Here is a 115,343-nt window from a genome sequence, read left to right as displayed (position 1 = left end):
GGCATTAGACCCCAACGGAATTCATCAAGGATGCGTTCTCCCTTTTTATTCATCATTACAGCGGAAACAGATTCTGTCGGCCGCACTTCATAACGATTGGAGCTATACGATAGCAGCCGATCAATGCGGAATTGTTTAACAAGCTCGTTGACATCAGCAAGAATAGATATGGAATGACACATTTGTTTACCACCTCATTTGGTTTTGGCTATTATTTGCCTAATTAACCAAATACATGTACGAGGCTTGTCTTTTTATGAAATTAATCCTGCTTCCTCGCTTACACAATCAACAGCTTCAGCATCGTTTCCTTTATATTATGTTCCCGGAAAGGCTTAGAAACGAACTCTTTGGCACCCGCATGGATAGCCTCGATAATCATCGTCTTTTGCTCCAAGGCAGAGCACATCATAATGTTGGCGGCAGGGTCGAATTCTCTAATTTTTCGGATCACATCGATACCGGTCATGTCTGGCATATTCAGGTCCATTGTGGTCAGAATCGGAAAGTTGGCTTGATACGCATGAATGGCCTCGGCACCATTAGCTGCTTCTAGTACATCGTAACCCATCGTAATAATAATTTGACGTAAAATACCTCTAAGGCTTTGGACCGGATCAACAACGAGAATCTTAGGCTTCATGGTGTCTACCTCCCTGTGTATAAATATGATTTCGGAAGAGGCGACTCCTTTTATGAGGGTTTTCGGTTGGTAAGTAATGACATGGTTATTGGAGGCCAAAAAAAGCTAGAAGCTTTAGGGCTCCTAGCTGAAAACATTTATTCGGAAATATGCGAATGAATGCGGTTTTTCCCATTTCTTTTGGCGGTATACAAACATTCATCGACAAGCTGGAACCAGGCTTTTTTCATCGTGTTGCGATTATAGCTAGCGAGTCCGATACTCATCGTTAACGGTTGATCCGGCATCTCAGGAATTTCGGTACCCCGGATAGTTTCCATTAATTTTTCGCAAATATGTAAAACTTCCTCGTGTGATTTGCCTACAAACAGAACGGCGAATTCCTCGCCACCATATCGAAAAGACATATCGTCAGGGCCGAGCTCTTCCTTCAGAATGGAGCCGATCGTTTTGAGAACCATGTCACCGACCCAATGCCCGTAGGTATCATTAATCCTTTTGAAATTATCGATATCGATAAGAGCAAGCTCAAGCGGCGTATCATGGGGCATATGCGAAATTAGATGATCGGTATGCTCTTGAAAAGAGCGATGATTAAACAGCTCGGTGAGCGCATCCACTTTGGAAAGTCGATCAATCATCACATTTCGAATAAGGAGGTCCTGTTCGCGAACGACCGAATCTTTTAACTCAGTAATGAGAAATATCCCTTTGTTCATGATTGCAAAGCAGATAAGTGCCGTTGAGGTGAGGACGGTAATAGACACGATCACATCAGAGGGTGTTAGGGCATGCCCTTGATATACCTGACAAACTAGTAATGAAATTAAATATAGAATGCCTAAACTATAAGCGAAAAAAATATATTTCTTTTGGAAATAGATAGAGGCTAAAATAATAGGGATACTAATTAATTCGTAGCTGTTCATCAGCTCGGGAATACAGATAATAAAGATACAAACCATGGTCATGGTCCATGTAATCATGATAAAATCGCTGTATCGTTTCAGAAAGTGAACAGCCAAATAACCGGCTCCCATTAAGATGAGCTGTAGGCAGGCCGTAATGATTTGAACCTCCATGAACCTGTTAAACCATTGCGGAGGCTGATCATGCATATTAAAGAAGAATCCAAGAATAGCGACTACTTCGTAGATGAATAGGATCCACCATAAAATATGTATAAGCTTTCGATTCCATATATGATCATTAGCCGGAAGTTGTTCCATGTAGAGGAGGCCACTTTCCTTTCGGGTTAGCAATTATTGGAAAAACATTTTGAGCCTTATCAGATTATTGTAAAGAATAACACCCCGTTTAGGCAAGCTGTTTACGAAGGGGAGGGATTGTATTTTTTTGTAAATATAGATCAGGGTTATCAGGAGGGGCTATGGCAGCTCAAGGTTACGTACATGCATGGGAACATTATAAGGATGAGCTTACCTTGTTGGATAAAAAGCTTGAGCTTTTATATAAGCGTCGTCAAAAGCTAACGCCCGACCCGCAAACGGATTCGTTTCGCGGGATGTTCGTGTCCGAAGATGAGTTCATTCGCCTCCTTGGCGGGCAAAGTGGAGATGAGGGGCTTGATGGGGAAGAACTCGAGCTGCTGGCTAGTATTCAGAATTCGGAGGCGTTCATTGCCCTGCGACGTGAAGAAAGCCGTAGGACAGGCGTGTTCTTGCCTCTGTCGTATGTATCTGCTGTGTTTGGGCTTTCTCCAGTAGAAGAGCGGTTCGTTATGCTAGGACTCGCGGTAGAACTGGATCGCAAATATGAACGCATCTTCGGCTTTCTGCAAGATGACCTAACCAGCAAAACGCCTAATATTAGTCTGGCGCTGCAAGTTGCTTGCAGCAGCCCTGAGGACATGCGGGCAGCGAGAACGACCTTCATGGCGCCCGAGGGCAGACTGGCGCGCTATATGCTTCACCGCGAAGCGCAGGAAATTAGCGGCCAGACGTTATTGTCGAGGCCGCTGCTTTTGGATAAGCGAATCATCTCATTCATGCTGGATTCCGGTGAAATGGACCCGAAGCTGAAACCGGCGGTTCGGATGGTTTATCCGGATGACGAGCTGGCGCCTCTGCTTGTCCATGAGGATTTCCAGCAGCGGCTGCAGGGCTTCATCCAAGCCGCGTTCCAGGCTCCGGCGGCTGAGCGCAAAAGGCTCGCCTTCCACCTGTGGGGGAATGCGGGCGCAGGCAAGAAGCTGCAGGTGGCGCATCTCAGCGGCTTCTTCAATAAGCCGCTGCTGCTTGTTGATCTTGCTGATGTGCTTCTGCACGCAGCGAGTTTTGAAGATCAGCTGAGCGCGATTGTTCGCGAAGCGATCCTGCACCAAGCCGTGCTGTGCTTCACACGGCTGGAGGCGCTCTATCCGGAGGAGCCGGATCTTGCGGCGCAGCGGCGACTCGGCTGGTTTCACGAGCTGCTGGACGGCTACGGCGGCATGGTGTTTCTGCTTGCCGGGCGGTTCAACCGGCTAACGTGGAAGCCCAAGGAGCGGCTGCTCCTTGAGCACGAACTGCAAGTGCCGGACGAAGGCGGGCGTGAGCGCCTTTGGACGGCATTCGCGCGCGAGCTCGGTGTGAGCGCGGACGTGGACTGGCGGGTGATGAGCGGCAAATTCCGCTTCACCCCGGGGCAGATTCGCCGCGCGCTGACGCTGGCGCGCGGGTACTCCGCCTGGCAGCGAGAGCCAGCGCGGGAGGGCTCCGGCGACGTGGCTGAGCCGTACGCGCTGAGGGCAGATGCGCTCTACAAGGCGTGCTACCAGCAGGTGCAGCACAAGCTCGAGCGCAAGGCAACGCGCATTGAGCCTCGCTATGGGTGGGGGGATGTCATCCTCCCGCCTGAGCAGAAGGATCAGCTCCGCAATGCGTGCAATCAAGTGAAATATCGTGGCGTTGTCTACGGCGACTGGGGCTTCGAGAAGAAGCTGGCCTACGGCAAGGGGCTTAGCATGCTGTTCGCCGGCCCACCGGGTACGGGGAAGACGATGTCTGCACAGGTTGTCGCCGGTGAGCTTCAGCTGGAGCTCTACAAGGTCGATCTTTCGCAGGTAATCAGCAAATATATTGGTGAAACCGAGAAGAACTTGCACGAGATCTTCGAGGAAGCGCAGCTCAGCAATGCGGTGTTGTTCTTCGACGAAACCGATGCGCTATTCGGAAAGCGTTCGGAAGTCAAAGATTCGCATGATAAATATGCGAACATCGAAACCGCCTACCTGCTTCAGAAGATGGAGGAGTATCAAGGAATCACGGTGCTGGCAACGAATCTATTAAATAATATCGATGAAGCCTTCCTGAGGCGGATCAATTACGTCATTAAATTTCCTTTTCCGGATAGCGAATATCGTGAAAAGATTTGGTATTCCATGTTTCCGCCTGCGGCCCCGCTTAGCGAGGATGTCGACTTCAAATATTTAGCTCAGCGCTATGAGATCGCCGGCGGGAATATCAAGAACGTCGTCCTTTCATCGGCATTCCTAGCTGCTGAGGCTGGCGAACCCATTCGGATGCAGCATATTATCAAGTCAATTCGGCATGAGCTGCAGAAATCGGGCAAAATCCTTGCCCGCCAGGAGTGGGAAGAGTACTAATCATAGAAGGCGGGTTCGCGCTGCTGCGCAAAGCCTGCCTTTTTTTATATAACAAATTGGGAAATGGATGATTAGAATAGCAAGTTGTACAGCGTACAACAATTTCCTTGATTTTCAACAATCGAGTGGAAAACGCGGATTAGCTTGCCTAAAGTTGTAGAATGTACAACAATACTCGGATTAGCAAGCGAATGCTTAAACAAATACATTTTAGTCGTAATTTGCGCCCAAATTTTGCGGGTTTGCCGCCTCTGGCAAGCATCATGGAGCGAACTATAATCATCACTATGCACAAAATGGATTTCATCCTCTGTTTTGCTTTGACGGATTCTTATGACAATATGCGAGCAGACCGGGGACAAAAAAGAAATGACTGCCCTGTATACCGATTATGTTCGGCTTCTCGGTCGGGAACTCGGGATGCGTCCGTCGGAAGAGCTTATACAACTATACGACTTGTTGGTAAGCCGATTTTCCGACAAAAAATAAATAATTACTTCAATTAAAAAATCCGCGAAGGTTTGATGCTGCGCGGTTTTTTGCCTATTTATGGCCGAATCTTTCATTATTCTTTTATTGGGCTGTAATAGACTTACATTAAGAAAGCTATCATTACGTCCGTGAAGCCGATTTTTCACACTCGACGCAAAGTTAGTCAGCTTAGTTAAAGTGAAAGGAATGGATATAACCATGTAAACAAGAAAGCATCATTTGAAGGCGAAATTTCCTTGTATTCCCAATCCAACCATGCAACTTACAGATCTATGAATATTTCAGGATAAATAATATAATCCCTATAGTCATCCTAGTAAATTGCAATTATAATATAAAAAGGTACACATTATGACATAATCCTTACCATCTTCATTACATTACATAGGTATTTTGAGGCAGGAAGTGATTCCTATTGGCGATTATTCTGTAATTGCAGATGTAAGCGCATCTTTAATCAAGCTTCTCAGAGAAAATATGACCCCGGATCCCATTCCTCAACCAGAGATGATTGGGCTTGCTTCGCCTGTCGATAAAGGGGATTTCTACTTATCTCTCTATTTGTACAACGTCCGCGAAAGCGGCGATAATCGTCGTACTCACATGATTGCCAGAGGGACGAATGAAATTCAGTATCCGCCTATGGTTGTAGATCTTAGCTACTTGCTGACGGTACAATCACCTGCAGAGCTGCAGTCCAGAGCGCTGGATGAGCATCGGATACTAGGAAGAGCGATGCAAGTGCTCTACGATCATTCCATACTTCGAGGTTCTATGACCCTCGGAACCCTAGCTGAGCAAGATGAAGAAGTTCGCATTGTCATGGAGCCTCTTAAAGGAGAAAGCATGCTGAATATGTGGAACTTCGCAGATACTCCTTACAGACTCTCTGTTAGCTATACAGTTGGGCCTGTAAATATCGATTCAACCCGCATCAAGACAACCAAAAGAGTTTCGGAAACCGATTTTCGTATACAGGGTTAGGGGGCTTAGGTTGTGGACCACATTCGCGTATCGCAATTGAAAACCCGCGTATCTTTGGTTGTATGCGTCATCGATGCAATTACCTCACAAACTCCTCTTGGCAACACTACCATCGTTTATTTGGAAGGCATCCGTTCGAAAGCAATTCGTAAATCGAATGGTTCCTATATATTCAACGATTTACCGCCCGGTGATTACCGTCTTATGGTAAGCAACGAGCACTATTTTCAAGAACAAACTCTCATCACAGTAGGAACAGGCAATTTTATAGAGGTTGTTCAGTTAAAGCCGCTGCCTTCTTATCCTTTTTCGCAAGGAACAGGACTTATCCGAGTCATGCTGCAGGATGCAGCCGGAGCTCCTTTGAGGGATGCCCAGCTGCAGGCGATGATTCTATCGGAAGAGTGTGCCCGCGCTCGAATAATGGTAGACCAAGTCGACAAGGGAGCACTTGAAGTAACACTGGGTTCGTTTACAGGTGTTATTGCAGTTGGAGATTCTTACTTGCTTCGAGGACGAGGCCCTAAAGCTGCCGAAGAGCAAATTCGAATCGCCCAGGTACTGGAGCATCAAAAGCGTTTTCGTCTAGAGAAAAAGCTGGCTAAAGTATTTACTAGAGGTGCACTGCTGCTGCCCATCCAAGAAAGCCGAGTTACAGAAAAAGGAGAGGCCGTTATTGCTTTTCGCGGCAATCGGGTTCCGTCCTTTCAGACAGAGTTGACTATTACATACGGTGAAGATCGGCGGCATATTATGAAGGAAGTAGTAGTAGCAGAAGGAAAAACTACGAACCTTGGCATCATACGGCTCACTTAACCCTAATTAGTAGAATGGACACGTCCATCTTCTATACAAAAATGACAAGCAGAAAGGAGAGAACTGGTTTCATGTCTGTGGCCGTATTGATTTGCAAGAAGTGCCATCTGACTGAACTGGGGAACAATGGCTGACTATTTATCACCTGGAGTCTATGTGGAAGAGTTTGACAGCGGGGCGCAACCGCTTGAAGGTGCAAGCACAAGTACGGCCGGGTTTATAGGGCTTGCGCAAAGAGGGGAAATTGAAGGTGTCCCTCAATTGGTTACGAGCGTAGCTGATTTCCATCGTTTATTCGGCAGCTACTTGTCCGAGAATGAATTCGGTGAGTATCGTTTCCTATCTTATGCGGTTGAGCATTTCTATTTAAACGGGGGTTCTCGCTGTTATGTCATGCGTGTAGCGCCAACTGACGCTAAGGTAGCAACGAACAAAGCGGCAACAAACAAAGAATCCGCGATTCTGGAAATCGCTTCCAAGAACCCGGGAACATGGGGTAACCAAGTTCGTGTTGTGGTTGTTCCGTCCAGTAAAGCTAAGACGCAAATTTATGAAGTGCTGAGCGAGACCCAATATCGAGTGAAAAATAATGCTGGCTTCAATGTCGGTGATGTTGTTGCCTTCGAGGCCGCTGGCCAAAAGCAATACAACAAAGTTGTTTCTTCCCAAGATAACATTATTGAGCTTGCTGAAGCGCTTGATGGAGATGTTGTGGATAGCGGTCTGCTTCCATCCAAAGTGTTAACAACTAGCGAATTCACGTTGCATGTATTTTACGGCGATGAAGCAGAGACTTATGAGAAAGTGTCCCTAAACATCTCTGCAGCGAATCACATTGAGAAAATTGTTTCCCGTTCGAACATCATTACGGTGAAAGATTTGACAGACGGTAAGGATCTTGGTGCTGTTGCTCCTTTCGAAGTACTCTCTGGTGAGAGTGAAACGGTTGGCAAATTCCAGATCGCATTGTCTGGCGGAAGCAACGGTTCAATCGCGCAAGTGACTCCTGATATCTTCATGGGTGTAGACCGTGGACCTGGTAAACGTACAGGGATCCAGTCTTTCATCGACAACGATGTTGTTAGTATCATCGCGATTCCAGGTGTAACTGAGCCTACGGTTCAATTATCTCTCGTAGCGCATTGCGAAAACCTGGGCAGCCGTTTTGCCGTTCTTGATATTCCGCGTGAGAAAACAAAAGTTGCCGATGTCATGACGCACCGTAACATTTTTGACAGCAGTTACGCAGCGATGTACAATCCGTGGCTTCAAGTGTTCGATCCATTAGACAAAAGAAATATATACATACCGCCATCTGGCTCTGTTATCGGTATCTACTCCCGTTCTGACCAAACACGTGGTGTTCAAAAAGCGCCTGCCAATGAAGTCGTTCGCGGTGCAGTTGGTCTTGATTGCCAATATAACAAAGGTGAGCAAGATATCCTGAACCCACAAGGTGTAAACTTGATTCGTGCTTTTGCCGGACAAGGTATTCGTGTATGGGGTGCTCGTACAACGTCGTCGAACGGCTTGTGGAAATATGTGAACGTGAGACGTTTGTTCATCTTCATTGAAGAGTCCATCAAGAACGGCACGAACTGGGTCGTATTCGAACCGAATGATGAACAGCTGTGGGCTCGTGTACAACGAACCATTGATGCGTTCTTAACTCGTGTCTGGAGAGACGGTGCCTTAATGGGCGGAAGTCCTTCCGAGGCGTTCTATATCAACATCGGACGCAGCACAATGACGCAGGATGATATCGACAACGGTCGACTTATCTGTGTGATCGGGGTAGCTCCGGTCAAACCTGCCGAGTTCGTCATCTTCCGCATTACTCAGAAAACAAGAGAAGAATAGTCTGTCAAAGTGTTAGATATTTCTCATATTAGGAAAGGGGTATTATATGGCTGGCGAACGTAGGGATCCATACCGCAATTTTAGATTTAGAATTGAAGTAGAAGGTATTCAGCAAGCTGGTTTCAGCGAAATCTCTGGATTTGACGCATCCTTGTCGGTAATTGAATACCGCGAAGGAAACGAAACTATTACGCCACGGAAGCTTCCGGGACTTGCGAAATATGGCAACATCTCACTAAAGTGGGGTGTTACTGACTCCATGGACATGTATAACTGGATGTCGGAATCGATTCAGGGGAAAGTTTCCCGCAAAACGGTCACGATCATCGCAATCAACGAAGAGGGCGCAGATGTAGCGACTTGGCAGGTTATTGAAGCATGGCCGTCCAAGTACTCTGCTCCAAGCTTCAAAGGTACTGGCAATGAAATTGCCATTGAGAGCCTAGAGCTTGCCCACGAAGGCATGACACGCACGAAGTAAGGCAGCACTAGAGTAGGCGCCGGAGCATGAAGTCTCCGGTTCCTAACTCTTCTTTTTTTCATAATGCTAAGGGGGTAACATCATGGCTTTCAAAACGGAATATGAATTCGAGCTACCTAGAGGATATGTGGATGATAACGGTACGCTGCACAAGAGAGGCGTTATGCGGTTAGCAACAGCTGCGGATGAAATCCTACCCATGCGTGACCAACGCGTCCAGCAAAATCCGGGCTATTTAACGATCATCTTACTTACTCGTGTGATTACCAACCTAGGTGATCTGCGTGCGATTGATACACGTGTGGTAGAGAAGTTCTTCACGGCCGATCTAGCCTTCTTGCAAAACTTTTATCGTCAAATTAATGAAATGGAAGTGCCGAGAGTACACACAAGCTGCCCGAAATGTGAGCATGAGTTTGATGTGGACGTGTCTTTTTTGGACGAGATGGCGGGGGCATAACGGGTTATCCCATTGACAAGATCTATGAGGAAGCGGGCTTTATAGCTTACTACTTTCATTGGACGCATGATGAAATCATGTCAATGGAGCACCGGGAGCGCCGAACGTGGTGTGAGGAAATTTCCCGCATCAACCGCAACCTGAACGACGATGGTAAAAAGCAGCCTGACAATCCGTTTGATGTGTTCGGTAAGAGGTGAGTAACAAGTGAAACAGTCCAAAAACGAGTCCAAATTGCATAACGTAGGCGGCGCATTCCGGTTCGAGGTAGAGCTTGACGGACTCATCGTCGGCGGTTTTTCTGAAGTAACAGGCATGAAGTCTGAAACGGAAGTTAAGCCCTTATGGGAAGGCGGCGTGAACACGCACCCCCACTATATGATCGAACATACGAAGTATCCTAATATTGTGCTAAAAAGAGGCATCACCACTTCCAGCGAGCTCTGGGAATGGTACAATGGTGTCGCCCAAGGCAAAATAAAGCGTAAAAATGGCTCCATTATTCTACATAACCAGGCAGGTACGGAGATGTGCCGATGGAATTTTTTTAGTGCTTTTCCGGTGAAATGGAACGGACCTGATTTGAATGCCAGCAGCGGTAACGTAGCTATCGAGTCGATCGAGCTGGTGCATGCCGGTTTGAAAACCATTTTCAAAAAATAAGTGTGAGCAAAAAACTCAGTAAATGCTTACGATGCTAGTTTTGCTAAAGCAAAACTCAGTATATGCTTACGATGCCAGTTTTTCTGGCGAAAAACTCTTAGGGGGATTGTTTATGAAATCTCGACAATCGCATAAACCCCGAGTGAAGAGAACCAAGGGCATATTGCAGATTTCTGCTGCTAGCAGTAGTTCTGCAGGACGTGCAGCTAGGGAGTCCAAACAGTTTGCATCCGGCATTATGGGCAAATACGGATTTTGGCGTAACAACTATTTAGGTTTGTTAGCTCTTATTTTTAAACAAAAAGGAATTCTTACGGATAAAGAATTATCGACCTTAACGGATTCGAATGATCAATCTTGGGCTATCCAGTTACAACTGCAGCTGCAAAGTTTACAGCATCCCGAATCAGCGCCGCTTATTACGAAAAAGCATACGATTCGTCAGTTACAGCAGTTGATTGCGAATAGTGGTTACAGGCTTCCTTCACAGACGACTGTTGATCATTTATCAAGCCAATCGGATTCACAATCGTCTCACCAACAGATGCAAGTGCTTGCTGACAAGCAGAGCAAGAAAAAAGGACGAAGAAGCAAAAAGAATGCGGAACTCTCCGTAAATCAAATGAATCTTCAAGCTGCCGCTGCTCATGAGATTTTGGGTGAGAAGCAGGCGATGCCGCCAAAGAAATTAAATTCATTTAACTACGTTAACAAAGGGGATTCACCGTTAATCCAGCGGTCTATTCGGCAGATTACCGCTTCCATTGGGATGCTTTCTCATACCCAAAGCAGTAACCCGAATCAACAATCGCACTCGGTGAATAGACCTCAACATACAAATTTACATACGCAGCGCTCAAACGTGCTTAGAGCTGCACCTATGGATAATCATGTGCAAGTAGTCAAACATGTGGATGCTATTCGGCATACATCGCAATGGATAGAGCAGTTCCAAGAGGGGAAAGCGAGCGCTGGTTTACCTGATGCCAAGGCTGGTCATTCTGCAATTGCTCCTTCTATGGTATCTACAATTGGGATGCAGCCTTCTTATCAGTATGCTGCCAAGCTCTATTTAAATGGTGTGGGCCAAACACAAACGCTGCATGAGCAAAGACTTCCGCAGTATAATCACTCATTGCCTAAGCTTGGTGAGGGGCCATTTTCGAAATCGGAAGCACCTGCTTCTGTGCATTTTATTAGGAGCTTACTTGTCAGAAATACGGCTAATGCCAGTGACGAGGAGTATGTTTCGCCAACTGCTCTATTGACGCCAATAGGAGAGCCGAAGAGTAATGGGAATCGTAAGGAAGATGCTTCGACGGCCAGAGGCTTCCTGGCTGCTAGTCAGCAACCATTAGCTATTAATGCAGCGCGGTTGACTTCAACATTGCCTTTTGCTATGCATGCTTCAACATCAAGGGGAGCCCGGCAGAGTGTGCCGCATGTTTGGCGTAAGACGAATGAGCAAGTGGAAGGTTTTGGACAAGAGCGACTAACAGCTCAAGCGGTGCATCAAGATGATGCTCTGGCTTCAGTGAGAAGGCAAGAGCAAGAGGATCTAGTAGAGCGAATTCGTGAGCTAGAGCAGGAAATAGTGCAAGTTCAAACGCAGGAACGATTGCAGGAGCGAGATCAGGGTAACGAGCAAGGGCAAGAACGAGTGCAAGATCAAATGCAAGTAGAAGATCGAGTGCAAGAACAGTCGCAGGAGCGAGATCAGGGTAACGAGCATGGGCAAGAACGAGTGCAGGAACAAATGCAAGTAGAAGATCGAGTGCAAGAACGATCGCAGGAGCGAGATCAGGGTAACAAGCAAAGGCAAGGACGAGTACAGGAACAAATAGAAGAACTTGTACAAAAGCGAGAACAAGAACAGTTACAAGAACGACTGCGAGGGCAAGAACAGGGGAAATCGCAGGAATGGGATCGAGCTCAAGAGAATGAGCAGATTCAAGTGCATAATCAGGTGCAAAATCGAGCTCAGGATCAAATACAGGATCAACTGGATCAGGTACAGGATCGAGTACCGAATCAAAATCCAAACTATGATCAAGTACGGAATCAAGTGCAGCAAGAAGAAATTAAACACCAATCAGTGCAGCTAGAGACAAACACTTCTGCGGGTCAAAAGCTTGAGATGGGGACTGGGCAGCAGCCATTTTCGGAAGCTATCTCATTTGAAAATTGGGAAACTCGTTCAAGTAACAAGAGAAATCGAGGTTCGTCTATGATGGAACGCCTCATCAAGCTAGTTACTAAGCAAGTGGCTGAGCAAGGTATTGATGCAACTCCACGTGCAGAGGCTGCTTTTCCTTCCCAGATACATAGAAAACCTAGTGTGATGGAAAATGGACTAGAATCTGTTGTGAAAATTCAAAGCAACGAGAAATTGCTAAAGCAGTTGGTCCAACGACAAAAACAAAGACAAAACTCTTCTAATGATTCATTTGTTGGGAGTATACATACAGTTCCACAAAATAAATTAAAGGTGATCTCCGATCATCAAGCAATGACAACTCACATTCCGCGGATTATGCGCAGGGAGAATATCGTGCAAAGTAGTGCTGATAAGCTCCTTTCTATCGCGAGATTGGCTGCGAATCCTAATGCGGAATCGAGAATGCAGTCAAACTCTGAGGCAGTGACACTACAACCAACTAGGATTACAGGAACAGCTGCAAAAGCGCAAAGGAAAGCGGAGAGTGCACAACTATCATCCAATCCTAGTGCCAATAGAGTGACACTCCAAGCAGGAAGTCCCCGTGAGGGATACCTGGCTAGTCTGCAAGCCAGTTCTTTTTTACAAGATTCACAGCGTGTCCTCCGAGCTGCTTCGAAACCTGAAGAGCAAGATGAAACAAGCATGAAAACAGGGAGGAATTTCCCAATATCTGCGAGGTCAGCGATACTTAGGGTCCCGACACCAGATTCGCTGAGTGTTATGAAGTCGCTTGAGGGATATCGAGCTAGCTTGCAAGCCAGCTCGCGTATACAGCTGCAAGAAGTTGGGCGTGTATTTCGCAAGCCGGCAGGGACCGAAGTAAATAGTGAGCTAAGGAAGCAACAATCTGCGACACAAGAGGAAGAAAAACAAACTCCTGTGCGAAGCATACGCTCTACTCCAACTTTAGCTTCTGAACTAGCTGCAAAAATGGCCGAATCCAGTGTCAAAAAAAAAGGAACAAGCCTGAACTTTGCATCAGATGCTAAAAGGAAAGCTGATTCCGAGAATCAACTTCAACTTGATGGTATTCGTGCTAGCCTGCCAGCTAGTGCTCGTGCTCTTAAGCAGGAGGCTCGGCGGATTTTTCGGACTCCTGTTGAGTCAGCAGGTTCGGGACAGTTAGAAGAGGGCAGACAACAGGCAAGGTTGAACGAAGATAGATTCGGGACTAAGTCGCAGCGGGGCATATCCTCCCAAAGTTTAGCTTCTGAGATAGCTACAAAGGTAATTGAAAGCAGTTTGAAGAAGATTGGTCCTAGTCTTACTGTGAATGCAGGTCAAATAGGTGTACATCGCAGCTTCTCCCGTGATACTGAGTTATCAGAGCCAGCTTCCATTCGTGCGATTTGGAGGCAAGCTGAAAAAGGGCGGATAGGTGAAACGGGAACGAATATAGAGGCAGTTAGGGGAACCATCCGAGAAAGAGCCAGTGAAAAGCTGGGTAACACAGCTAGCAGCAAAGTTAGTAATGAAGTTACTAACAAAATTAGTAATGACAATACAAGTAATGAAATAGCAAACCATACCTCACTGGAACTTGTTAGAGGAACCATAAGCCGAGCCTCCGTGGACATGGTAAGAAGAACAGGCGGGCCGACGGGAATCGATCGAGTAAGAGAACAGCAAGCAGCGATACAAAGAAAGATCGATTCTGAGGTAATGACGACGATTCGAACAGGGATAGGCGAGGCCAGACAATCGATGACTCAAACGGGGACGGGTGAAGCAATGCCCCGACAGATGAAGACTCGGACAAGTCAAGGAGAAGCCGGACAAATAGCGGATGTTCGCACAGGTGCAAGAAAAACCAGTAAAACGTTGGAGTATCGAGCAGCAGGCGAAGAGGTTGCTGGGCAGACGACGAGTCAGACTGGCCGAGCCGTTTGGCGCAGGGCGCAAGTCGAGCATGTTCAGAGACAAGTCACTGTCGATGACGGCGAGCGCGAGCTGCAGGCAGGGAATGGTTCGGAGAATCGAGTGGAAGCCGGCGGCTTGCAGTCAGATTCAGCGGAACGAACCATCCGGGCTAGAGTGAGCGCGCTGGAAGAGGAGCGCGCTCAAGGGGTTGAGGCTGCTGCCGCTTCGCTGGCAGCAGGTAGTGCAGGCGGCGCGCGTGCTGCGAACGCGTCGATAGCTCGCCAGCCCTTGAGCATGACACCGCGTGTCATGCCGATGCTGGCGAGCAGCGCAGGAGCGCTTCGCGCTGCTCCTGCGGGTAGAGCTGCGGCTTCGCCTGCCGCAGCGATGCACCACCTGCCCGCCCACGGGACGGGCAGCTTCACCCAGGCGGCTGCCATCGGCAGCGCCGCCGCAACAGCTGCTGGCGCTCAGCGCAGCGCCAGCATAACCCACAGCAGCAGCACAAGCATGGCTGCTGCAACAAAGCCGCTGCCCACGCAGGTGCAGCGGCAAGCACCGACCGGCAGCGAGCCGAACGCCGGCCAACCAAACCAAAGCGTGCCGATGACTATCAGCACGCAAGCGGCGAGGCAAATTTCCTTAGCCTCGCAACAGCAGCAAACCACGCTGGAGCACAAGCAAACTCCAGCCGCAGAGATCAGCAGCGCGTTTGCCGAAGCGCCGCTGGAGATGGACTGGCTGCGCACCAAAGCAAGCGCAGACGAAGCACCTACCCCAGCAGCGCCGGTTCCTCAGGCGGCGCCGGAGTTAAGTGCGGAGCAGCTGCAGGAGCTGATGAAACAGCTCCCGCAGCTGGACATAGCCAAAATCGCGGACAAAGTGTACCGCGAAATTGAGAAAAAGATGAAGTTCGAGCGGCAGCGTCGAGGCATCTAATTATTTTTATCGTGAATCGTTAATAACGTTAAGTATATAGATAAAAGCAGAAAGGACAGAAACCTATGGCGCTCAAGAAAGCAATGATTATCGTTCACAAGGGAAGCAAAACAGAAAATGTACAAGTGATGTTCAATCCAGGTGAATATAAATTAGACACGAATAACAGCTATTCTTGGAAAACAGTGCCGGGTCTGTCCATGCCCATCGCACAATTTGTGAGCGGAGGGACAACGACGCTGACCATGGATTTTTATTTTGACACCTACGAAAAAGGGACGGACGTTCGTCTGCTTACGAAGAAAATCTCAGGTCTTCTGGATGTCGAAAAGGAGATCCATGCACCGCCGCTTTGCAGGTTTGTTTGGGGTTCACTGGATTTCAAGGGAGTTGTTGTGGGTGTTAATCAACACTTCACGATGTTTCTGGAAACCGGAGTTCCGGTTCGTGCCAAGCTGAGCGTGACCTTTAAATCCACGCTAAGCAAGAAAGACCAGCTTAAGCAGATACCCCGCCATTCATCCGACCGGACGAAGCTGAAGATGCTGAATCAAGGGGAACAGCTTTGGATGATTGCTGCAACGGAATACGAGGATCCAACCTTATGGCGAGAAATCGCCAAAGCCAATCAGATTGATAATCCAATGAAAGTCGCAACGGGACGCCGCATTTCGGTCCCGAGGCTGGATTAAGCCGATGCCCTTAGAATTAGAAACGAGCTCTTTTCCCTATGACGACTTGGCCAAAAAGTACAAAGATTTTTATGCGCCTTCCTATCTAATTAGCGTAGATGGAACGAAAATATCGGACACGATTGCCATTGATATTCTTCGCGTTGAAACGTCTATCGATGGAACGGCAGACTCCTTTTCGTTTCGGATTGCGAATGCGTACGATATTACCAATAATGAGTTCCAGTGGCTGTCTACGTTCTCTTTAGGCAAAGCCATTGAGATCAGTTTAGGTTATGTAGACAAAATGACCGCTGTATTTTCGGGACAGATAACATCCGTTGTTGTTGATTTCCCCGAAGAGGGTGCTCCTGGCCTCGTTGTGCGGGGGATGGACATTTCTTATCTCATGATGAAAGGGACCAAGTCTCGCTCGTGGAATAAGAAGAAATATAGTGATGTTGTTGAGGAAATTGCCAAAACGTATGGCTTCAAAACACATATTGATGCAACGACGACGGAATTTCCTGCGCTTTCGCAGAGTCAGATTAATGACTATCACTTTATTCAAAATTTAGCTAATTTGGTTAACTATGATTTCTTTGTTGTGGGGAAGAACTTATATTTCCGTAAGCCGCTGACGGCGATGACGGCATTGATGACGCTTGAAATGGGGAAAACCCTTCGCAGTTTAATGATTGACATGAATTTAGCCGAGCAAATCACGGGTGTAACCGTTCGGGCCTGGGATAATAAAGAACTGAAAGTGATCGAAGGTAAATCAGCTAGCATAACGAAGCTGGGTTCAAATAGCAAGACGGGCAAGGATATCTTGGCATCTAAAGGTGATTTCGTCGAGCATATGTACACGAATGTGTCCTCCGTGGAAGAAGCGAAAAGCTATGCGAATGCAATCCTGAATCGCCGGGCAATGAAGCTGATTAGCGGTAACGGGGAATGTATTGGGATTCCAGAGATTCGCGCCGGCCGATACATCAAACTCAGTGGTGTTGGGAAATCATTCGACCAGCCTTACTATATTACCGGGGCTACACACATTTTTGACGATGAAGGCTATACAACACGGTTTCAGTTGGGAGGAAATGCGGTCTAATGTTTAAAACTCCCGATATTACCTTAGGTGGCGTGTCTGATTTTGCCAGTCAGAAATTTGGTGGCGTCATGGTCGCCATTGTAACGAATAACACTGATCCTGATAAAATGGGTCGAGTGAAGCTCAAGCTTTCCATGCAGGAAACAGAGACCGAAACGGATTGGGTCCGCATCGCGACGTTAATGGGCGGTAAGGAAATGGGCAGTCTCTTTATACCTGAGGTAGGGGATGAAGTCTTAGTCGCTTTCCATCTGGGAGAGCTGCGAATGCCTTTCGTCATCGGCACGCTGTGGAATCCGAAGAATAAGCCTCCTGCGCCCGCGGATAAAAATGATTTGCGCATGATTAAATCACGCTCCGGACATGAACTCTCTTTTAACGATAAAAGCGGTGATGAGAGCATGAAGATTAAGACGAAAAAAGGCCAAATTATTGAGTTGAAGGATAAGGATGAGAGTATTTCGATCGCGGATTCAAGCGGGAATAACAAGATATTGATCAAGGGCGGCTCGGCCAATGAAATATCGGTTGTGAGCCAAACCTCGAAGATCACCTTGAACGCCAAAGGCGAGGTCAGCATTGAGAGCACGAAGGAAATCAAAATCAAATCCACCCAAATTAGCATAGAAGCTTCTGCCACGATGGCTCTGAAGGCTGGGGCAACACTGGACCTGAAGTCCGACGGTATCATTAATATTAAGGGCAGTATGGTCAAAATCAACTAACGGGAGGAGCGTGACGAGGTGTCGGAAGCATTTTTGGGACGAGGTTGGAAATTCCCCATTCAGGTCGATCCTGCAACAGGGCGAATCCGAATGTCTGAGTATGAGGAAGACATCGCCGAAGCGATCCGCGTTATTCTGGGAACCACACAAGGGGAGCGGGTAATGCGCCCGAGCTTTGGGTGTGGTGTTCAGGAATTTATTTTCGGATTAACGGACGATACAACGCTTCATTTACTCCAAAGTAATATCGAGGAAGCCATACGGAACTGGGAACCTAGGGTTCATGAAGTCGATGTACAAGCCATACCGGAAGCAGATGACCCTGCTAAGGTGATGATTCATATTTCTTATTTGGTACGGACGACCAATAACTTATTTAACCAAGTCTATCCGTTTTATTTATTTGAAGGATCGAAATAGAGAGGCTGGCTGCGGAAGCGATGACGATACGTACAGAGAGGAGGTGGAGCTGTGCAACCTCCCAAAATTGATTCCAGAGATTTACCCGATTTGATCGCGCAAATGAAGGAAATGGCGCCGTACTATACGCCGGAGTGGCGGTTCACGCCTGAAAATCCGGACCCGGGTTCCGCATTGTTTTTGATGTTTGCTGATATGTTTCAAGACAATATCAAACGGTTGAACCGAGTGCCTACGAAAAATTTGATATCGTTCCTCAACATGTTTGATGTGACGCTGCTTCCGGCCCGTCCGGCTCGAAGTTACTTAACGTTTGCCCTGAACGAGGGTACGAAGGAGTCCGTGTTCATCTCGGCAGGCACGCAAGTCGCCGCTGCAGCAGAAGAGGGCAGTTTCCTGTATGAGACAGCACGTAGTAGCTTGTTGACACCCGCGTTACTAACAGATGTATACATGACGAGCCGCAAACAGGATATGATCATTCGCATATCCGATGAGTTCGTCACGGCATCTCGGCAAGGATATGCAGCGCCGACGGCGCTATTCCGTTTGCAGGATGGCGACAATTTGCAGGAGCATGCCATTTATTTGGAGCACAGCTCTCTTTTCACCGTGTATAATACGGCTCGTATTGAAATCGAATTCCGTAACTCGAAGCGACGTTTTGATGAACTTTCGATGTCCAGCCAATTGGCGGATCCCGAGCTAACCGAGTGGCTGTATGCTACAGCGGAAGGCTGGAAGGCTTTTGACCACGTAGAGGCTAAGGGGAATCGGGTTATTTTAATGAAAGCAGTGGCAGGTGAGATTGCTCTGCGAGAAGTGAACGGGACATCCGGACGCTGGATACAATGCCGTTTAAAGCCGCTCATAAGCGGTGGTAAAACGCTGGCAGACAGCAGGCTGTCCATGGACCATATTTCATTTAAAACGGATTATGTCGATACACTGGAAACAGGCGGCGTTCGGCCTGATCAGATGTTTTACAATGATATTGGTGCGGACCCATCGGGGTTTTATCCGTTTGGTGATCAGTTTGCGCTTTATGGTTCTTTTTACATCGGGAGTCAGGAAGTATTTACGAAAAAAGACGGCGATATTAAGCTGAGTTTTGGGCTGCAAGCGATTCAGAATCGGTTTCAGCCGGAACTGACGGAACAAGTCGATTGGAAAATGGTAATGAAAAAATCCAAGTTCGATAAGCCGCCAGTTACGCACGTCACCGTTATGGAGGTTGCTTGGGAGTACTGGAATGGGGCAACTTGGTTGCGGCTGGATGTGGGGAAGGAAGCAGAAAAGCTGTTTTATTATCCACAGGAGCAGAAGGTGCGTAAAGAAATTAACTTCCGCTGTCCGGCTGATCTAGAAGCGACTTATGTGAACGGCAATGAAAACTGCTGGATCCGAGCGAGGATTTTACATATTGAGAATGCGTATGTGGCGCAAGCGATCTACCTTTCACCTTGGGTGGATGATGTATCCATAACCTATCAGTATGATGATCGTTTGTACCCAGCCGAACGTTGTTTAGCACTGAATAATACGGTGTTTGAGGATCGGACTCGGCATAGCCGTCAGTTAGAGGGCGGGTTTGAGCCCTTTCAACCGTTGGAGGGCCGTCATCCTGCCTTGCATCTTTCTTTTGATACACCGCCTGTTAAAGGCCCAATATCGATGTTCATTTCGGTGAAACAGCAGCGTTTCTCGGAGCAGGACATACCATTACTTGAATGGGAGTATTTGCGAGCTGGTTTGATTCCGGGAAGCCAAGCCGAATGGGCAGCGCTCAAGGTTATCGATGATACTAACGGTTTGACCCAGAGCGGTACCGTGCAGTTCGTTGGGCCATCTGATTTTGCAGGAGCGTCGTTGTTTGGAAAAGAAGGTTACTGGATTCGTGCGGTTAATCGCGATGATAAATATGATGATAGTTCCGGTCGGGTACAAATTCCAACCATTCAGGGCCTGTATATGAATACAGTTCAAGTGTTTCAGCAGGAGACGATTATCGGGGAAGTTCCCGATTCCAAAGGGCTGGAAGAAACGGAATACCAGCTAGCCAGAAGCGGGATTGTCTCCGAAGAGGTATGGGTGGATGAGACGGAGTTTGTGACAGAAGAGGAAATCGCTGAGTACGAACGTGCAGGAGCGCCTCTTATGGAGATAAGTCGAGATTCTGAAGGGAATTTACTTCAACTTTGGGTTCGTTGGACAGCTGTTCGCCAGATGGCGGATTCGGGCAATCGAGATCGTCATTATATGATCGATCGTACGTTTGGACGTATTCGTGTAGGTGACGGTATCCATGGCATGCGTCCGCCAAAAGGTGGTCTAGAGCAGCTGAAGGTAACTTATCAAGTTACGTCAGGACAAATCGGAAACGTAGGGGCTAGGCAGATTAACCAGATGCAGGACTCTATTGCTTTTGTCGGTGAGGTTTATAACCCAGAACCAGCGTCAGGCGGCTGCCAAGCCGAAAAGCTGGAGTCGGCCTTGCAGCGCGGCCCAGAAATGCTAAAGCATCGTGATCGGGCCGTATCGTCCAAAGACTACGAGTGGCTGGCGCGTGAGGCTTATCCGAACATTGCAAAAGTCACGTGCATTCCTAATCGTAACGCCTATATGCACAAAGAAATTGGGGCTATGACTTTAGTGGTGCTTCCAAAAGAAGGGCAAAAAGGAAGCTCCGCGTTTCCAGAACTGAAGAAGCAGGTAGAAAGGTATATTCTACAGCGGGCTTCCAGCCTGGTTGCTTTCCCAGAACGGCTGCAAGTGATTGAGCCGGTCTATATGGAAATTTCCGTTTCAGCGATCGTTGCTGTTGAGGGAATGGACGCTATAGTAGCTACCGAAATTCAGGCGTTGGAGAAGCTGAACAGATTCCTCGATCCGCTAACCGGCAATTTCGACGGCAAAGGCTGGCAAATTGGTCAACAAATCCACCCTTCCGTTTTCTACGCGTTGTTGAAATCAATTCGAGTAATCAGTCATGTAGAGAAGCTTTACATGACCGTATATAAGATTGAGGACGGTGAGCGTACGGAACTCGACGTGAACCGCCTCCCGGCGCTCCCGCATGGGATCATTGTGAGCGGTAAGCATAAGGTGGTTGTGAACGCGTTGTAGTGAGGGAGTCGAGGAGGGGGAAAGCAGGGGCCTGGGAGCCCGGAACCCCGGAACCCCGGAACCCCTAGCAATAAGCGAAGTACGGGGTTACTGACGAAAGGATTTCGGGAAATAAGAGTCTTTTAAGACTGCTATTTTCTGTTTTTAACCTAGATTTGCTGTAATAGAAGCCCCTAGAGACTCCTATTTCAGCAATTTCATATAAAAAGAGGGGATTTATCAGAAATAAGGGTCCTTAGAGACTGTTAATCAGCAGCTCAAACGGAAAATAGCGATAATAGGAGCCTTTAGAGACTTCTATTTGGTTGGTTAGGGATATTCTACATCGCTAAAGTTGGAATAAATGAGCTAGTTGGTGGGTTAGCGATGTTTTAAATCGTTAAAGTAGCTGATGAGTGGTTGTGAGAGAGAGTCGAGCAACCTTAACGATGTTTTGCATCGCTAAAGTTGGAATAAATGAGCTAGTTGGTGGATTAGCGATGTTTTAAATCGTTAAAGTAGCTGATTAGTGGTTGCACAGGAGAGTTGGACAATTTTAACGATGTTTTGCATGTCTAAAGTTGGAATAAATGAGCTAGTTGGCGGGTTAGCGATGTTTTAAATCGTTAAAGTAGCTGATTAGTGGTTGTGTGGGAGAGTTGGGCAATTTTAACGATGTTTTGCATCGCTAAAGTTGGAATAAATGAGCTAGTTGGCGGGTTAGCGATGTTTTATATCGTTAAAGTAGCTGATTAGTGGTTGCGAGGGAGAGAAGAGCGACTATAACGATGTTTTACATCGCTAAAGTAGGACTAAATGAGCTGGTTGGTGGGTTAGCGATGTTTTATATCGTTTAAGTAGCTAATTGGTGGTTGTGAGAGAGAGTCGAGCAACTTTAGGGATGTTTTACATCGCTAAAGTTGGAATAAATGAGCTAGTTGGTGGTTGTGAGAGAGAACTTTAACGATGTTTTGCATCGCTAAAGTAGGAGTAGATGAGCTAGTTGGTTGGGATTAGTAATAATCGAAGGAGGTGAGAACAAGTGTTGCCAATACCTAATTTGGATGATCGTATGTTTGAACAGATGGTGCAGGAGGCTCGGAAGTCGATACCGAAGCTTTTTCCGGAGTGGACGGATGAGAATGAACATGACCCGGGGATTACGCTGCTGGAATTGATGTCATGGATGACAGAGATGCAGCAGTATTACCTAAACCGAGTGACGGAGCGCAGTGAACGGAAGTTCCTGAAGCTGCTTGGGATTAGCCCTCGTGAAGCCGTTTCTGCGGTTTGTGATGTGGCGTTTGCTGGTTTACAGCAGCCGCTTGTGCTCCCGAAAGGGACACCGCTGCAAGCGATGGACCAGCGGTTTGAGACACTAGACACGGTGCATCTTGTTCCATCCGAGCTTGAGAAAGTGCTAGTCCGTACGGAGACGGCGGCAGGTGATTTTACATCCAATAATCACGCTAAGATTGCTTATTATGCTTTTGGACCTGAAGCGCGTAAGGGCGCGCATTTGTATCTCGGTTTCGATAGAGCGCTGCCTGAGCAAACGGAGATCTCGATCTTCTTTAAGTTATTTGACCGCTATCCGGTAACAGTGGGTCATGGTGAAGATGGGACAACGCCAATGATTTCGTCTGCTAAGGTTGCTTGGACGTTCGCTGGGGCCGGGCAGCAGGGGCAAAGCGAAAGCTGGCTGGCTATCGAACAGATAAGTGACTCAACGGTTCATCTGTCGCAAAGTGGCGAGCTCCGGTTTCGGATCACGTCGGAGATGAAGCCGATGGCTCTTTACCCTGCGGATGATCGCAGCCGATTCTGGATTTGCTGTACACTCGAGGAGGACGGCTATGAGCTGTCTCCGAAGATTGAGAAGGTTAGTCTCAATTCGGTGAAGGCGGCTGAGCAGGAAACTTTCAGCGAAGTCACTGCTTTTGACAGCTCAGGTGAGCCTGACCAGAGCTTCGAGGTAAGCTCGTATCTCGCTTACAACGGCCTGCACACTGTGCAGGTGCAGGACGAGCAAGGGCGCTGGCGCGACTGGCACATCGTCGCGGAGCTCGAGGACTGCGAGCCGGATGATCTCTGCTGCCAGCTGCAGCAGGACTCGGCTCAGCGCACCACCCGTCTGCGCTTCGGCGACGGGGTGAACGGATGTATCCCGCCGCAGGGCCCGCAGCGGGTACGGCTCATTGCCTACACGGCCGAGTTCGACTATGGCCGTTTTGTCGGGGGCAGCAAAGGTCTGCCCGGGCAGACCTTTGAAATCAGCCGTGGCCGGATGTACAAGCCCAGCAGCATGCTGCTGCAGGTTGGCTACCGGCCACGCGGAGAGCACGACGTCGTTTGGGACGACTGGCAGTCCGTGGATGACTTCGATAATTCGAAGTCCACGGACAGGCATTACGTCTACGACGCTGCAGCAGGGACGATCTGCTTCGGCAATAACGAAGCGGGTCTCACTCCGCCCAAGTCCGTGGAACCGAACATTCGGTTCCTGGCGCTGCAAGCGGGCGGGGGCGTTCGAGGCAACGTGAAGGATGGCCTCGTGACTGGCTTCACGGATACCAAAGGCGTGCGTGTGACGAATCCGTTCCCGGCGCGAGGCGGCCTCGAAGCGGAGACGCTCACGCAGGCGAAGCTTCGCGTGCGGCGCGAGCTCGATACGCCGACGCGGGCCGTGACTGGCGAGGACTACGAGGCGATCGCGAAGGCGACGCCGGGTCTGCGTGTCGCGCGTGTGAAGGCAATCCCGCTGTACAAGCTAGGTATGCGGGATTATCCGAAGGTCAAAGCGCCTGCACAGATGACCGTCGTGGTCGTCCCTTACAGCGAAAGCGATAAGCCGAAAGCAGGCAAGGGCTTCTTGCAAACGATCAAGCAGCATCTAGATCGGCATCGTCTTTTGACCACAGAACTACATGTGATTCCCGCCGAATATATTAAAATAACGGTTCACGCTGTCGTGGTGATGGAACCCAAGCACAAAGATGAACAGCGCCGAATCATGCAAGAGCTCAGACTATTACTGCAGCCGATGGATCATGGGCAAGGTTCAGAAGGCTGGCGTTTTGGCCGGACTGTCTATAAGGGCGATATTTATGGCGTTATTTCCCGGATTAAAGGGGTTGTCTATGTGCAGGACATTTGGATCGACGCTGAAGGCACAGGCTTCCATAAGGATGGCGCTGGCGACATTCATATCCCGCCTTATGCTTTGGTCTATTCCGGTGATCATGAAGTGGAAACCATTAGTCAGACGGATTTATAAGTCCTTATTTAGGAAAAGAGGTGTCGAACGATGCAGGATGGACAAACGTTTTTTTCACTTAACAAGCCGCTTGACTGGGAACAAGGATATGAAGCCAATATTCATATGCAGAGCGAAGGATTTTCGATTCAGCAAACAGAAAAATACAGCATTCACCGCATCGTTCGCACAGACGAGGTGGAAGGCATTCATCCTATTCAAGAGATGACGGTTGGGCCAGGTCGGAAGCTTTTTTTGCTAGACGAGGCTTCGAATGTGTGGATTTATGATGATGAAAGTCGCCACCTCGAGTCGTTATTTCGTCAGGGTCATCAGTTGTTTAGTCATCAAGCGTTGCTGGCTTCTATGTCAGATCTTCTGGTGATAGCAGATGCTCACGTTGAAAGCGAAAGAAGACTTGCGGTTTATTCGATTTCCAATGGACAGACCATGTGGGCCATCCATGATTGGGAAGGACTTGAATTATTTCCCCTCTCGGTTAATACGAGATTAACAACGGCAAATTCACTTTACGCGACGGTCCCTTTGGACATTGCGGTTGGTATGAATGGAAGTCCCGAAGTTCCTAAGGGCGGCCGGATCGGCATTGTACAGTGGAACGCGGCAGGTGAAGTGGTGCATGTGTATGAACATGAAACGCTCCGTCTGGAAGAAGCGGCTGAAATTACTGCACTTCGAGGACGTTATTACACCGCTGCTGCGGGTGGTAAATTAGTTCTATTGGATGCACAGCTCAGAACGGTAACGGTGTTCCATGAGGACGGTCGGGAGCCGTTTCATTTTAAGCTGGAGCAGGAAGGGCGCTTTGCCGGTATTTCCATTGATACGAATCATAATATCTATATAGGGGACAGCGGATACGCACAGCAAGAAGGAGTAACGGAGCGGTTTATTCTAAAGTTTCGCGAGAATGGCGAGCAGTTTGATAAAGTAACGAGCTTTCGAGGGCGAACGGATAAATTGCTGCATGATGGGCGCAATCGGTTGTATGTTTTTGATCGGATAAGCGGTCAGATTAGCCTGCTTGATCTTCGTGCCCGAACGATGCTGCTAGAGGGGACTCAGCTTCCGGAGGCCATCTATTTCTCAGCTGAGCTGGATACGACGGAGACGGAGACACAGTGGCATAAGATTCGTCTAGATGCCGATATTCCGGAGGAAACGCAGGTTCGTTTTTCCTGTTTTACATCGGATGAAATTGAAGGATTCATTGATGGCGAATACGTAAATTATACGGGCTATTTGACGGATCCAGGCATTCCAATTCGAGATAAGCTGGCTGCTACGCGAGACTTATGGTCGGAGCCCATTTTGAATCCGAAGGATGCTCTTCTGATGAATGCGAGAGGCCGGTATCTATGGTTCAAAATCGAGCTGATTGGCAGCGAGCAAAAATCACCTTACATCCGAAAGCTTCGGGTCTACTTCCCGAGAACGTCACTGATTGCCTATTTGCCGCCGATTTATCAGCAGGACGAGGAGCATAGCCCTTTTCTGGAGCGGTTTCTGGCGATGTTCAGCACGTTCTTTGACGATATGGAGGATAAAATAGACCGTATTTCCTCTCATTTCGATCCGGATGCGGTATCCGGCACTTATCTGGAATGGTTGGGCCGCTGGCTGGCTATCACGGATCATGAGGCATGGGGCGAAACGAAGCTAAGATTGCTGATCAAACAGGCTCCTGAGCTTTATAAATTGCGGGGAACTCGTGAGGGCATGATGAACATGCTTAAGATTTACACAGGGTCTGAACCGTTTTTGTTGGAATATTTTCAATTTAAACAAATGCAGGAGACGTCGGAGCTGCGGCAGCTTTTTGCCCAGTTATATGGGGATAATCCTTATTGCTTCTGTATTATGTTAAAGCCTGAATTCGTTCAGACTGACGCACAGCGGCTAACGATTGAGCAAATCATCGAAGACCAAAAACCAGCTTATACCGAAGGCAAATTAATCGTTCTACAACCGTGGATGTACGCGGACATGCATACCTATCTGGGCATTAATACTTACTTATCAGAGCCAACCTTGTTAACGCTAGATCAGCGTTCGTCGATGCCTTACAATACGGTGCTGATTGACGTAGATCGTGATAAACGAATGGACATACATACGCGCTTGGAATTGGATTCCGAAATCGAATAAACGAAATGAGCCTTGGAAGGTGAGGGGATACTTATGAAAAAAACACGCTATTACCCGTTTGAGCGCAATCGGTATTTCTATGGAAAGCTGCTGACAGTAAGGGATTTCGAGTCTGAGCAAAAGTATTTCAACGATAAGCGCAGAATGATGAACCGTTTGCTGCATGGTTCGGGTGTACTTACAGGTCTGCAGGTTGTCGCGGTCGATGAAAAGTCAGTTTCTGTAGAGATGGGAGCTGCGATTGACGCGCTTGGCCGGGAAATTGTCGTGCCTTCTCCGATGACATTGAAGCTATCGATGATGGACGGTTTCAGCAATAATCAGTATGCCAAGAACGTATACCTATGTATTGCCTATGACGAAAAAGAAAAAGAACCCGTTCACGCGGTCGCTAATTCTTCTATTCGTTCCGACGAAATTAATGACTATAATCGCGTTTTGGAAAGCTACCGCTTGTTTATCCGGGAAGATGCGCCAGATCCAGCCTCACTGCCTTTGGCAAATTTGTCCGATCAGACGGTCGTACTTTATCAAGATACTCACGTTCGCGTGCTTCAGACAACACCTCGTTATGTAAATCCGGGTCAACTCTTCGAAATGAAGCTGCGCTTCGAGAAGACTCTTAAGGCCGGCAGACTATCTTTTCAATATGAGCTGGCTGCTGAACGCGTAGAGGCTATTGAAGGAACAACGATTGTGTTCCAAGAGCCGCAGGATGGGCAAGAGAGCGAGTATGAAATGAAGGTGCTTTTGCGAGCGGATAGTACGGCTTCCGTGAAGGGCACGATTGGCGTTCAGGTGAATACGGCCGTTTTGAAGTTGGATGACAGGCAGTTGGAGCTGCAGACTCAAGCTGTTGGCGAAGTGCAGATTATTGGCGAATCCGTGCGGGAGCGGTTGATGTCGGACTTCGTGAAACAATCTTTGGAGACTTCTTTAGAAGCTCCGTCCGAGCCTTGTATTTATTTGGCTAAAATATGCCTTGTCCAGGTGGGACCAACCTATGTTATTGAAAGTGTCGAGCAAGTACCATTTGGCGAATACGTGTACAATTCTTCGGTCATGTACAGGCTTGGCAAAGCGAACGAGTACCGCGAAGAAACCTCCGGTCAGTTCGTAACGAAGTCCAAAGTGAAAACCTTGGCGCCAGGACAGCCTCCGGAATTCAAGGTTAACTTCAATAAAGCGATTAGCGAGCTTTCATTCGATTTAAGCATTCCAGCAGGCGGCGGCAGCGGCATTGCGGGGATGCTGAGCGGTGTTGTGGACATTCCGATCGAGCCTTTTACGAAGATTGCTGTGTCCCCATTCGGAAGAGCGACCAAAAGCTTCTTCTCCGGCGAAATCGCGCACGGACTCGGCGAGGGCAACGTGCTGATCATCACTAGCTTGGAAGAGAGCAGCGGTGAAGCTTTCTCTGAAATGCTATCCAGCGGGGACCGCGTATACGGCGGAGCCTCGGATGTGTTCAAGGGCAGCGAGTTTGAACCTGATGCGCCCGAAGTGAAGATTGGCACAATAGCCTATCCACAAAAAGGCACATTCCGTATTGGTGTGAAGGTACAGCAAGCTTCTGAGCCAGGGAATGTACGTGTGCGTTGGTGGGCGTATAGCGCGGAAATGGCCAGTACTGCGCGTAGCGGGGCAAGCAGTGGCGTTGATTCACTAGATGAAGCACTGTCGGCTATGAGAGAAGCGGCATCTGCGGGCAGCGGGGCTGAGTAGTACGAATGTACTCTCTCCTATAGGACATAGGAGGAGTTCGTAATATGGATGGTTCGTTAGGCTCAAAGGATTCACAAAAAAAACACGCCCAGTGAGGCGTGTTTTTTTGTGTTTGGTGGAGTCTCTGTAGAAACCCGGAATTTTCCAAAAGCTTAAGATCAATACGCTTAGATTCGCCGCAGTTCCTCTTTAACATATTGCATTAAAAGATTTTTGGATGATGAGGTATATTCCGTGTTGCGTAATTGCAACAGGCCGACCGGGATGGATGAATCCTTCAGTTCGACGTGTATTTTCACGACATTCGGGGGTAATGTTGTGGAATCAAGAACGGCTCCTACGGAAGGAATTTGCTGAACGAACCCGGGAATAGCCGAAATTTTGACTCACCGTATATAGAAAAGGAGTTTCGGTGTAATGAGAATATTGCTTTGATAACCGCAGGTAATATAAGCAAGTATTTCCACCAACGAAGTGAAAAGAGAACGGTCTGACCGAAAACTGATCGAAGCGTTGACCCACCTTGCATTTTACGCCGGATGGCCGCGCGCCGCCTCTGTGATTCAAGTTGCGAAGGATATATTCGAGGAAAATACAGAAAGACGGGATAAAGGGCAGTGTAACTAACCATTGCGGGAGCGCGCATCACTGGCAGCGATGCGTCAGGAGTTCAGCCCTCGTGGACTGCCGCTTGCGGTGGACAATATAAAAAATAAAGAGAGTGCTATCTTTGTTTATAAATTAACCTCTAATACATAATAGAACTGTGTAAACGTCAAAAAGCCCCTCCATCTTTTCAACAAGTTGGGGGGGGCTATTTGACGTTTGTAGAGAAGCATGGCTTTATATCTACCATAACGACACACAATCATCCCAAATTTTTTGTGTAGTGTGTGAGACTTGTCAACCGGATCAGGATCCCGTATTAGGTGCTTTGATTTGGCAACAACGAGCTGACTATCATTGACAACGTTTGCTTGTATACGGCATGAGCCGATTGTACATCTCCCAAGTGTCCACCCATGTAAAGATGAATAACGCCATGGAGCGAGGCCCAGACTATACGTACAACCGATTCCGTATCATACTGGCCGGGAATCAGTCCGTGCTCTTGTGCATGGTTAATCACGGTTAATAATTGCCGCATGGCTGTTACGGTGCCATGCATGCTTTCCTCGTCAGGTTTGAAATTTCCAAAGGCTCCTCCGAACATCAGCTTATAATAGCCGGAGTAACGCTGCCCGAATTGCCAATAGGTTTCGCATAAATTTAGAAAATACTGTACTGGATTAGCAGTTTGCGGCGTCGCCTCGAATTCATAAGCGAGAAGCTTACACCCTTCTAGATACAACTGCTGAGCCAAGCCCTCTTTATTGACAAACAAGCTATAAATGATTTTTGTTGAGCAGTCCATTTTCTGTGCTACTTTTCGCACAGTAACGGCTTCTGGTCCCTCTTCTTGCAAGAGTGCTGCCGCAGCATCAACAACGAGCTTACGCAGATTTTCAGTATTTTGCAAACGAGCTTCTTGGTAGGTTTTCAACAATCGTGTGTTCGCAGTGGAAGAAGTATCTTGGTCATCGCTCATCATCTTCACCTTCGGTTATCGTGTTTTCGTCAGGAAACAAGGTTTCCGACTCATACCAGAGATTTTATATAGTTGTTGAGTAGTTGTCAATGTGACGTTGGATATTCAAAGATCATATTGACTTTTTAAAAATGGGTGGTTACAATGAATTTATTCAGAAACACTGTTACCGAAAATGAAGATTCTTATTTTTCTTCGGAATCGGCGATTACTTCTAAGTAATTGGTAACACTGTTTCTTTACTAAAACGTTGTATCTAAAAGGAGACTAACACTATGAAGATTCAAGGAAAATGGACGCTTGTCACTGGAGCTTCTTCCGGGATTGGAGAACAATTCGCGAGACAACTAGCTAAACAAGGCAGCCACTTGGTACTCGTGGCTCGATCAACGAATAAGCTTGAGAGCCTGGCAGAAGAGCTTAGAAAGAAGTATGGCATCAAAGCTGAGGTTATCTCAATGGATCTTGCGAAAGAGGGCGCGCCCAGCGAGTTATATCGGCAATGCCAACTTTTGAATGTGGATATCGAACTACTGATTAACAATGCAGGATTTGCTACACATGGTTTGTTTGAACAAGTGTCAGGTGAGCGTCAACATGAAGAAGTGATGCTCAATGTCGCCGCTGTTGTAGATATGACCCACTTGTTCTTGCCGGACATGTTGCGCAAAAATTCAGGCGCAGTTATCAATGTGGCTTCAACTGCTGGATTTCAGCCGCTTCCCTATATGGCCGTATATGGGGCGACGAAAGCTTTCGTCTTATCGTTTACTCAAGCGTTATGGTGGGAAAACCGCGACCGAGGTATCAAATTCTTCGCACTTTGTCCCGGTTCGACGGACACCAGCTTCTTTAATGTTGTAGGAACAGAAGAAGCCTCTGTCGGAAAGAAAGATACGCCGGAAAGAGTCGTAGAGGTTGCTCTTCGTGCGTTGAAGGAAGGGAAAATATATGTCGTTCCGGGTGTGCAGAATTATATCGGGGCGCAGTTATCGCGATTCATAACACGCAAGCAAGGTCTTCGACTTGTTGGAGGCATGCTTCGTCCACGCGGAGGATCCGGCAATACTAATAATTATAAGAATACAGGTAATCAATCTGATCTTGCAGGGAGGACAATTCGATGAAAGCTATACAACTGACAAACGGCTTCGGCTTTGAGGAATTAACCATAACGGAGCTCGAGATTCCAACACCAGGCCCCTATGAGGTGCTGATCCGCATGAGGGCAGCTTCTCTGAATTACCGGGATCTAGTGATCCTCAGCGGATTAATGCCAATTGAAATCAAATTTCCCTTCATTCCATTATCAGACGGAGCGGGAGAGATTGTAGCCATTGGCCAAGGAGTAACGAGGTTTCAGGTCGGAAATCGAGTAGCGGGTAATTTGCAACAGCGATTCATGGCCGGTAATCCAAGAGCAGAAGTATTAAGAGACAGTCTAGGGGGTCCGTTGAACGGAGTAGCGGCGGAGTATGTCGTTCTACATGAAGACGGAATCGTACATATTCCCGATCACCTCACTTGGGAGGAGGCTGCCACCTTGCCGATCGCGGCATTAACCGCATGGAGCATGCTAATCGAATACGGTGGTTTGCAAGCGGGGGATACCGTGCTGCTGCAAGGAACAGGCGGGGTTTCTATCTTCGGGCTTCAATTCGCTCTTATGGCTGGAGCACGAGCGATCATCACATCGAGCAGCAACGACAAGCTAGAACGAGCAAAAGCTCTCGGTGCATGGCAAACGATCAACTATTCGGAAGTTCCCGATTGGGATAAAGCAGTGTTAGAACTGACTGGCGGCGTGGATCATGTTCTGGATGTTGGAGGAGCGGCAACGATGGTTAAATCCATAAATGCGCTTCGCATTGGAGGAACCTTGAGTATGGTCGGGTTCTTATCGGGCTTGACCATTCCAGAATATGATGTCACGGGCATCTTGCAGAAAGCCGCAACGGTTCGCGGCAGTCAAGTAGGCAACCGGAATCACTTTGAAAATATGAATCGTGCGATTGCCCATCATCGTTTGCATCCCGTCGTCGACCGTGCATTCCCTCTAGATCGAATTGGAGAAGCATTCGCGCTCTTGGCTGAAGGAAAACAATATTTCGGAAAAATCGTAGTCCAAATTTAAATCTCACTTAAAAGACATAGGAGGCACTCTAATGCCAAATGCTCAAATTCGTTCCGTTAAATCTACTGAAGGTGTGAATCGTCCAAAACGCTCATCACGTAAAATGCGCAGAGCGGGGTTATCGCTGCTTGCGGTGCTCCTTCTTGGAGTCATTATTTTCTTACTAGTTCCTTCACCTATCGAACCGGTAAAATGGCTGGCACCGACGGCTCCCTCTTTTCAGGAAGCGGGTCCTTGGAAACAGAACAACAAACTTAGCGCTGCTCAGCTAGTCACAGATGCCCCACAATTTCCGGAATTCATAACATTCGATAAAGATGGCCAGCTATATACAGGGGATTCGGACGGGAAAATTTACAAGGTTCCTTTCGATGCAGAGGGCAATCCGCAAAAGGCCCAAGTGTTTGCAGACACCAAAGGAACGCCTAATGGGCTTAAATTCGATGCAAATGGTAATTTGATCGTTACGGATATCAAGAAGGGACTGCTGTCTATTAACTCATCGGGGAGCATAGAGGTATTGGCCAATCAAGTAGACGGCAAGCCGATCTATTTAGCTAACGAGCTTGATATTGCCCGGGACGGCTCCATTTATTTTTCGGATACCTCGAACTATGGACGTGTGACATTCAGAGAAATTGCCGAGAACAAGCCGCATGGACGCTTGCTGAAGTACGATCCAATGACCAAACAGACGACCGTCCTGTTAGAAGGCCTCTATTTTGCGAACGGGGTTGCCTTGTCTGCGGATGAAGATTTCGTGCTTGTGGCAGAATCGTATCATTATCAGTTGACCAGATACTGGCTCAAGGGTCCAAAGAAAGGGACATCTGATATTTTTGCGGACAATCTCGCAGGCTTTCCAGATAACATTACGCGTGATGAACAGGGTCATTTCTGGGTCGGGATCTTTACGACTCGCCTTTCTTTTGCAGATCAGATGCATCGCAGCCCGTGGTTGGCTGGCATCATGGCCAAAGTACCAGAGTCGCTGCTTAGCGGCGCAAGCGCACCAGCCAAGCATGGGCTTGCTGCGGAGTTTGGTCCACAGGGAGAACTTATCGGAAGCTGGCATGATCCGGAAGGTTCGCTGAATGGCGTAACTACGGCTGCAAACCATAACGGATATTTATATATAGGAACGGCACCTGGAGGCAGTAAAGGCGTTCATCGCGTGCTTTTAACAAAATAATGTTGGAATCCGGGAGGGAACGAATCATTTTATATACTTAGCTACAAATTTAGTGATTAATAGGGATGGCAGAAATAAGGCTACCATAAAAATAATCAGCAATACATTAATAAAAGGCGATATCCCTCCATCGAAAAGGAAAGTATACGTCCACTTAAAACCGGTGAACAACAGAAAATATGTGAATATAAAGAAAATGGTTAATAGGATTTTCCTCATGCTTATTAAGACCGCCTTTTTGTTTGCTGTTTAATTTAAGGCTGTTCTATTTGATAATCAACGGTTTTCTCATTTAAGTACATTTCAATTTTTTCAAAGATAACCTTCCAGTTATTGCTTAGCGCTCTAGCATATGGCTATGCCCATAATTTATCAATCGACATTTTACACTTTCTTAACAATCTTCTGATCATGCCCAAACATAAAAATCCTATAATTAAAAGAGTTATAGGAGGTAAAAGATGAATGAATTCAAACGGAAGATTTCAATACCTGCATATATTGTTTGTATAATGCTATTGTTAGGCATATTTGGCATTTTCTCCAATACGTTGGTGGATCAAGCGGCTGTTGAAGCATCTGATAGATTAGCGGGAAATCAGCAAGAAGAATTACCACCCAAGGAGCTTAAGAAAGTCGTCTGGTGGCATTCAATGAGTGGTGATAACGGAGAAGTAGTGGACAGACTCGTTAACGACTTCAACGCGTCGCATAAGGATTTTCAGGTGGAAGCGGTGTTTCAGGGCTCTTATTACGATACCTTAACAAAGTTGAAAGCATCGATGGACTCGAAAATTGGACCAACGATGATCCAAGTGTACGACATCGGCACCCGATTTATGATTGATTCCAAAGCTATTACACCTGTTCAGAATTTTATCAGTCAAGATAAATACGACACTTCTTTACTTGATGAGGCCATTCTCAACTACTATGTAGTAGAAAATATTCAGTATTCTATGCCTTTTAATACATCGAACCCGATTCTTTATTATAACAAAGACTTGTTCAAGGCTGCGGGGCTTGATCCCGAAAAACCGCCAGTTTTTTATGAAGAACTCGCACAAGCCGCCAAAAAGCTAACAAAGGACGGCCTATGGGGTGCCCACTTTGCTACACACAGCTGGTATATGGAGCAGTTTATTGCTAATCAAGGTGCTGAACTACTGAATAATGGCAACGGTCGCGATGCTCTAGCTACCGCTTGGAAGGTGAATAACGAGGAGGGTGTCAGAGCCCTTACTTGGTGGAAGGGACTCGTTGACAGTAAGGTTGCACGCTACTCTGAACGCAAAAGCGACGATCCGAAAAAAGCGTTTGCCGACGGAAAGGTCGCGATGATCTTCGACACAGCGGCAGCACTGCGTAATATGCTGGATTCGGTTGACGGCAAGTTCGAAGTCGGGACGGGCTTTTTCCCCAAACCAGCCAATGTGCAAGAGGGCGGCGTTGTAGTAGGAGGAGCTAGCAATTGGATTATGAACAACAAGAGTGAGTCCGAACAAAGGGCTGCTTGGGAATTCATCAAGTATCTATCTGAGCCGGAACAGCAGGCATTCTTCCACGTGAATACAGGCTACTTCCCGATTACGAAGAAAGCATATGATCAAGAGATTGTGAAGGAAAATATGAAGAAATTTCCTCAGTTCAAGACGGCAATTGATCAGCTGAATGCTTCAAAGTTGAATAAGGCGACGCAAGGAGGCGTCTTGGGTGTATATCCTGATGCGAGGCAAATCACTGATAATGCCATCGACCAGGTGCTTAGTGGCCAACAATCGCCGCAGAGCGCACTCGATGCAGCAGCCTTAGAAATCAATCGTAAGATCGAAGAATATAACAATTCCTTGAAATAAAAAACGAAAGCCGGGGAATTTCCCTGGCTTTCGTTTTTACTTTCATGAGATTCTATCCACAAGGTTCGTTCTTCGGTATTCCCCTGGGGAAGAACCGGTGCGGTTTTTAAACATCCGGTTGAACGAAGAGATGTTTCGGTATCCGACCTGAATGCCAATTTCCTGTATGTTCAAATCGGTACTGAGCAGCAAATCCTGAGCATTTCTCACACGTGTGTCATGCAAATGCTCCATGAAATTGGCTCCGGTTTTTTCTTTAATATAAGTAGATAAGTAGGATGTGCTTATGTTCAATTGATCAGCAAGCGCATCTAGCGAAAGATCCTCTGCATAATGCCCTTGAACAACGTTAAGAACATGATCGATAATGGGGTCGTCTGCTTCTTTTTTATCACGAATGAATTTGGTGACTGCACGGAAATAGGCTTGAAACGTTACCTTGTACTCTTCTAATGTGCAGCACTCTTCAAGCTGAAGCATAATTGGTTTAAGCTGCCATGTGATACTAGATTCCACTTTATAGTGTTCAAGGATCTTTTGCGCTTTATCCGTTACAGCAAAAGCCAAATGTTTGAACATCTGCACGGATGCTTCCTTTTCTTCGAGCTTCTCCAGCCATGGTAGGAAGAGGTGCAGTGCCTCTAGTTCTTTTCCCGTCTTCAAGACCGTGGTTAGCTCCTGTTCCTGCGTTAATGTCAGTACGTAGATAGAACGCTCCGACCGATATTCGGTGACGATCTGGGTCTCTTCAAGAAGTCTGGCCTGCATAGCCATCTCTTTTACCTGCCGGTAGGCATGTCCGAATTGAACGGAATGTCCGAACCACGAGCTAACGGCGGCTGTTACTAAGCAATAGCGTCGGTCTCGATCCAGAAACTGCTTGAGTTCTTCCAGCATGGCTACGATGGACTCGCGTTCGTTGCCGGGGATGACAGATAGAAATTGATGAGGTTCCATTTGAAACGTAGCAGAATGGGGAAAACGCTCATTCGTAACTAACTTCAGATGCTCACCGATCGCCTGCGAAGCTTGTTCCCGGTTTACTGGCATATCGACAAAAGAGGCTGAGCGGAAGCGAAGCTCATAGAGAATGATGTTGAAGGTTTCCTCGGTTGCATGAATGCTGTGCCATTCGTTTAATTCATGATTGATGTTTTTCAGTTTATTGATGTATTGATAACTTGTTAACACGGATTGCTGCTGCTGCAGTTCTTGCTGAATCTCTTCTTTTTCTTTCAGTAATGTCTGAATTTTATGTCCGATGAGATCAAATTCACGGATTTGGCTGTGAGGCGTCTCCGTTTCATTGGGGGTAGAGAATGATGCAAGCAGCTGCCGAAAAGGCTTGTTAATTTGTTTGCTGAAAAATATAGAGACAACGAAAGCGATTAATAGAGAAGCGGCCAGAAGAACAATCATAATAGTGTCTAACCGAAGGATCTTTGCTGCAAAGTCTGGATTCGAAACCTTCAAGATGTAATGCAGGCCGCTGTCATTTTGATAGTCAATATAATAAATTCCGTCTTTAACGAGATAGTCCCTTTCCATATTTTCAGTCGAATTGGTCGACAATAACTGCTCCGGGAGCTCAGACGAATTATCAGCTGTTTGATAAATGACATCACGGTTCGGTCCTAGAATGGCTAGCTGCAGATTGGGTTGTTCTTTTAGAATCGAGTCTCGCAAACGATCTGCATCTATCATAGCAACCAGCATATTGTCGGTCTGTAAAGGTTTAATAGAATATGGAATCAACGTTTTTGCTTTAGAATTGACTGGCTGGCTTCCAAAGAATGCTGCCGGATGAAGAACAAAATTGCTTGTTCGCTGAAACTGTGTTTGCCAATAAGAAAGCGGATATAAGTCGCTGGCATAGAGGTCAGTAAACAAGTCTTCTTTGGTTCCAGAACCCTCTTTATTTATTGTAAGATCCGTGGATCGAAACAGCAGGATCATATTATCTAAATAAAGTTCGGAATCACTCACAATGCTTTGGATATCCTGTACAATGGGACGGCTGTTAAGTGTCGCGGTATCCTTCTTTAAAATCACTTGGCTGTTAAATGCAATGACATTTTTATCAGTAAATTCTTTAAATAAGACCTCTTTTACTTTATCAAGTTGAAACTGGTAACGCTCAGCCACTTGCTGCAGCATGAGACGATTTTGGCCAATCATCTCACTGCGCAGGTGGCTTTTCACTAGCCAGAATATGAGAAGATTGAAGAAAGCGAAAATAAGTATCAGGATAATAAAGCTTGCAAATATTCTTCGAAACAGCGATCTCCGAGTGGACAGAACGTTCATAAGTCGCAGGCTCCCTCTAGTCGTTACGGTATTTTGTTTCCGGCGAGCTACACGTTTATTGTAGTCTAAAAATTCGATTTAAGGTATGGGCTTTTTTTTGGAAGATAAACAGTTTTTACTTTTTTATGGCTTCACACAAGCTTAACAGACGAATCATAACAATCGTAAAAGACATGAAAAGGTGTAGATAGGCAACCTGAACGGGTTCCCATTATGATGGGCAAGTAGGAACGAAGCCCATGAAAAGGAGGTGCAGACTAGCGGTTAAAAATGGGCAATTGCAAATGAATGATGAGGGGAAAAGGAATGTTGAACATTAGAAAAAGCTTCTTTGCATTAGCTGTGGCAGTTATTGTTTGCATGACCTTAGCCGGGTCGGTATGGGCCCATTTTTCCTCAACCGGATACTCCGATATCAAGGTGGGTTCAGATACGATGCAATACCACCTTTCTTTTTCGGAACATGACCTTCTTCAGTTATTTCCTAATAAAGGGGATGGAGCAGACAAAATAAGCGATAAACAATTGTCTAATTCGCTCGATCTACTAACGAAGCTTGTCAGCGACGGTTTAATTGTTACGGGAGATGGTAAAGTTGGAACAGGGGTCGTTGTTAGCGCTAAGCATGAGAAACGAGCCAGCTTGGATATGATAGGCATCGATATTCACTATAAATTTGTTTCTCCTGTGAAGCGATACCTCGCTCAATATAACTTCTTTTGGTATAACGGGCTCGACAAAGATCACCGTAATTATGCAACCATTCATGTCGGAGGTCAAACAATCGAACAGGTATTGGGAAGTCAAAATTATATTGTCCAGATTCTAGGGCCAGGGTCAGCTGGAGGAGATCTCGGAAAAGCGGCGACGTCTGGGGGTGAGACCTCCTGGTTGAATACACTGCAGGAATATATCCTCATGGGGATGGAGCACATCTGGTCGGGGCTCGATCACATGCTGTTTGTATTCGGACTGCTGCTGGCAGCGGAACAAAAAGTTTGGAAAATTGTTAGGTTGATTTCCGCATTTACAGTTGGCCATTGTATAACGCTCATCTTGTCTTCTCTAGAACTTATGTACCTTTCTCCCAAAATCGTTGAACCGTTGATTGCACTTAGCATTCTATATATTGCGGTTGAGAATATTTGGAGGAAGAAGGAAAGTGGGCGTATGGTCGTCACGATGTTGTTCGGACTTGTGCATGGTTTCGGATTTGCAGAGGTTCTGAGAGGAACCCTATCTGGACAAATGGCGCTGCCTTTATTTTCTTTCAACCTAGGCGTAGAAATTGGACAGCTTGTCGTTGTGGCGGTATTAATTCCGGTGCTCCTATTGATCCGCCGCATTCCATTGAAAATTAATTGGAATTTATATGCTTCAGGGATCGTCGGTGTATTTGGGCTGATCTGGTTGATTGAACGAATCCTCACCCAATAAATAAATATATTTACTATATGATGACGAGAGGGCGTTAAAAAGTTGGTTAAGAAAAGATTAAAACGATTGATTTCAGGTGTAACCGTATTAGGGATGCTGTTCAGCATGCTGACACCTATAGCTAATGCTGTGGACAACGGCACAGTCGTCACCACTGTAGACTATTCGAAGGTACCAAAGCTGTTGATTACGGAGCTTGTTCCGGATTCTGCAAATGTCAGCGGGGCAGATGCTTATGAATTTATTGAGGTGTACAACAATACGAACAAATCAATGGACTTTAAAGACTATAATCTGGTATACCGTTATCCAGGAACTGTAGCGGCTTGGCCCGCTTATAACAACGGCAACCAAAACGGAAGTATTCCGATACCCTCCCAATCTTCAATCGTATTATGGGTTATGAACAGTGCCAATAAGAACCTGAGTGAAGCGGACTTCAACAATAACTACCACACGAATCTGAATGAGAATGGTAATCTTTTCCGTGTTGACGGCGGAGGCGGAATGGTTAATGGTCCTGCTGCCGATAAACCAAGAGACCTTGTCATTCAAGACAAATCCGGCACTGATATCTCGATTGCATCTTATCAAAATGATAATCAAACATTACCCGATAAAGGTATTTTTTATAAATTTCCCACAGATGGAACGAAAAATATGGTCATGTACGGCTCAGGAACGGATCCGATTCCGGCAGCTGCTACCCCAGGAGTCGTAGATTCCATTCAGGTTCCGTCCGTACCGTTGAACTTTTCTCAGTCTCCGGTCATCGACCACATGCCAGTTACCCAGGCGGATCAAAAAAATGATCTTATCGTTCAAGCACAGATCGCCAATACAGAGCAGGAAGAAACGGTTACTGCTGCTGTTTATTATCAAACGGGAACTCAGACCAGTTATGAGTCCGTAGATATGATGGCAACAGGCAACAATCATTATCAAGCTGCGATCCCTAAGTCAAAGCTGAGCGAGAGCCTCTTGAAGTATTACGTCCAGGCCAATGATGGTTTTAATACGGTGAAAACGAACGTCTACAATGTGGATGTCGCCATCGATAATTCAGACTATTCAAAGGTACCTCCGCTTCTAGTTACGGAAGTTGTACCTGATTCTACGAATGTTGGCTCCGCGGACGGATATGAATTTATTGAAATTTATAACAATACGAATCAACCAGTAAATTTTAAGGACTATAAAATGGTCTACCGCTACACGGATTCAGGACCGAGTGCGGATGTTATCTGGCCTGCAGACAAGGAAGACGTTATCATTCCTTCGAAAGGCACACTTGTCTTCTGGATCATCAACAACCAGAATACGAATGCTACCGTTGCTGACTTCAATGCCAACTACAATACCAATCTAATTGAAGGTACGAATCTTGTACGCGTTCACAGTGATGGTATGGCGAATGCCGCTAACCGAGGCCTTGTGATTGCTACTAATACAGGAATTGAAATTTCGTCTGGCTATTACGTATCCGGCGATTCCAAGGCAAACAAGGGGATTTTATATAAATACCCAACTGATGGAAGTAAAACGATGATTAAATACAGTTCGGCACTTGTTACTGCAACACCTGGGACAATGGATCAAATTCAAGTGCCTAATCAGGTTGTGAATACGATCCCCGATTCACTGAATCCTACTGTGGCAGATCTCACCAACCAGACAGAAATCGAGCAGTCGAAAGACCTCGAAATTATCGGTGAAGCCAAAGATGATAAAGAATTGAAAACGGTAGTACTCTATTATAAAACAGACAAACAGTCCAATTATACAAAGCAGTATTTGAAAGAGAGTTTTGCTGATACATTCTACCACTATAAGGTTTATTCTCCAGAACTCATTGGAGGATCCTACTTAGATTATTACTTCGTCGTTTCCGATGGAACGAATGAGGTCACTATGGGAACTAAGAGGATAACAATCGTTGGTGGCTCTGATCACTCGAATTTACGCCTTAATTTGAAAGACGGAGAAATTGTTGCGAAAACTAAGGTTATTAAGGGAACGGGTGAAGGCTTGAGCTCGGATGACCTGAAGCTTGCAATTGATGGGAATGAGTTAACGCAATCAACTTATCACGCCGTTGAACATGATGCTTATTTCGCATTCGATGTAACGGGCGTTAATTACTATTTTAAAAACGGAGTCACTCAGGGGCAGGAAATTCTCTCTATCTTCCAGGACCCGATTAATAGCTACACTACGCTGTCGATTCCTTTTCAAGCTGACCGATTGAAGCAAGGCAGCAATGTGATTTCCATCAGAGCGGGTTCGAAAGCTTCGCCCTTTGACGATCGAGCCGAAGAGAATAAAGATGATTTCGAAGTGAAAAATGTGCGCCTCGTGTTCAACGATGGCACGATTATTTATGATGTTAATCATAACGATCCGGCCAAAGTTATTAAAATGGGCGATAGCGCAGGAAAAAATCCAGTAGTTGATTTTAACTTCGTAATTCCGGATAGCCAGCTGGCATCCAAAGCCTATGCTTGGAACACGGCATTAATAAATGATGGCATTCATCAGGTTTCCTTAAGCAATGTCAACGTGGGTACAGTTACTTCCAATGTGACGGTGGATAACACAGCTCCGGTCATCCAGCCTTCTATTGAAGAAGGAATCATGTATCGCGGTGCCTTCACGTTGGATGCGGCGGTATCCGATGCGCTGGCTGGAGTAGACAAAGTAGAGGCTACCCTGGATGAACAACCCGTCAGTTTACCGAAGGCAACATCATCTGCAGAGCTTCTAGGCGGTGCGCATGTATTTAGCGTAAAGGCAACTGATAAAGTAGGGAATGTCACGAATGTGACGATCAATTTCCAGGTACCGAATGAAATTCCGGGTATGCCGGAACAAATTACGCCGGGTCAAGAAGCAACCGATGTGGATCGCAATGCCGTATTAAGTGTGAAGGTAACGGATCCGATGGATGACGATTTGAGCGTATCCTTCAAGCAAGGATTTAAATATGATGCAGGTACGCAGGAGCAATTCACGGGATACCGCCATGCATCTGACACGGAGCCCCCTAAACAGGAGAAGCCTGAGGGAGAAATGGCCTTTACGAAAGAAGATTACGAGAAAATCAGTGCGCCTGATGGCAATTATCTCGTAGATGATTCCGTTGAGAAATTCCCGTATCAGCGATTTGAGGTTTCTTTGGACGAGTCAATCCAAGGCACAGATAGCGTAGAAATTAACTGGAAAGGAAAGTCATTGGAAGGCCGCAAAGTCACCTTGTACGCATGGAGTCCCGGTAAACAGGTATGGAGTCCTCTGAAGACTACGGTAGCGGGAAGTGGGGATTTTGAGCTTCAAGCCCATGTAACTGCCGGTGATTTTGCCAACAATCATAAGATCCAAGTGATGGTGCAGGATGAAATTGCGGTCACTCAAACGAATAATACGCAAGCAGCTACCGATTACGATTTCTCATTTGTTTGGATGTCAGATACACAGTATTACTCGAAAAGCTTTCCTTACATTTATCAAGATATCGTTAAGTGGATTGCCGATCACAAGGAAGACAATAAAATTAAATATGTCATCCACACTGGTGACATCGTGGATAATGCAGACCAAGAGTACCAATGGATAGAAGCGGATAAAGATATGAAAGTCTTGGAAAACGCGCAGATCCCTTATGGTGTATTGGCTGGTAACCATGACGTAGGTCATCAAAATAATGATTACAGTTACTATGACAAGTGGTTTGGAGAAGATCGTTTTAAGAATCAGCCGACGTACGGCGAATCCTACGATAACAATCGAGGTCATTATGATCTGGTCTCCTCGAACGGTAACGATTTTATCGTCGTTTACATGGGTTGGGGGTATGGTGATAAAGAAATTGATTGGATTAACGAGGTTTTGAAAAAATATCCAAACCGGAAAGCGATCCTGAATTTCCATGAATTTATGCTCGTTTCCAATAACCGCGCACCGATGGCGGACAAAGTTTTCGAACGGGTCATCAAACCAAATAAGAACGTAATTGCCGCCCTTTCTGGCCATTATCACGATGCTGAATTGAAAGTCGATCCGATTGATGATGACGGAGACGGCTTACCCGATCGTAATGTCTATCAAATGCTTGCTGACTACCAAGGGGCTCCAGAAGGTGGACTTGGTTATATCCGACTTATGCAGTTTGATATGACGCATGGAAAAATCAACATGAAGACCTACTCACCGTATTTGAACGACTACAATTACTATGATCCTGCGCAATTCCCGGGTAAAGACGAGTTTTCAATTAATTTGGATTTGCAGCCGGTAACCAAACGTGTTGCTACGGACTATTTCGGAGTGAGCGTCTATACAGCAAACACGATCGGAAGCGTTGATCATGTGAAGAGCGGGCAGCAGGCCTCGGTCGTTTGGCGCAATCTTGCTCCGAACACAGGTTACCAATGGTTTGCTGTAGCAGCAGACGCTTATGGAGGCAAGAAGCAGTCGGATATTTGGAAATTCACAACGGTCAAGGCCGGTCCGGCCGACTTGACAGCACCAGTAACTAAAGCGACCGTAACAGAAGGTTGGACGAAGTCCGATGCAACCGTGACGCTGGTAGCTACGGATAGCCAAAGCGGCGTAGCCAAGACGCTGTACTCTGTGAACGGCGGAGAGTACGTAGAAGGCTCAAGCGTGACGGTGAGTCAAGAAGGCGTAAGCCAAGTGAGCTTCTACTCGGTTGACCAAGCCGGCAACGCTGAGAAGGCTCAGACGGTAGAAGTGAAGATCGACCGTACGGCGCCAGTCATCACAATGAATTTGAATGGTGAGTTTAAGCTCAACACGATGTTAACATTAAGTTATTCGACTAGAGATAATTTGTCGGGCATTGCTACCGATAGTATGACAATTAAGGCACCAGGTGAATCTATAGGCAAACCAATTGCTAATGAAAGTACAATCAAATTGGATAAGCCTGGAGTCTATACAATTACAGTAAACGCAAGCAATGCTGCTGGATTAAGTACTACGATTCAAAAACAATTTGTTGTTTACATTGCGGGCACCATTGAAGTAACGCCAACAGTAATCAAAGGCAATAATGGTGTGTTTACCGTTCGAGTGAATTTACCAGAAGGGTTCAAAAGCGAAGGATTTGATCTTAATACGGCTGATCTTAATGGCGTTAAGGCATTATCAAGCAATAATGGTTATTATAATCAAGCAAAGAACGGACAATTCAAGTTCGAACGCTCCGATTTTACTTGGACAGGACCAAATGAAAACCTTGAATTCCGAGGCTATGTAAATGGATTTTTGGTAATCGGTCAGACCATAGTGAAAGTACAAAAGTAATGTGTAAAGAGGGCTGGCAGGTGAGAAATCACCTGAAGAAGAAGCACTAAAGAAGCAGCAAAGAAAACGAAAGAACTGCTAGAACAGCATGGACAGTATAAGAAGACATAACCAAGCGGCGAAAAATAAGCGCAAAAAATCCCCAAGTTCACCGAATGTGAGCTTGGGGATTTTTGCACTTAACCTGTAAGGAGGAATGAAAAATATATTTGTTTCTTATGAGCGCCGTAGAATCTGATTTTGCGGTGAGTTTAATAACTAGGGTTATCCTACAGGCGTCGAACGAAGTGTCTGAGGGATAACCCTTTTTACATTTAGTTATAACTACTCGATAAAGCAACTGCCTCAGACTCCTTCAAGACCACAGCCTTCTTTCGCTTCTCTCTGCCAAACGAGAAATAGTAAATCGCAAGAATAACCAGTTGAAATACGGCTATAACTAAGCAGATATTGCTAAAAATAAAGCCAGATGAATAGCTGTAAAAGGGGTTCCAGTTTGGTATGCCTTGGGATCCAAGATCAACGATTCTACTGTATACGCCGATCGCAATTCCTTGCGAAATGAAGTTGACCATCGCCAGCATGCCCATCCCAACGCCAACTTGTTCCTTAGGCAGGGTTCTTGAAACCGAATTGGAAATCGCAATGACAATGAAAGATTGCCCGACGTTGCCAAGAATCAGAAAAACAGCAATGAACAGGGGGGATCCTCCGGTAAAAGTGGAGAGTAAAATAAAACAAGCCAGCAGTAGGCTTGAAGCCACATAAACGACAAACGAGTTGCCTTTTAGATCGGCGAGTCTGCCACCTCTACGTCCAAATACGGCGGAAGCAACGGCTGCAGGGACCATTGCGAAGCCGATCCAGACGGATGGCAACTTCTGAATATTTGCTAATAGCAGAGGGCTGAGTACATAGAGCGAGCAGCAAGTGCCGTTGATGAGAAATGAAATGGTCAGTCCGAGTGTGTACTTTTGATTTCGAAAGAGTTTTGGTGCAATAAAGGGCTCCCCAGTCGAGCAAATTCGAGCAATGAATAAGCCTAAAGCGAGTAAGCCGCCTAACAAAAGCCAGATTCCCTTCGTAACACTCAGCAGGAATAAGGCTATTGTGATGGCTAACAGACTCCCGCCAATCCAGTCAAATTTCCCTGTTGTCCCAGGCTGTTCATTTCCTAGATACTTGCGGTAAAAAGGGAGGGTCGCCAAAATAAGCAAGGGTACAGCGAATAGCCAGCGCCAGTGTAACGTGCTTACGATTAAAGCAGCGACAACAGGCCCGAGTGCATTACCGAAAGCCAAGCCTACCGCGGTCATGCCAAGAGCAGCACCTCTGCGTTCCGGAGCGAAATAACGCAAGGGTATGATCATCGCAATTGCCGGAATAACCGCAGCACCGGATGCTTGCAGACATCTGCCGACTAGCGCCATTCCGAATGTTTGTGAGGTCAGCCCGATGAGAGACCCGGCAGTAAATAATAGGAGTCCGAAGGTTACTAAATTTATTAGCTTATAGCGGTCTGCTAGCTTCCCGTATGTGACTGCGCCAATCGCATAGATCAGAATGTAGGCAGAAGAGAGCCAGCTGACTTGGGCAATCGTAAGGGAGAAGTCTTCACTAATCTTGGGCAAAACGATGTTGAACATGATGCCGCTCATCATGGATATCGTCAGGGTGAACATCAAGATACGCATTAATTTGTCGCCGGCTTGCCGCGGTTCTTGGGTTTGGGTAGTCATACGTTACCACATCCTTTTTAAAATTTGACTGTCAGTACTGACTGACATTTGGACTGTTAAAAAACTAGGGTTGTAAGGCCCTAGCAAAAATTTTTACGCTCTCTTGAATAAATGGCTCCAATGAAATGGTGGCGTAGTTCTTATGGCTATAGAGATCGTTCATGAACGCCCCGAAATTCATCATCATAAAGGAGAAGGCGTGCATCTCTGGATTCGTTGGAATCATTTTGCCTTTCTCGGACATTGTGATGAAATAATTCGTTAAGATTTCCAGCAATTGCAGAGGATGCTTATGCGTACGCTCGCGGAATCCGGGCAGTTGACCTTCTTCTTTGAGGCTGATCTGGATCAATTTGCGATTACGATTCATTATCTCATGATAGGTTTTACTAACCAGGAGCAGATCCTCCTCCAGATCCCACACAAGCTTTTCACTAAACAGCTTCTTCATCTCTTCAGCATAATGATAACGGTCAAATGCGGCTTCGAGGAGCTTCTGTTTACTGCCGAATTGGCGAAACAAGGTTTTCTCACTAAGACCTGCTTCCGTGGCAATTTCGAGGGTGGTTACCCCATTGTAGCCTTTAGCCGCGATCAAATTGAGTGCCGCTAAGAGAAGTCTATCACTGCTTCCCAGCTTGCTGCTGTCCATGTTATTATCCCTCTTCCGCAACAATGTCAGTACCCACTGACATAATAATAGGCTGAATATGGAATAAAGTCAATGTATGTATATCCTGTTATAAAATTTTTTCTGAAAAAATTACGCTTCTATCCGCAAGGTCCTCCTGTTTAGCCAAAAAAGCTAATGATCAGTATGCCGATCAAGATAAGAATCGAGCAAATAATTCGCAGTGTGCCTTGTTTTTCTTTGAGCACAACAATGCCCAGAATCGTAGCAAAGACAGTGCCAATCTCACGAATTGGTGAGATATGGGCGACAGGGGCATATTTCATGGCGAACAAAAATAACAAATAGGATCCGGGATTGAGGATCGCACCCAGTAAAATGATCTTGGCGTTCAGCTTCCATTCGACGCGAAGCTGTTTAGAAGCGAGTACAATCGGCGTTAGCGCAGCCATGAATCCGATATTCGTAACCTCCAATAAAGAGATAGCTGAGACATGCTGAAGGTTGATGCGATCAACAAAAACGTAGCATGTCGTACATAGGCCGACACTAAGGGCCATAAGGAACGGTTTAACAGTTCCGGCGGAGGCCTTATTACGGGTGAAAATACCGCTAAGCCAAATGAAACCAAAGACCATGCAGAGCAGGCCTATCCAACCATAAATTGATAAGGATTCACGAAGGAACAAGACGCTGCCAATGGGAATGAAGAGCGTGCTGGTGCCTCGCATAATCGGATACACCTGGGAGAGGTCGCCCATATTGTAAGTGCGTGCCAACAACAGGGAGTAGACGCTTTGCAAACATGCAGATAAAAGTAAGAATCCGTAGGCTTTTAGAGATAAGGGAGTAAGCCACAGCTCTCTGATTAAGTAAGGAAGAAGTCCGATTGTGGTTACCATCATGATGGACCATAGAAAGACGCTTTTATTCTGGCTTCTTTTGGTGAACAAGCTCCAGACCGCGTGCGTAAGACCTGAAGCTACGACTAGTAAAATTGAAACGATAAACAAGCGATCATCTCCAAACCTTGAGAGAAGTTAAACGTTGGGGTTGTGTTCGGGTTGATCCTTGATTACCGTTCCGTCAGCCAGTCGCAGCCAGGATTCGAAAGAACGATCGCCTTCGCGGAGTCGAATCATCCTGGCACCGCGAGGGAAGCCGTCTTTGCCATAGGTATTGTAGCCTGTTGCTCTTCCGTAACAGAGACGTACTCCGTGAAGCTCGCCCCAATAATCGTTGACGTGGTCGTGGCCGCAGAAGGTTCCGATGACATCGCCCATTTCTACCATGGCTGTAAATAGTCCTGAGTTAACGGGGGAGCAGCAGACATTCTCAAACTTGTTGCCATAGCACGTCTCATTCTCCCAAACTTGTTTATATTCCGGAAGCGGAATGTGAAAGAAAGCCAAGGCTGGGTATGCCTGCGCCCCTATGCTCGATTGGAGCTTACGAGATTCCTCCCTGTACCAGTCGATCTGATTGCTGCGAATCCAATCATAACCTTGGATATGCGGCAGCGGAGAGCGATCCCCGGAATCAAAGAAGTACAAAGCGGCAGCAGTCCGATCATCGGAGCCCGAAATGGACAACGTATAGTTGCCGACACCGTTAATTTCTTCTGGTCCTCGCTGGGTAACGGTATGGGAATGCTCCAGCACAGTATGCATGAGCTCTTCTCTAGTGATGGTAGTTTCTGTATCGTGGTTTCCGAACACAACTGCCCATGGAATACCGCGAGATTCGGCCGTGTGAACGGCATCGCGAAACGCTTGGTGCGGATGCTTGCAAACAGGTTCACCGGATGCCCCTGTATAAATGACGTCGCCTGTAAATACGACAAGGTCAGGATGCTCGGCGTCTAGCACTTCTTCCATTAGACGACGTGTTTGCTGATCCTCATCCCCACCATTTTCCCAATGTAAATCGGTGAACTGGGCAATCGTAAAAGTCCGATCTTCGCGAAAGGCAAGCTGATGCTGCACGATATTGTCCCCCTATAAGTTGTATTTTTGTAGTAATCATGTTGTTTCTTTATTAAATATTGTTGTTTGTTGGCTATTGTATCTCTGGTTTGCTATACTGTCAATGAAGAATTTTGTTAATAAAATGAGTGAATGAAAGAATGAAATCGCTTCCGAGAGTATGGATCGTGGGGACGGTTTTTTTCACAAAAAAGAGCGATTAGGCAAAAAATGCCGATATACTGTAGGGAGTAACAACCGTATCTTTATAATCAATCAACATATTAATTGTAAGTAAGAGGAGACTACATAATGACTGATAAAAAGGTTGAGTTACGGTGCTTGAATTCTTTGGCTAAAGTAATTGCTCATCATGAACTCGATTCCCGTTATTTCCTTGAACGAGCAACAACATTCAGCAATGAGATTTTCTCTTTTCAGGTAGCCTATCGATCGGAGCAGCTTGTCAAAGGGATACGAGTCACAATCGAATCACTACTTTCCGATTCAATTACGGTGCGAAAAGTTGGTTTAGTGCCAAGTGAATTAGCATGCTATGGCGATCATGATGATGATGTAATCAGTGATCAACCTGGGCTGTATCCCGATCCGTTGATGCCATTGGATATCAATGGTGAGGTCGCTTTACCTGGGAGCTGGAGCTCTCTATGGATAACGGTGGAGCTCAAAAATCAACATTCAGAGGGTGTGTATCCAATTGATGTGATTTTGTTATCTGCTGATGGCAATCGGATGGGCTCAGAACGTATCGATTTACAAGTACTAAGCGGTTCTTTGCCCAAGCAAAGGTTGATTCGAACCGAATGGTTTCATACGGATTGTTTGGCCAATCATTACAATGTGAATGTCTTCAGCGAAGAGCATTGGACACTTATTGAGCAATATGTTCAAACTGCGGTCAAACAAGGGATCAATATGATTTTAACGCCATTATTCACCCCGCCATTGGATACAGAAGTTGGCGGTGAGCGCACTACTGTGCAGTTGGTAGAAGTAGAGCATGATGAGAATGGGTACCGATTTGATTTTCGCTTACTGGAGAGATGGATAGCACTTGGTGAACGCTGCGGGGTTGAATATTATGAGTTTTCTCATTTATTTACGCAATGGGGGGCACAGTTTGCACCGAAAATCATGGCTGCGGAAAAGGGGCAGCTGAAGCGAATATTTGGTTGGGAAACAGACGCATCTGGAGAAGAATATGGTAGGTTCCTAGAGGCGCTTTTACCAGAGTTGGATCGGTTTATCAAAAAGCAGGGCATTCAGGAACGCGTATTTTTCCACGTTTCGGACGAACCGACCTTGGACAATTTGGAATCATATCGAGCAGCAAGTGCTCGGTTGAGCCAGTTGCTTCAAGGCTATCCTACGTTCGATGCGCTTTCGGACTATGAATTTTACGCGCACGGCCTTGTGAACACACCAGTGGTTGCCAACAATCATATCGATTCATTTATTAGCCATGGCGTGGAAAACCTTTGGACTTATTATTGCTGTGCGCAGTACAAAAAAGTATCAAATCGATTTTTTGCCTTTCCTTCGGAGAGAAATCGGATCATTGGATTCCAGTTATATAAATTTAATATACGAGGATTTTTACACTGGGGGTATAACTTCTGGTATTCGCAATATGCGCGTAAAATGGTGAATCCATTCGTCCAAACGGATGCAGATCGAGCTTTTCCATCTGGAGATGCCTTTCTTGTATATCCAGGAGAAACGGGACCTATCGAATCTATTCGAATGGTTGTATTTTATGAAGCTTTGCAAGATGTGAGGGCGCTTGAAAGGTTAGAAGGTTTGATTGGCCGCGAGAAAACGATTGCTATGATGGAAGAAGATCTTGCTGTGCCATTAACATTCAGCGAATATCCGCATGAGCCCGACTGGATTATTAAGAAACGTGAGCAGATCAATCAACTTATAGCATCGCTGGCTTAAGGATGAAGCCTATCCGTTGACATCGTAAGCGCCACCTTATAAACTGGATGAAAACAACAGGAAACATCACCATGTGGATATCATCGGTCAATAGCTGATGCTTACGATGCCAGTTTTCCTTACGGAAAACCCTTAGGAGGCCATTATGTCATTAACATACGAAGACCGCAGGATGACCATCCTGAACCATTTGGAGATGGAAGGGAAAGTGCAGGTGCATCACCTGTCTGAGATGCTGAATGTCTCGACAGAAACGGTGCGGCGGGACTTAGATCGGCTAGAGAAGGAAGGCAAGCTTCGCAAAGTGTACGGAGGCGCTGTCAAAATGCGCATGGAGCTTGTTGAGCCTCCCTTTCTCAAGCGGACCCAAATGATGAAGTCAGAGAAAACAGCGATCGGCAAGCTGGCTGCCTCTTTAGTCCAAGACGGCGAAACGATCATGCTGGATAACGGCACGACGACGATTGAGATTTTGCCTTACCTGAAGGATCGTACGAGTGTAACCTTGATCACCCATTCTGTTCCGATTCTCAATCTGGCCATGGAAACGTTCCGGGGAAGAATTATCTTCGCAGGCGGGGAAATGAACGTCGAGTATCAAGCCGCGACAGGCTCCCTGACAGATCAAATGCTGGATCAATTTAAAGTGAACAAAGCGTTTATTTCCGTTGGAGGCATCTCACTCGCGGACGGCATTACTGACTTTCATTTGGCTGAAGCCATCATTTCCCGAAAAATGATGCAGCGAGCCGAGGAATCTATTCTGGTAGCAGATCATTCCAAATTCGGTATGTCTACGTTCGCCAAAGTGTCAAAGCTCGAGGAAATCTCGATGCTCATTACCGATCCGGGCTGCTCGAAGGAATGGATCGATAAGATTGAGGCGCTTGGCATTGAAGTGCTGATCAGCGACTAATAGGAAAATCGCCACCAAACCGGCTCTCATAGCGGCGAAAGGGCGGTTTTTTCTTTGCAAATAAGGGCATTCTCAAAAAATGAGGATGGTACAAAAAGAAGCGACGTCAATTCCTAAGAAAACAATACGATTGAATAATCGACGATATACGACATGGTTAAGCGTGAGATATGCTTCTTTCACAGGGCTAATCCGCTTCACGGCGTTAGAGCCGGACTACGAGATAAGGGGAGTGTTACCATGAAAAGAAGACCTCAATTAAAAGTACTGCCGTTCGCGGCAACCATTCTTGCATTAACGCTTGCAACCGCTTGCGGAAACGCTGGATCTACAAAGGATGCTGCTAAGGACAGCACAGCGCCAGCCGCAACTGCTGATTCTAAAGAACCTGTGAAGGTGACATTATGGACACCAATGAATCCGAATGCGAAAGCAGTCGTCAAAAGCTTGAACGAGCTGTCTATGGTAAAAGAGTGGGCCAAGAAAACAAACGTAACGTTTGACTTCCAACATTCTTCAGGAAACACACCGCAAGATGATGTTCAGCAATACGGTGTCATGGTTGCTTCTAATAATTTGCCGGATTCGATGCTGTGGAATTGGAACAGCGTGCAGGGCGGAACCTCCAAAATGTTCAAAGACGGCACGATTATTAAACTGAATGATTTAATAGAAAAGAATGCTCCGAATTTGAAGAAAATTATGGACGCTAACCCTCAGATCGCCAAACAGATCAAGGCGGATAACGGTGACATTTACGCAATGCCTCATCTGAAGGTAGGACAATACGGTCAATACAAAACATTCAGCGGCATGGTCATTCGGCAGGATTGGCTGGATGAGCTCGGACTGAAATCGCCTGAAACGATGGATGAGTGGGAAACGGTGCTCAAAGCGTTCAAAGAGAAGAAAGGCGCTATTCCATTCACATTGAACAAATCCTATCCGATGTCATTTGCTGACTTCGCAGGCGCATACGGTGTTGCGGGCATGTCGACGATTGCCAATGCGAACAGCTTCTATATCGATAATGGCAAAGTGAAATTCGGACCTACACAGCCAGAGTTCAAACAATATTTGACGACGATGCAAAAATGGTACAAGGAAGGTCTGATCGATCCAGACTTCGCTTCCAATGACACCAAAACGATGGATGCGAAAGTAACTTCCGGTAAAGCGGGAGCGTTCTACGGTTTCATCGGCGGAAGCATCGGTACGTATACACCGGCGCTGCAGAAAACAGACCCGAAAGCGAAGCTTTCTGCTGTCCAATATCCGGTTTTGAAAAAGGGCGACGAGCCTAAATTTGTGCAAGCGTCATGGGAATACGACAACATTGGAACAGTTATTACGAGTGCAAACAAGCATGCGGCAGAAACGGTAAAAGCCTTGGACTATCTGTATAGCGAAGAAGGCGCAATGCTCAAAAATTTCGGTATCGATGGTCAAACGTACACGAAAGTAGACGGTCAACCGAAGTACACGGACCTGATTTTGAAAAATCCGGACAATCTGCCAATCAGTCAAGCGATGGCTAAATATTTTATCGCCAACTACGGCTTCTCCGGTTTGGATGATGACCGTTACAACGATCAGTATTATCAATTACCTGCACAAAAAGATGCTGTAAAACTATACGCTAAGTATGCGAATAATGCCTATAAAGTGATTCTGCCGCCAGTGGTTTTGTCTACGGATGAAGCGAAGGAGTCAGCGAAAATTTTGAACGATGTGAGTACGCTATTGACGGAGCAAATTACCAAAATTGTAATGGGTGCCGCAAAAGTTGAAGATTACGATAAAACGGTAGAGCAAGTGAAAAAGATGAATATGGACCGTGCTGTGGAGATCTACCAAGCGGCAACAGATCGTTACAACAAACGCTAAAAAGCTCGAGGGGAGCCAGCCTCCCCTTTTTCATCACACGTATAAGGAAGTGAGAGAACATGGCCCATTCCATTCGGGTTTTACTAGATGACATAAGAAAAAATCGCGCGATCTACCTGATGGTCCTGCCGGTTGTGCTGTACTTCTTCATTTTTAAATATTTCCCGATGTATGGCGCCGTTATCGCCTTCAAGGATTTTAGTCCTGCGAAAGGCATTTGGGGCAGCGATTGGGTAGGCTTTCAACATTTCAAAGATTTCTTTCAAAGCTATTATTTTATCCGCGTGCTGCGCAATACGTTTCTGATCAGCTTTTATAATTTGATATTCGGTTTCCCAGCACCGATTATTCTTGCGATCCTTTTGAATGAGCTTCGCCAGAAGCTTTTTAAATCGATTGTGCAGACGGTTTCCTACTTGCCGCATTTCATTTCGATTGTGGTCATTTCAGGGTTAATTATTGACTTCACGAACCGCGGAGGGATTGTAAACTCTATCATTATGTTCTTTGGCGGGCAAGATTCTGCCCTTATGAATAATGCAGAGAATTTCCGTACCATTTTCGTCAGCACGTCTGTTTGGCAAGAACTCGGTTGGTCATCCATCATTTATTTGGCCGCGCTTAGCGGGATCAACCCCGAGTTGTACGAAGCTGTTCGCGTTGATGGGGCAGGAAGGTTCCGCCAAATCTGGAGTGTAACGCTTCCCGGTCTCATTCCAACAATTATGATTTTACTCATTCTTCGAATTGGCGGATTGATGGAGGTCGGCTTCGAGAAGGTCGTTCTGCTATATAACCCAAATACGTACGAAACGGCGGATGTGATTTCGTCCTTTGTTTATCGTGAAGGGCTGGCACAAGGGAATGATTATAGCTATACAACGGCCGTTGGGCTATTTCAATCCATGATCAACTTCGTTTTACTTATTAGCGCTAACAGCTTATCCCGCCGATTCTCGGGCAGCCGGTTGTGGTAGGAGGAACTAAATATGAAATTAAGCGCAACTGAGCGTCTATTCGATATCGGTAATGCAATTCTGATGATATTGCTTATCGTCTGTACGTTGTACCCTTTCTACTATGTGTTCATGGCTTCCATCAGCGATTCCAATTTGCTAATCCAGCATTCGGGCTTGTTGTTGAAACCGCTGGGGTTTAACCTCGACGCTTTTCAGAAAGTGATTGCGAATCCAAACATTTTGACGGGATATGGGAATACATTGCTCATCCTGATTCTGGGCACAGCGGTAAATCTGTTTTTTACTACGCTTGGGGCTTACGCATTGTCCAGAAAGTTTGTGATGCGGAAGTTCTTGATGATCTGCATCGTGTTCACGATGTATTTCAGCGGCGGATTGATTCCGACTTATTTGTTAATCAACAACTATCTGCACATGGGGAATAGTTACCTTGCCCTCATCTTGCCCGTGGCGATAAGCACGTGGAACTTGATTATTATGCGAACTTCGTTCGAAGCGATCCCTGAGGGCTTGATGGAATCCGCAAAGATTGATGGCGCAGGTGAATGGCGCATTTTGTTCCAGATTGTAGTGCCGCTGTCCATGCCTGTTATTGCCGTTATGGTGCTCTATTATGGTGTAGCTCACTGGAATTCCTGGTTTAATGCGATGCTGTTCCTTCACGATCGGGAGATGTTCCCGCTGCAGCTGATTCTTCGAGAAATTCTGGTGCAAAACAGCACGGATTCGATGACCACTGGAACGGGGAATGCGAACGACACGCAAGCGATTGGGGAAAGTATTAAATACGCAACGATCATGGTGGCTACATTGCCGATTCTGATTGCCTATCCTTTTTTACAGAAATATTTTGTGAAAGGTGTTATGGTCGGCGCGCTCAAAGAATAACGACCAGGCCTGTTCTCTTCTTGGATCTTCAAAAAGAGGGCGGGATATTTGGTTTTTTCCACTTTCTGTGAGGGAATCACTAAAAATGATGATGATACAAAAATCGTAGATGTACTTGCGCTGTTGAAGATGGGATAATACTGCATACAGCATGAGTAAGGGAGGACTTCTTTGTGAAGCGGAGCGTATTTTTATTTTGGCTTTACTCGAACTTAACCATTCTATGTATTCCCATCGTCATCACGATGTTGGTCCTTTTTCAGTCGCAGCATTTATTGAACTCAGAGGTCGTTCGATCCAACAAAGCGCTGCTTAACCAGGTGAAGCAATCGCTGGACAATCAGTTCAAAGATATTAAGCGGATGGGTCTCCAGCTTTCCCTCGATCCTAAAGTCATTAAGTATGTTAATCAAGCTGATTTTAACACTTCGCAAGTCAAGATCGATACACTGGATCTGATCACTTCGCTTCGTTCGTATGCCGCCTCGAATGGGGATATTAACGATTTATATGTATATATGAAAAAAGGGCATTTCGGGGTTACGACCTCGACAATGAATCAAGATGAGCTCCTTTTCCAATTGCTCCATGCAGGAAATAAAGGCATCACCATGAAGCAGTGGAGCGACAGTATGGAGAAAATCTACTATGGAAATTTCCTTCAATTCGCTGACGATGACATGGTGTACATGCAGTCACTGCCGATTCAAAATGCCAGCGAAGCGCCGGCAACACTTGTCGTCATGCTGAACGCAGAGCGTTTGAAAGCAGCCATCTCAAATATCCAGATTGCCCAAGCAGGCAGTGTGTTGATACTCGATTCCACCAATAAGCTGCTGATGACTGCTGGCGATTCGGATCATGTATCCGATATTGATTTCGAGCAGATTCGCTCAGCGGAAGGCTCATTTAGTCAAAAATGGGGCAAGGAAGAGGTAACGGTTTCTTACGTTTCTTCGGTTGAAAATGAATGGAAGTATGTGTCCATCGTTCCTACGAAAATTTATTCAGCGAAAGTAAGTCAATTGCGCAGCTGGATTTATGCGGGCTTATTTATGTGTGTTTTTGTCGGTGGTCCGATGTCCATTTGGCTGACGCGAAGACATTATATGCCGATCCGCCGCATGGTGGATTTGGTTTCTCCGAAGGTGAAGTCCAATATCGAAGGGATTGGGAATGAATTCTCCCTGCTCCAGTCCTTCATGTCCGAAAATGAAGCTTTGCAGGTTACGGCAAACCGAACAATTCAGAAGCAGCAAGACGTGCTGCGCAGCCATTTTCTGGCACGGCTGCTTAAAGGCAGAGTCGAGAGCGGTTCTGCACTCGCGCAATCGATGGAATCGTTTGACCTGCGGTTCGAGACGAACCGTTTTGCCGTCCTATTATTTCATATCGGCGATTATGAAGCTTTGTTTGCTGATAGCGGGTCACGTGATGCAGAGTCCAAATTGCAGTATGTTTATTATATTGTGACGAACATTACGGAAGAGCTGATTGGCCGAAAACATACGGTTTTCACGACCGAGGTGGACGGTATGATCGCTTTTCTAGTTAATATTCAGAATGACGATGAAGTTCGGACGAAGCAGGAATTGATTGAGATTGCGCAAGAGGCGCAGACGATTATTCAGGGGAAATTTTATATTCAGCTGACGATAGGAATCAGTGATATTCATCCTCTTTTGACCGGCATACCCCATGGGTTCGATGAGGCGCTGGAGGCGCTTGAATATAAATTCGTCATTGGTCCGAGCCAAATTATACCTTTTGATCGGATCAAACGACCAAAGAACGAGCTGTATTATCCGCTGGATATGGAGCGGCAGCTGATTAATCATATTCGAACCGGGCAGTACGAGGAGGCCATGGAGGCCGTCAGTGAACTGATCGTAACGAATGTGTCGGATGGCACGTTGTCGCTGCAGCTTGGAAAGCTTCTTATGTTTGAATTGATCGGCACGATCTTGAAAGCTATCGAGCATCTCGATCAGGGTCCTAATGAACTTGCGGTAGAGAAGCATGCGCTCATTAAACAATTGACCCAGTGCGAGTCCTTTGTGGAAATTGAAGATGAGATTTATAAGTTTTTGAAAACCGTCTGTGACTATGTCGATTCCAAGAAGAAAAGTCATAATACGAATCTGAAGGATCAAGTGCTGAGTTATATTGATGAGCATTTGGCGGATATGGATTTGAGCTTGACCTCGCTGTCTCTGAAGTTTGAAGTGAATGCGCCGTATTTATCGCGGTTCATCAAGGAGCAGTCTGGGGAAACATTTATTGATTACGTTAATAAACAGCGTGTCCAGCTGGCTAAGCAGTTGATGACGGAGAACGATGATACGATTACGGATATTACACAAAAGGTCGGCTTCTCGAACAGTAATACCTTCATAAGAGTGTTTAAGCGCTATGAGGGGATTACACCGGGGCAGTTCAGGAAAGGTGAATAATGCTGGAAAGAGGCAAGAATAAGGCAAGAATTAAAGTGCCATTTTGTGTGCTGTGATACAGAATGTTGTCCGTTTATTGGCTATAATGAGTGAACTAACAAAAAACGACAAATTATTCTGGGAGCGTGTAAAGCATGAAATGGAAACTTAACATTGTGGTTTCGATAGCAGTTCTGGGTAGTTTGTTAAGTTCTGCGGCATATGCAGAGCCTAAGCATGATAAAGGTTCGGATCAATATAGTTCGAGTACAAGTTCGAGTACAAGTTCAAGTTCTAAATCAAGTACAAGTTCTAATGATCAAGTGGACGCGAAGTTGAAGGAGAAAAAGGGAAAAGAAGAAGAAAAGGAAAAAAGAAAGAAGGAAAAGAAGGATTCTGGGGAACATGAAACGGTGACTTCATCTACCTACGGCTCTCATGGACATAAGGGGTATAAAGGGTTACAAAACGCGTACGAAAATGTCAAAGATCGCCCTGCCGGTGCCATCATATCCAAACTGTTAGAAAAGTACAATTTGCAGTTAAGTGATACGGCAGATATTGGTTCAATTCTCGCGGACTCGGCCATTGAAGCTGAGAATAAGGGGGATTTGGACATAGCTGCAGAGATTCAAACAGAAGTGATTAAATCAGACTCTACGAACCTGACTGTATATAAAAAGCTTGGAGCACTGAATAGTAAGAGAGGCAAACTAGGTGTTAAAGCTTACGTTAATGGTCTTGAGCCTAACTTTGAAGTCCCGCCATTTATTAAAGATGGGAATACGTTAGTTCCTTTCCGAGCGATCGCTGAGGCTTTGCAGGCTACCGTTACTTGGAATCCAGAAGATAACTCGGTTACCGTAGTGAAAGATGGTGTCACAGTGAAGCTTGTGATAGGTGTTCATAAAGCCTTTGTGAATGGACAAGCCGTTGATCTAGAAGTGGCTGGAGAAGTCTATAATGGGTCCACGATGGTGCCGGCTCGCTTCATTAGTGAAGCGCTGAAAGCCGATGTGCAGTGGGAACCAGAATCACAAAGCGTCGTGATTAACGAGGTTGAAGCACAAACGCCGGACCTAGGCGCGGCACAGGAGTAAGTACAAGAGAACGCCTGCAAACCTGAACACAGGAGTACGGTACGCGAGACGCCCGCAAACTTTGAGGTTTGCGGGCGTTTTTATTAGTAAAAACCGGATGGACGCGCAGGTTAAAAAATACCCTCTTATACAGTTGAAGGGGAACCACGATGCGTTATTTCGTGATAAACACGTTGAAAATAGGATTAGCGGAACGTGGAGCCGTTATTTGGTGAAAAAGTAAGATTCGGAGACAAAAATAACAAAATAACGTCCTGTGGTTCCGCGAAACATGTCATTCTTGTGGTTTTGACCAAAATAGCGACTCTTAGTTCCGTTAAAGTACAAGAGGCTGCTGCGTGGCATGATGCTTCGGCTTGAATTCACTTGGCGACAGGCCGGTCCAGCGCCGGAATTGCCGCGAGAAGTGGCTGGCCGAATGGAAGCCGAGCTTCTCCGCAATGTCTGTCATCGGCAAATTGGTTGTGACGAGCAGCTCTTTGGCCAGATTCAGCTTTTGCCGGCTGACATACTGACGCGGCGATAGTCCGTACACCTTAGAGAAGAGCTTGCTGCACTGACTGCGGCTCAGATTCAGATCTTTCGCAACCCCCGCGACGGACGCCTCCTCGCAGAGACCGAGCGACAGCTTCTCTTCAATCGCATGGGCAACATCCGCGGTGAACAAGGAGGCGTTTTTGTCCTTCTTTGGCACATGTTTACTTAGTGAGTCGTGTTCGCGAAGCAAATTTAGCACGTCATGAATGATGAGCAATGTATATGAATGCAGCAGCAGCTTATCCTCGAAACGCAAATAGGGTTGCTGCTCTTGCTCATCGGTATCCTTCGACCGATTGCGATGCATGACGGCCTCTAGTTCGCTCAAGTAGAACTGAAGCTTGCTTTGCTCCGCATCCTGATGATGGATGTGCCGATAAGGAGTAGTCGAGAGCAGGCTGCGTATTTCGGTATCATCGAGATCGAAATGCACATTAAAGTAGCCATAATCTACAGAAGCCAAATTCGAAGATTGATGCCTGACGCCGGATTTGATCAGCAGCCAGTCTCCTTGCCGCATCGTAATCGATTCGCGGTTCATTTCTTGAACGACTTCACCCTCCGAGCAGTAAAGCAGCTCAAACAAATGATGATGATGCCGAGGGTAATGCCATCCCGGGGGCTTCAAGCCAAAATGGCATCCTACGACTTGTAAGGTATTGATCATATTCGGAAAACGGTACAAATCTTCCATGAAGAGCTCCCTCCGTACGTCATCTCTGTACACTCAATCATATCACTCAATTGGCACATTTGGTATAGAAAATGCTCCATTTGGAGATTGAGGATTGACCGCCTTTTCAGCGATGATTAGATCATTCATACACTATCGCATTCATTCGCCGGAGGGATAACCGTGTCCAATTTACAAGCTCAAAATAAGCAGTTTTTTTTAGATGGGAAGCCTATTCAACTTATATCTGGAGCTATCCATTATTTTCGTGTCGTACCTGACTATTGGGAAGATCGTTTAATCAAGCTTAAAGCCTGCGGGTTTAATACCGTGGAGACGTATATGCCTTGGAATTTGCATGAACCCGAGGAAAATGTTTTTAATTTCGCTGGCATTGCAGACGTGGAGCGATTCATTCGGAAGGCTGGCGAGCTGGGGCTGCATGTGATTTTGCGACCGAGCCCTTATATCTGTGCGGAGTGGGAGTTTGGCGGATTACCGGCATGGCTGTTGAAATATCCGGAAATGCGGCTTCGCTGCATGGATCGGGCTTATCTGGAGAAAGTTGACCGTTACTATGACGCGCTGATCCCTCTATTGGTCCCGCTGCTTAGCACGAATGGTGGACCCATCATTGCGATGCAGATTGAAAATGAGTATGGCAGTTACGGCAATGACACAACGTATTTAACGTATTTGCGGGATGGACTCATTAAACGCGGTGTAGATGTTATGCTGTTTACGTCTGACGGTCCGGAGGACGGCATGCTGCAAGGCGGGACGGTTCCAGGCACGCTTGCCACGGTGAACTTCGGTTCTAAACCGGAGGAAGCTTTTGATAAATTTCGCGAATACCGTGTTGATGAGCCGCTCTTTTGCATGGAGTACTGGAACGGTTGGTTTGATCACTGGTTGAAGCCTCACCACACGCGTGAAGCGGGCGATGTTGCAGACGTATTCGACCGAATGCTTCGCGCTGGTGCCTCAGTGAATTTCTACATGTTCCATGGCGGGACGAACTTCGGCTTCTACAATGGAGCGAATTATCATGACAAATATGAAGCGACAATCACCAGCTACGACTATGATTCGCCTTTGTCCGAATGCGGAGATGAGACGGAGAAATATAGAGCTGTCCGCAGCGTCATTGCAGGTTTTCTAGGCAAAGATGTTAAGGATTTTCCAGAATTACCTGCACCTATTAAGAAGAAAAGCTACGGTCGTATCACGTTGACTGAAAAAGCAGATATGCTTGACCATTTATCGCATCTCACTGAGCCCGTTAAGAGCACTTGTCCAGAGCCGATGGAAAAGCTGGGCCAAAGCTATGGATTCATCGTTTATTCCACACATGTATCTGGGCCTCGTACCGGTGAAATGCTGCACCTGCAGGAGGTGCATGACCGTGCGCAAGTTTTCTTGGATGGCGTCTACCAAGGCACGGTGGAAAGATGGGACTCGCGTCCACTCCAGATGGACATTCCCGCACAAGGCGCGAAGCTGGACATTATGGTCGAGAACATGGGCCGCGTCAATTATGGTCCTAAACTAAAGGACTATAAAGGCATTACAGAGGGTGTAAGGATGAACAATCAGTTCTTGTTTGATTGGACAATATATCCACTCCCACTGGACGACTTGACTGCGATTCCGTTTGGACGCACCGCTGAGGTGAGTGAAAGGAATGATCGTCCTGCTTTTTATCGAGGGGAATTCACCGTGGAAGAAGCAGGGGACACATTCGTTCGTTTAGACAGCTGGTCGAAAGGCGCAGTCTGGATTAACGGGTTTAACTTGGGACGTTATTGGGAGAAAGGGCCCCAGCAAACGTTGTATCTGCCGGCGCCATTACTGCGAATTGGACGCAATGAAATTATCGTATTTGAATTACATCATACGGAGAAGCCGGTCATTGAACTGACGGATACGCCGGATTTGGGATAACTTGTAATCGGAGGGATTGACAATGGCATCTACAATGGCGATCAAAAGAGTCATCATTCTTGGTATAGATGGAGCGGGGGCGTTTGTCAGCGAAGCGGATACGCCGTATATCGATGCACTCCTCCTGGGCGGAGCCAAAACGGATCATGCCCAAACCGTATTTCCCTCCAATAGCGGGGAATGCTGGGGTTCTCTGCTGCATGGCGTAACGCCGGAGAGGCATGAGTCCCATTTGAATATTAAAATGGAACGGAACTATCCAGTCGCCTCGGCAGCGCCTTCCTTATTTCAAATCATAAGTGAAGCCAATCCTAACAGTAAGATGGCTTCCTTCGTCTCATGGAAACCAATCCAGACAGGGATCATTGAAGAGAATGATGCGGTTTATAAATACGCTGCACCGGATGATGAATTGGTTCCTGCCATTGCCGCGTATATCCGTAACAATCCGGATTTTGAGCTGCTGTTCGTTCAGTTGGATGATGTGGATGCTGCCGGCCATCGGCATGGGTATGGCTCCGAGGAGTACTTAAAGGCGATCTCGCGCGCAGATAATCAAATCGGTAAGATCAGTAAAGCCATTCTAGATGCAGGAATGCTGGAAAACAGTCTGATTATCGTAACGACGGATCATGGCGGCGGGGGCTTGGATGCTTTCAATCATGGCAGCGATCATCCGAAAGACATGACGATTTCCTGGGGCTGCCGTGGTCCTGGCGTTTACTCAGAGGCTGATTTGGCTGGCCTGACTATCATGGACACGGCTGCCGTTGCGCTTTCTGCACTGGGCCTGCCACTCCCCGGTAATTGGGATGCTAAGCTTCCGAGCGGGTTGCTGGTGAAACCGGGGCAGCGCTAAAGATAAGCCACAACGACTGGAGCTAGCAAGACGCCGTATGGATTCAACGCGAATGAGTCATTCTCAAATTTTTCGTAAAGGAACCTCCAAATCCACTTCCAGTGGAATGGAGGTTCTTCTTTTTATATGGGGGATGGAAAATCACAATTTGGTTTTGGGACAGTTACGTGCGAGACGTCGGAATTGGAAACGCTGGCCCGGTTGTACGATTTCCGCTCCGTAATGATGTTTTTCATCACTAAAGTTTGAACGAGGAGGGAATGTGTTCCGTTAACGATATAAAACATCGTTAGATGATGTGGAATCAAGCTCATTAGTCCGATTTCCGCTCCAAACTGATGTTTTTCATTGTTAAAGTGTATGTGAAAGGGGAATCGCCATATTTAACGATGATTAACATCACTATATACAATGCAACGGTGGGAACAACCCAGCTCCAACACCAACACTCATCACTCGGCACCCAGCACCCAGCACCCAGGACCAGCATCAGCACCCAGCTCCAACACCAACACCAACACCAACACCAACACCAACACCAACACCAACACCAACACCAACACCAACGCCTAGTACCGCTTCGCCCAACCTGCGTGGGCTTCAAAGCCCAGCCTATTTTGCAATCAACAACCCCTTTCATCGAATAATGTGCTCATGAGAGGAGGGAATGCGTTGGTGCAAATAACGATCGCCGCTGTCGGAGATTTGTTAATGAAAAGTGAAATCATTGACTCTGCTAAACAAGGAGACGGATATTCGTTTGATTCTATTTTTGAACCCATTAAACCTTATCTAATGAACCACGATCTAACGATTGGTAATCTGGAGACGACCTTCTCTGGGAACAGGCAATTGGGCAGGATGGGAATCCGGCCCAAATGTAATTGTCCAATGGAACGAAGGAATCCGAGAACCGGGTATCCCGTATTCAATTGCCCGGATGCATTGGCAGCAACGCTGAAAAACGCAGGTTTTCATGTATTAACAACGTCCAATAATCATTGTATGGATGGTGGTGTAGTTGGCTTAAAGCGAACGTTAAAGGTCCTCGATCAACACGGGCTCAAGCATACGGGTACCTCCCGTTCCCTTGATGAAGCTAAACAGCATCTGATAATGCATGTAAAAGGGGTGAATATTGGTATTTTGGCCTATACCAAAGGGACGAATGCCATACCTGTTCCTCATCGTTGGATGGTGAGCCCATTTGATCGAAAAAAGATGATTGCAGATATCCGTCAATTGAAAAACAAAACCGATTTCATCATAGTATGCTTACATTTTGGGAAAGAGTATCAGACGTATCCAAGCAGAGATCAGAAGCAATTGATGCAGTTCCTTTTTAAACAAGGCGTTAACGTAGTCTTAGGCTCACATCCGCATGTGCTGCACCCGGTAACTCAGACCGTTGTAAAAGACAATGATGGCAAAGTGCGCAATCGAGTCGCGGCTTCCTCTTTAGGTAACTTCGTATCGTCGAAGCTGACAAAAAGTGAGAATACGATTCGAGGTATGATTTTGTCTTTGACTCTAACTCAAAATGAGAGTGGCGTCATAGATGTTCTTAAAATCGACCAAATACCAACGATAGTGGAGAAGAGGAAAGCGAGTAAGACTACGTTTACAGTTGTTCCATTAGATAAACATCAATAGGAGATTTTCTAGACTTCATATGATGGCATACAGTTGCTACAAAGAAGCAGTATGAAATTTATCCTGACTTCGGACAACAAAAGTGCGACTCCCATTGCAATCGCGTGGGAGGGGCACTTTTTTACATTGTAGAAAAGAACTAATTAATTTCCGCCAGCTCCGGAATAACGACGACTTTCTTCAAACGCTGGGATTCCATACCCGCAAGGATGGTCTGAAGCGCTCTGTACCCATCCACTCCGGTAATGTCATGGCCGTTGCCGGACAGAATACCATCGACAAAATGATGAATAATGCCCGAATTATGCTGCTCCCCTGCCTTATTGCTTTGCAATGCCCCGACTTCATGGAAATCTCTCATACCATCTGAGTATTCAACGATCACTCCGAAACGGTCATCGGTTCCGATTTTCAGTGTGCCTTTTTCGCAGTATAAAGTAGTGGCGTTAATTTCATTCGCATAGTTAGTCCAGCTGGCTGTTAACGAGCCTACGGTTCCGCTGGCTGTTTTCAATAAGATCATCGAGTGATCATCGACGTTCGTAGGCTTATGCAGCGTCGAGCAAAATGCCGTGACCTCCATGATACTATCTTCCAACAGCCAGTGGATCAAATCCGCTTTATGGATGCCTAAATCCCCTAATGCTCCGGAAAAGGCGTGCTCCTGGTTGAAAAACCAGCTGTTTTTGCCATCTATGCTCCAATGTTCGGGTCCAGAATGACCAAATACCGTGCTAAAGCTTAACACCTTGCCTAATTTTCCGGATTGTAAAATGTCTTTCGCTTTGCGATGTGCAGGCATAAACCTTTGATTGTGGCCGACCATCAAAAATACATTCTGTTCTTTAGCCGTGCGAATCATTGCTTCCGCTTCTTTCAGAGAGGTGGCCATCGGCTTTTCAACCAGTACGTGCAGGCCCAATTCCATGGCTTCAATGGACACGGAGCTGTGAAGATGATTCGGCGTACAGACGGAAACGGCGTCAATCCCGCCACTCTGCAGCAGTTGTTGATGTGTTTCGTAGGCATTCGGTATACCAAACTGCCTAGCAATTTCTTGTGCACGTTCCAAATTAGGATCACATACAGCTACAATGATTACGTCCTTATGTGCAAGGTACTCAGGCAAGTGGCGCCGCTGTAATATGGCCCCGCATCCAATCAGTCCTACCCTCAATTGTGATTTCACAATTCGACTCCTCTCTTCCGATTTCATCATTTTAATTTCGTCCAATCAAACAGGACACCCATGGCCGAACTGCGGTTTTTCACCAATGAATCGTACACCTGCGGGGCCTCCAATGGGGAAGGATGATGGGTAATCAAAGGTAACACGTCCATTCGTCCCTGTGCGATATAACTTAAAAATAAGGCGGCCATTTCGGGGTGATTCCAACCTTGGTAATTCATAGAGGCATGGATGCCTAGAATGGAAACGGAATTAGACACAACATTGCGGCCCATTCCCTGCTCAGAAGGTGTAGCTGTATCTCCCAGCAAAATAACTCGTCCCAAAGGCTTGACGAGCCGAGTGGCTTGGGCCAAAACGGCCGGATGTCCGGTAATATCGAAGATAACATCCAGCATCCTGCCACCCGTTTTATGCTTGATTTCTTCATGTGCTTTTCCCGCATCCATGGGCAGCAGATGTATGCCGGGTCGTTGCCCAACTAGCTGCAAACGGCTCTCTGCAGGATCGATGGCGAAAATTTCTTTGACCCCAGACAGATATAGATATTGAGTAACCAGCTGTCCGAGAATTCCTAGACCGATGACACCTACCGTTTCTCCTAACTGCAGCTCTGCTCTTCTTACGCCAAGCTGTGTTGTTTTGGAAAGATTGATCCATACGCCCTGCTCGGCGCTTATATTCTGCGGAAGAAGATAGGCGTGCTTGGCATCTGTTTTGAAATATTGCGTATGCGAATTCTCGACAAACACGCGATCCCCTTTTTGTATCCCCTTAACTTCAGGGCCAACTTCAAGCACTTCGGCTACCATGCAATAGCCGGGATAGAACGGATACTTCACCCAGTCCGACCAGTTGGTTTCGGGGTCAAATACACCTCTAAGGCATTGAAGCTCTGTCCCTGTACTAATCAGGGAACATAGAGCGGTACATAAAATTTCGGTTTGACCGAGTGTAGGATCGAACGTTTCCTTTCGGACCTCAACCTTTTGTTTTTCTGTGAAAACGATACGCAGTGTTTCCATTTCCTTACCTCCTCGAACGGGTTCATTGACCCACGAGATTAGTGTATAGGCATCGGACTTACAAAAATAGAGCACAACTTTGCTGAAGTTTAACACTTATACAGGTAGGGTGGCTGGAAGCATTTTTAAATATTTTTATCAAACAAACGCTTGTATTGGGCGGGGGAAATGCCCGTGTATTTCTTGAAAAGGCGGGTAAAGGTTTGGAGGTCGTTAAATCCGAGGGTGCTGCTGATCTCGGTAATGTTCAATTCTTGCATTTCCAAAAGCGATTTCGCTTTTGCGATTTTCATTTCCCGATGCAGAAGGATCGGTGATTTGCCGAACATCTCTTTGAAGTGGTTGCTTACGTAGGTTGGGTTCATATGTAAATCCTTGGCTAATTCCGATAAGGAAAGCGAAGCCTCGGGCTGAGTTACAATCTTCAATAAGATGGACAAAAAGCTGTGAGACTGCTGTCTCAAATCCGTGATATTCGTACTTCCCAAAGCATTGTCCAATAACAAATAAAGCAATTCAAGAGATTTTGCTTTTTGCAAAATGATGTTAGGGATATGGCCTTCCCTTGTGGTGGAGAGAATGAATTCGTCGAATACGGCTTCGAATTTTTTGTGATTTTTCAGCGGATAGATATAAGGGATCTGTAAAAACGGCAGCACATCGATCACATTCTGAATCTTGTAAGTAAAATGCCACCAGAGAAACTCGGTTTCCTCATCGCTATCTTTATATTGGTCGTGTTCCAGAAAAGTAGGAATAAAAATGACGGATCCCGGTTCAATCACATAGATGTTGTCCTGAACTCTGAGTTTGGCCGAGCCTTTTCGCACATAGGTCATCATGTAATACTCTTGAAATACACGGTTCCGGTAGTTCATCTCGCGACGGCGATGGATATCAAACTTTAACACTTTTAACTCGGCTGTTTCCAGCAGAGATGAGAGCATATCATTCTTCATGCTAGTCAACCCCTATCTTAAAGTTGATTATATCATAACATCTGGTTCTTATTTGATGCTTATCTAAATCTACTTGCAGAAATAAAAGGACGAAATGTCTATGAAAAAAGGTTTGACAGTCGTTTTACAATCGCTTAACATGAATTATATGAACCAGATAAATACCAAAAAGAAAGGAGGGAAGAGATGAAAGCAGTAATTTCCTTGAGAGGCAAGGTTGAAGTCTTAGACATTGAAGAACCTTCCATTGAATCGAACCATGTGCGTGTTGAAACCTGCTATTCCGCAATTAGTTCGGGCACAGAGCTTCTGTTGAAAAACCTGATGACCGATACTCCCATTCAACTTGGTTATAGCGCGATGGGAATTGTGCGGGAAATTGGGGAAGGCGTCTCCCATGTGAAGGTAGGGCAGAGGGTCGCTTGTTACGGCTCTCCTTATGTGAAGCATGCGGAATTCTTAGTGGTGCCTAAGCATTTAGTTGTTCCCCTTCCAGATGAGTGCGGCTCCAAAGAAGCATCCTTCGTCGGACTTGGTGCGATCGCCATTCATGCGCTGCGGCAAGCGGATCTGCGTTTTGGAGAATCGGTTGTCGTGGTTGGACTTGGTATACTGGGACAAATCGTATGTCGGATTGCAGACGTTTCCGGCAGCAGGGTAATCGGGCTTGATTTGTTGACGGAACGCTGCGCCAAGCTTTCGGAAGCCTGTGCCGTACAAGTATGCGACAATGTAAAGGATGTTAATCGCACTATCGATTCGTTTCAACCGCATGAAGGTGTTGATGCGGTCGTCATCTGCGCCAATGGTGCCAATTCCGGCATGATTGATCAGGCCCTTCGCTGGATTCGCGACAGAGGGAAAATCGTCATTGTCGGCGATGTGAAGATGGACTTCGATCGGGAGCTGATGTTTGCCAAAGAGGCACAGGTGCTCATCTCACGCGCTGGTGGTCCTGGGCGATATCATGACAGCTACGAAAGCAAGGGCGTCGACTATCCCATCGGTTACGTACGTTGGACAGAAGGTCGCAACATGGCGGAATTTATTCGTTTACTTGCGGAACGACGGATTTCCATCCAAACACTTATCACGCATGAGATGTCTTTACCCTCAATGACAGTGGCTTACGAATTGCTTCGCGAATCTCCACGAGACGTATTAGGCGTTCTCATTGATTACGGGAAGGAGCAAGGAGGGGAAGCTGAGAAACAAGTAAGTGCTGTACCTGTATCTCTTGAAATGTTGTAATCACTGCTGTTCGTATACGATGATCCCCAAAAGAAACGCTCAAAGCCAATATTGTGCAAGTTGTTCAATGCCATTCATTGTTGATGCGTACCTCGTTTTCCTTCATCAAAGCCTACCAGTCCATGAGAGTATGATAGATATTTCTAGACATTTTTCATTTGAAAATAGCGTTGTCATGCACCGTGACTGGTCAGGTTGCGACTTATTCTCATTAGTTCGCTTATACACGAAATGTAAGCGATTTCACAAACATCAATCTGGCTTATCACCACACCCACTACCGAATCAGGTAGAATTTTGAAGAAGGATGATGAAAATGGCTATATCCATGGTTGGTAGAAGTGCGTTTTCCAAATGGTTGTTGGGATTGTTAACTTTGCTATGCTTAGCTTTTTACTTGCCCTCCAACGTACGAGCCGCTGAGGCGGCGGAGATCATTCCGGTGCCCAACTCCGGATTCGAACAAGATTTAGTATCAGGCAAAATTCCGGGCTGGGGTTATTTTTCTGCCGGTATACCTTCAGGGCTCTCTTTGTCAGAAACGATCAAATTCGCAGGCAATAGAAGCTTGAAGATGGAGAGAACTGGGGCAGTGGCAGGGGCGCTTGGAGCGGAAAGCGTAAAGCTGGCCGTAACGCCCGGAAAATCTTATGAGGCAGCAGTCAAGTTGTATATCGAAAACTTTACAGGAACCCCTTCTCTTTGGATTCGTTGGCATGACGCAGCGGGGAAACCTTTGAACAAACAGGCGACTTATAACATCTCCGCGCCCCCGTTAAACAAATGGCTGGACATTCAAGCCCAAGGTATTGCTCCGGCGGATGCAGCCTTTGCGACGGTCTTCGTGTATGCTTCATCGGGTACTACCATGAGGGCATATGTAGACGAGGCACAGTTTTACCGCGTGACCGATACGATTGCCGTGATCAATCCCGGATTTGAAGATCCTTCAGGAGCAACTATTCCTGGTTGGGTGTCTTCAGGTGCGCCTGCAGGCTCTGTGTCGATAAGTAAGACGGAGCAAAACAGTGGGTTGTCTAGTCTGTTGCTTGAAGACACCTATACGGATAAATCCGTTGGGCTGAGCACTCAAGCGATCAGTGTGAAAGAAGACGGCATATATGAAGCGAAAGCCAGCGTTTACTTAGTATCCGGAGGAGGCGTAAGCATTTATATCAAATTTTATAATGCATCAGGCAAAGAAATTGGAACATCCTCCGTTTCACATGGTTCACCGCTCAATACATGGAAGCAAATCAAAATAGAGGGCATAGCTCCGGATAACACGGCCACAGCGCAGGTTCTATTGTATTCCGGCGTAGCGACTCTCAGTAAAGCCTATTTTGACGATGTTTCATTTACTTATAAAGGTGACGCACTTAAATTACCGTTTAAGTATGGCAATCCTGTCGACTTGGGTAAACCGACGATCACGGCGTTGACTCAGGGGGGAACGATAGGCAACAATGAGGTTTATTTTGTAGCTAACGGCAATCCAGGGACTTTTTATGCTGTCGATGCCGCTACAGGGAAAATCAACTTCTCCCAGGCTGTTCCCGGCACAACACAAACTTGGGCAGTTACGGTCGGATCGGATAAGAACGTCTATTTTGCCGCTTCGCAAAATCGTGGTTTCTGGAAGTACGACCCGAAAGAAAAAGTTATTACTTCGGTGGGGAACGGAAATCCATCCGACAACTTTGTATGGGATCTAGATGCGAGCTCCGATGGCCTCATATATGGCGGTACATATCCGAATGCCAAAGTATTCAGTTACAATACAAGAACAAATGAGTTTGTCGATCTTGGCAGAATGCAAGGAACCGAGCAATATGCCCGGGGGGTCGGGGTTTCCGAGCGATACCTGTATACGGGAATAGGTTCGTTAAAGCATTTGATGCGCATGGACCGGATTACCGGGGAACGCACAGAGATCACGCTTTCATTTACTGGGAAACCTGACTTCGTGCACAATATATGGCCCTACAACGGACTCGTATATATTGTACACGGAACTTCGCTCTCCATCATGGACGAACAGACACTGAATGAGAAATTGCTGATACCCAATGACTCCCCAGAAGCGTTTGACGGTTACCTTTCTCCTCCGTCACCTTATAATTCTGATCTAATCTATTATCGAAATAAAAATTCAAGAGATCTGTGGACTTATAATGTCTCGACGAATACGGTGCAGCCCGTAACACCGCAAGTGAAGCTGCTGGACTATGGGACGAAAGCGATCAATTGGATTACATTGCCGGATAGCGGCGACAAAGTGTTGGCTACTTTATATGAGAATGGATACTATACGCTTTATAACCCGCAAGATAATTCTTTAAAGACCTCCTTAATAGCTATAGCAAAGGATGGCGTCGATGTTCAAAGTCTGGCAGCAGGGCCTGATGGCAAGCTATATCTCGGCGGTTTCATTGATGGAATGACCATATTCAATCAGTCAACGCAGAGCTTGGAGAGACAAATGTCTAACCCGTATTCTCCGCACCAAATTGAGGAAATCGGCTTTTTAAACGGCAAGACCTATTTCGGCAATTACGGCGGGGCGCGCATTAACCGCTTCGACGCAAGCCTACCCTATAATTACGGGGAAACGACAGCAAATAATCCCGGCCTCGTTTACACAATCCCGGATTTTCAAGACCGGCCCTATGCGATCGCTTCCGGCGATAACAAGCTGTTTATTGGAACGATACCGGTTTACGGGAAACTGGGCGGCAGTTTGACGACCTACGATGATACAACTAAATTGTGGAGATCAACCCGAAATGTTGTGCAGGATCAAAGCATCATTGCTCTTGCTTATAAGAATGGGATTGTTTACGGAGGCACGTCGGTCGAAGGTGGCCTCGGTTCCACCAGGACGGCTGCAACAGCCAAGCTGTTCAAATGGAATGCGGCCACAAACACCAAGTTGGATGAGTTTGTACCCGCTATCCCGGGCATCTCATCGTTCAAATTGCTCGGCGGTCTGTCTTTTGGACCTGATGGACTACTTTGGGGCGGAGCATGGGGAATTGATACTGAGGGTGCGGACATATTCGCAGTCTATGCGTTGAATCCCGACACCAACGCGGTTGTTAAGAGCAAGTTAGTTTACCCGGGGGCGAAAGGCGGCAGCTCATGGAGAGGCTTTTATTTACGCTGGGGGCAAGATGGCTTGCTGTATACGACCATTGCTCGCAACGTAACCGTATTCGATCCTGTCACTCTGAAATACCGTAAACTTACGGAAACGCAATCGAATCTGCTGGACCTGGGTGTAGACGGAAGCATCTACTATACATCGGGGCCAACGCTGTATAAACTACAAGTTCCTTTGGCCCAAGCTTCAATATCAATGGCCAAGGTTACGCTGGATCAGGGGCAAAGTGAGCCGATTATCAGTTCCGGCGTTCTGGAGAACGGACTGCCGGCCATCTTGGCAGGGGGCACCACTTCCTTCACAAGCAGCGACCCGACTGTTCTGTCCGTTGTTTATGGAGAGGTTAAAGCGCTCAAAGCGGGAACGGCGAACGTTTATGCTGATATTACTTTAGGTGGATCGACAATTAGAACGAACACGATCGAAGTTACCGTGACTCGCCCACTGGTTATTGATCCTATCTTTACTGCAGATAAGACAACACCGACCAACACGGACGTCACCGTAACGATCGGCTATCCGACTGATGCAGCAGTGAAAGAATATAAACTGGGCGCAAGCGGTGCATGGACAGCATACACAAGCCCTATCGCCGTTTCGGACAACAACACCTTATATGCAAGAGCAGCGGATGCCGCAGGCAACGTATCCAATGAAACGAGTTATGTGATAGGCAATATCGATAAAATAGCTCCAGTTACTACAGCAAGCGTATTGCCTTTGCAACCGGATGGACCGAATGGGACGTACGCAAGCCCGGTCACGGTTACATTGAATAGCGTCGATAGCTCATCGGGTGCAGCCAAAACTGAGTACAGTCTGGATAACGGGACTACATGGCTGCTTTATACAGCGCCAGTTACGTTTGATAAGCAAGGCCAGATCAAAGTGAGTTATAAGTCAACGGATCAAGCGGGGAATGTTGAGTCTCCTCAAATAGTTAGCTTTACGCTGTCTTCTACAGCTGTTAAGGTTCAACTCAAAGACAGCAGCGGAAATCCACTCAGCGGAGGGGTAGTCAGCTACTACGACGGGGGATGGAAGGATTTTGGCATAACGGATGCCTCCGGATCCGTAAGTAAAACGTTGCCGAATAAGAGCTACACCTTTTCGATGAAATATGAAGGTACGATCAAGGAAAAGGTACAAAATACAGGAACCGATACCGTGGTTGTGTTCCAGACCGTTAAAGTCAAGCTGCAATTGAAGGACAGCCAAGGGAATCCGCTGGATGTCGGCAGTGCGAGCTACTATGCAGGAAGCTGGCGGGCAATTGGAACTACAAGCGGCGGTGAGATTAGCAAGGAATTACTGCCTGGTTCCTATACGTTTGACATGACTTATGAAGGAACGCACAAGGAAAAGGTACAGAATACCGAGACTGACGCCGTGGTTGTGTTCCAGACCGTTAAAGTCAAGCTGCAATTGAAGGACAGCCAAGGGAATCCGCTGGATGTTGGCAGTGCGAGCTACTATGCAGGAAGCTGGCGGGCAATTGGAACTACAAGCGGCGGTGAGATTAGCAAGGAATTACTGCCTGGTTCCTATACGTTTGACATGACTTATGAAGGAACGCATAACGAAAAGGTACAAAATATTGGAACTGATCCTGTGGTTGTCTACCAGACGATTAACGTTAAGGTGCAGCTGAAGGATAGCCAAGGGAATCCAATCAATGGCGGCATGGTAAGCTATTATGCAGGAAGCTGGAGGCCCTTCGGAAATACAACCAGCGGAGAGACTAACAAGGAACTACTATCTGGTTCCTATACCTTTAGCGTGACATATGGAGCAACTCGCAAGGAAAGTGTAAATAACATCGCAACAAACCCAACGATACTATTTCAGCTGTGAATATAGTCTTACGATAGCTGCCGAAGGCGAGTTCTTACCACTTCGTAGGCTGTTAGAAAAATTAAAAATCGGGTAGGGGAGCGTTTGCTCCTCTACCCGATTTTTTTCTCGATATTTAGGCTATGAGGCAAGCCGAGGCTTATCCCTTTTTAGTATGATATGTGTTTTATTGTGCTGAGTGAGATTGTGATACATGCATAATGTTGTATGTTCGAGACCGCCATTCATTCGCGGTAGAATAATGTTGTAAAAAGTGCAACAATTGCTGCCTAAATCCAGCCTTCCACCCTTCGATGTTGCATATTGTACAACAATTTGGCCCAATATAGACCATTTCACAACAAATGTGCTCAAAATGTTGTACGGAATGCAACTTCAGTTACAAAATAGCCTTTTGGCTTGTGAATTGTTGTAGAGTATACAACATTGGTAATCACTATAGCCCATCTGCCCTCACGAAAGCTGAATGATTCTAAAATCACATTTTGGAGTTGTGAATACCAGTTGTGAATCAATCGACAGTCTCTGTTCTGAAACAATTTAGTCCTTTTCTCATGCTATAGAGCAACTTGTCTACCCTAGTGAGCGTCTCTCAGCCTTCGACAAACCGTCTCGAAGTCATCGAGCCGTGCCCAGTAAAGCTTGAGAATGTGACGCATGGTTTCCAGTTCGTGGAAAGTAACATTCATGTCGGTGTAGAAACTAAATGTCGGGATGATATCCCGGTACATGAAGAACCGTGAAGGTCGCGCCAACGTCTCTTCCCCGATCCACTCAGCGGCCGTTTTGACACTAGGAATGGTAAGGGTGGTTTTGCGAATATGCAGCTGTGCTTCGTTCGAAACGAGAAAATCGAGCATAGCTTGGGCTGCTTCCTTGTGCTTGCTCGACTTAATGACCGCAAGACCAATAATTAAGAGTTGAGTCTTCGCTTCCAACGAATAGGGAAGCGGTGCGATATCATACGTGAATTCTGCATTACGCAAATGGTTCAAGCTGTAATAGCTGGTCACAATCATGGACGTTTTTTGCTGCAAGAAAAACCGTTCGGCATCAGAGTCATTCTCCGACATATAGACGGTGTCTGGGTTCATTCCTTCAAAGAGCCCAAGGCTTGTTTGCATCGCTTTTCGAAAATTATCGTTGTTGAAAATCAGCTTGCCATGCTGATCGCGTTCAAAAACGACCTTGTTTTGCAGCAAAAAGAGCGGCCAGCGATTGATGGATTGCAGGTGAAACAAGATGCCGATTCGGTCATGCTTTTGCGTTAAGGCAAGCGCTGCTGTCTGTACATCGTTCCAACTCCAACTGCTATCCGGTTCTGGCAATGCTGCTTCCTTGAAATGATCTCGGTTGTAACATAAGACGATCGGTGAAAAAATAAACGGCTGCACGTACAAATGATTGTCTTTGGTGAACGGTCCCGACAGAAAGGGATACGTGCTATTCTTTCGTTCAAGCGGCTCTAAGATATCCGAGACTGCTCCAGTTTCAGTAATCGTTTCGTAGTTTTGGGTATTTAAGGTGATAAGGTCGAGCCCGTCTCTCTCCATGGCTTCTTTCACGTTCTGAGAAAAGTACGAATTCGAAAGAGGAATCATCTGGACGACAATATGCGGATGCTGTTGTTGAAACTTTTCGACCAGCTCTAATAAATTAGCTTCAAAAGCGAGAGTAGGGTAATAACCGAATTTCAGGGTAAGCTTTTCGTTTCGACCCGTCCCAACAACGCGCGTCCCGATTCGCGGCGCTTTTTCGATCATCTCTTGATCGAGTAGTAGCTCCAGTCCTTTGCGAACTGAGTTTTTACTAAGCTGAAACTGTTCAGCAAGTGTTAATTCGGAAGGTAAAAAGTCACCGGGCTGAAGTTTTCCGGTTGCGATGTCGCTCTGTAATGTCGTGACCATGTCTTCCAGTCGGGTTCGGAAGGTGGATCGTTTGGGTTTACCCGCCATTTATTTTAGAACCTCCGGGCCATTCAATGTTGGTATCTATCTGGGTTATATTATAGTATGCCAAGCTAATCGGACACAAGGTTCGTCATCTTGCTGTCATCATTTTTTTCTAACTAAATGTCGGATTGCATAAGATTCCATAGTTTTTCCGTATCATTTAAATACATCAAGTGTTAATTAACATAACAAACAGTTTACATCAATATTTGATTCATCGAAGGGGGGGTTCCATTGATCTCATTTCGTCAAGTAGAGAAGCATTACGGCGATTTCCATGTGCTCAAAGGAATTGATCTTCAGATCAAGCAGGGGGAAGTCGTTGTCGTTGTAGGTCCGTCAGGTTCTGGCAAGAGTACACTGCTAAGATGTATCAACCGTCTGGAAACCATCACAAGCGGTGAGCTTATCGTGAATGAGTACAAGGTCAGCGATAAGAAGATGGATATGAACAAGCTGCGTCGAGATATCGGCATGGTATTCCAGCATTTCAATCTGTATCCGCATAAGAAAGTGATCGATAACATTACACTTGCTCCGATGAAGGTGCATGGAATGGCTAAGAAAGAAGCCGACGAGATTGCAATGTATTTTCTGGATAAGGTTGGTATTCAGGATAAGGCGTACAGCTTTCCTTCACAGTTATCCGGCGGACAGCAGCAGCGTGTGGCCATTGCGAGGGGACTGGCGATGAAGCCGAAAATTATGCTGTTTGATGAGCCCACATCAGCCTTGGATCCGGAGATGGTTGGAGAGGTTCTTGATGTCATGAAGGCGCTTGCAAATGAAGGGATGACGATGGTTGTGGTTACACACGAGATGGGCTTTGCCCGTGAAGTAGCCGATCGTGTTGTTTTTATGGACAAAGGTCAGATCGTAGAAGAGTCGCCACCTGAGGAATTCTTCGTCAATCCCCGTGAAGAAAGAGCCAAATTATTTTTGAATCGCGTACTTAACCATTAATAAGGAGATGAACAAAACCATGATATCAAAAAAGTGGAATTTCATGTTTATGTTAATTACGATATTCGCATTGGTGGGGTGTGCCTCTAACGGCACAAAAGGAGGAGCATCAAGCACTCCGGCTAACTCTCCAGCAGCAAGCAGCGCTCCAAGCACTGCAAAACCGGCAGGTGGAGCGACCGTTCTGGATGAAATTAAAAGCAGAGGCAAAGTTGTCGTTGGTGTGAAATTTGATACGAAGCTATTCGGTTTGAAAAACCCGACTGGCGGCGAAGTTGAAGGCTTCGACATCGACATTGCGAAAGCATTAGCAAAAGAAATCCTGGGCGATGAGAAGAAAATTGAGTTAAAAGAAGTAACGTCCAAGACGCGCATTCCGATGCTCGACAACAAAGAAATTGACATGATTGTTGCGACGATGACGATTACTGAAGAGCGGAAGAAACAAGTTGAGTTTTCCAATGTTTATTTTAAAGCGGGACAGTCTTTGCTCGTCAAAAAAGGCAGCCCTATTAAGAGTGTAGCGGATGTTAAAAAAGGAACGAAAGTATTGGCTGTGAAAGGCGCTACTTCCGTTGCGAATATTAAAGCGAAATCCCCGGATGCCACTATACTTGAGTTTGACAATTACCAAGATGCTTTCAGCGCCCTGAAAGCAGGTCAAGGGGACACGTTGACCACAGATAACGCCATCCTCTATGGCATGATGGTACAAGATAAGAATTTCGAAGTAGTTGGCGAACCGTTCACGGATGAGCCTTATGGTATCGCAATTAAGAAAGGCGAGACTGCTCTTACAACTGCTGTGAATGATGGACTGAAGAAGTTGGAGTCCAGCGGTGAGTACGCGAAAATCTATGAGAAATGGATTGGCAAAGCGCCAACCAAATAAGAGTAACAAGAATAAAAGAAGAGATGGGTGGCAGCCGCTGCCCATCTTCTGTCTATGAGGGGGGAGCGCATGCCGGATTTCTCGATTTTTACCGATTATTTTGATATCTACATGAAGGGCTTCTTCAACACGATCATTGCCAGTGTTATTGCGTTAATTGGCAGCTTTGTGCTGGGTACGGTCATTGCTATTTTTCGTATCGGATCGGTGAAACCTCTGCAATGGATAGGAACTGCCTATGTAGAGTTCATTCGAAACATACCGCTCTTGCTTGTTGTCTTCGTGTTCTTCTATGGGCTGCCGTCCATGGGTATTACCCTTAGCGGATTCGTATGCGGGACCTTAGGCCTTACGGTGTACACGGCATCTTTTATTGCAGAAGCAATCCGAGCCGGTATTATGTCGGTGCCCAAAGGTCAATCTGAGGCAGCACAATCCTCGGGACTGACTTATTTCCAAACCATGTGGCATATCGTCCTTCCGCAAGCAATCAAAATTGTCATACCGCCGCTCAGCAACCAATTTATTAACCTCGTTAAGAACTCGTCCGTACTTGGCGTATTCGCAGGTTTTGACCTCATGTATTTCGGGGATCAGGTCGCAAGTGAGACTTATGCTACGTTCGATACCTATATCTTCGTTGCTGTGCTTTATTTGATACTCACGCTGCCGCTAAGTTACGTGGCCTTGCGCCTAGAACGTAAATTAGCTCGTACGGACTGACTTTAGGGGGAGGTGAACGAATGGATATCATGCATGCTTTCTCGGCTGATAATGTAAGGTTTGTATTTGAAGGTTTCTATATGACGCTTAAAGTCGCTGCGATCTCTATTGTGTTAAGCTTTATCGTAGGGTGTATTGTCGGTACGATCCGGTATACGAAGCTTCCGGTTGTTTCACCAATTCTGGCTATAGCAGTTGAGCTTCTTCGCAATTTACCATTGCTCTTAATCATATTTTTCGCAAGATTTGCCTTACCGGATATCGGGATTAAACTCGGACCCATGAATGCAACGATCTTGGCCTTAACGCTATTTGAAGGCGCGATGATTGCGGAGATTGTGCGAAGCGGCCTGACTTCCATCGATAAAGGGCAGATTGAAGCCGCTAGATCTTCAGGACTAGGCTATGTGCAAACACTTTGGCATATTGTTTTACCTCAGGGGTTGCGTCGAATGATGCCGCCACTCGTGAGTCAATTTATATCCCTGTTAAAAGATACTTCTCTTGCGATTGTTATTTCCTTGCCTGAACTGATGCACCATGCGAAAATAGTAATTGGACAAAACTACAGTTATACCATTCCTATTTTATTTTTAGTGGCTATTCTGTATTTCGCTGTGAATTATGCGCTATCATTAGCAGCCCGCAGGATGGAATCAAGGTTGGTATAAGAGGAATTTAACATCCAGAAGGAGTCTTGGCATCATGTTACATGTAAGTTGGGAAATGATGATATTCATCATCGTCGGAGGTTTTGTAGCGGCTTATGTAGATTCTGTCGTTGGTGGAGGAGGGCTGATTGCTCTTCCGGTTCTGCTGGCAACGGGATTACCCCCGGCTGTCGCGCTGGGAACGAACAAATTGGCGGGCACCATGTCATCTCTGACGAGTACGATTTCATTCATGCGGTCTGGGAATGTTGATCTAAAAGCCGTACGAGGTTTGTTCTTTTTATCTCTCTTAGGAGCTGTATGCGGAACGATGGTGCTGCGGCAAATACCTTCTGATTTCTTGAGGCCGCTGGTTGTCGTTATGCTTATATTGATCACCATCTACACGATTTTTCGCAAAAACTGGGGAGATCTTTCTACCTTCCGCCAATTCTCAACGAAAACAGCGATGTTAATGGGCTTCGCAGCATTCGGTTTGGGTTTCTATGATGGTTTCTTCGGACCGGGGACTGGTTCCTTTCTTATTTTTGTTTTTCTAATGTTAGGATTCGATTTCGTCAAAGCAGCTGGTAATGCCAAGGTCCTAAATTTCGGGAGCAACGTGGCTAGCTTGGCAACTTTCATGGTTCTAGGATCCATTAATTATGAGATAGGCATTCCGATGGGAATAGCCATGGTTTGTGGATCTTTGCTGGGCTCACGCATGGCGATCCGCAAAGGCTCAGCGTATGTTCGACCGTTATTTCTTACCGTTTGTATACTCCTCATTGGTAAACAGATATGGGATATCTTGTAGGGGGTGAAAGGCTGGGACGCTTAAAGAATGAAGGGCTGCAAATGATTCTCGTCGCTATTGTGACGGCCATAGCCGGAGAGTTTAAGATCACACCTTTCAGTGGCGAAATGTTTCGGATTGGTCTTGGCAGCAGCGCCTTTCTACTCAGTTTGCTTTTGATGAAGCACCTGCCTTATGTCTATACTGGTATCATTACCGGAATCACTGTTTTGCTATTTCGGACGTTGGAAGATGGTATCCTATTACATGGGGCCATGTCTTTCAGCGCGAGCGCGCAAACGCATTTATCAGCCGCCTTTTATTATATGGCCTTTGCGATTGCCATGAGCTTCATTAAACGGAATTGGGACCAATTCCACCCTTTTGTTCTTGGGTTGTTCTTATCGGTAATTGATCTTATGTCCAATGAGATTGAATTGCTGGCGCGCAGCTTGATTTTCCACTCGACGAATATGTTTTCAGAGCAATTAGTGTATATCACAGTTACGGCTGTCGTGCGGAGCTACTTCGTGGTAGGTATCTACAACAGTGTGACCATTAATCAGATGCGAGTCCTGCATAATGAGCAGCAGAAGCGTATGGAGCAGATGTTAAATACGAATACCGGTTTATATGGCGAAGTATTTTACTTGCGGAAGTCGATGGATACGATTGAGCAAATAACAGCCAAGAGCCACAATTTATATGAAAAAATCAATGGCGCGGGGTTAAAAAGCTACTCTCGTACCATTTTGGAAATTACCCAGCAAATTCATGAAGTCAAAAAAGATTCGCAACGCATCCTAGCAGGGTTGTTGAAGCTGTTCGATCGCGATTTCGCTTCCGATATGAGGTTGGCCGAAGTCGTGGAGTTCGCTATCAAATCCAACTTGGGTTACAGTGCGATGCTTGGAAAAAAGATTCAATTCAAAAGCGACATTCAAACGGACTATTGTTCGGATCAATATCTACCCCTTTTAACCGTAATCAATAATCTCGTATCAAATGCTGTGGAAGCCATTGAAGATCAAGGATCCATTCTTGTAAGTGCTTATGAACAAGGTGCTGAGACCGTCATAATCGTTGCCGACACCGGTGTTGGCATTTCTGAGCAGGATAGAGATATGATTTTTGCACCTGGATTTACGACCAAATTCAATCAGGAGGGCTTTGCCGCGACAGGGATTGGACTCTCTCATGTTCGAGATATTGTTCATTCTTTAGGTGGAGACATTCATTTACGCTCTGACGAGCCGGGTTTTCAAACCACTTTTGTGATTACTATATTGACCGATACGTTGAAAAAAGGAGCGTAGAGATCATGCTGTCATTCGGAATTGTTGACGATGATGCGGTAAGTAGACGGATGCTGCAAAAGATCATTGAAAAAGGCGGTTTAGGCGAAGTTGTAGGAACGGCTGGCAACGGGAGCGAAGGGGAAAGAGTCCTTCTGGAAACCACACCGGATGTCGTGGTCATTGATTTATTGATGCCGGATCAGGATGGAATTGAAACGATTATTCGATTGAAGGAGCAAGGTTATCAAGGGAAATACGTGATGATTTCGCAAATTGAAAATAAAGAAATGATTGGCAAGGCCTATCAAGCTGGTGTTGAATTCTATATTCAAAAGCCAATTAATAAAATTGAAGTGGAAGCGGTGCTGTCCAAGGTTAACGAGCAGTGGAACATTAGCCGATCCTTGCAGGAGATTAAAGAATCTTTAACCAAGCTAAGTTTATTGCACACAGGTACAGAAAGTATTCGTAAAAAGCGCGGCGTCCGCGAAATTATGCAGCCCATTCTCATGGATATGGGGATCGTGGGGGACACCGGCAGCCGCGACTTGATGGACATTATGGAACATCTCGCACGTCATCATAAAGCGGAAGGGATTCCGCCGCTCAAGGAGCTTTATGAAACTGTATCCAGATGCCACAAGGTGAAGGAAGCGGATGTTGAAAAAGAAGGTAAAGCCGTCGAACAACGGATTCGCCGTACCGTCATGGCGGCATTAACCCATATCGCCAGTATCGGATTGACGGATTACAGCAATCCCAAATTTGAGCATTATGCGCCTCTTTATTTTGAATTCCAGGATGTGCGTATGAAGATGAAAGAAATCGATGAGAACAGTAAACCGGAGAAGGGCAAGGTCAATATTAAGAAATTTCTCCAAGTTCTCTATCTTGAAGTTACGGATAAGATGCGCAGTGAATATTAAGAATAGCGCGGATAAAATTAGGGTAGATAAGAGCAAAATTAGGCAGTTTCTGGTTGCGAATTGACCGGTGGTTATGGTATTATTTTGAAATAATGAAGAAGAAGGAGGTGAAGGTAGGATGAATCGAGAGTTCGTGAACAACCGTGTGAGCCAGTTACCCATTGCGATGGCTGGCATCGTTCATGCAGCAGTCAAAGACGCGAGAAGTCTGTCCATTTATGCTCATACGGAATTACAACTCACGAAAAGACACCTACCTTAACCCTCAAACGGATCAATCCGAAAGGTCGTAGGAATTTTCCTGCGGCCTTTTTTTGTTCTTTGGTTGCGATGGATAGGGTCTTTCACAAATTAGGAGGATCCTTCATTATGTTAATTATTAACGGTCAAAATATAAAGAAATACCATGGTGCGCAGCTAGTTCTTGAGGATGTTACTTTTGAAATTCATCAGGGAGAACGAATAGGACTTGTGGGACGCAATGGCAGCGGTAAATCCACTCTGCTGCGCCTTATATCCAAGATGGAGAAGCCCGATGAAGGACAATTAACTGTACGAAAAGATACGCGGATCGGCTATTTAGCGCAAATCCCAACGGAGTGGGAGAGCGGTACGGTGTATGATGTGCTGGCAGCGAGCTTTCAAGAGGTACTTGAATGCCGCGGCAACATGACGGAGCTGGAGCAGCGAATGTCGAGCCCGGACGTCATGAGTGATGAGAAGCAGCTGGATCAGCTGCTTAAGAAGTACGCTCAGCTGCAAGAACGTTTTGAGCGGGAAGGCGGCTACGAGCTGGATGCAAGAATTGACCAGGTTGCGAACGGACTTCGCATTGCACGGGAGTTTTATGAGCGGAGCTTTGCCTCGTTGTCCGGAGGGGAAAAGACGAAGATTGCGCTCGCATCCCAGCTGATCGGTAAGCCAGACTTGCTGCTGCTGGATGAGCCAACGAATCATCTGGATTTGTTCGGCGTGGAATGGTTGGAGGAATATCTCAACCATTATGATGGCGCATGCTTCATTGTTTCTCATGACCGCTACTTTCTGGATCGGGTAGTTACGAAGATTGTTGAGTTGGAAGATGGTGAATCAACGACCTATCTGACTTCATATTCGGGATATGTGAAGGAGAAAGAAGTTCGACTGCTGCAGCAGTTTGCTGATTATCAGGAACAGCAGAAGGTCATCAAGAAGATGAAAGAGACGATCAAACAGCTGACGGAGTGGGGCCGAGTAGGAGGGAACGAGAAATTTTTCCGCCGGGCAGCTTCTATGCAGAAAGCGCTGGATCGGATGGAGAAGCTCAAACGGCCTGTTCTTGATCCGAAGGCAGCGGAATTCGGGTTGAAGCTGGACGACCGCTCAGGCCGGAGAGTGATTCGTTTCGAAGACGTGAATAAGCAATACGGGGATAAAGTGCTGCTGAAGCGGGCAAGCGGCTTGCTGGAATATGGCGAGAAGGTGATGCTCGTCGGGTCTAATGGTTCGGGTAAAACAACTCTGCTGAGGATGATTCTGGGTGAAGAACAGCCTGACCAAGGGGAGCTCGAGCTAGGAGCGCGGGTCGATATTGGTTATCTGGCTCAACAAGAGTATCCGGATAATCATAAAAAATCGGTGCTTACTTACTTCTGTGAGGAAGCGAAGCTGGAAGAAGGAGAGGCTAGGGGCCGGCTTGCTGCGTATTTATTTTATGGAGCAGATGTGTTCAAGTCGGTTAGTTCTCTCTCGGGAGGCGAGTGGACGAGATTGCGGCTAGCACTGCTTGTGCTGCGTAAGCCTAATTTACTTATTCTCGATGAGCCCACGAACCATATGGATATTGCTTCAAGGGAAGCGTTGGAAGAGGCGCTTGAAGAGTTTCCGGGAACCGTGCTGGCTGTGACGCATGACCGTTATTTTATGAATCGGCTATCCCGGAAAATATGGGAGCTGGATCAAGGGCGAATTACCGTTTACTTGGGCAACTTTGATGACTATAAAGTGAAGAGTGCTCAATTGAAGGGGAATCGCATGAGTGAATCGGCAGCGGTTGGTGTGAGAAAGTCGGCTGGTGCTGGGGCTAGGGATGGTGCAAATGCAAGTGCAAGTGCAAGCCTAGGTGCAAGAGCAAGCCTAGGTGCAAGAGCAAGTGCAAGTGAAAGCCTAAGTGCAAGAGCAAGTGCTAAAGCAAAAACAAATGCAAGTGCTAAAGCAAATGCTAATGCCAATGCCAATGCAAATGCAAATGCAAATATAAGTGTAAGTGTTAAAGCAAAAACAAATGCAAATACAAATGCGATAGCAAGAGATGCTAGGAGTGTTTTGCCAAGAGATTCTGGGAGTGCTACGGCAAGAAATAGCGCCGAAGCGGCGCCAAGAGGGAAGTCTAGAAGCTCGTCCGTGTTTACACGAGAGAGGCTAGAGAAGCAGATTGCGGATGGCGAAGCGCTATTGAACAATCTCGACCAACGGCTAGAAAATCTGGCGGCAGATGAACTTAGCCAACTGTGGACGGAAAGAGAAGCGGCGCAGGAGATGTTGGATAGACTCTATGAGCAGTGGATGCAGATAGAGGAGCAGGAATAGAAAAAGGGGGCTGAGGCTCCCTTTTTTTATGAGATATGAGAATTTATATGAAGTATAGATACTGGCACAAAGATTCTTGAATCAAATGTTTTTGATGGACATTGGCAAATGAGATGTATGGATGCGAGATCCTCTATGGGGTCTTTTTATGTGGTTCATTAAGTGAGTTAGGCAATTTAAATTGCTTATTTGTCTTAATATCGCCTGTTATGCTTGCGTAGGCACGCAAAGCTTGCTTATTGTTGGCTAATGTACACAAAATGTAACGTTTTGCAGATAATAAGCATCTACGGTAGTCTTATCTCACGAGAAGCCCAGATATTAGAATAGTTAAGGGAGATAAGCTTGCTTATTCATTCCCAGATAAATAGCTACCCGTAGTAGGAACGATGTTTGCCAGATAGTTTATAAGAGCGAATACGTGTAGTACCGGAAGCGGGTTGTAATAGCTCCATCTGAACAAGCTTGCGCAGGAGTTTACCGGCATGGTTTCTGCTAATATGCAGCCGCTGGGAGATGGTTTTTGGTAGGAGGGGTTCACCCGTTTGTCTGGCGATTCTCAGAATTTCTTTTTCTTCCAATGATAATGCTAGATCAGCTTGTTCATCACCAAACCAGCTGCCCATCATTTGGAGGATCAATTGCTGACATCGACGTGGCTTTTCTTTCATTTCATCATAGGCGAAACGGAGCACCTTCCACCCATCCAGAATGAGATGGTTTTGACGATTTAACTGGTCTGCAAATTGCCAACGGTTTATATCCTTATGGTGCGCCTTGTAGCCATCAATTTCTATACAAACCAAATGAGTTCCGCGAATATAAGCGAAGTCCAAATAGCGATCACCATCCTTAAAGTCCGAAATCGGATATTCGGCATGAAGAAAATCAAATCGACCGACCGCTGGCCACCAGACCTGCTCGAGGAACAACTTCTCAGCATGACCGTGGCCATCCTGAAGACGCCTATGAGATTCGCCTGACCTCGTCTGTAACTGCAATTGCATAAATTTCTCATAGCATGCTTCGAATAGCATATCAATGCCCCCTATTGATCATAACACCTAAAAAAGACCGCTATCTCCTATTGGAGAGAGCGGTCTGTGTGCTTCACGACCTGTGATCCTATCACGATTATTTTACACGAATAGATGACTCAGTGGCAAGATTCTGGGGGAAAAATGATTTAGGGACCAAGTCGCAGACATTTCACATGCCGCGCAGGCACTCAAACCTGAACCCACTGCACAGGGACCTCGATGCGCTGCGGAACATAATGTCCGTTGAACTGCTCAAGCAGCAATTTAACAGCCGATAAGGCCATTTGCTCTTCATCCTGCAAAATGTGCGAGATTCCCGGAATCTCAGGATCATCGAAGGAAACCAACTCGATCTTCGGGTTCAAGCCTTCTTCCTGATGCAGAGCATGATGCGTGAGCCTTGCCATCTCAGCGGTTAATGCAAAAACAGCCGTAATGTTAGGATGCTGATGCAGGAAATTAACAATATAAGCTGATGTATCGCCATTTCTGAGGATGTCGATGGGGACATGACACCACAGGCTTTTATCAATCAAAATGTTGCCATCAATATAAGCCTTCTCAAAACCGTGAGTCCGGTCTTCAACGGTTGTATTCGTATTATCGGGGGAGATGAGCGCGATTTGCTGATGGCCTTTGTTTAACAGGTTGGTAACCGTCTCATAAGCGCCGCCCCAATTATCGGAGGTAATCCGGTAAGTTTCTATATTTCTCAAATAGCGGTCAATAAACACAAACGGATATTTATCCAGGGATAAACGGAGCAGCGATTCATTATATCTCTCATCCTCCGTAGGGAAAACAATGATGCCGCGGATGCCTGGCGTGTTGGTCAATTCCTGAACCGAACGGGATTCTTCGATGGAAGATTCACGTGTGATATGCAGGACAAGCTGATACCCGGATTCCTTAACGTAATATTCGATATAGTCAACAAGTCTCTGAATGACTTTCGTCTTCATGGTAGGGATAATCAGACCAATATAATTTTGGGAAGAAGACGCTGAAGAACGACGCTTAGGGTCCACTATGATAGAGTTAGGGTTGACTGCCACGAATGTTCCCTTACCTTGAATACGAGTGACAAGTCCCTCGTCAACCAATAAAGCCAGGGCATTCTTCACGGTTATTTTACTGACCATAAATTCATCCATAAATTCTTGCTCAGAAGGCACGCGATCTTTGGGACGAAGCTCTCCGGATATAATCTTATCTTTAATGGATTGGTAGATTTGTTTATAGAGAGGAATTTTATTCACTCGTGCATCACCTGATTCTTCATAGTCTTAGGTTCATTTTACTCAGTAAATGTGTAAAAGGGAATACATAAAAGTCAGAAAAGTATATTTATATCGTTTTATTTAAATTTTATAACCAATTGTATATATAAAATTGGTAATACATACCAGTACAATCCAATTCAGCAGGTCCCAATTCTATTTCATAAAACGAAAATGTAAGATGGATTCTAAACAAACATTTCGCTTAAGATTTTATGTGGTTAAATATAATAAACATAATTTTATACCCAATTGATTATATAATTATAGGTTTTTATGTACTATAATTCGATTTGTAAAGCGCTTACACATTAATCGACCATTTGCACGATAGTTTACATGACAATCAAAATTTCTTTCTAGGGGGATTTATCGAATGAAAAGAAAGCTTCAAGTAACTTCTGCTGCCGTCTTGGCATCCATGCTTTTATTGTCAGCTTGCACATCTAATTCGGGTACGAATAATGGGGGATCAGCTACGGCAAGTCCGGCGGCAACCAAAAGTGATAGCGCAACCAAATCAGGTACACCTGTTAAGCTGAGCTTCTGGACGTTCAATGAGCTGCATCAGAAATTTTTTGAAAGCATGGCTGAATCATGGAATAAAACACATCCTGAACAGCCGATTCAAGTAGAAGCAACAACTTTCCCCTATGACGATAACCACAATAAACTGTTAGTGGCGCTGCAATCAGGAACGGGCGCTCCCGACATGGCTGACATTGAAATCAGTAAAATCGGTAATTTCCTAAAAGGCGATGTCCAGCTAACCGCGCTGAATGATATTGTTGAGCCGGAGAAGGCCAACCTTGTCATGTCTCGACTCGATAATTATGCGAAGGACGGCAAATATTACGGGATCGATTACCACGTTGGGGCGCAAGTCATCTATTACAATAAGGAAATTCTCGATAAAGCAGGCGTGAACGCCGACGATATTAAGACTTGGGACGATTATGAAAAGGCTGGCAAGCAGGTTCTTGAGAAAACCGGCAAGCCGATGACGACGGTCGAAACGACGGATCAATGGAGCTTATGGCCGTTGGTTGTCCAACATGGTTCGGACTTCCTAGACAAGAACGGTAACGTGACAATAGGCGACCAAGCGAATCTAGATGTATTGACTTACCTGCAGAAGCTTGTGAAGGAGAAAGTTGCCGTGGTGGCTCCGGGCGGTTTGCACCATGCGGAAGAATATTACGGCTTCATGAATAAAGGCGGTGCAGCTTCCGTCTGGATGCCGATGTGGTACATGGGTCGCTTTACGGATTACATGCCTGATTTGAAAGGCAAAGTCATCATTAAGCCGATGCCGGTATTTAAACAAGGCGAGATGCGCTCTTCCGGTATGGGGGGTACGGGTACGGTTATTACGAAGCAATCGAAGAATCAAGACGTAGCTAAGAAATTCCTTTCCTATGCGAAATTGTCCAAAGAAGGCAACATTCAGATCTGGTCACAACTCGGCTTTGACCCGATTCGCTCTGATGTTTGGAACGATCCGGCGCTGAAAGCGGACAATAAATTCACGGCTTATTTTGGCAAAAATCTGTGGGACGTTTTGATTTCTGTGAAAAGCGAGATCGCGCCTACGAATATCAAGGAGAAAACGCCGGCTGTCTCCGACTATATCAAGACGAAAACGATTTTCCAAGCGCTTAATGATTTGAAAGATCCGAAGCAAGTTCTAGACGATGCTGTGAAAAATATTAAGTAAATTGAACGCCTCGCGTTCCGTTGCTGGCTTTGCCCTAGGGACGCCCCTTCGGCAAAGCTTGCAGCGCTTCTAGAGAGGAGTGGTGATTAACGATATGAATAAGTTTCTGTATTCCTCCCGGGTAGCTCCTTATGTCTTTGTTCTGCCATTTGTGTTATCGTTCCTTATTTTCTTTGCTTATCCGGTTATGACCACGATTGTCATGAGCTTTCAAGAAGTTCTGCCCGGCCAAACCCATTTCATTGGGTTAGCGAATTACCGGAATTTATGGAGCGAGTCATTTTTCACCGCATTGAAAAATAGCAGTCGGTATACGTTCTGGACCCTGCTGGTACTTATACCATTGCCGCTTGTACTTGCTGTATTCCTAAATGCGAAGCTGACCAAGGCGAGCGCGTTCTTCCGTTCCGCTTTGTTTATCCCCTCCCTCACTTCGGTTGTTGTGGCGGGAACTATATTCCGGCTTGTTTTTGGAAGCTTGGATGATTCGGTGATGAATGCTTTCCGTCATATGCTGGGCATGCCTACGATTAACTGGCTGGCCAACTCCACGACGGGAATGCTCGTAATGGTTATTTTGGCGACTTGGCGGTTTACTGGCGTCAATATTATTTATTTCCTATCCGCGCTGCAGAGCATTCCGCATGAATTATATGAGTCAGCAGAAATAGACGGTGCCAACAAGTGGGACCAATTCTGGCGAATTACTCTGCCGTTATTGAAGCCGGTAGCGATCTACGTCATTACGATTTCCATCTATGGCGGCTATTCGATGTTTACGGAAAGCTTCATTCTCTGGAACGGTAATCGCTCTCCGAATGACATTGGTCTGACGATGATCGGTCTACTTTATCGTGAAGGCATCGAACGTAATAATTTGGGTTTCGGATCTGCAATTGGGATCACATTGCTGGGTATAACCATGATCTTAAATGTCATTCAATTGAAATTTTTCGGTTTGTTCAGAAAGGAGGACTAGGACATGCAGATACAACGACATAAGTTCCTTCAAACCTCCTTACTGCTCTTCCTGTTTGTGGTACTTGCCGCATTGGCACTATTCCCGTTCTACAGTCTTACGTTGGCTTCGTTTAAGCCTTCCAAGGAGATGCTGCGCTACGGACTCAATGTGAAGCTGCAGCCGGAGTTATTGTCCTTTCATAACTATGCCTTCTTATTTTCTGCATCCGCGAAGAAATATTTGATCTGGTATAAGAACAGTATCATTATTTCCATTGTGTATACCGCTTGTTGTCTGCTTTTATCTTCGATGGTGGGCTATGGACTCGCCATGTACCGATTTAGAGGAAGAAACCTTATTTTCCTCTTAGTCCTCTTAGTCATGATGGTCCCTGTGGAAATTATTATGCTGCCGCTTTATAAACAAATGATTGCGTTCCACTTAATCGATACTTACAGCGGTGTCATTTTACCTTTCGTCGTCGCACCGCTGCCGATCTTCTTCTTCCGGCAGTATGCTGCCGGGCTGCCCAAGGATTTCCTTGATGCAGGAAGAATTGACGGCTGTTCAGAGTATGGTATCTTTTTCAAAATCATGATGCCATTGATGGCTCCGGCTTTCGGGGCGATGGCGATATTGCAGGCCCTTGCGAGCTGGAACAGCTTTGTTTGGCCGCTAATTGTACTCAAAACTGGCAATAAACTGACTCTGCCGATTGGTCTGTCCAGTCTTGTAACGCCTTATGGCAATAACTACGATATTCTCATTGCCGGTTCTGTGCTTGCGATCGTGCCTATCCTGATCGTCTTCATCTTCTTCCAACGATTCTTTGTATCGGGTCTTACGGTTGGCGGTGTGAAAGGCTAATGACAGTCTCGCGGATGAAAAAAAGGGCGCTGCTTACGCTTGGTTTTGCGCTTGCAGCTGTGGCTGTAGGGGTTTCCTTTCTCCTATTCGGGAGTTCAAATACTGCCCCCTTAGAGTTTCCGAAGAGACCTGTTCAGTACCCGATGTATGACACAGGAAGCACGAATACGGAATCAAGCTGGCACACGATGAATACGCACGATCCTTCCATTTATAAAGACGGGGATACGTACTATGTGTTTTCAACTGATATAAAGGTTGGCGCCAATAAGGATCCGCTGCGGCCGGGGATCATGGTGAGACGATCCAAAGATTTGATCACATGGGATTGGGTAGGTTATGCGCTGGATGGAATACCGAAGGAAGCCGCCTCGTGGACACGGGCAACGAATCTATGGGCACCCGACGTGTTCAAAATGGGAGATACCTACTATTTGTACTATGCAGCATCTACCTTCGGAAGCAATCAGTCCATGATTGGACTTGCAACCTCCACTTCGATTACTGGTCCATGGACGGATCAAGGCGCCGTTGTGAAGACGGCCAAGGGAGATGAAGCGAACGCGATTGATCCTAATCCTGTGTTTGATGCAGAGGGCAAACCCTGGTTAGCGTATGGATCCTTCTTTGGCGGCATTTATCTCGTAAGACTTGATGAACACACCGGTAAAGTGATGCAAGGGGAGCAGCCTACGCGGCTTGCCCGCAGAGACAGTCGTACAGTTGCAGGTGCTGTCGAGGCGCCGTATATCATCTATCAACCGGATCAGAAAAAGTACTATTTATTCGTATCCTATGACTCTTTATCTTCCGATTACAGTGTAAGAGTGGGCAGATCTTCCTCGATTACGGGGCCTTATGAGGATTTCAATGGGCATCAGCTTTCGGATACGGGGTTTTCGCCGCAGACGAATGTAGGAAATAAGCTGATTGGCAGCTACGCGTTCAGTGGGAAGGAAGGCTGGATCGCGCCGGGCCATAACTCGATTCTGAAGGACGGCGATCGCACATTTCTCGTGCACCATGCCCGTGGCGAAAAAGATAAAAATTGGTCTTACCTCCATATTCGTGAGCTTCTCTGGACACGTGATGGATGGCCAGTTGCATCGCCTGAACGCTATGCGGGAGAGAAGATACAGCCTCTATCTCCGAAGCAGCTTGCAGGACATTGGGATCGATTGCCGATACCGATGGCATGGACGGGTACTGAACGATCTGAGCCTATTACCCTGCAGCCGAACGGAAAGATCGAATCGGCACAGGGTACCGGCAAGTGGACATTTCAAGAACCGAATGAGTTAACGCTGCAATGGACGGTTGTAGATACAAATGAGGGTGTCCCGACGACAGAGAAGGTACTTGTCTCGCCTGCCTGGGATTGGGAGAATGACAAGCCTACGCTTGTGTTTACAGGGATGAACGAGAAGGGCATCAACATATGGGGCAAATACACGGATCGCATCAAAGGAGAATAACGATGGAGAACATAGAAACCAGCTATATCAAACCGCTTTTGGAGCAGCGTGCTGATCCATGGATCTATAAGCATACGGATGGATATTATTACTTTACCGCATCAGTTCCAGAATACGATCGCATTGAACTACGGCGTTCCGCTACGATTGCTGGCTTGAACGAGGCGCACCCTGTTGTAGCATGGCGCAAATATAACGAAGGCCCGCTAAGTGCCAATATTTGGGCGCCGGAGCTGCATTTCGTTGCAGGCAAGTGGTATATCTATTTTGCTGCGGCCAGAACGACAGAAACGAAGGAAGGCCTTTTCGATCATCGGATGTTTGTGTTGGAAAATAGTTCGGCCAATCCTCTTGAAGGGGAGTGGGAAGAGAAGGGGCAGCTGCGCACCGAGTGGGAGAGCTTTGCACTGGATGCAACTTCCTTCGAACATAACGGTATCCGCTATCTTGTCTGGGCACAAAAAGATTTGAATATACCAGGAAATTCCAATCTTTATATTTCAGAAATGAGCAGTCCGTGGACCCTTCACGGCAAGCAGGTCATGATTACAACGCCGGAGTATGATTGGGAAATCATCGGCTTTAAGGTCAATGAAGGCGCCGCGGTTTTGAAGCGGAACGGACGCATCTTCATCAGCTTCTCCGCGAGTGCTACAGACTTTAATTATTGTATGGGTCTGTTAACGGCTTCGGAAGACGCCGATCTGCTGGATCCACGATCATGGGTGAAATCCAAGTCGCCTGTTCTGACCACGGATGAAAGCATCCGACTATTTGGACCCGGACACAATAGTTTCACCGTATCTGAGGACGGCACAAAGGATATCTTCGTATTTCACGCGAGAAATTATAAGGATATAGTGGGCGACCCGCTCTACGATCCGAATCGTCACACTTTTGTGCGTGTGTTGAAATGGCACGCGGATGGCACGCCGGATTTTGTTGGCTCCGTATCAGGCGCCTAGAACGGTTGAGCCAGTCTAGACCCTCTACCTCACTTCGTGAGCGTAGAGGTTTTTGACGTTTGGGAGATCCTTTCGCCACCGTTCCGACATGGAAGTCGGTAGTCCATATATGATAAGCTATACGTATTAAAGAAGGAGGCGATTGCTGTGATTCAAGTTTTCCCTGCACATACGCGTAATACAACCGATCTGGGCTGGCTTCAGAGCCATAAGAATTTCTCGTTCGGCGATTATTTTGATGAGGATAATGTAGGTTTCGGGGTTATGCGTGTTTGTAATGATGATGATATTGCTGCCGGTCGGGGCTTCGGTCCACATCCCCATAGCGACATGGAGATTGTTAGCATCGTTCTCAGCGGAGCCATTAAACACGAAGATAGTTTGGGGCATGTTGCGGTAACTGGAGTCAATGGCGTGCAGCGGATGTCAGCTGGAAGCGGCGTTATTCATGCCGAGTACAATGCGTCGGATACGGAACCGATGAGTCTATTCCAGCTTTGGTTCATGCCGTCTAAGCGTGGCTTGGAGCCATCCTTTGAGAATGTTACCTATGAGCCTGAAGCGTTGGTCAACGCACTGCTTCCAGTAGTTACGCCCGAGGGGGGCAAGCATGCAGCTAAGATACACCAGGATATGAGCATTTACCTCAGCAAGCTGGACGCGGGCAAAGAACTTGTGTTTAAACAAGGAGAGAATCGACGCATTTATCTAATGCTTATAAGCGGGAAGTTATCTGCTAATGATGCTGTTTTGGAAACGAAGGATAGCGCTCGTATGGAAGCTGAACAGACGGTTGCTATTCGTGCGATAGAAGATACACATTTCATGCTAATCGATCTGCCATAATGAATGATGAAGGAGGGCTATGCGGATGAAGGAAGTCTTTTTAATTAAACATGCAGTGGGCGGTCGAGCGTTCGTAGATACGGGAAAACATCCGATCCCCTACACATGGGAGCATGTTGGAGACCAATGGAAATTTACCGTGCAGATAGAGAAGAAGGAAGATATTGCTGAGCTTTTGAAATGGAAAGAGGAACTCAACGTTTTCCTATTTCAGGAGTTTGAGAATGAGTCAACGAAGAAATTATGGTTTTATGTAGGCGATGATTCCGTGCACTATTCGGAGGAAAAAGGCGAGTTAACCATAGTAGCAAAGTCTCAAATCGTATACATTCCTGATCAGTTTAGTGCGCAATTGTAACTCAACATAGGGAGAGCTGTGCAGGTGTCAGAGGCTTGCGGGGCTCCCCTTTAGCGGATTGGAGCAGCACCTATGAAAGTGCAGGATCAATTACTGGAGAAAGCTGTGCCTTTTATCAAGGAATGTTATAGTGAATTAGGTCAAAGCTCGGGCAACATCGAGGCTCGTCTTGCTGAAATTACCGAAGCCATTAGGTATAAAGGTTACTACGAACATACCCTTCAAGAGCTCGAGCATGGGGCTAAAATGGCATGGCGCAATAGCAACCGTTGCATCGGGCGATTGTTCTGGGAAACACTGACGGTACACGATGCTCGTTATATAGAAACAGAAGAACAGATGGCTGAGGCCCTATTTCGTCATATTGAAACGGCAACCAATGGCGGCAAAATCCGTCCAGTGATTACGATTTTCCCGCCTACGCATGATTCGGCTCAGGGAGCCTTTATTCATAATGACCAATTGATCCGTTACGCAGGCTATGAAACTGACAATGGGATTCTCGGTGACCCAGCTTCAATTCAAATAACTGCGTTATGCCAATCTCTTGGATGGCAGGGGGTTGGGACGCCTTACGACGTGCTGCCGCTTGTTGTTCAAATGGGAGATCGGAAACCGAAGTTGTTCGAGATTCCTGCTGAACTCGTCCTGGAAGTGGATATTACACATCCGGATATAGCAGCGTTCAATGATTTGCATCTCAAATGGTATGCCGTACCGATTGTGTCGAATATGTTCCTTGAAATCGGAGGGATTCACTTCCCCGCTGCGCCATTCAATGGATGGTACATGGGCACCGAAATCGGGGCGCGTAACTTTGCAGATCAAGCGAGATATGACATGCTGCCGCGTGTAGCGTCTGTCATGGATCTGGATACTCGGCGTGATGCTTCTCTTTGGAAAGATAAGGCGCTTGTTGAGTTAAATGTGGCTGTGCTGCATTCTTATCAACAGCAGGGAGTGGCGATTGTGGACCATCATACGGCGGCAAGGCAATTTAAGAGTTTTGAAGAGAAAGAGCAGAAGGTCGGTCGTGATGTCACGGGTGATTGGTCGTGGCTAATCCCGCCGCTATCCCCAGCGACGACGCATATTTTTCATCAGCATTATTCAAATGAAGTGAAGCTGCCTAACTTTTTTTACCGGCATGAGGGCTGAGCAATCGCTTCTAGAAGGGGAGAACTGCCCGCATGGCTTATAGAAATCCGGCAAGATTTAGAAAGATTTCGCTATGTCATAATTGTTGCTCGTCTCCGTTAAAGGAAAGCGCCAAAAATCGTGTAGTCAGATCCCCGTATATCGGGGATTTATTACATAAGAATTTTTAAGTTTCCGACGTAATCGGAGAACGAAATTCTTATTGGCGATAGACCTAATATAGGGATCTTTGGTCGTAGACCAAAGTCTCTCCTCGTTAAGCGCGGTGGCTCATCTTCGAAAGACCTCGATTGAGGTTTATCTTATTTGAAAATTGACCTAAGGACGAATTACTAGATTCATAGAATTGTGTTACTAGAATTGAAAAGAGGATTTTACTATGAAAAAAGGGCTTTGGTACGCCATTCTTGCCTATACCGCATGGGGGTTGCTGCCTGTTTATTGGAGGTCTTTTGAGTCTCTGCTTGCGGGTGAAATATTATCTCACCGTGTCATCTGGTCATTTGTATTCATGGCCGTTCTCTTACTGATAGGGAAAAGTGGATGGGCTGAGTTTCGCAAAATGGTTACGAACGGGAAAATGCTGCTCCAGATAGGGGTTTGCAGCATATTAATCAGCTCCAATTGGCTGATATTCATTTGGGCCGTCAATAACGGTCATGTCATTGAGACGAGTCTGGGGTATTATATTACTCCCCTAATTAATATCATGCTGGCGGTCCTGTTTTTGCGTGAAAAACCAAGCCGCAGTCAGTGGGTGGCCGTTGCTTTGGCGGGTGCCGGCGTTTTGCTGGCAACCATTGATTATGGCAGATTCCCATGGGTTTCTCTTTCACTAGCGTTTTCCTTCGGCCTTTATAGTCTTGTGAAAAAGAGAGTTTCCTACGATGCCTCTATCGGGTTGGCAGGGGAAACCGTCATTGTCTTCCCCATAGCAGTCGCATATATTGCCTACTTACATTTCACGCATCATGATTCCGCATGGGCATTACCGCCAATCTCTTTAGCGATGCTATTATTGTCAGGTGTTGCAACCGCTTTGCCTCTGCTATGGTTTGCTAAAGCGGCTGCTCGGCTGCCTCTTTCCATGTTGGGATTCATTCAATACATTGGTCCTTCCATTACGCTGTTGTTAAGTATCTTCTTATTTAAAGAGAAATTCTCACCCGTGCTTCTCATCAGTTTCTCCTTGATTTGGACGGCGTTGATTGTTTACGCATTAGCGTCGATGCGGGTGGCCAGGACTTCTGTAGCGAAGTAGGCATAGATAGAAAAACCGTTCGAGACATAGTCTCGGACGGTTTTGTTTTGTTTAGGTTCGTTTCATCGCCGGATAGCGTACTGCCCAAACCACCTACATGATGGCGCTGTCAGCTTGAGAAACGTTTGTTGTTGGAGCTGCCAGCGCCAATTAATCGAGTAAATAACGCCGATGGAGCTGCTAGAACCGTAATAGAGTAATGTCCAAGCTCTTTTCGCCGCTGAGAAGTGAGAAAGGCGAAGAGTTACCTGCTTATAACTGATTTTGAGGAACGAGGAGCCACTATTTTAGGAAATAAGTGTTAAAAATGAAAATGGCGGAACGTGAGGGCCTTATTTGCTAAAATAAGCACCAATCAAGAGGCAAAACAACGAAATAACGTCTTGTCGTTCCGTTTATCCCGGAATTCGAGCGTTTTCACCCAAATAGCGGAACGACGTTCCGTCAAATGGCGGAGAACACGAATATCAGGTCGGAATTTTATGTCTAGCTGCCCTTCCCATATGCAATACGTACCCGTTAGCACGTGAAGGACTTGAGGCAGCGCCTCTTATTTGGTAGAGCTGACCTGAAGCAGGTGAGCTTCTTTTGTTTTGTTGAAATGCGTGAAGGTGAAGATGAAATCACCTTTGTAATAGCTGTTCGTGTAGGTGCCAGCCCCTGCACCTACCGCGAGTTCCATGACGATGTAGCCGGCATCGTTGGGCTCGCCGCGCTTTTTGATGGTTTCGATGGCTGGCTGCAGCAGCGCCAAAGGCTTCGAGCCCCAAATGCTGAGGGAGGTGACAACGGCCTCCTTCGGGTTGCCCTTGGACGGCTCTACCAGCAGCGACAGCTGGTAGGCCGGATAGCTCAGCAGCAGCTTAACGCCTGCTGCTGATGCCGGATCGGCCGCGCCAGCTCCCGCGGCCGATGGTTCCACGGCGGCGTCGCCCGCAGCCGCCGTCTCCGCGGAGGCAACCTGCGGCGCCTCCTGGCCCGCGAGCATGACGCTGGCATCCTGCAGCGTCACCTCGGCTGGTTTGCCCAGCAAGTCTTCGACTTTCTTGCTGGACAAACCGATGAAGCTCTGCAGGCTGGCCTGGCCGCCTGCAAAAAAGCTCCGCAGCAGCGGCGCGCCGTCTGCGTCAAACAACGTGCCAAGGCCGTCATAGACGCCAGCCTTGAAATCACCCTTGTAGACGAGTTTACCCAACTCGTCATACGCTTCTCCGGCGCCGCTCAACACGCCGCTCTGGAACGTGCCTTTGAAGCGCGGCACGCCTTTCTCATCGAAGGCGGTGCCTTCTCCGCCATACGCGCCAGCGAGGAATTGGCCTTTATATTTGATCAGGCCATTCGTATAAAACTCGGTGCCATCTCCGGAATAACTGCCATTCTTAAAGCCGCCATCATAGATAAGAAGTCCCTTCGCATCAAAAAGCTTACCAGCCCCGTTATATTGTCCGGCTGCAAATTCACCCTCATATTGGGCGATGCCGCCCGATGAGAAGAGCTTGCCAGCCCCATTGTATAGGCCGCCGTTAAACAAGCCTTCATACAAAAGATCTCCGCTTGGCGCGAACAATTTCCCGGCCCCGCCGTATTTTCCATTTTGAAATTCGCCGATATACTGCACTTTCTGCTGGGGATCGTATTGGGTTCCAGCCCCGTTAAAGACATCTCCGGCAAATGCTCCTTTATATTGCAGGGTGCCGTTTTCGTCATAAAGGGAGCCGTTGCCTGACTTTTGCCCTTTTTCAAAATCACCTTCATAAGCGGGTTTGCCGTTGCTGTGGAAAAGTTTACCTTTGCCGGCATATTTGCCGTCAACCAGATCCCCCACATAGAGAGAATCCTTTTGGGTACCCACGACTTTGCCATTGCCTGAAAAGCTCGTAAGTTTAGGGGTATCTTTCTGAAGAACAGGAACGCGATTCAACCACTTATTTACGATCGCAGGTGGGCGAATGAAGATAAAAAAGATCAAAACGAGCAGGAACAAAGTGAGGAAAAGAAGCAATCTTTTGGAGACATAATAGGAGCCGATCAAAACGTAGTTTTTCAGCGACGTTTCGCGCGTCTGCAGCATGACCCTAAGAATCTGTTGAAACTTAATGATCGCTAGTTTGGGCAGCCTTCCGACTGTTGCGATGGCTTTCATGATATGGCCAATGAATGGTGCAACGACAGGCTTTAGCACTTTTTCAAGGGTTTTGACCGGCTGGATCTCCAAATCTTCTCACTCCTAGATGGAATTATTAAATGAGGTGTTTTTAAAATAGGTTATGGCACCTGAATGGTCATTTGCCCTGGTTGTTGAATTTGAATGACGCCGCCCCAGTTGCACATGCATTTGGACGTATTGTTCAGAGCGGGCATGTTCGCGACGAGCACAGTCGGTGACCCAGGAGCCCAAGGCGCAGCTGTTACTGGCACGCAGGGCATGGGAGTTAGAACTCCAAGTGCCGCCGCCGTTGCCGCAGCAACCATCGGATTCGCCATAGAATTGCACATCCCAAACGGCATAATGTTCACCATCGGCTTATTATCCATAATGTTGGCAATGGGCATAGCGGTCATCACCATGTTCGCCGGAAGCACCATTAATGTGCCAGGCGCCGCACCGAACGAGCATTGCAGCATCGCTCCACCGCAAACGAGATTTCCCATGTGATTCTCCCCTTCCTTGAGCAAACGCGCCACCGAGCTTCCAAAGCAGGGTATTAAGCATGTTTTAAATCGTTAAAGTAGTCGCAATCGTCTTACATTTAAAGTTGTTTTATATCGTTACCGCGGCTGGAAATAAGAGATCCCCGTCTTCCGCTCCATCTATTAAGCGCCCTTAGCTCAGCTGTCCTGTGCCCAGCTCAGATATCAAATTCCGGTCAAAGATTCGCTGTTTCCATTACTTTTATACTACTAGATAAGTATATGAGCAGTCTATTACTATATTCGATAGTTTTCACTATTTTTCTCCAAAAGATGGGTGCGGGAGCGGGGGAGATATTGTACTATAAGAGGAGATGGTTGAGCGGAGGGATTCATAATGATAGGGGTAAAATTTGTGAAGTTGGGACTTGTGCTGCTGCTAGGAGTGTCGTCGATTGTGGCAGCAGGTTCGGGAGTCGAAGCTGCAACGGTGAAGTCTTTAACCATGAGGGAAGCCATCGATCAAGGTTTGAAAATAAGTCCCCTATTGCGGGATGCCAAGACCGATATTTTGAAGAAAAAGATAGAGCTGGAGCAAGCGCAGCATGCGGTTAAAAATGAGGAAGCTAAGGCTTCCGGACTATTTGCCAAACCTCGCAATTTAGGTCAGGAATTATCGACTCGTTTGAAGGTGCCTGAAGCACGCAAGCAGCTTTATATCGCGCAGGAAACGCTGCGGCAGTCGATGAATACGGCCCGATTTGATGTGCAAAAAGCTTATTTAGCAGCTTATCAAGATGCAGTGGCAGAAGAAAATACTAGGAAGAAAATGGAAGAAGCTAAATCTGCATTGGAAACGGTGAAAAAGAAGCGGAAATTCGGTCTTGCAGATAGTACGGAACAAGAGAAGACAGATAAGGCGCTGGAGAAGTCGCTATCTGAATATAAACAAGCGCAGTTAACGGCCAAATCTAGTCGTCTAGCGCTGGGTAAGCTGCTGAATTTGGACATGGAAAATAAAGTCCAGCTCTCGTTTGAGCCGGATTACGCGGATTTGAATCAGAAGCAGCTGCCTGCCTACATCGCAAGGGCTCAAAAGTCGATGCTTAGTTTGCTGAAGGACACGGAGGACCGGCGGTTAGCGGATGAGAAGCTGAATACGACGCGTGATTTGTACAGCTCTAAGTTTGGATCGGCGCGAATGAAGGTCATGGACGGCATGTATAAAGCCAAAGATGTGGATATGGAGCTGTTCCTAGCTAGTTATGAAACGACGCTTTCACAAGTGAAGAAGGATTGGGAAGGCTTTTTCATGCTGCTTGGATTCATTCCTATTCCCAAATCGCTGCTTCAAGGGGAGTTTGACGGGCTGCGCTATTTGGACGATCTCAGGGATGCGCTTCCGATCGCGACTATGGAGCAGAATAAAGCGCTGCTTCAGGAGAAGGAAAGCCGGAATGCAGTCATTGCTGCGGTGCGGCAGTCATTTTTGGAAGCAAAAGGGGCCGAAGAAGGCTATGCGCAGGCCTTGCGTGATAAAGACAATGCGGTAGCCAATCTGGATAAAGCGAACCAGAAGCTGAAGCTAAGTCTTATGAAAACAGATGAGCTGCAGGCTTATAAGGACGCTGTCATTCAAGCAGATCAACAAATCCTATCTGCCCAAATGGGTTATAAAATGGCGCTCGGCAAGCTGGATTTGGATACCGGCGGTGCGGTTGAAAGAACGATAAGGAAAGGTATTTTGCCTTATCGTGACCTCGATGATGGGCTTGCAGCGGTAAAGCCGCAAAAGCCGAAAGCGCCTTTAGGCACTTGGAAACTGAGGCCTTCGGTGGGCACGCTGCTTAGTGATTTCAGTGTGAAAGTAAATAAAAAGCTGGGCGCTACGGAGTACGCGGTTTTTACGAAAGAAGGCCGTGCGATTGGGAAGCGGACGAAAATGAACAAGCCTGTGCGTAATTTATCGCTCAAGTTTAGTTCAATCGATCAGCTCAAGGTTGTGTTGTACAAAAAAGGGAAAAAGATCGACGAACTGCCTCTGGAAGGAAAAGGGAATTCAGGGCAATTAGCAGCTGTAACTGCCGAAGATGGAGCGGCTGGCAATTCAGGCAGCAATTCTGGTGGTGACAAAGGGGACGGAAACAGCGGCACAGGCGGAAACGGCTCAGGTTCAGCTGAAGAAGAGAAGGGGCTAGGAACTGTCATTATCGGTTCCTATAAAGTGCAGCTGGACGCGCTGACCCCAGCGGCCTATAACGCTGCAGCAGCCACGATGACGAAGTCGGGGCAAGGGATTTTTTATAAATCGGATGAGCCTGGGGCGGTTTGGATCGGCATGGATAACGCCGTAGACCCTAGCGCGCTAATCGATCCAAGCAGTTCAGCTGCGCTGACGAAGGAAGCAGCGGCTGCTTTGAAGGTTACCGTCGAGATTACGAAGCCGGGAGCTATTGCTTCCTTGGAAACACCCGCACAACTGCAGCAGCAGATCGATACGCTGAAGAAAGATATCGTGAAGCTGGAAGCGGCCAAAGAAGCGGCTGTAACGGATTTGAAGCTGAACGAGATTGCTGATCTAGCGGTGCAGCTGAAGGATGCGCAGGCCCAGCTCGGGATGCTGGAAGCGCTGCTCAAAGGCGACAGCGGGGCAGCTCTCAAGCAGATGGAGCTGGTGAACAACCCGGACGCGCTGATCGCAGCGCTGTCCGAGGAGGCAGCACCGCCGGTCGAACCGGGCGGTGCAGACACTCCCGGCGGCTCAGGGCCGGCCGCCGGGAACGAGGCCAGCGAGGATCAGCTGGCCGATCAAGCCGAGCTCCAGCAGCAGAAGCTGGAGCAAGCCATCGCCGCCGGCGAGCCAGAAGCGGCAGCAGCTCAGCTGCAGCCGCTTCTGGCGACGCAGGCGCAGCTCGCGGATGCGCAGACTGGCGCATCCGAAGGCTTAGCTTCGCTCAAAGAGGCGAAGCAGAAGCTCCAAGCTGCGCTTAGCGCAGCGCAGCAGGATCCTGAGCGGGTCGCGACGCTGACCCGCTCAATCGAAGCCGTCGACGAAGCGATGCAGTCGCTGCTGAAGGATGCGCTGTTCACGCAGCTTGACGCTGTGCAGGAGCTGGCGGCTGCGCTGCCGCCAGCTTCAGCCGTGCAGCCGCAGCTAGAACAGCAAATAACCAAGCTGTTGGAGCAGCTACAGCAGCAAGAGAAGGCCGAATACACGCCAGAGGAGCTGCAAGCTCTGGCAGAAATCTCAACCACTTTGGCTAACATCACAACGGTAGACACAAGCTCTTCGTCTGGTTCTGACCCAGAATCCAGCCTTGTTCCTGTCACGATTCAACCCATTTCGGCAGAAAACGTACTTTCTCCCAATATTTTCATCAAATTCGACGTTCCGCCTGTTATAATAAACGGGCAGGCCTATTTACCTATAAGATCCGTGTCCGAATCGTTCGGTGCGGCCGTTGATTGGGATCAAGAAAGCCTTACCGTTACGGTAAGTACGGAATATGCGACCATCACTAGCCGTATTAATAATACTACGGCATATATAGACGGCGAGCCCGCCCAGATCGATGGACCCTCTTTGCTGCTCGCAGGAAAGACCTATGTGCCGCTAAGGTTCATATCCGAGTCCTTAGGACTTCAGGTCGACTGGCATGCACCTACTCAAATCATTCAGATTTCTAATTAAGAGGAGATTAAAGAGCGATGAAGAAATCGATTGCGGCATTGCTGCTAGTACTGCTGCTTCTGGGTGCTGCCGGTACTTATCTTAGTCTAAACCGGGATAGCTTTACGCTATGGCCCTTTAACCAAAGCATGCCATTCGATGGTTTGTCGAAGGCTGTCTCTGATCATCAAAACAATTTGTTCGTTATCGATAATGCCAAAAAAACCATTCACAAGCTGAACAGTCAGGGTGTTCTACAATTCTCCATCACAAGTGAGACCGGGAAGAACGGGGAAGTGTATCGCTTTAATGATATGGCTGTCGATGACCAAGGCTACCTCTATACCATCCGTACACTGCTAGATCCGTACGGCATTGCAGTCAAATCCGAGCAAATTGTTCGTTATAAGCCTGATGGTCAGTTTGATCGGAGTTTGTTTACAGAAGAATATGATTCACAAACGAAACGATACAGACTGGGGTCCTTACGAAATGTTCAGGTTCGTGATGGTATGGTGTACTTTTTCAACGATAAGGTAAATCAATTAACCTTATATCAGGCCCCAGTTGGAGAAATTTCTTCCTCTGAGCCGAAGTCCGTTTACACGATTAAGCTTCCGGAGAATAAATATGTTTCCGAGGCAGACGGATATAAGCCAGGAGAGATTTATTATTCAACACGCAGCGGGGAAATTTATCGCGCTTTTAGTGATGGACGCTCGGAGCTAGTTTATCCGCTACCGGGTCTTGACCGTACAAGACGTAATTTTCCGGAGAGCTTGCATTTGGATAATCAGGGACGGCTTATTTTCATCGATTTCAACAGCAAATCGATCTCTAGGCTTGATCCCAATCAGCCCTACATCATCGAAGGTCTTGTGAATGAGACTAAGGCCAAAGCTAACGGCGTGGAGCTTGCCTTTGATGCAACGACTAGCAGTATCGGCCAAGATGGCAGCCTCATTATTGTAGAAACAGCTCAAATTAATCGCCTTCTTCCGGATGGAACTATTACTCCTTCCATGGTAGAGGCACAGTATAGCGAAGCTGTGAAGACAAAGGCCATTCTTCTTTGGTCCATCGCTATTGCGGGGATCTTGCTTGTACTGTATGCCATCAAATTAGTTTTCTTCAACTTACTGCAGCGGCGTCTGCCACTTATGATGAAGCAAATTTTCATTTTAGTGCCGGTCATTGCAGTTTCGATGATTCTTCTATCTACCGTCATTTACACTAGCTTCTCGACGAAAATGGAAGAAGAAACGTTCAGTGAGCTTCTCTTATTGGCCAAAAACGGTCAAAACCTGATTGATGGCGATAAGCTAGAGAGCCTGACTTCACCTCTGGATTACAATGGGACTGTTTATCAATCGTTCCGTAAAAAGATTCAATCTGTCTTTGATAATAATGATCAAGATGATAATCAAGGCTTTTACAAAGCGGTTTATAAATACGAAAACGGCGTCATTTATCGGATTTTGGAAGATGATGACGGGATGCATATGTTCAATCCATTTCTACAAACACCCGAGAATCAACAAGTCGTGCTGCAAGGCAAGCCGGCCAAAGGCCAATGGCAGGATTTCTCCGGGGAGTGGAGATATGCGATTGCTCCTATTTTTAATTCAGAGGGTAAAATTGTCGGCGTTTTCGAAACAAGTAAAAATTTGGACGGCATCCTCAAGCATCGCCAATTGGTCCTCCAATCGATCATTCGCAACATTGCTTTTATTTCGATAGGCTTACTGCTCGTTCTCTTTCTGATGACCTATGTGCTGCTCTCTTCGATTCGTAAGCTTCGCAATAGCGTTGGGGAGATTGCCAAGGGTAATTGGGATGCGGTTGTAACGATCAACACAAGGGATGAGGTGTCAGACCTAGGCGACAGTGTCAACACGATGGCTGCTCGCATTCGAGAGTATATCACCAAGGTAGAAAATTTCAGCCAATCCTACTATCGCTTCGTGCCGCAGCAATTTCTGCGTTTTCTTAACAAAGAAAGCATTCTGGATGTCGAGCTTGGCGATCAGGTGGAGCAAAATATGTCCATCTTAATTTTCAATATCCGAGGCTTTTACCAGCTGTCCAAAAGGCTTTCGCCGGAAGAGAACTTCAACTTCGTCAATTCATTTCTGAAAAGATTCGGACCTTATGTGCGCAATCATCAAGGTCTCATGAATAAGTACCTGGGCGCGGGCTTCATGGCGTTATTCCCGAATCAAGCTGATGAAGCGCTGCGAGCTTGTATTGAGATGCGTAAAGAGCTGGACATCTATAATTCTCATCGAGCTAAAGTGGGTTATAAGCCGGTTGATTTCGGCATTGGTTTGCATAAAGGACCGCTCCGGCTAGGGATCATTGGTGAAGAACAGCGTCTGGAAGGCAATGTGATTTCCGATGGTGTTAATTTGGCAACGATGCTGGAGAAAATGACGGAACCGCTAGGGGCATCGATTCTTATTACCGATTATGTGGTTCAATCGTTAGAACAGCCAGACAGCTTCCACTATCGCAATTTGGGATTAATTCAGGTAGAAGGGGTCAAAGAGCCGCTTCATCTGTTCGATGTGTTCCAGGGTGATCCGGATACGATCCGAACTCTGAAGGATAAAACCAAAGCTTTGTTCGAGCAAGCTGTAACCTACTACCAAGTAGGGCGTTTCTATGATGCGCGCGAAGCGTTCTTAATGGTCATTAAGCAAAATCGTCAAGATAAGGCAGCACAGCTGTATTTCTATATTTGTGATGAATACTTCCAAAACGGTACAACAGCAGAGTGGAATGGGACATTATCTGTTTCTTAATGTGAAAGAGGCGATCTTGGCATGTATGTACAGGAATTAGCAACGGAAAAGGACGCATTGCGAATTACAAATTTCTATTTATCTTCGGATTCTTTTGATGACCAGCGGCATACACCGGGAGAGCTTGACCATTTCCGCAATGCTCCCCTGCTAAGCTTAACGCAGCGCAATCATCGTCATTGGTTTATTGAGAACGAATCCGGTGAGATTATTGCGGTTACCAGCTGCAAAGAAAATGAGCATCAATCCGGAGGATTTCTGTGGGATTACTTAGCTGTACACCGCGAGTACCGCAGGCACGGCTTTGCGAAGATATTATTTCAAGCGTTGGAGACGTTCGCCAGGTTAGCGGAAGGACGATATATTCTTACATACACTTGTGATTTGCCAGAGTACCAGCCCATCCAAAAAATGTTTAGAGCGAATGGTTTTGAATTAATCGGCACTTATCCGAATTACTATTATGAAGGTGAAGCCAGGTTGGCTTTTTACAAACCACTGTTAAACAACAAATGAAATAATAGATTGGACCTGATGATATGCAAGGAAGCTTAATCAGATGGATGGGACTGCGCACAGAAGATATTCGGAAGCTATGGATGATGCTGCCGATCTTTTATTTTAGCGGGATTGCTGAATCCTTGAACTATACCGCGTTCATGGCGCTTTTTAACCAACGATTCGGTGTGCAGTATTTACCTTATATCTATATCGTAGAAGCGGCAATCATGCCCCTAGAGGGCTGGCTCTTAGCGAAGCTGGCGAATCGGCTGCCTAAGGCCAAAATGATGACTACGCTCTACCTCATCATGATAGGATTGCTGCTCCTCAATGGTGCGGTGCTGCTTGGATTTAAGCTTGGCGGTATTGATTTCCGGTATTACTACCCGATTCTATTCTTGTCTTCCAACTTTGTCGTAAGACAGCTGACGCTGCTGCTTTGGAGTACAGCCTTTGATCTGTGTCCCACCCAGCAGGCCAAAAGGTTAATGCCGGTGTTCATCGCTTCGACGACGACCGGAGGTATTACGGCAGGCTTGATCGCCCACCAAATTGGTAAACTGCTTGGTACTGAAGCGGTGTATGCGCTTGCTCCAATATTGATGGTGTTCGGCTTCATCTTTTTCCGCAAAGCGTTGGCGCGGTATTTGGTGCCTTTGACTCTGAAAGAGGACAAACGGCTGAAGGCACAGGGCGAATTAAGTCCAAGCGAAGAGAAACAGCAGCCTGCTGGCTATTATGCGAAACAGATGCTGCGCAGTCCATTCCTGCTTTGCGCCATTGCTTTGATGACGCTTATGCCTGCGGTTTATTTTATGATCGAGTATCAGTACTTCACGGTTGCTGAGAGCAAGTTCCCCAAGGAAGGAGATCTAACCTCATTTTATGGATTAATTACCGCTATTCAATTCACGATCTGCTTGCTTCTACAAACGGTGTCTACCCGCTTAATGAACTGGCTGGGCGCGAGCAATATGCTGCTGGCGATTACGGTTATCTTCCTTGGCGGTTTTGGGCTTACCGCTCTATTTTTGAATCAATCGCTGGGGCTCGTTATGGTATCTGGCTCTTATGCCGTTTTTTATATTCTGCTGTATTACATTGCGGAACCGTGCTATCAGCTCTTTTTCAAAATGATGCCTATCGGAAAGCGCGACGGCTATCGTTATTTTGCTCAGGGTGTGGCTGCTTCGGGCGGGATCTTAATCGGTTCGTTGCTATCCTTGCTGCATTCGTTTGGCCTTATCCGGCTGTCTCCTCTTGCCTGGGTAGGTGTAGTTGTAGCGGCTATTCTCGTCGTGGTGGCTTGGTTCGGAAGGAATCTGTACATTCGTGAACTGGTCAAAAGTGTGCAATCTTTGCATGCAGATCTATCGGACATTGCGGGCTCCTTTATTGGGGGTATTCGCAGCTCCAAAGCTTTATCCTCCATGCTCGGCTATCTGAAGCATCCGAATGATTATGTGCGAGAGCTGGCTCTCGAAGTGATTGGTAAAGCGAAAGATTCCGCGTTCCTGCCGCAGTTGATCGGAATGATCGGTGAGGAAAGCTCAAGAATCCGCATTGCTGTGCTGCGGGCGATGAATTTGCAAGGGGCAACGATTCAGGATCTCGTGCAGGTCGCTTCGTTCCTGGAAGATGAGGACCCTGAGGTGCGTGCGGAGAGTGTGAAGTTGATTTCAAAGGCGACACATCTCAAAAGCCAATCGCATTTCTTCATTCGTGTTAAGCTGCTAGATAACCATCCGAAGGTTGTACATGAGGGTGTTAAGGCGCTTTATGCGCTGGAAAGTGAAGAAAGCTATCAAGCCTGTGACGAGGCGATTATTAAAATGCTCGATAACGGTGGTGAATGGGCGGTTTATGGCTGTCACACTGTCGCTGATTTGAAGCTGGATTCCTATTCAGCATGGGTGTTATCGCTGCTCGATGATCATCGTCCTGCTGTCAAAGTTGCCGCTGCGCACTGTATTGGCAAGCTTCAGCAGGTGGATGCAATTCCCCACCTCTTGTCAATGGTGCCGCTAGCAGATCAAGAGCTGCGCAAGGCCATTCTCGAAGCTTTCGTAGATATGGGGGCAAAGGCCCTGCCAGCCTTGCTGAACGGTGTGAATCATGTGAATCCGTTTATATGGAATTCGGCGGTTACTGCGCTTGCTGAGCTGCTGGATGAAAGTAAATTACGTTCAGAGTTAGTTGATCGCTGCGTTAGTCGAATGCTTGCTTCCACGCAGGAACGCGCTCTGCCGGCTGCTCTTCAAGAGCTGGGGATGCAGGGGCTTGCCGAGCTTGCCAACCAGCGCTGCGGGGAGCTGCATAATGCGCTGGTTGGCGGCGCGTGGGCGGTAATGGCCAAGTTCGTAGATGAGCGTGTGGTTACGACACTCCGCGAAGCGACTCAGGACGAGAGTGACGAGGTTCGCGAGAATGCCTTGGAAGTTCTTGCTGAGGGGCTCGGTGATCGCAGATTAGCCTTGGCCCTGTTGGAATTATTAAAGAAAGAAGCGGGCAGCAGTCGTGAGGTTATGACAGAGCCGCTGCTCATCTTGCAAGAAGCTAAGATTTGGTCAGATGATTGGCTTCGAGATATTGCTGTTTATGCACTAAGTTCACTGGAGCGTGCCGATATGAAGGAAGATCGCAAGTTTTTAACGATGCTGGATAAAGTTATTTTCTTGAAGCAGGTTTCCCTATTCGCGGACCTGTCCGTGGACGAACTTGGTTTAATTGCAGGAATTGCAACGGAAGAAGTACATGAGGATCTAACTTATTTATTGCGCCGTGGTGAGAGGAATGCAGCTATGTATCTCATCATTGAAGGCAATGTTGAACTGAGCAATGAGACAGGTATTGGGGAGACGGTAACGATTGGTGTACTAGGACCGAAGCAAGCATTCGGCGAAACGACGGCCTTAGACGGATCGCCTTCCTCGATTACAGCTCAAGTGATTTTCGATGAGGTGCGTGTGCTCACTTTGCAAGGGGATAGCTTGTCTCGGTTAGTGAGATTGTACCCAGAGATCGGGATTGGGCTGCTTCATGCTTCTAGTGCCAGAGTGCGGTTGCTCGAAAATATGCTTTTGAAAATGGCTTAAATAGGTTATTCGGCTATTCGGCTAGTGACTTCAGTAATCAGCGTCTGGGAGGTGAATGTCGTGTCAGCAGAGTCCATCGTTTTGAGCAATGATCTGAAGGAACTGGAACGGCTGGGTGTATTCTTGCGAGGCTTGTCGGGGACGATGGGCATGGATGACCATACGTTGTACCAAGTGAATTTAGTCTGCGACGAGCTTGTGACGAACATCATTCTCTATGGCTATCCGCCTGGTGAAACCCGTATGCATACGATCCGCATTGATTTGGGGCTTGTTCCTGATGGTTGGGAGCTTCGAATGACAGATCGCGGAGTGCCTTTTAATCCTCTGTTGAAGTCTAGTCCGACTGTGGATCAGAGCTTGGAGGATCGAGGGATTGGCGGTCTCGGCATTTACTTTGTGAAGCAGGTTATGGATGATATTGTGTATGAACGCTTGAACGAGGAAAATGTTCTAATGATGAAAAAATGGCGTATCAAGGAGGAGGGAATATCATGATGATAACCGAGCAAATGCAAGGCGATATCGTGCTGCTGAGCTTAAACGGCCGACTGGATGCAAATACATCCGCGAGCTTGGAATCGGCTTTTGCAAAACTAGTTGAGCAGGGGAAGGGCAAGTTCGTGTTTGATCTTCAAGGACTTGACTATGTCAGCAGTGCAGGGCTCAGAAGCTTACTTGCAGCAGCCAAAATGATTAAGGTGATTCAAGGCAAGCTGGCGCTGGCACGAATGAATGAGCATGTGAAGGATGTTTTCGACATGTCGGGATTTAGCCGGATTTTTTCGATTTATGAGACGGAAGCGGATGCTGTCCATGCGATTTCTTAGTACGATGGTCAGGAATCAATGTAAGGCAAATAATAGGGGGCACGCTAGATGAATATAGTTGTAGGTGATCTCCTCATTGTTTGTCTCGTGGTCGTTATTGCTTGGCTATTCAGCGAACGAAAGCGTAGAGCCGCAGAGTTGGAGCTTCAGCGGACAATGCAGCTATTCGATGTGAGCCTGGAAGTGAATTCAACGATCCGCAAGCAGGATTTGCTTGTGAAAATCATGGAAACCTCTTCCCGCATTATGAATGCGGAGGCTTCGTCGGTTATTTTGGTCGATGAGGAAAAAGGGGAGCTGTTCTTTGACCTCGCGCTCGGTGAAAAAGGCGATGAGGTTCGTGAAATTCGCCTCAAAATAGGTGAAGGCATCGCAGGCTGGGTCGCCCAAACCGGCAAATCGGTCAAAATCGACGATGCCGCGCAGGACGAACGCTGGTCGTCGAAGGTAGCGAAACGAGTCGATTATCCGACGCGCAGTCTTCTCTGCGTACCGCTGGTCAGCAAGGGGAAAATCATCGGTGTGCTGCAGGTGTTGAACAAGCGGGATGGCGCTCATTTCTCTGACCGCGATTTGCAGCTTCTCGAGTCCATCGCTTCTCCAACAGCCGTTTCTTTGGAAAATGCCATGCTGTATGACGCGCTGGAGAAGTCGATTCATGCATTGAAAACGACAACGGCCGCAAAGGAACGGATGGAGAGCGAGCTGCGCATTGCCACCGACATCCAGATGGGATTCCTGCCTCGCGGGAGTTTGTGTTTAAGGAGTAGCGGCGCTGAAGGTGATACGAGCAGCTCTGGTGAAGCGGGTGATCGTGAAAGTGATGCTGTAGTCGCTGTGGAGACACAGGCCATTATTCGTCCTGCTCGTGAAGTGGGCGGTGACTTCTACGACTACTTCTGTATCGGAGCGGATCGCTTGTTCTTCGTGCTTGGCGATGTATCTGACAAGGGAATACCTGCGGCATTATTCATGGCGGTAACCATGACGCTGTTGAAAGGGAAGATGACCTCAGAGATGACTCCCGGGGAGCTGTTGACGGCAGTCAATCAAGAGCTTTATAAGGATGACTCGACGATGTTTGCGACGATTTTCTGCGGTTTACTAGATGTACGAACAGGACAGTTAATTTATAGCGATGGTGGTCATTGTCCCCCTTACATTGTGAGAGATGGCGGTGAGGTTGAGTTTTTGAAAGGGGAAAAAGGCCTTCCACTTGGCGTCATGGACGACATGGTGTATATGAATAATGAGGTCGTGCTAGGTCTAGGAGATCGCATAGTTGTGTATACGGATGGTATTACAGAGGCCGAGGACCGACTTCAAGAACAATATGGCTTTTCCCGCCTCAAGGATGTATTAGTGAAGGAACAATCGAGTGCACCTGAGCAATTGCTTGGTCAGATGGTGATGGATGTGGATCTATTCACAGATGGTGCTGTGCAATCCGATGATATTGCCGTGCTCGTTGTGGATCGCTGTGCTATCAAATTGTAAACTCCGCTGTATAGCGTTGTGATATAGTAAGTAGACAGACTTCTTATACTCAGGGACAGAATTGTTGAAGTGCAACCATGATTCAATGAATGCTACCATCAAAAGCTCGCTAGGAGGGTTATGCCATGCAAAAATCCCATATTAACCGGCAACCAGATTCTTCTTTGCATACGAATAAAATCAATAAACCGAATTCTTCTGTTTCATCCGATTTGATGAATATTCAACGGGCAATTGGCAATCGCGCAGTGGGCAATATGTTGACCATCCAGACGAAAATGACCGTTGGACCAGTTGGTGATGCTTATGAGCAAGAAGCCGATCAAATGGGTAAACAAGCGGCTGAGCATATTGCTGCATCTGAAAGTAGTGGGGCATCTACGCCTGATGTTCAGCGCTCGGAAGGCGGAGAGTCTGAGGAAGAAGAGCTGCAGATGAAGCCATCATCAGAGTCAATTCAGCGCTCAGAAGGCGGAGAATCTGAGGAAGAAGAGCTGCAGATGAAGCCATCATCAGAGTCGATTCAGCGCTCGGAAGGCGGAGAGTCTGAGGAAGAAGAGCTGCAGATGAAGTCATCATCAGAGTCGATTCAGCGCTCAGAAGGCGGAGAGTCTGAGGAAGAGGAGCTGCAGATGAAGCCGTCATCAGAGTCGATTCAGCGCTCGGAAGGCGGAGAGTCTGAGGAAGAAGAGCTGCAGATGAAGCAATCATCAGAGTCGATTCAGCGCTCGGAGGGCGGAGAGTCAGAGGAAGAGGAGCTGCAGATGAAGCCATCGTCGGAAGGCGGCTTTGAAGCAGGTGCAGGGATTGAGTCGCAGATTAAAGCGAAGCAAGGAAGCGGGAGCAGAATGGATGCCAGCATTCAAGCGAAGATGGAATCGGCGTTCGAAACTGATTTTAGCAACGTAAATATACATAATGATTCAGAATCATCAAAAATTAACCGATCCTTAGGTGCAGAAGCTTTTGCTACAGGGAATGATGTGTTTTTCCGCGAAGGCCGGTACAACCCAGATACACGCGAGGGGCAAGAACTGCTTGGTCACGAATTAACGCATGTTGTTCAACAACGAGGCGGCAAGTAGAGTAGCTATACAAGCGCAATTTTACCCTAATAAAAGGAGATATGTACGGATGCCACAAGGAAGACAGTCCCTTACCCAAAAGCCGAGCACTTCGCATCAGCATGCACAGCAGACTCCAATGTCACAGCCAAGTACTTCTGCTTCACAAATGTCACCTGGGACCAATATCTTCATGCAGATGCAGCGTACGGTGGGTAATCGTGCTACGCAAGCTTACGCGAATCAGCTCATCCAGCGTACAGTCCCGGGAACGCAGCCTGTGCTGACTGTGCCAGCGCCTACGCAGACGTCAGCGCCAGCGCCTACCGTGGCGCCGACGGTGGCTTTCCACCGCCGCAGGTCAGGGACAGCAGCACCGTCACAACCTATGGCATCTACCGTAGCGCCAACCCAGACGTCCACCGTGGCACAGACCCCAGCGCCGACTACAGCAACAACATCACAGTCAACGACTACGGCACAAACGCCTGCGCCAACAGCTGTGACAACGCCACAACCTGGTACAGTACAAACGCCAGCACCCACTGTGGTAACACCAGTGGTACCTTCTGCCTCTACATTGCATCCTACGGGTGACGATACCAAAGACAATGTGGATATGACATCAGGTGTCACCTCTACTTTTAGTGATAGTTTCGGCAAACGTTCGGATGATTTGAAAGAGTCCTACGATAAAACGAAGGATGCTGGCACAGCGCAGCAGTCAGCTACTATGGGGGCAGTCGCCTCCACAGCAGATCTCGTTGGCGGGCCGTTCCAAATCATGAGTGCGATTAGAGAAACGCTTGCTGCTTCTCGCGAGCGCAAGGGACATGATAAACGTTTTCAGTATGCAGGTACAGGCTCGACTATGATCGAGGCAAGCGGTAAAATGGTCAGCGGCTCAGCTGGTCTTGTTGATAAGGCAGCTAAATCAACTGGCCATAAGGATGGTGTCGGAGGCTCCTCGTCCGTCAGTGACTACACAGGGACGGTAGCGGAAGCAATCTCCGCAGTTAAGAATACAATTATGGCCGTTAAATCGATTTACGATATGTATAAAAAGAGTGTGGACAATGGCGGTCTCGATAAAGGGGAAAAAGCAAGAGGCGTTATCGAGGTCATTAGCAATGCGATTCAGGCTGCGCAATCAGGCATCAAAGTGGCCAAAGGCATCATGGATATCATGGAGTCAAGTACAGCTAGCTTGACGGCCGTTATCCCGGGCGTAAGTATTGCTGTTAGTGGTGTGAAAATTGCGATCAAAACCGTAGATGTTATCAAAGCCGGCTTAAATCGCAGCGCCATGACAACATTGAAACGTGACTTCAAAGGCAAAACAGGGAATGCCGACGTTCTCAAAGAAAAACGCTGGTACACGCGAAATGCTGGTGTAGACAAAGCGAAGCTAGCAAAGAAAAAGCAGGATCTCGAAGTGCTTAAAGCGGGTGGAGATACATCAGCAGCTGAACAACTGGACGAAATCGCAAAATACGAATTAGCGAAAGAAATGAAAAAAATTAACGTGAAGCGAACAGATCGTGGAGCTATTCAAATTGGGCTTGAGCTGACGAAGATCGCTGCCGACATTGCTACGCTTACAGGGGTAGGAGCTCAGGTAGGAACGCCGCTGAAAATCGTTGCCACAGGTATTGGCGCAGCGATGCCAATTGCCAGATCCTTGAAGCAAGCTGGACGTGACCGCGCATCGAAAGCAGGCGCTTGGGGTATTACTAAAGCGATATTTAACGCTGATAAATCAACAGAGAAAAAGAAAGAAAAACGAGCCCATGACACAGAACTTATTTTTGATATGTTCGAGAAGCTCCCGCTTTACGATGAACAGGATGCAGCGTGCGTCGCACGCTACAAACAAGTTGAGAGCTTCGTAGAAGCAGCTGGTGTAAGTCTTCAAGCCTTGTATAAGTTCGATGGCAATGCAGAGAATCTGAAAAAAGCCATTATTGAAGCGATGGGCAAGAGAGAATAGGAGATTGAAGAGATATGCTGACAGAGCTTGCACATGCGCGTCATTTGGCGCAATTAGGACAACTGAAAGAGATTTTGGATGAAGCAGAGCTTGCCACGAATTTATTGGAGAAATCTGAAGCTATTCCGCTGCATGTGCTAATGGCAGGGTTTCAAGAGGATAGTAAGGGACGAGATCGATTCCTTCATTTTAGTTTTTTACCGTTGAATGATGAGGAAATAGTCGCTATTCAACTGCTGCAAATCTACAGTACGCTGCCGTTTCATCTTCAAGCGGGTGCTCGCGAAGAGGTAGCTGCGCTTTTACTGGAAGTTAATACTCGCTTACCAATAGGTCACTTTGGTGTGAATGAAGAGGGCGAGATCCATTATCGCTATGTATACAGCCTATCGGCTTCGCGTACGTTCGAGAGTGATGAAGTGTTAGAAATTCTTACCCTATTCGCGTATATGTGTGACATGTTCGGAGAGCACATCGAGCTGGTTGCCAGCGGTGAAGCAAAAGCAGAGCAGGTCATTCAATCCTTAAGATCATAAGAATGAACCAGGAAGACCTCCAAACCCACTTGCGGTTGGAGGTCTTTCTCGGATTGTCATTTCCTCGGAAATATTCGACTTATTTCACCTTGTTTTGCAGCAGCTCAATGATCTGCTTACCGGGATCTCTCATTTCGCCGCCAGCAGGACGATTTCCATTGCCATTCTTGCCGCCGGTTCGATCGGGTGCAGTAGCGTTTGGTTGTGCAGAAGCATCTGGTTTATTTTCTATACTTCCAGATTGACCATTTCGATTGCCTTTGCCATCGGCGCTGTTTCCGTTATTCCGAGGTCCATTTGCACCTCCGTTTCCTCGATTGTTCATACGAGCAGCTGAATCTTCTATAAATTTCTTCTGGGCATCCGTTAGCTT

The 115,343-nt window shown here is 46.7% G+C and carries 82 protein-coding genes (2 of these 82 only partly in view); 63 read left to right on the top strand and 19 right to left on the bottom strand.

Annotation, left to right across the window (positions count from 1 at the left end):
• The 3 genes from AC58U0_RS02140 to AC58U0_RS02130 all read right to left on the bottom strand — a co-directional run.
• Positions 1-182 carry the 5' portion of an SOS response-associated peptidase gene (locus AC58U0_RS02140; protein WP_497377385.1) on the bottom strand. The gene continues 466 nt to the left of window position 1, outside the view, so 182 of the gene's 648 nt are visible here — the first part of the coding sequence; it begins with the start codon at positions 180-182; the stop codon falls past the left edge of the window.
• A gap of 98 nt (positions 183-280) precedes the next feature.
• Positions 281-643 (bottom strand): response regulator, encoded by a 363-nt coding sequence (locus AC58U0_RS02135; protein WP_261302879.1) that lies wholly within the window; start codon positions 641-643, stop codon positions 281-283.
• Between the two features lie 137 nt (positions 644-780).
• Positions 781-1,872, bottom strand: coding sequence for a GGDEF domain-containing protein (locus AC58U0_RS02130; protein ID WP_497377383.1), 1,092 nt, complete (start codon positions 1,870-1,872; stop codon positions 781-783).
• A gap of 161 nt (positions 1,873-2,033) precedes the next feature.
• Between AC58U0_RS02130 and AC58U0_RS02125 the strand changes: the two genes are divergently transcribed.
• The 17 genes from AC58U0_RS02125 (at position 2,034) to AC58U0_RS02045 (ending at position 28,211) form a co-directional block, all read left to right on the top strand.
• A complete protein-coding gene (locus AC58U0_RS02125) occupies positions 2,034-4,250 on the top strand; it encodes an ATP-binding protein (protein WP_497377382.1) in 2,217 nt (738 codons plus the stop codon).
• Between the two features lie 897 nt (positions 4,251-5,147).
• Positions 5,148-5,726, top strand: coding sequence for a Pvc16 family protein (locus AC58U0_RS02120; RefSeq protein ID WP_497377380.1), 579 nt, complete (start codon positions 5,148-5,150; stop codon positions 5,724-5,726).
• 12 nt (positions 5,727-5,738) lie between these two features.
• A complete protein-coding gene (locus AC58U0_RS02115) occupies positions 5,739-6,542 on the top strand; it encodes a peptidase associated/transthyretin-like domain-containing protein (protein WP_497377378.1) in 804 nt (267 codons plus the stop codon).
• 126 nt (positions 6,543-6,668) lie between these two features.
• Positions 6,669-8,402: a phage tail sheath family protein gene (locus AC58U0_RS02110; RefSeq protein ID WP_060645982.1), complete on the top strand. Its 1,734-nt coding sequence runs from the start codon at positions 6,669-6,671 to the stop codon at positions 8,400-8,402.
• A gap of 46 nt (positions 8,403-8,448) precedes the next feature.
• Positions 8,449-8,883, top strand: a complete 435-nt coding sequence (locus AC58U0_RS02105; protein WP_057304094.1) for a phage tail protein — start codon at positions 8,449-8,451, stop codon at positions 8,881-8,883.
• An 82-nt stretch (positions 8,884-8,965) separates the two neighbouring features.
• Positions 8,966-9,343, top strand: coding sequence for a hypothetical protein (locus tag AC58U0_RS02100; protein WP_057304095.1), 378 nt, complete (start codon positions 8,966-8,968; stop codon positions 9,341-9,343).
• On the top strand, positions 9,340-9,543 hold the full coding sequence (locus AC58U0_RS02095) for a DUF6760 family protein (RefSeq protein ID WP_079410461.1): 204 nt from the start codon (positions 9,340-9,342) through the stop codon (positions 9,541-9,543). The genes AC58U0_RS02100 and AC58U0_RS02095 overlap by 4 nt, the downstream gene beginning before the upstream one ends.
• A 7-nt stretch (positions 9,544-9,550) precedes the next feature.
• Positions 9,551-10,006 carry a phage tail protein gene (locus AC58U0_RS02090; protein WP_171642337.1) on the top strand — a complete coding sequence of 152 codons (456 nt, stop codon included), beginning with the start codon at positions 9,551-9,553 and terminating at the stop codon, positions 10,004-10,006.
• A gap of 112 nt (positions 10,007-10,118) precedes the next feature.
• A complete protein-coding gene (locus AC58U0_RS02085) occupies positions 10,119-15,026 on the top strand; it encodes a hypothetical protein (protein WP_497377376.1) in 4,908 nt (1,635 codons plus the stop codon).
• 65 nt (positions 15,027-15,091) lie between these two features.
• Positions 15,092-15,718 (top strand): CIS tube protein, encoded by a 627-nt coding sequence (locus tag AC58U0_RS02080; protein ID WP_057304097.1) that lies wholly within the window; start codon positions 15,092-15,094, stop codon positions 15,716-15,718.
• Positions 15,719-15,722: 4 nt separating this feature from the next.
• The gene (locus tag AC58U0_RS02075) at positions 15,723-16,811 is read left to right on the top strand and encodes a phage late control D family protein (protein WP_497377374.1); all 1,089 of its coding nucleotides are present in this window, start codon (positions 15,723-15,725) and stop codon (positions 16,809-16,811) included.
• Positions 16,811-17,536: a phage baseplate assembly protein V gene (locus tag AC58U0_RS02070; RefSeq protein ID WP_057304099.1), complete on the top strand. Its 726-nt coding sequence runs from the start codon at positions 16,811-16,813 to the stop codon at positions 17,534-17,536. Before AC58U0_RS02075 ends, AC58U0_RS02070 begins: the two co-directional genes overlap by 1 nt.
• Before the next feature lie 18 nt (positions 17,537-17,554).
• A complete protein-coding gene (locus tag AC58U0_RS02065) occupies positions 17,555-17,956 on the top strand; it encodes a GPW/gp25 family protein (RefSeq protein WP_057304100.1) in 402 nt (133 codons plus the stop codon).
• Positions 17,957-18,007: 51 nt separating this feature from the next.
• Positions 18,008-21,082 carry a baseplate J/gp47 family protein gene (locus AC58U0_RS02060; protein WP_497377373.1) on the top strand — a complete coding sequence of 1,025 codons (3,075 nt, stop codon included), beginning with the start codon at positions 18,008-18,010 and terminating at the stop codon, positions 21,080-21,082.
• A 1,021-nt stretch (positions 21,083-22,103) separates the two neighbouring features.
• Positions 22,104-24,338 carry a putative baseplate assembly protein gene (locus AC58U0_RS02055; protein ID WP_497377372.1) on the top strand — a complete coding sequence of 745 codons (2,235 nt, stop codon included), beginning with the start codon at positions 22,104-22,106 and terminating at the stop codon, positions 24,336-24,338.
• A gap of 30 nt (positions 24,339-24,368) precedes the next feature.
• Complete coding sequence (locus tag AC58U0_RS02050; RefSeq protein ID WP_497377371.1) at positions 24,369-26,486, top strand: phage tail protein; 2,118 nt, start codon at positions 24,369-24,371, stop codon at positions 26,484-26,486.
• Positions 26,487-26,519: 33 nt separating this feature from the next.
• Positions 26,520-28,211: a hypothetical protein gene (locus AC58U0_RS02045; protein ID WP_497377370.1), complete on the top strand. Its 1,692-nt coding sequence runs from the start codon at positions 26,520-26,522 to the stop codon at positions 28,209-28,211.
• Between the two features lie 925 nt (positions 28,212-29,136).
• On the opposite strand, the gene AC58U0_RS02040 is transcribed toward AC58U0_RS02045, so the two are convergent.
• Positions 29,137-29,799 (bottom strand): TetR/AcrR family transcriptional regulator, encoded by a 663-nt coding sequence (locus tag AC58U0_RS02040; RefSeq protein WP_497377369.1) that lies wholly within the window; start codon positions 29,797-29,799, stop codon positions 29,137-29,139.
• 275 nt (positions 29,800-30,074) lie between these two features.
• Between AC58U0_RS02040 and AC58U0_RS02035 the strand changes: the two genes are divergently transcribed.
• From AC58U0_RS02035 to AC58U0_RS02020, 4 genes are all read left to right on the top strand, one after another.
• Positions 30,075-30,926 (top strand): SDR family NAD(P)-dependent oxidoreductase, encoded by an 852-nt coding sequence (locus AC58U0_RS02035; protein ID WP_497377368.1) that lies wholly within the window; start codon positions 30,075-30,077, stop codon positions 30,924-30,926.
• Complete coding sequence (locus tag AC58U0_RS02030; RefSeq protein ID WP_497377366.1) at positions 30,923-31,933, top strand: zinc-dependent alcohol dehydrogenase family protein; 1,011 nt, start codon at positions 30,923-30,925, stop codon at positions 31,931-31,933. The genes AC58U0_RS02035 and AC58U0_RS02030 overlap by 4 nt, the downstream gene beginning before the upstream one ends.
• Positions 31,934-31,964: 31 nt before the next feature.
• Positions 31,965-33,125, top strand: a complete 1,161-nt coding sequence (locus tag AC58U0_RS02025; protein WP_497377365.1) for an SMP-30/gluconolactonase/LRE family protein — start codon at positions 31,965-31,967, stop codon at positions 33,123-33,125.
• Between the two features lie 461 nt (positions 33,126-33,586).
• Entirely contained in the window at positions 33,587-34,981 is a 1,395-nt protein-coding gene (locus AC58U0_RS02020) for an ABC transporter substrate-binding protein (RefSeq protein WP_497377364.1), read from the top strand.
• Positions 34,982-35,023: 42 nt separating this feature from the next.
• Here the strand turns inward: AC58U0_RS02020 and AC58U0_RS02015 are convergent, their stop codons facing one another.
• Entirely contained in the window at positions 35,024-37,288 is a 2,265-nt protein-coding gene (locus tag AC58U0_RS02015) for a helix-turn-helix transcriptional regulator (protein ID WP_497377363.1), read from the bottom strand.
• Positions 37,289-37,594: 306 nt separating this feature from the next.
• Here AC58U0_RS02015 and AC58U0_RS02010 point away from each other — a divergent pair, with 306 nt between their 5' ends.
• Positions 37,595-38,725, top strand: coding sequence for a HupE/UreJ family protein (locus AC58U0_RS02010; RefSeq protein WP_497377362.1), 1,131 nt, complete (start codon positions 37,595-37,597; stop codon positions 38,723-38,725).
• Between the two features lie 42 nt (positions 38,726-38,767).
• Entirely contained in the window at positions 38,768-44,050 is a 5,283-nt protein-coding gene (locus AC58U0_RS02005) for an OmpL47-type beta-barrel domain-containing protein (RefSeq protein WP_497377360.1), read from the top strand.
• 314 nt (positions 44,051-44,364) lie between these two features.
• Here AC58U0_RS02005 and AC58U0_RS02000 read toward each other — a convergent pair whose 3' ends face one another.
• The 4 genes from AC58U0_RS02000 to AC58U0_RS01985 form a co-directional block, all read right to left on the bottom strand.
• Positions 44,365-45,789 carry an MFS transporter gene (locus AC58U0_RS02000; protein WP_497377358.1) on the bottom strand — a complete coding sequence of 475 codons (1,425 nt, stop codon included), beginning with the start codon at positions 45,787-45,789 and terminating at the stop codon, positions 44,365-44,367.
• A 64-nt stretch (positions 45,790-45,853) separates the two neighbouring features.
• Positions 45,854-46,441: a TetR/AcrR family transcriptional regulator gene (locus AC58U0_RS01995; RefSeq protein WP_497377357.1), complete on the bottom strand. Its 588-nt coding sequence runs from the start codon at positions 46,439-46,441 to the stop codon at positions 45,854-45,856.
• Positions 46,442-46,581: 140 nt separating this feature from the next.
• On the bottom strand, positions 46,582-47,433 hold the full coding sequence (locus AC58U0_RS01990) for an EamA family transporter (protein ID WP_057304122.1): 852 nt from the start codon (positions 47,431-47,433) through the stop codon (positions 46,582-46,584).
• Positions 47,434-47,460: 27 nt separating this feature from the next.
• Positions 47,461-48,405 carry a metallophosphoesterase family protein gene (locus tag AC58U0_RS01985; protein ID WP_497377356.1) on the bottom strand — a complete coding sequence of 315 codons (945 nt, stop codon included), beginning with the start codon at positions 48,403-48,405 and terminating at the stop codon, positions 47,461-47,463.
• 291 nt (positions 48,406-48,696) lie between these two features.
• Between AC58U0_RS01985 and AC58U0_RS01980 the strand changes: the two genes are divergently transcribed.
• The 7 genes from AC58U0_RS01980 to AC58U0_RS01950 all read left to right on the top strand — a co-directional run bounded on the left by AC58U0_RS01980 (position 48,697) and on the right by AC58U0_RS01950 (position 58,549).
• Positions 48,697-50,346 carry a DUF4091 domain-containing protein gene (locus tag AC58U0_RS01980; protein ID WP_497377354.1) on the top strand — a complete coding sequence of 550 codons (1,650 nt, stop codon included), beginning with the start codon at positions 48,697-48,699 and terminating at the stop codon, positions 50,344-50,346.
• A 145-nt stretch (positions 50,347-50,491) separates the two neighbouring features.
• Complete coding sequence (locus AC58U0_RS01975) at positions 50,492-51,262, top strand: DeoR/GlpR family DNA-binding transcription regulator (RefSeq protein ID WP_497377353.1); 771 nt, start codon at positions 50,492-50,494, stop codon at positions 51,260-51,262.
• Between the two features lie 240 nt (positions 51,263-51,502).
• A complete protein-coding gene (locus AC58U0_RS01970; protein WP_497377352.1) occupies positions 51,503-53,149 on the top strand; it encodes a type 2 periplasmic-binding domain-containing protein in 1,647 nt (548 codons plus the stop codon).
• Positions 53,150-53,208: 59 nt separating this feature from the next.
• The gene (locus AC58U0_RS01965) at positions 53,209-54,126 is read left to right on the top strand and encodes an ABC transporter permease (RefSeq protein ID WP_497377351.1); all 918 of its coding nucleotides are present in this window, start codon (positions 53,209-53,211) and stop codon (positions 54,124-54,126) included.
• Between the two features lie 12 nt (positions 54,127-54,138).
• The gene (locus AC58U0_RS01960) at positions 54,139-55,017 is read left to right on the top strand and encodes a carbohydrate ABC transporter permease (protein WP_216628071.1); all 879 of its coding nucleotides are present in this window, start codon (positions 54,139-54,141) and stop codon (positions 55,015-55,017) included.
• 173 nt (positions 55,018-55,190) lie between these two features.
• On the top strand, positions 55,191-57,470 hold the full coding sequence (locus tag AC58U0_RS01955) for a helix-turn-helix domain-containing protein (protein WP_497377350.1): 2,280 nt from the start codon (positions 55,191-55,193) through the stop codon (positions 57,468-57,470).
• 134 nt (positions 57,471-57,604) lie between these two features.
• Positions 57,605-58,549, top strand: coding sequence for a stalk domain-containing protein (locus tag AC58U0_RS01950; RefSeq protein ID WP_497377349.1), 945 nt, complete (start codon positions 57,605-57,607; stop codon positions 58,547-58,549).
• 316 nt (positions 58,550-58,865) lie between these two features.
• Here the strand turns inward: AC58U0_RS01950 and AC58U0_RS01945 are convergent, their stop codons facing one another.
• On the bottom strand, positions 58,866-59,780 hold the full coding sequence (locus AC58U0_RS01945) for a helix-turn-helix domain-containing protein (RefSeq protein WP_497377348.1): 915 nt from the start codon (positions 59,778-59,780) through the stop codon (positions 58,866-58,868).
• Between the two features lie 162 nt (positions 59,781-59,942).
• Between AC58U0_RS01945 and AC58U0_RS01940 the strand changes: the two genes are divergently transcribed.
• The 3 genes from AC58U0_RS01940 (at position 59,943) to AC58U0_RS01930 (ending at position 64,215) form a co-directional block, all read left to right on the top strand.
• A complete protein-coding gene (locus tag AC58U0_RS01940; protein WP_497377346.1) occupies positions 59,943-61,703 on the top strand; it encodes a glycoside hydrolase family 35 protein in 1,761 nt (586 codons plus the stop codon).
• A gap of 22 nt (positions 61,704-61,725) precedes the next feature.
• Positions 61,726-62,562: an alkaline phosphatase family protein gene (locus AC58U0_RS01935; protein WP_497377345.1), complete on the top strand. Its 837-nt coding sequence runs from the start codon at positions 61,726-61,728 to the stop codon at positions 62,560-62,562.
• 675 nt (positions 62,563-63,237) lie between these two features.
• Positions 63,238-64,215 carry a CapA family protein gene (locus AC58U0_RS01930; protein WP_497377675.1) on the top strand — a complete coding sequence of 326 codons (978 nt, stop codon included), beginning with the start codon at positions 63,238-63,240 and terminating at the stop codon, positions 64,213-64,215.
• Between the two features lie 139 nt (positions 64,216-64,354).
• On the opposite strand, the gene AC58U0_RS01925 is transcribed toward AC58U0_RS01930, so the two are convergent.
• The 3 genes from AC58U0_RS01925 to AC58U0_RS01915 all read right to left on the bottom strand — a co-directional run bounded on the left by AC58U0_RS01925 (position 64,355) and on the right by AC58U0_RS01915 (position 67,388).
• Positions 64,355-65,404, bottom strand: a complete 1,050-nt coding sequence (locus AC58U0_RS01925; protein ID WP_497377344.1) for a Gfo/Idh/MocA family protein — start codon at positions 65,402-65,404, stop codon at positions 64,355-64,357.
• A 26-nt stretch (positions 65,405-65,430) separates the two neighbouring features.
• Positions 65,431-66,429 carry a zinc-binding dehydrogenase gene (locus tag AC58U0_RS01920; RefSeq protein ID WP_497377343.1) on the bottom strand — a complete coding sequence of 333 codons (999 nt, stop codon included), beginning with the start codon at positions 66,427-66,429 and terminating at the stop codon, positions 65,431-65,433.
• Positions 66,430-66,554: 125 nt separating this feature from the next.
• Positions 66,555-67,388 (bottom strand): helix-turn-helix domain-containing protein, encoded by an 834-nt coding sequence (locus tag AC58U0_RS01915; RefSeq protein ID WP_497377342.1) that lies wholly within the window; start codon positions 67,386-67,388, stop codon positions 66,555-66,557.
• 186 nt (positions 67,389-67,574) lie between these two features.
• Here AC58U0_RS01915 and AC58U0_RS01910 point away from each other — a divergent pair, with 186 nt between their 5' ends.
• Positions 67,575-68,639 carry a zinc-dependent alcohol dehydrogenase gene (locus tag AC58U0_RS01910; RefSeq protein WP_497377341.1) on the top strand — a complete coding sequence of 355 codons (1,065 nt, stop codon included), beginning with the start codon at positions 67,575-67,577 and terminating at the stop codon, positions 68,637-68,639.
• A 316-nt stretch (positions 68,640-68,955) separates the two neighbouring features.
• Positions 68,956-73,656 (top strand): OmpL47-type beta-barrel domain-containing protein, encoded by a 4,701-nt coding sequence (locus tag AC58U0_RS01905; protein ID WP_497377340.1) that lies wholly within the window; start codon positions 68,956-68,958, stop codon positions 73,654-73,656.
• A 578-nt stretch (positions 73,657-74,234) separates the two neighbouring features.
• Here AC58U0_RS01905 and AC58U0_RS01900 read toward each other — a convergent pair.
• A complete protein-coding gene (locus AC58U0_RS01900; protein ID WP_497377338.1) occupies positions 74,235-75,611 on the bottom strand; it encodes an extracellular solute-binding protein in 1,377 nt (458 codons plus the stop codon).
• Between the two features lie 231 nt (positions 75,612-75,842).
• Here AC58U0_RS01900 and AC58U0_RS01895 point away from each other — a divergent pair, with 231 nt between their 5' ends.
• The 9 genes from AC58U0_RS01895 (at position 75,843) to abc-f (ending at position 84,424) form a co-directional block, all read left to right on the top strand.
• Complete coding sequence (locus AC58U0_RS01895) at positions 75,843-76,571, top strand: amino acid ABC transporter ATP-binding protein (RefSeq protein ID WP_497377337.1); 729 nt, start codon at positions 75,843-75,845, stop codon at positions 76,569-76,571.
• A gap of 19 nt (positions 76,572-76,590) precedes the next feature.
• A complete protein-coding gene (locus tag AC58U0_RS01890; RefSeq protein WP_497377335.1) occupies positions 76,591-77,463 on the top strand; it encodes a glutamate ABC transporter substrate-binding protein in 873 nt (290 codons plus the stop codon).
• Positions 77,464-77,532: 69 nt separating this feature from the next.
• The gene (locus tag AC58U0_RS01885) at positions 77,533-78,186 is read left to right on the top strand and encodes an amino acid ABC transporter permease (RefSeq protein ID WP_497377334.1); all 654 of its coding nucleotides are present in this window, start codon (positions 77,533-77,535) and stop codon (positions 78,184-78,186) included.
• A gap of 20 nt (positions 78,187-78,206) precedes the next feature.
• The gene (locus AC58U0_RS01880) at positions 78,207-78,857 is read left to right on the top strand and encodes an amino acid ABC transporter permease (protein ID WP_497377333.1); all 651 of its coding nucleotides are present in this window, start codon (positions 78,207-78,209) and stop codon (positions 78,855-78,857) included.
• 34 nt (positions 78,858-78,891) lie between these two features.
• Positions 78,892-79,653 (top strand): TSUP family transporter, encoded by a 762-nt coding sequence (locus AC58U0_RS01875; RefSeq protein WP_497377332.1) that lies wholly within the window; start codon positions 78,892-78,894, stop codon positions 79,651-79,653.
• Positions 79,638-80,948 carry a sensor histidine kinase gene (locus AC58U0_RS01870; protein ID WP_497377331.1) on the top strand — a complete coding sequence of 437 codons (1,311 nt, stop codon included), beginning with the start codon at positions 79,638-79,640 and terminating at the stop codon, positions 80,946-80,948. Before AC58U0_RS01875 ends, AC58U0_RS01870 begins: the two co-directional genes overlap by 16 nt.
• Before the next feature lie 5 nt (positions 80,949-80,953).
• Entirely contained in the window at positions 80,954-81,856 is a 903-nt protein-coding gene (locus tag AC58U0_RS01865) for a response regulator (protein WP_497377330.1), read from the top strand.
• Between the two features lie 118 nt (positions 81,857-81,974).
• Positions 81,975-82,118 carry a hypothetical protein gene (locus tag AC58U0_RS01860; RefSeq protein ID WP_171640423.1) on the top strand — a complete coding sequence of 48 codons (144 nt, stop codon included), beginning with the start codon at positions 81,975-81,977 and terminating at the stop codon, positions 82,116-82,118.
• A gap of 107 nt (positions 82,119-82,225) precedes the next feature.
• The gene (gene abc-f / locus AC58U0_RS01855; protein WP_497377329.1) at positions 82,226-84,424 is read left to right on the top strand and encodes a ribosomal protection-like ABC-F family protein; all 2,199 of its coding nucleotides are present in this window, start codon (positions 82,226-82,228) and stop codon (positions 84,422-84,424) included.
• Between the two features lie 371 nt (positions 84,425-84,795).
• Here abc-f and AC58U0_RS01850 read toward each other — a convergent pair whose 3' ends face one another.
• Together AC58U0_RS01850 and AC58U0_RS01845 are read right to left on the bottom strand one after the other, a co-directional pair.
• Positions 84,796-85,461: a DUF559 domain-containing protein gene (locus AC58U0_RS01850; protein ID WP_497377328.1), complete on the bottom strand. Its 666-nt coding sequence runs from the start codon at positions 85,459-85,461 to the stop codon at positions 84,796-84,798.
• A gap of 191 nt (positions 85,462-85,652) precedes the next feature.
• The gene (locus AC58U0_RS01845) at positions 85,653-86,723 is read right to left on the bottom strand and encodes a GntR family transcriptional regulator (protein WP_497377327.1); all 1,071 of its coding nucleotides are present in this window, start codon (positions 86,721-86,723) and stop codon (positions 85,653-85,655) included.
• 397 nt (positions 86,724-87,120) lie between these two features.
• Here AC58U0_RS01845 and AC58U0_RS01840 point away from each other — a divergent pair, with 397 nt between their 5' ends.
• The 9 genes from AC58U0_RS01840 to rarD all read left to right on the top strand — a co-directional run bounded on the left by AC58U0_RS01840 (position 87,121) and on the right by rarD (position 96,352).
• On the top strand, positions 87,121-88,461 hold the full coding sequence (locus AC58U0_RS01840; RefSeq protein ID WP_497377326.1) for an ABC transporter substrate-binding protein: 1,341 nt from the start codon (positions 87,121-87,123) through the stop codon (positions 88,459-88,461).
• Between the two features lie 94 nt (positions 88,462-88,555).
• Positions 88,556-89,440 carry a carbohydrate ABC transporter permease gene (locus AC58U0_RS01835; RefSeq protein ID WP_052228648.1) on the top strand — a complete coding sequence of 295 codons (885 nt, stop codon included), beginning with the start codon at positions 88,556-88,558 and terminating at the stop codon, positions 89,438-89,440.
• 3 nt (positions 89,441-89,443) lie between these two features.
• On the top strand, positions 89,444-90,289 hold the full coding sequence (locus tag AC58U0_RS01830; protein ID WP_057304149.1) for a carbohydrate ABC transporter permease: 846 nt from the start codon (positions 89,444-89,446) through the stop codon (positions 90,287-90,289).
• Entirely contained in the window at positions 90,289-91,764 is a 1,476-nt protein-coding gene (locus AC58U0_RS01825; protein ID WP_497377324.1) for an arabinan endo-1,5-alpha-L-arabinosidase, read from the top strand. Before AC58U0_RS01830 ends, AC58U0_RS01825 begins: the two co-directional genes overlap by 1 nt.
• A gap of 2 nt (positions 91,765-91,766) precedes the next feature.
• Positions 91,767-92,729 carry a glycoside hydrolase family 43 protein gene (locus tag AC58U0_RS01820; RefSeq protein ID WP_497377323.1) on the top strand — a complete coding sequence of 321 codons (963 nt, stop codon included), beginning with the start codon at positions 91,767-91,769 and terminating at the stop codon, positions 92,727-92,729.
• 147 nt (positions 92,730-92,876) lie between these two features.
• A complete protein-coding gene (locus tag AC58U0_RS01815; RefSeq protein WP_497377322.1) occupies positions 92,877-93,575 on the top strand; it encodes a pirin family protein in 699 nt (232 codons plus the stop codon).
• Positions 93,576-93,600: 25 nt separating this feature from the next.
• Positions 93,601-93,933, top strand: a complete 333-nt coding sequence (locus AC58U0_RS01810) for a hypothetical protein (RefSeq protein WP_497377321.1) — start codon at positions 93,601-93,603, stop codon at positions 93,931-93,933.
• A gap of 72 nt (positions 93,934-94,005) precedes the next feature.
• Complete coding sequence (locus AC58U0_RS01805) at positions 94,006-95,091, top strand: nitric oxide synthase oxygenase (protein WP_497377320.1); 1,086 nt, start codon at positions 94,006-94,008, stop codon at positions 95,089-95,091.
• Between the two features lie 379 nt (positions 95,092-95,470).
• Positions 95,471-96,352 (top strand): EamA family transporter RarD, encoded by an 882-nt coding sequence (gene rarD / locus AC58U0_RS01800; RefSeq protein WP_497377319.1) that lies wholly within the window; start codon positions 95,471-95,473, stop codon positions 96,350-96,352.
• A 550-nt stretch (positions 96,353-96,902) separates the two neighbouring features.
• Here rarD and AC58U0_RS01795 read toward each other — a convergent pair.
• Positions 96,903-98,567, bottom strand: a complete 1,665-nt coding sequence (locus tag AC58U0_RS01795; protein ID WP_497377318.1) for an MORN repeat-containing protein — start codon at positions 98,565-98,567, stop codon at positions 96,903-96,905.
• Positions 98,568-98,617: 50 nt separating this feature from the next.
• Positions 98,618-99,004 (bottom strand): DUF4280 domain-containing protein, encoded by a 387-nt coding sequence (locus tag AC58U0_RS01790; RefSeq protein ID WP_060645930.1) that lies wholly within the window; start codon positions 99,002-99,004, stop codon positions 98,618-98,620.
• Between the two features lie 376 nt (positions 99,005-99,380).
• Here AC58U0_RS01790 and AC58U0_RS01785 point away from each other — a divergent pair, with 376 nt between their 5' ends.
• From AC58U0_RS01785 to AC58U0_RS01740, 10 genes are all read left to right on the top strand, one after another.
• Positions 99,381-102,674, top strand: a complete 3,294-nt coding sequence (locus tag AC58U0_RS01785; protein ID WP_497377316.1) for a stalk domain-containing protein — start codon at positions 99,381-99,383, stop codon at positions 102,672-102,674.
• Positions 102,675-102,691: 17 nt separating this feature from the next.
• On the top strand, positions 102,692-105,457 hold the full coding sequence (locus AC58U0_RS01780; protein ID WP_497377314.1) for an adenylate/guanylate cyclase domain-containing protein: 2,766 nt from the start codon (positions 102,692-102,694) through the stop codon (positions 105,455-105,457).
• Between the two features lie 21 nt (positions 105,458-105,478).
• On the top strand, positions 105,479-105,973 hold the full coding sequence (locus AC58U0_RS01775) for a GNAT family N-acetyltransferase (protein ID WP_497377313.1): 495 nt from the start codon (positions 105,479-105,481) through the stop codon (positions 105,971-105,973).
• A gap of 47 nt (positions 105,974-106,020) precedes the next feature.
• Complete coding sequence (locus AC58U0_RS01770) at positions 106,021-109,053, top strand: cyclic nucleotide-binding domain-containing protein (RefSeq protein ID WP_497377312.1); 3,033 nt, start codon at positions 106,021-106,023, stop codon at positions 109,051-109,053.
• Positions 109,054-109,113: 60 nt separating this feature from the next.
• Complete coding sequence (locus AC58U0_RS01765; protein WP_497377311.1) at positions 109,114-109,551, top strand: ATP-binding protein; 438 nt, start codon at positions 109,114-109,116, stop codon at positions 109,549-109,551.
• Positions 109,548-109,883 (top strand): STAS domain-containing protein, encoded by a 336-nt coding sequence (locus AC58U0_RS01760; RefSeq protein WP_497377310.1) that lies wholly within the window; start codon positions 109,548-109,550, stop codon positions 109,881-109,883. Before AC58U0_RS01765 ends, AC58U0_RS01760 begins: the two co-directional genes overlap by 4 nt.
• A 48-nt stretch (positions 109,884-109,931) precedes the next feature.
• Positions 109,932-111,380: a PP2C family protein-serine/threonine phosphatase gene (locus AC58U0_RS01755; RefSeq protein ID WP_497377309.1), complete on the top strand. Its 1,449-nt coding sequence runs from the start codon at positions 109,932-109,934 to the stop codon at positions 111,378-111,380.
• A 125-nt stretch (positions 111,381-111,505) separates the two neighbouring features.
• Positions 111,506-112,465, top strand: coding sequence for an eCIS core domain-containing protein (locus AC58U0_RS01750; protein WP_497377307.1), 960 nt, complete (start codon positions 111,506-111,508; stop codon positions 112,463-112,465).
• A 49-nt stretch (positions 112,466-112,514) separates the two neighbouring features.
• Positions 112,515-114,434, top strand: a complete 1,920-nt coding sequence (locus AC58U0_RS01745) for a hypothetical protein (RefSeq protein ID WP_497377306.1) — start codon at positions 112,515-112,517, stop codon at positions 114,432-114,434.
• Between the two features lie 14 nt (positions 114,435-114,448).
• Positions 114,449-114,970, top strand: a complete 522-nt coding sequence (locus AC58U0_RS01740) for a YbjN domain-containing protein (protein WP_497377305.1) — start codon at positions 114,449-114,451, stop codon at positions 114,968-114,970.
• A gap of 79 nt (positions 114,971-115,049) precedes the next feature.
• On the opposite strand, the gene AC58U0_RS01735 is transcribed toward AC58U0_RS01740, so the two are convergent.
• Positions 115,050-115,343 carry the 3' portion of a hypothetical protein gene (locus tag AC58U0_RS01735; protein WP_497377304.1) on the bottom strand. Its footprint extends 348 nt past the window's final position, so 294 of the gene's 642 nt are visible here — the last part of the coding sequence; its start codon lies beyond the right edge, outside the window; it ends in the stop codon at positions 115,050-115,052.

It is taken from the genome of Paenibacillus sp. J31P190 (assembly GCF_059692075.1).
Note: the sequence above shows the minus strand (reverse complement) of the source record. Positions and strands in the feature narration are given on the sequence as shown.

Coding starts and splice junctions, on each gene's coding strand:
- AC58U0_RS02135 (WP_261302879.1), bottom strand. CDS start 643: ATGAAGCCTAAGATTCTCGTTGTTGATCCGGTCCAAAGCCTTAGAGGT.
- AC58U0_RS02130 (WP_497377383.1), bottom strand. CDS start 1,872: ATGGAACAACTTCCGGCTAATGATCATATATGGAATCGAAAGCTTATA.
- AC58U0_RS02125 (WP_497377382.1), top strand. CDS start 2,034: ATGGCAGCTCAAGGTTACGTACATGCATGGGAACATTATAAGGATGAG.
- AC58U0_RS02110 (WP_060645982.1), top strand. CDS start 6,669: ATGGCTGACTATTTATCACCTGGAGTCTATGTGGAAGAGTTTGACAGC.
- AC58U0_RS02105 (WP_057304094.1), top strand. CDS start 8,449: ATGGCTGGCGAACGTAGGGATCCATACCGCAATTTTAGATTTAGAATT.
- AC58U0_RS02100 (WP_057304095.1), top strand. CDS start 8,966: ATGGCTTTCAAAACGGAATATGAATTCGAGCTACCTAGAGGATATGTG.
- AC58U0_RS02085 (WP_497377376.1), top strand. CDS start 10,119: ATGAAATCTCGACAATCGCATAAACCCCGAGTGAAGAGAACCAAGGGC.
- AC58U0_RS02080 (WP_057304097.1), top strand. CDS start 15,092: ATGGCGCTCAAGAAAGCAATGATTATCGTTCACAAGGGAAGCAAAACA.
- AC58U0_RS02075 (WP_497377374.1), top strand. CDS start 15,723: ATGCCCTTAGAATTAGAAACGAGCTCTTTTCCCTATGACGACTTGGCC.
- AC58U0_RS02070 (WP_057304099.1), top strand. CDS start 16,811: ATGTTTAAAACTCCCGATATTACCTTAGGTGGCGTGTCTGATTTTGCC.
- AC58U0_RS02050 (WP_497377371.1), top strand. CDS start 24,369: ATGCAGGATGGACAAACGTTTTTTTCACTTAACAAGCCGCTTGACTGG.
- AC58U0_RS02045 (WP_497377370.1), top strand. CDS start 26,520: ATGAAAAAAACACGCTATTACCCGTTTGAGCGCAATCGGTATTTCTAT.
- AC58U0_RS02040 (WP_497377369.1), bottom strand. CDS start 29,799: ATGAGCGATGACCAAGATACTTCTTCCACTGCGAACACACGATTGTTG.
- AC58U0_RS02035 (WP_497377368.1), top strand. CDS start 30,075: ATGAAGATTCAAGGAAAATGGACGCTTGTCACTGGAGCTTCTTCCGGG.
- AC58U0_RS02030 (WP_497377366.1), top strand. CDS start 30,923: ATGAAAGCTATACAACTGACAAACGGCTTCGGCTTTGAGGAATTAACC.
- AC58U0_RS02025 (WP_497377365.1), top strand. CDS start 31,965: ATGCCAAATGCTCAAATTCGTTCCGTTAAATCTACTGAAGGTGTGAAT.
- AC58U0_RS02020 (WP_497377364.1), top strand. CDS start 33,587: ATGAATGAATTCAAACGGAAGATTTCAATACCTGCATATATTGTTTGT.
- AC58U0_RS02015 (WP_497377363.1), bottom strand. CDS start 37,288: ATGAACGTTCTGTCCACTCGGAGATCGCTGTTTCGAAGAATATTTGCA.
- AC58U0_RS02010 (WP_497377362.1), top strand. CDS start 37,595: ATGTTGAACATTAGAAAAAGCTTCTTTGCATTAGCTGTGGCAGTTATT.
- AC58U0_RS02000 (WP_497377358.1), bottom strand. CDS start 45,789: ATGACTACCCAAACCCAAGAACCGCGGCAAGCCGGCGACAAATTAATG.
- AC58U0_RS01995 (WP_497377357.1), bottom strand. CDS start 46,441: ATGGACAGCAGCAAGCTGGGAAGCAGTGATAGACTTCTCTTAGCGGCA.
- AC58U0_RS01980 (WP_497377354.1), top strand. CDS start 48,697: ATGACTGATAAAAAGGTTGAGTTACGGTGCTTGAATTCTTTGGCTAAA.
- AC58U0_RS01975 (WP_497377353.1), top strand. CDS start 50,492: ATGTCATTAACATACGAAGACCGCAGGATGACCATCCTGAACCATTTG.
- AC58U0_RS01970 (WP_497377352.1), top strand. CDS start 51,503: ATGAAAAGAAGACCTCAATTAAAAGTACTGCCGTTCGCGGCAACCATT.
- AC58U0_RS01965 (WP_497377351.1), top strand. CDS start 53,209: ATGGCCCATTCCATTCGGGTTTTACTAGATGACATAAGAAAAAATCGC.
- AC58U0_RS01960 (WP_216628071.1), top strand. CDS start 54,139: ATGAAATTAAGCGCAACTGAGCGTCTATTCGATATCGGTAATGCAATT.
- AC58U0_RS01950 (WP_497377349.1), top strand. CDS start 57,605: ATGAAATGGAAACTTAACATTGTGGTTTCGATAGCAGTTCTGGGTAGT.
- AC58U0_RS01945 (WP_497377348.1), bottom strand. CDS start 59,780: ATGGAAGATTTGTACCGTTTTCCGAATATGATCAATACCTTACAAGTC.
- AC58U0_RS01935 (WP_497377345.1), top strand. CDS start 61,726: ATGGCATCTACAATGGCGATCAAAAGAGTCATCATTCTTGGTATAGAT.
- AC58U0_RS01920 (WP_497377343.1), bottom strand. CDS start 66,429: ATGGAAACACTGCGTATCGTTTTCACAGAAAAACAAAAGGTTGAGGTC.
- AC58U0_RS01915 (WP_497377342.1), bottom strand. CDS start 67,388: ATGAAGAATGATATGCTCTCATCTCTGCTGGAAACAGCCGAGTTAAAA.
- AC58U0_RS01910 (WP_497377341.1), top strand. CDS start 67,575: ATGAAAGCAGTAATTTCCTTGAGAGGCAAGGTTGAAGTCTTAGACATT.
- AC58U0_RS01905 (WP_497377340.1), top strand. CDS start 68,956: ATGGCTATATCCATGGTTGGTAGAAGTGCGTTTTCCAAATGGTTGTTG.
- AC58U0_RS01900 (WP_497377338.1), bottom strand. CDS start 75,611: ATGGCGGGTAAACCCAAACGATCCACCTTCCGAACCCGACTGGAAGAC.
- AC58U0_RS01890 (WP_497377335.1), top strand. CDS start 76,591: ATGATATCAAAAAAGTGGAATTTCATGTTTATGTTAATTACGATATTC.
- AC58U0_RS01885 (WP_497377334.1), top strand. CDS start 77,533: ATGCCGGATTTCTCGATTTTTACCGATTATTTTGATATCTACATGAAG.
- AC58U0_RS01880 (WP_497377333.1), top strand. CDS start 78,207: ATGGATATCATGCATGCTTTCTCGGCTGATAATGTAAGGTTTGTATTT.
- AC58U0_RS01875 (WP_497377332.1), top strand. CDS start 78,892: ATGTTACATGTAAGTTGGGAAATGATGATATTCATCATCGTCGGAGGT.
- AC58U0_RS01870 (WP_497377331.1), top strand. CDS start 79,638: ATGGGATATCTTGTAGGGGGTGAAAGGCTGGGACGCTTAAAGAATGAA.
- AC58U0_RS01865 (WP_497377330.1), top strand. CDS start 80,954: ATGCTGTCATTCGGAATTGTTGACGATGATGCGGTAAGTAGACGGATG.
- AC58U0_RS01860 (WP_171640423.1), top strand. CDS start 81,975: ATGAATCGAGAGTTCGTGAACAACCGTGTGAGCCAGTTACCCATTGCG.
- abc-f (WP_497377329.1), top strand. CDS start 82,226: ATGTTAATTATTAACGGTCAAAATATAAAGAAATACCATGGTGCGCAG.
- AC58U0_RS01850 (WP_497377328.1), bottom strand. CDS start 85,461: ATGCTATTCGAAGCATGCTATGAGAAATTTATGCAATTGCAGTTACAG.
- AC58U0_RS01840 (WP_497377326.1), top strand. CDS start 87,121: ATGAAAAGAAAGCTTCAAGTAACTTCTGCTGCCGTCTTGGCATCCATG.
- AC58U0_RS01835 (WP_052228648.1), top strand. CDS start 88,556: ATGAATAAGTTTCTGTATTCCTCCCGGGTAGCTCCTTATGTCTTTGTT.
- AC58U0_RS01830 (WP_057304149.1), top strand. CDS start 89,444: ATGCAGATACAACGACATAAGTTCCTTCAAACCTCCTTACTGCTCTTC.
- AC58U0_RS01825 (WP_497377324.1), top strand. CDS start 90,289: ATGACAGTCTCGCGGATGAAAAAAAGGGCGCTGCTTACGCTTGGTTTT.
- AC58U0_RS01820 (WP_497377323.1), top strand. CDS start 91,767: ATGGAGAACATAGAAACCAGCTATATCAAACCGCTTTTGGAGCAGCGT.
- AC58U0_RS01810 (WP_497377321.1), top strand. CDS start 93,601: ATGAAGGAAGTCTTTTTAATTAAACATGCAGTGGGCGGTCGAGCGTTC.
- AC58U0_RS01805 (WP_497377320.1), top strand. CDS start 94,006: ATGAAAGTGCAGGATCAATTACTGGAGAAAGCTGTGCCTTTTATCAAG.
- rarD (WP_497377319.1), top strand. CDS start 95,471: ATGAAAAAAGGGCTTTGGTACGCCATTCTTGCCTATACCGCATGGGGG.
- AC58U0_RS01790 (WP_060645930.1), bottom strand. CDS start 99,004: ATGGGAAATCTCGTTTGCGGTGGAGCGATGCTGCAATGCTCGTTCGGT.
- AC58U0_RS01785 (WP_497377316.1), top strand. CDS start 99,381: ATGATAGGGGTAAAATTTGTGAAGTTGGGACTTGTGCTGCTGCTAGGA.
- AC58U0_RS01780 (WP_497377314.1), top strand. CDS start 102,692: ATGAAGAAATCGATTGCGGCATTGCTGCTAGTACTGCTGCTTCTGGGT.
- AC58U0_RS01775 (WP_497377313.1), top strand. CDS start 105,479: ATGTATGTACAGGAATTAGCAACGGAAAAGGACGCATTGCGAATTACA.
- AC58U0_RS01770 (WP_497377312.1), top strand. CDS start 106,021: ATGGGACTGCGCACAGAAGATATTCGGAAGCTATGGATGATGCTGCCG.
- AC58U0_RS01760 (WP_497377310.1), top strand. CDS start 109,548: ATGATGATAACCGAGCAAATGCAAGGCGATATCGTGCTGCTGAGCTTA.
- AC58U0_RS01755 (WP_497377309.1), top strand. CDS start 109,932: ATGAATATAGTTGTAGGTGATCTCCTCATTGTTTGTCTCGTGGTCGTT.
- AC58U0_RS01750 (WP_497377307.1), top strand. CDS start 111,506: ATGCAAAAATCCCATATTAACCGGCAACCAGATTCTTCTTTGCATACG.
- AC58U0_RS01745 (WP_497377306.1), top strand. CDS start 112,515: ATGCCACAAGGAAGACAGTCCCTTACCCAAAAGCCGAGCACTTCGCAT.
- AC58U0_RS01740 (WP_497377305.1), top strand. CDS start 114,449: ATGCTGACAGAGCTTGCACATGCGCGTCATTTGGCGCAATTAGGACAA.